General features: G+C 72.9%; 108 protein-coding genes, 1 tRNA gene, 6 pseudogenes and 1 riboswitch (2 of these 116 running past the window's edge). Of the genes and pseudogenes, 49 read left to right on the top strand and 66 right to left on the bottom strand.

The features are described 5' to 3' along the window. The 9 genes and pseudogenes from AC3EUJ_RS02165 to AC3EUJ_RS02125 all read right to left on the bottom strand — a co-directional run. Nucleotides 1-548, bottom strand: a pseudogene (locus AC3EUJ_RS02165) (tyrosine-type recombinase/integrase) (its annotated part extends 94 nt beyond the left edge of the window); the annotation flags it as partial. Nucleotides 549-552: 4 nt separating this feature from the next. Continuing rightward, nucleotides 553-603, bottom strand: a pseudogene (locus tag AC3EUJ_RS02160) (hypothetical protein); the annotation flags it as partial. A 16-nt stretch (nt 604-619) separates the two neighbouring features. After that, nucleotides 620-808: a mobile element transfer protein gene (locus AC3EUJ_RS02155; RefSeq protein ID WP_431959117.1), complete on the bottom strand. Its 189-nt coding sequence runs from the start codon at nt 806-808 to the stop codon at nt 620-622. Nucleotides 809-810: 2 nt separating this feature from the next. Then, complete coding sequence (locus AC3EUJ_RS02150) at nt 811-990, bottom strand: hypothetical protein (protein WP_431959116.1); 180 nt, start codon at nt 988-990, stop codon at nt 811-813. Nucleotides 991-1,006: 16 nt separating this feature from the next. Beyond that, nucleotides 1,007-1,630, bottom strand: coding sequence for a DUF2637 domain-containing protein (locus tag AC3EUJ_RS02145; protein ID WP_431959231.1), 624 nt, complete (start codon nt 1,628-1,630; stop codon nt 1,007-1,009). 121 nt (nt 1,631-1,751) lie between these two features. Further along, the gene (locus AC3EUJ_RS02140; protein WP_431959115.1) at nt 1,752-2,000 is read right to left on the bottom strand and encodes a hypothetical protein; all 249 of its coding nucleotides are present in this window, start codon (nt 1,998-2,000) and stop codon (nt 1,752-1,754) included. 247 nt (nt 2,001-2,247) lie between these two features. After that, on the bottom strand, nt 2,248-3,489 hold the full coding sequence (locus AC3EUJ_RS02135; protein ID WP_431959114.1) for a PP2C family protein-serine/threonine phosphatase: 1,242 nt from the start codon (nt 3,487-3,489) through the stop codon (nt 2,248-2,250). Nucleotides 3,490-3,659: 170 nt separating this feature from the next. Further along, entirely contained in the window at nt 3,660-4,091 is a 432-nt protein-coding gene (locus AC3EUJ_RS02130) for a hypothetical protein (protein ID WP_488180935.1), read from the bottom strand. 337 nt (nt 4,092-4,428) lie between these two features. Further along, nucleotides 4,429-4,875: pseudogene (locus AC3EUJ_RS02125) on the bottom strand (tyrosine-type recombinase/integrase); the annotation flags it as partial. Nucleotides 4,876-5,200: 325 nt separating this feature from the next. Here AC3EUJ_RS02125 and AC3EUJ_RS02120 point away from each other — a divergent pair. Next, nucleotides 5,201-5,689 (top strand): hypothetical protein, encoded by a 489-nt coding sequence (locus AC3EUJ_RS02120; RefSeq protein ID WP_431959113.1) that lies wholly within the window; start codon nt 5,201-5,203, stop codon nt 5,687-5,689. Between the two features lie 1,096 nt (nt 5,690-6,785). Here AC3EUJ_RS02120 and AC3EUJ_RS02115 read toward each other — a convergent pair. The 7 genes from AC3EUJ_RS02115 to AC3EUJ_RS02085 form a co-directional block, all read right to left on the bottom strand. Next, a complete protein-coding gene (locus AC3EUJ_RS02115) occupies nt 6,786-7,805 on the bottom strand; it encodes an ABC transporter (protein WP_431959112.1) in 1,020 nt (339 codons plus the stop codon). Then, a complete protein-coding gene (locus tag AC3EUJ_RS02110) occupies nt 7,802-8,761 on the bottom strand; it encodes an ABC transporter ATP-binding protein (RefSeq protein ID WP_431959230.1) in 960 nt (319 codons plus the stop codon). The genes AC3EUJ_RS02115 and AC3EUJ_RS02110 overlap by 4 nt, the downstream gene beginning before the upstream one ends. Before the next feature lie 13 nt (nt 8,762-8,774). Next, the gene (locus AC3EUJ_RS02105) at nt 8,775-9,221 is read right to left on the bottom strand and encodes a GntR family transcriptional regulator (RefSeq protein WP_431959111.1); all 447 of its coding nucleotides are present in this window, start codon (nt 9,219-9,221) and stop codon (nt 8,775-8,777) included. A gap of 384 nt (nt 9,222-9,605) precedes the next feature. Further along, the gene (locus AC3EUJ_RS02100) at nt 9,606-10,523 is read right to left on the bottom strand and encodes a DUF4232 domain-containing protein (protein ID WP_431959110.1); all 918 of its coding nucleotides are present in this window, start codon (nt 10,521-10,523) and stop codon (nt 9,606-9,608) included. A gap of 95 nt (nt 10,524-10,618) precedes the next feature. Continuing rightward, a complete protein-coding gene (locus AC3EUJ_RS02095) occupies nt 10,619-10,843 on the bottom strand; it encodes a hypothetical protein (RefSeq protein ID WP_431959109.1) in 225 nt (74 codons plus the stop codon). A gap of 326 nt (nt 10,844-11,169) precedes the next feature. Beyond that, on the bottom strand, nt 11,170-12,843 hold the full coding sequence (locus AC3EUJ_RS02090; RefSeq protein ID WP_431959108.1) for an LCP family protein: 1,674 nt from the start codon (nt 12,841-12,843) through the stop codon (nt 11,170-11,172). A 281-nt stretch (nt 12,844-13,124) separates the two neighbouring features. Further along, nucleotides 13,125-13,982 (bottom strand): alpha/beta fold hydrolase, encoded by an 858-nt coding sequence (locus AC3EUJ_RS02085; protein WP_431959107.1) that lies wholly within the window; start codon nt 13,980-13,982, stop codon nt 13,125-13,127. 119 nt (nt 13,983-14,101) lie between these two features. On the opposite strand from AC3EUJ_RS02085, the gene AC3EUJ_RS02080 reads away from it, so the two are divergent. Beyond that, a complete protein-coding gene (locus AC3EUJ_RS02080; protein WP_431959106.1) occupies nt 14,102-15,067 on the top strand; it encodes a DUF1152 domain-containing protein in 966 nt (321 codons plus the stop codon). A gap of 27 nt (nt 15,068-15,094) precedes the next feature. On the opposite strand, the gene AC3EUJ_RS02075 is transcribed toward AC3EUJ_RS02080, so the two are convergent. Together AC3EUJ_RS02075 and AC3EUJ_RS02070 are read right to left on the bottom strand one after the other, a co-directional pair. Further along, on the bottom strand, nt 15,095-16,027 hold the full coding sequence (locus tag AC3EUJ_RS02075; protein ID WP_431959105.1) for an SDR family NAD(P)-dependent oxidoreductase: 933 nt from the start codon (nt 16,025-16,027) through the stop codon (nt 15,095-15,097). Nucleotides 16,028-16,112: 85 nt separating this feature from the next. Next, nucleotides 16,113-17,327: a L,D-transpeptidase gene (locus AC3EUJ_RS02070; protein WP_431959104.1), complete on the bottom strand. Its 1,215-nt coding sequence runs from the start codon at nt 17,325-17,327 to the stop codon at nt 16,113-16,115. Nucleotides 17,328-17,543: 216 nt separating this feature from the next. Between AC3EUJ_RS02070 and AC3EUJ_RS02065 the strand changes: the two genes are divergently transcribed. The 9 genes and pseudogenes from AC3EUJ_RS02065 to AC3EUJ_RS02025 all read left to right on the top strand — a co-directional run bounded on the left by AC3EUJ_RS02065 (nt 17,544) and on the right by AC3EUJ_RS02025 (nt 26,289). Then, nucleotides 17,544-18,740 carry a lipid II:glycine glycyltransferase FemX gene (locus AC3EUJ_RS02065; RefSeq protein WP_431959103.1) on the top strand — a complete coding sequence of 399 codons (1,197 nt, stop codon included), beginning with the start codon at nt 17,544-17,546 and terminating at the stop codon, nt 18,738-18,740. After that, on the top strand, nt 18,737-20,416 hold the full coding sequence (gene murJ / locus AC3EUJ_RS02060; RefSeq protein WP_431959102.1) for a murein biosynthesis integral membrane protein MurJ: 1,680 nt from the start codon (nt 18,737-18,739) through the stop codon (nt 20,414-20,416). Before AC3EUJ_RS02065 ends, murJ begins: the two co-directional genes overlap by 4 nt. 17 nt (nt 20,417-20,433) lie before the next feature. Next, on the top strand, nt 20,434-21,114 hold the full coding sequence (locus AC3EUJ_RS02055) for a response regulator (RefSeq protein ID WP_431959101.1): 681 nt from the start codon (nt 20,434-20,436) through the stop codon (nt 21,112-21,114). Nucleotides 21,115-21,121: 7 nt separating this feature from the next. Beyond that, entirely contained in the window at nt 21,122-22,591 is a 1,470-nt protein-coding gene (locus AC3EUJ_RS02050; RefSeq protein ID WP_431959100.1) for an ATP-binding protein, read from the top strand. Then, a complete protein-coding gene (locus AC3EUJ_RS02045; RefSeq protein ID WP_431959099.1) occupies nt 22,588-23,118 on the top strand; it encodes a GerMN domain-containing protein in 531 nt (176 codons plus the stop codon). Before AC3EUJ_RS02050 ends, AC3EUJ_RS02045 begins: the two co-directional genes overlap by 4 nt. A 265-nt stretch (nt 23,119-23,383) precedes the next feature. Next, nucleotides 23,384-23,623 (top strand): annotated as a pseudogene (locus AC3EUJ_RS02040) (ATP-binding protein); the annotation flags it as partial. A gap of 47 nt (nt 23,624-23,670) precedes the next feature. Continuing rightward, nucleotides 23,671-24,522, top strand: coding sequence for a class II glutamine amidotransferase (locus tag AC3EUJ_RS02035; protein ID WP_431959098.1), 852 nt, complete (start codon nt 23,671-23,673; stop codon nt 24,520-24,522). A 46-nt stretch (nt 24,523-24,568) separates the two neighbouring features. Next, nucleotides 24,569-25,198 carry an RNA polymerase sigma factor gene (locus tag AC3EUJ_RS02030; protein ID WP_431959097.1) on the top strand — a complete coding sequence of 210 codons (630 nt, stop codon included), beginning with the start codon at nt 24,569-24,571 and terminating at the stop codon, nt 25,196-25,198. Further along, nucleotides 25,195-26,289, top strand: coding sequence for a CU044_5270 family protein (locus tag AC3EUJ_RS02025; RefSeq protein ID WP_431959096.1), 1,095 nt, complete (start codon nt 25,195-25,197; stop codon nt 26,287-26,289). Before AC3EUJ_RS02030 ends, AC3EUJ_RS02025 begins: the two co-directional genes overlap by 4 nt. Here the strand turns inward: AC3EUJ_RS02025 and AC3EUJ_RS02020 are convergent. Next, nucleotides 26,261-26,455 (bottom strand): hypothetical protein, encoded by a 195-nt coding sequence (locus AC3EUJ_RS02020; RefSeq protein ID WP_431959095.1) that lies wholly within the window; start codon nt 26,453-26,455, stop codon nt 26,261-26,263. The two genes, AC3EUJ_RS02025 and AC3EUJ_RS02020, sit on opposite strands and share 29 nt — an antisense overlap. Before the next feature lie 27 nt (nt 26,456-26,482). After that, on the bottom strand, nt 26,483-27,205 hold the full coding sequence (locus AC3EUJ_RS02015) for a Clp protease N-terminal domain-containing protein (RefSeq protein ID WP_431959094.1): 723 nt from the start codon (nt 27,203-27,205) through the stop codon (nt 26,483-26,485). Nucleotides 27,206-27,340: 135 nt separating this feature from the next. Between AC3EUJ_RS02015 and AC3EUJ_RS02010 the strand changes: the two genes are divergently transcribed. After that, a tRNA-Pro gene (locus tag AC3EUJ_RS02010) sits at nt 27,341-27,418 on the top strand. Between the two features lie 28 nt (nt 27,419-27,446). On the opposite strand, the gene AC3EUJ_RS02005 is transcribed toward AC3EUJ_RS02010, so the two are convergent. Next, entirely contained in the window at nt 27,447-28,403 is a 957-nt protein-coding gene (locus AC3EUJ_RS02005) for an NADP-dependent oxidoreductase (RefSeq protein ID WP_431959093.1), read from the bottom strand. A gap of 70 nt (nt 28,404-28,473) precedes the next feature. On the opposite strand from AC3EUJ_RS02005, the gene AC3EUJ_RS02000 reads away from it, so the two are divergent. Then, nucleotides 28,474-29,418: a GlxA family transcriptional regulator gene (locus AC3EUJ_RS02000; protein WP_431959092.1), complete on the top strand. Its 945-nt coding sequence runs from the start codon at nt 28,474-28,476 to the stop codon at nt 29,416-29,418. Between the two features lie 312 nt (nt 29,419-29,730). Here the strand turns inward: AC3EUJ_RS02000 and AC3EUJ_RS01995 are convergent, their stop codons facing one another. From AC3EUJ_RS01995 to AC3EUJ_RS01985, 3 genes and pseudogenes are all read right to left on the bottom strand, one after another. Beyond that, complete coding sequence (locus AC3EUJ_RS01995; RefSeq protein WP_245939151.1) at nt 29,731-30,192, bottom strand: transglycosylase SLT domain-containing protein; 462 nt, start codon at nt 30,190-30,192, stop codon at nt 29,731-29,733. Nucleotides 30,193-30,513: 321 nt separating this feature from the next. Next, complete coding sequence (locus tag AC3EUJ_RS01990) at nt 30,514-31,287, bottom strand: putative protein N(5)-glutamine methyltransferase (protein WP_431959091.1); 774 nt, start codon at nt 31,285-31,287, stop codon at nt 30,514-30,516. A 231-nt stretch (nt 31,288-31,518) separates the two neighbouring features. Beyond that, a pseudogene (locus AC3EUJ_RS01985) lies at nt 31,519-31,813 on the bottom strand (hypothetical protein); the annotation flags it as partial. Between the two features lie 375 nt (nt 31,814-32,188). Between AC3EUJ_RS01985 and AC3EUJ_RS01980 the strand changes: the two are divergent. After that, a complete protein-coding gene (locus AC3EUJ_RS01980; RefSeq protein ID WP_431959090.1) occupies nt 32,189-32,662 on the top strand; it encodes a hypothetical protein in 474 nt (157 codons plus the stop codon). Between the two features lie 147 nt (nt 32,663-32,809). Here the strand turns inward: AC3EUJ_RS01980 and dnaN are convergent, their stop codons facing one another. Beyond that, complete coding sequence (gene dnaN / locus AC3EUJ_RS01975; protein ID WP_431959089.1) at nt 32,810-33,904, bottom strand: DNA polymerase III subunit beta; 1,095 nt, start codon at nt 33,902-33,904, stop codon at nt 32,810-32,812. Nucleotides 33,905-34,343: 439 nt separating this feature from the next. Here dnaN and AC3EUJ_RS01970 point away from each other — a divergent pair, with 439 nt between their 5' ends. Then, nucleotides 34,344-35,066, top strand: a complete 723-nt coding sequence (locus tag AC3EUJ_RS01970) for a DUF4142 domain-containing protein (RefSeq protein ID WP_431959088.1) — start codon at nt 34,344-34,346, stop codon at nt 35,064-35,066. Nucleotides 35,067-35,070: 4 nt separating this feature from the next. Here the strand turns inward: AC3EUJ_RS01970 and cobN are convergent, their stop codons facing one another. Then, nucleotides 35,071-38,709, bottom strand: a complete 3,639-nt coding sequence (gene cobN / locus AC3EUJ_RS01965) for a cobaltochelatase subunit CobN (protein ID WP_431959087.1) — start codon at nt 38,707-38,709, stop codon at nt 35,071-35,073. A gap of 52 nt (nt 38,710-38,761) precedes the next feature. Then, nucleotides 38,762-38,846: riboswitch (cobalamin riboswitch) on the bottom strand. Between the two features lie 128 nt (nt 38,847-38,974). Between cobN and cobG the strand changes: the two genes are divergently transcribed. Genes cobG through AC3EUJ_RS01950 form a run of 3 tightly spaced genes read left to right on the top strand, consistent with a single transcriptional unit; the run spans nt 38,975 to nt 42,470 of the window. Beyond that, entirely contained in the window at nt 38,975-40,348 is a 1,374-nt protein-coding gene (gene cobG / locus AC3EUJ_RS01960; RefSeq protein WP_431959086.1) for a precorrin-3B synthase, read from the top strand. Beyond that, nucleotides 40,345-40,977 carry a precorrin-8X methylmutase gene (locus tag AC3EUJ_RS01955; protein ID WP_431959085.1) on the top strand — a complete coding sequence of 211 codons (633 nt, stop codon included), beginning with the start codon at nt 40,345-40,347 and terminating at the stop codon, nt 40,975-40,977. Before cobG ends, AC3EUJ_RS01955 begins: the two co-directional genes overlap by 4 nt. A gap of 50 nt (nt 40,978-41,027) precedes the next feature. Beyond that, complete coding sequence (locus AC3EUJ_RS01950) at nt 41,028-42,470, top strand: precorrin-2 C(20)-methyltransferase (RefSeq protein ID WP_431959229.1); 1,443 nt, start codon at nt 41,028-41,030, stop codon at nt 42,468-42,470. 31 nt (nt 42,471-42,501) lie between these two features. On the opposite strand, the gene AC3EUJ_RS01945 is transcribed toward AC3EUJ_RS01950, so the two are convergent. Next, nucleotides 42,502-43,260: a cobalt-precorrin-6A reductase gene (locus AC3EUJ_RS01945; protein WP_431959084.1), complete on the bottom strand. Its 759-nt coding sequence runs from the start codon at nt 43,258-43,260 to the stop codon at nt 42,502-42,504. Here AC3EUJ_RS01945 and AC3EUJ_RS01940 point away from each other — a divergent pair. After that, nucleotides 43,240-44,382 (top strand): cobalt-precorrin-5B (C(1))-methyltransferase, encoded by a 1,143-nt coding sequence (locus AC3EUJ_RS01940; protein WP_431959083.1) that lies wholly within the window; start codon nt 43,240-43,242, stop codon nt 44,380-44,382. The genes AC3EUJ_RS01945 and AC3EUJ_RS01940 overlap by 21 nt on opposite strands. A 131-nt stretch (nt 44,383-44,513) precedes the next feature. Here AC3EUJ_RS01940 and cobM read toward each other — a convergent pair whose 3' ends face one another. Next, complete coding sequence (gene cobM / locus AC3EUJ_RS01935) at nt 44,514-45,284, bottom strand: precorrin-4 C(11)-methyltransferase (protein WP_431959082.1); 771 nt, start codon at nt 45,282-45,284, stop codon at nt 44,514-44,516. Beyond that, entirely contained in the window at nt 45,281-46,519 is a 1,239-nt protein-coding gene (gene cbiE / locus AC3EUJ_RS01930) for a precorrin-6y C5,15-methyltransferase (decarboxylating) subunit CbiE (RefSeq protein WP_431959081.1), read from the bottom strand. Before cbiE ends, cobM begins: the two co-directional genes overlap by 4 nt. Nucleotides 46,520-46,683: 164 nt before the next feature. Here cbiE and AC3EUJ_RS01925 point away from each other — a divergent pair, with 164 nt between their 5' ends. Beyond that, complete coding sequence (locus AC3EUJ_RS01925) at nt 46,684-47,628, top strand: ribose-phosphate diphosphokinase (protein WP_431959080.1); 945 nt, start codon at nt 46,684-46,686, stop codon at nt 47,626-47,628. On the opposite strand, the gene AC3EUJ_RS01920 is transcribed toward AC3EUJ_RS01925, so the two are convergent. From AC3EUJ_RS01920 to AC3EUJ_RS01895, 6 genes are all read right to left on the bottom strand, one after another. Beyond that, nucleotides 47,629-47,847 (bottom strand): hypothetical protein, encoded by a 219-nt coding sequence (locus tag AC3EUJ_RS01920; protein ID WP_431959079.1) that lies wholly within the window; start codon nt 47,845-47,847, stop codon nt 47,629-47,631. Further along, nucleotides 47,844-48,242, bottom strand: a complete 399-nt coding sequence (locus AC3EUJ_RS01915; RefSeq protein WP_431959078.1) for a hypothetical protein — start codon at nt 48,240-48,242, stop codon at nt 47,844-47,846. Before AC3EUJ_RS01915 ends, AC3EUJ_RS01920 begins: the two co-directional genes overlap by 4 nt. 47 nt (nt 48,243-48,289) lie before the next feature. Then, on the bottom strand, nt 48,290-49,789 hold the full coding sequence (locus tag AC3EUJ_RS01910) for a sensor histidine kinase (RefSeq protein ID WP_431959077.1): 1,500 nt from the start codon (nt 49,787-49,789) through the stop codon (nt 48,290-48,292). Next, nucleotides 49,786-50,496: a response regulator transcription factor gene (locus AC3EUJ_RS01905; protein ID WP_431959076.1), complete on the bottom strand. Its 711-nt coding sequence runs from the start codon at nt 50,494-50,496 to the stop codon at nt 49,786-49,788. Before AC3EUJ_RS01905 ends, AC3EUJ_RS01910 begins: the two co-directional genes overlap by 4 nt. Nucleotides 50,497-50,647: 151 nt before the next feature. After that, nucleotides 50,648-52,462 carry an APC family permease gene (locus AC3EUJ_RS01900; protein WP_431959075.1) on the bottom strand — a complete coding sequence of 605 codons (1,815 nt, stop codon included), beginning with the start codon at nt 52,460-52,462 and terminating at the stop codon, nt 50,648-50,650. A 117-nt stretch (nt 52,463-52,579) separates the two neighbouring features. After that, complete coding sequence (locus AC3EUJ_RS01895; protein ID WP_431959074.1) at nt 52,580-53,878, bottom strand: hypothetical protein; 1,299 nt, start codon at nt 53,876-53,878, stop codon at nt 52,580-52,582. 96 nt (nt 53,879-53,974) lie between these two features. Here AC3EUJ_RS01895 and AC3EUJ_RS01890 point away from each other — a divergent pair, with 96 nt between their 5' ends. Next, nucleotides 53,975-54,460 carry a hypothetical protein gene (locus tag AC3EUJ_RS01890; protein ID WP_431959073.1) on the top strand — a complete coding sequence of 162 codons (486 nt, stop codon included), beginning with the start codon at nt 53,975-53,977 and terminating at the stop codon, nt 54,458-54,460. 26 nt (nt 54,461-54,486) lie between these two features. After that, a complete protein-coding gene (locus AC3EUJ_RS01885; protein WP_431959072.1) occupies nt 54,487-54,912 on the top strand; it encodes a DUF7144 family membrane protein in 426 nt (141 codons plus the stop codon). Here the strand turns inward: AC3EUJ_RS01885 and AC3EUJ_RS01880 are convergent. From AC3EUJ_RS01880 to AC3EUJ_RS01870, 3 genes are all read right to left on the bottom strand, one after another. Further along, the gene (locus AC3EUJ_RS01880; protein WP_431959071.1) at nt 54,882-55,742 is read right to left on the bottom strand and encodes a YhjD/YihY/BrkB family envelope integrity protein; all 861 of its coding nucleotides are present in this window, start codon (nt 55,740-55,742) and stop codon (nt 54,882-54,884) included. The two genes, AC3EUJ_RS01885 and AC3EUJ_RS01880, sit on opposite strands and share 31 nt — an antisense overlap. Nucleotides 55,743-55,886: 144 nt before the next feature. Further along, the gene (locus AC3EUJ_RS01875; protein WP_431959070.1) at nt 55,887-56,285 is read right to left on the bottom strand and encodes a DnaJ family domain-containing protein; all 399 of its coding nucleotides are present in this window, start codon (nt 56,283-56,285) and stop codon (nt 55,887-55,889) included. A gap of 282 nt (nt 56,286-56,567) precedes the next feature. Next, on the bottom strand, nt 56,568-56,972 hold the full coding sequence (locus tag AC3EUJ_RS01870) for a pyrophosphohydrolase domain-containing protein (RefSeq protein ID WP_431959069.1): 405 nt from the start codon (nt 56,970-56,972) through the stop codon (nt 56,568-56,570). A gap of 558 nt (nt 56,973-57,530) precedes the next feature. Between AC3EUJ_RS01870 and AC3EUJ_RS01865 the strand changes: the two genes are divergently transcribed. From AC3EUJ_RS01865 to AC3EUJ_RS01850, 4 genes are read left to right on the top strand one after another with little or no spacing between them, the layout of a single operon-like run. Further along, nucleotides 57,531-57,941, top strand: coding sequence for a TOBE domain-containing protein (locus tag AC3EUJ_RS01865; protein WP_431959068.1), 411 nt, complete (start codon nt 57,531-57,533; stop codon nt 57,939-57,941). After that, entirely contained in the window at nt 57,941-58,768 is an 828-nt protein-coding gene (modA, locus tag AC3EUJ_RS01860; protein ID WP_431959067.1) for a molybdate ABC transporter substrate-binding protein, read from the top strand. The genes AC3EUJ_RS01865 and modA overlap by 1 nt, the downstream gene beginning before the upstream one ends. Nucleotides 58,769-58,797: 29 nt before the next feature. After that, the gene (locus AC3EUJ_RS01855; RefSeq protein ID WP_431959228.1) at nt 58,798-59,619 is read left to right on the top strand and encodes an ABC transporter permease; all 822 of its coding nucleotides are present in this window, start codon (nt 58,798-58,800) and stop codon (nt 59,617-59,619) included. Continuing rightward, the gene (locus AC3EUJ_RS01850) at nt 59,616-60,701 is read left to right on the top strand and encodes an ABC transporter ATP-binding protein (protein ID WP_431959066.1); all 1,086 of its coding nucleotides are present in this window, start codon (nt 59,616-59,618) and stop codon (nt 60,699-60,701) included. The genes AC3EUJ_RS01855 and AC3EUJ_RS01850 overlap by 4 nt, the downstream gene beginning before the upstream one ends. Nucleotides 60,702-60,955: 254 nt before the next feature. Here the strand turns inward: AC3EUJ_RS01850 and AC3EUJ_RS01845 are convergent, their stop codons facing one another. Together AC3EUJ_RS01845 and AC3EUJ_RS01840 are read right to left on the bottom strand one after the other, a co-directional pair. Beyond that, nucleotides 60,956-61,723 carry a CbtA family protein gene (locus AC3EUJ_RS01845; protein ID WP_431959065.1) on the bottom strand — a complete coding sequence of 256 codons (768 nt, stop codon included), beginning with the start codon at nt 61,721-61,723 and terminating at the stop codon, nt 60,956-60,958. Between the two features lie 16 nt (nt 61,724-61,739). After that, nucleotides 61,740-61,961 carry a CbtB domain-containing protein gene (locus AC3EUJ_RS01840; protein ID WP_431959064.1) on the bottom strand — a complete coding sequence of 74 codons (222 nt, stop codon included), beginning with the start codon at nt 61,959-61,961 and terminating at the stop codon, nt 61,740-61,742. A 297-nt stretch (nt 61,962-62,258) separates the two neighbouring features. Between AC3EUJ_RS01840 and AC3EUJ_RS01835 the strand changes: the two genes are divergently transcribed. From AC3EUJ_RS01835 to AC3EUJ_RS01820, 4 genes and pseudogenes are all read left to right on the top strand, one after another. Further along, nucleotides 62,259-62,822, top strand: coding sequence for a histidine phosphatase family protein (locus AC3EUJ_RS01835; RefSeq protein ID WP_431959063.1), 564 nt, complete (start codon nt 62,259-62,261; stop codon nt 62,820-62,822). Between the two features lie 127 nt (nt 62,823-62,949). Beyond that, nucleotides 62,950-63,965 (top strand): annotated as a pseudogene (locus AC3EUJ_RS01830) (energy-coupling factor ABC transporter permease). Nucleotide 63,966: 1 nt separating this feature from the next. Continuing rightward, nucleotides 63,967-64,728, top strand: a complete 762-nt coding sequence (gene cbiQ / locus AC3EUJ_RS01825) for a cobalt ECF transporter T component CbiQ (RefSeq protein ID WP_431959062.1) — start codon at nt 63,967-63,969, stop codon at nt 64,726-64,728. Further along, nucleotides 64,716-65,477 (top strand): energy-coupling factor ABC transporter ATP-binding protein, encoded by a 762-nt coding sequence (locus AC3EUJ_RS01820; protein WP_431959061.1) that lies wholly within the window; start codon nt 64,716-64,718, stop codon nt 65,475-65,477. Before cbiQ ends, AC3EUJ_RS01820 begins: the two co-directional genes overlap by 13 nt. Nucleotides 65,478-65,495: 18 nt before the next feature. Here AC3EUJ_RS01820 and AC3EUJ_RS01815 read toward each other — a convergent pair whose 3' ends face one another. Continuing rightward, the gene (locus AC3EUJ_RS01815) at nt 65,496-65,645 is read right to left on the bottom strand and encodes a hypothetical protein (RefSeq protein WP_431959060.1); all 150 of its coding nucleotides are present in this window, start codon (nt 65,643-65,645) and stop codon (nt 65,496-65,498) included. Between the two features lie 9 nt (nt 65,646-65,654). On the opposite strand from AC3EUJ_RS01815, the gene AC3EUJ_RS01810 reads away from it, so the two are divergent. Together AC3EUJ_RS01810 and AC3EUJ_RS01805 are read left to right on the top strand one after the other, a co-directional pair. Beyond that, a complete protein-coding gene (locus tag AC3EUJ_RS01810; protein ID WP_431959059.1) occupies nt 65,655-65,915 on the top strand; it encodes a hypothetical protein in 261 nt (86 codons plus the stop codon). Nucleotides 65,916-66,086: 171 nt separating this feature from the next. Then, on the top strand, nt 66,087-67,547 hold the full coding sequence (locus tag AC3EUJ_RS01805) for a cellulose binding domain-containing protein (protein WP_431959058.1): 1,461 nt from the start codon (nt 66,087-66,089) through the stop codon (nt 67,545-67,547). A gap of 77 nt (nt 67,548-67,624) precedes the next feature. On the opposite strand, the gene AC3EUJ_RS01800 is transcribed toward AC3EUJ_RS01805, so the two are convergent. The 4 genes from AC3EUJ_RS01800 to AC3EUJ_RS01785 all read right to left on the bottom strand — a co-directional run bounded on the left by AC3EUJ_RS01800 (nt 67,625) and on the right by AC3EUJ_RS01785 (nt 74,175). Continuing rightward, nucleotides 67,625-69,283, bottom strand: a complete 1,659-nt coding sequence (locus tag AC3EUJ_RS01800) for a glycosyl hydrolase family 18 protein (RefSeq protein WP_431959057.1) — start codon at nt 69,281-69,283, stop codon at nt 67,625-67,627. Between the two features lie 222 nt (nt 69,284-69,505). Beyond that, nucleotides 69,506-72,046, bottom strand: coding sequence for a SpoIIE family protein phosphatase (locus AC3EUJ_RS01795; protein WP_431959056.1), 2,541 nt, complete (start codon nt 72,044-72,046; stop codon nt 69,506-69,508). A gap of 321 nt (nt 72,047-72,367) precedes the next feature. After that, entirely contained in the window at nt 72,368-73,189 is an 822-nt protein-coding gene (locus AC3EUJ_RS01790; protein WP_431959055.1) for an ABC transporter permease, read from the bottom strand. After that, a complete protein-coding gene (locus tag AC3EUJ_RS01785; RefSeq protein ID WP_431959054.1) occupies nt 73,186-74,175 on the bottom strand; it encodes an ATP-binding cassette domain-containing protein in 990 nt (329 codons plus the stop codon). Before AC3EUJ_RS01785 ends, AC3EUJ_RS01790 begins: the two co-directional genes overlap by 4 nt. 64 nt (nt 74,176-74,239) lie before the next feature. On the opposite strand from AC3EUJ_RS01785, the gene AC3EUJ_RS01780 reads away from it, so the two are divergent. Continuing rightward, a complete protein-coding gene (locus AC3EUJ_RS01780) occupies nt 74,240-74,992 on the top strand; it encodes a TetR/AcrR family transcriptional regulator (protein ID WP_431959053.1) in 753 nt (250 codons plus the stop codon). 92 nt (nt 74,993-75,084) lie between these two features. Continuing rightward, nucleotides 75,085-76,269 carry a magnesium and cobalt transport protein CorA gene (locus AC3EUJ_RS01775; protein ID WP_431959052.1) on the top strand — a complete coding sequence of 395 codons (1,185 nt, stop codon included), beginning with the start codon at nt 75,085-75,087 and terminating at the stop codon, nt 76,267-76,269. Nucleotides 76,270-76,285: 16 nt separating this feature from the next. Here the strand turns inward: AC3EUJ_RS01775 and AC3EUJ_RS01770 are convergent, their stop codons facing one another. Then, the gene (locus AC3EUJ_RS01770; RefSeq protein WP_431959051.1) at nt 76,286-76,555 is read right to left on the bottom strand and encodes a DUF1876 domain-containing protein; all 270 of its coding nucleotides are present in this window, start codon (nt 76,553-76,555) and stop codon (nt 76,286-76,288) included. 119 nt (nt 76,556-76,674) lie between these two features. Between AC3EUJ_RS01770 and AC3EUJ_RS01765 the strand changes: the two genes are divergently transcribed. Further along, the gene (locus AC3EUJ_RS01765; RefSeq protein ID WP_431959050.1) at nt 76,675-77,097 is read left to right on the top strand and encodes a CBS domain-containing protein; all 423 of its coding nucleotides are present in this window, start codon (nt 76,675-76,677) and stop codon (nt 77,095-77,097) included. Nucleotides 77,098-77,121: 24 nt separating this feature from the next. Here the strand turns inward: AC3EUJ_RS01765 and AC3EUJ_RS01760 are convergent, their stop codons facing one another. Beyond that, a complete protein-coding gene (locus tag AC3EUJ_RS01760; RefSeq protein ID WP_431959049.1) occupies nt 77,122-77,469 on the bottom strand; it encodes an STAS domain-containing protein in 348 nt (115 codons plus the stop codon). Between the two features lie 142 nt (nt 77,470-77,611). After that, nucleotides 77,612-78,481 carry a helix-turn-helix domain-containing protein gene (locus tag AC3EUJ_RS01755; protein ID WP_431959048.1) on the bottom strand — a complete coding sequence of 290 codons (870 nt, stop codon included), beginning with the start codon at nt 78,479-78,481 and terminating at the stop codon, nt 77,612-77,614. Between the two features lie 193 nt (nt 78,482-78,674). Here AC3EUJ_RS01755 and AC3EUJ_RS01750 point away from each other — a divergent pair, with 193 nt between their 5' ends. Then, on the top strand, nt 78,675-79,160 hold the full coding sequence (locus AC3EUJ_RS01750; protein WP_431959047.1) for an ATP-binding protein: 486 nt from the start codon (nt 78,675-78,677) through the stop codon (nt 79,158-79,160). 22 nt (nt 79,161-79,182) lie between these two features. On the opposite strand, the gene AC3EUJ_RS01745 is transcribed toward AC3EUJ_RS01750, so the two are convergent. The 3 genes from AC3EUJ_RS01745 to AC3EUJ_RS01735 all read right to left on the bottom strand — a co-directional run bounded on the left by AC3EUJ_RS01745 (nt 79,183) and on the right by AC3EUJ_RS01735 (nt 81,172). Continuing rightward, a complete protein-coding gene (locus AC3EUJ_RS01745) occupies nt 79,183-79,422 on the bottom strand; it encodes a DUF397 domain-containing protein (RefSeq protein WP_431959046.1) in 240 nt (79 codons plus the stop codon). A 232-nt stretch (nt 79,423-79,654) separates the two neighbouring features. Continuing rightward, nucleotides 79,655-80,608, bottom strand: a complete 954-nt coding sequence (locus AC3EUJ_RS01740; RefSeq protein ID WP_431959045.1) for a pirin family protein — start codon at nt 80,606-80,608, stop codon at nt 79,655-79,657. Nucleotides 80,609-80,713: 105 nt separating this feature from the next. After that, nucleotides 80,714-81,172 carry an SseB family protein gene (locus AC3EUJ_RS01735; protein ID WP_431959044.1) on the bottom strand — a complete coding sequence of 153 codons (459 nt, stop codon included), beginning with the start codon at nt 81,170-81,172 and terminating at the stop codon, nt 80,714-80,716. Nucleotides 81,173-81,581: 409 nt separating this feature from the next. Here AC3EUJ_RS01735 and aspS point away from each other — a divergent pair, with 409 nt between their 5' ends. Then, nucleotides 81,582-83,351, top strand: a complete 1,770-nt coding sequence (gene aspS, locus AC3EUJ_RS01730) for an aspartate--tRNA ligase (RefSeq protein ID WP_431959043.1) — start codon at nt 81,582-81,584, stop codon at nt 83,349-83,351. A 103-nt stretch (nt 83,352-83,454) separates the two neighbouring features. Here the strand turns inward: aspS and AC3EUJ_RS01725 are convergent, their stop codons facing one another. From AC3EUJ_RS01725 to metG, 4 genes are all read right to left on the bottom strand, one after another. After that, entirely contained in the window at nt 83,455-83,850 is a 396-nt protein-coding gene (locus AC3EUJ_RS01725) for a type II toxin-antitoxin system VapC family toxin (protein ID WP_431959042.1), read from the bottom strand. Further along, complete coding sequence (locus tag AC3EUJ_RS01720; protein WP_431959041.1) at nt 83,847-84,113, bottom strand: hypothetical protein; 267 nt, start codon at nt 84,111-84,113, stop codon at nt 83,847-83,849. The genes AC3EUJ_RS01725 and AC3EUJ_RS01720 overlap by 4 nt, the downstream gene beginning before the upstream one ends. A gap of 71 nt (nt 84,114-84,184) precedes the next feature. Then, on the bottom strand, nt 84,185-84,730 hold the full coding sequence (locus AC3EUJ_RS01715; RefSeq protein ID WP_431959040.1) for a hypothetical protein: 546 nt from the start codon (nt 84,728-84,730) through the stop codon (nt 84,185-84,187). After that, on the bottom strand, nt 84,730-86,457 hold the full coding sequence (gene metG / locus AC3EUJ_RS01710) for a methionine--tRNA ligase (protein ID WP_431959039.1): 1,728 nt from the start codon (nt 86,455-86,457) through the stop codon (nt 84,730-84,732). The genes AC3EUJ_RS01715 and metG overlap by 1 nt, the downstream gene beginning before the upstream one ends. 136 nt (nt 86,458-86,593) lie before the next feature. Here metG and AC3EUJ_RS01705 point away from each other — a divergent pair, with 136 nt between their 5' ends. The 4 genes from AC3EUJ_RS01705 to AC3EUJ_RS01690 all read left to right on the top strand — a co-directional run bounded on the left by AC3EUJ_RS01705 (nt 86,594) and on the right by AC3EUJ_RS01690 (nt 91,348). Beyond that, on the top strand, nt 86,594-87,670 hold the full coding sequence (locus tag AC3EUJ_RS01705; RefSeq protein ID WP_431959038.1) for an AI-2E family transporter: 1,077 nt from the start codon (nt 86,594-86,596) through the stop codon (nt 87,668-87,670). A gap of 110 nt (nt 87,671-87,780) precedes the next feature. Continuing rightward, nucleotides 87,781-89,610, top strand: coding sequence for an acyl-CoA dehydrogenase (locus AC3EUJ_RS01700; protein WP_431959037.1), 1,830 nt, complete (start codon nt 87,781-87,783; stop codon nt 89,608-89,610). Between the two features lie 95 nt (nt 89,611-89,705). Then, a complete protein-coding gene (locus AC3EUJ_RS01695; protein WP_431959036.1) occupies nt 89,706-90,995 on the top strand; it encodes a M18 family aminopeptidase in 1,290 nt (429 codons plus the stop codon). Between the two features lie 131 nt (nt 90,996-91,126). Next, nucleotides 91,127-91,348 carry a hypothetical protein gene (locus AC3EUJ_RS01690; RefSeq protein ID WP_431959035.1) on the top strand — a complete coding sequence of 74 codons (222 nt, stop codon included), beginning with the start codon at nt 91,127-91,129 and terminating at the stop codon, nt 91,346-91,348. Between the two features lie 16 nt (nt 91,349-91,364). Here AC3EUJ_RS01690 and AC3EUJ_RS01685 read toward each other — a convergent pair whose 3' ends face one another. Next, nucleotides 91,365-93,182 carry an NHL domain-containing thioredoxin family protein gene (locus tag AC3EUJ_RS01685; protein ID WP_431959034.1) on the bottom strand — a complete coding sequence of 606 codons (1,818 nt, stop codon included), beginning with the start codon at nt 93,180-93,182 and terminating at the stop codon, nt 91,365-91,367. 72 nt (nt 93,183-93,254) lie between these two features. Between AC3EUJ_RS01685 and AC3EUJ_RS01680 the strand changes: the two genes are divergently transcribed. Continuing rightward, entirely contained in the window at nt 93,255-93,974 is a 720-nt protein-coding gene (locus AC3EUJ_RS01680; protein ID WP_431959033.1) for a hypothetical protein, read from the top strand. Nucleotides 93,975-94,002: 28 nt separating this feature from the next. On the opposite strand, the gene AC3EUJ_RS01675 is transcribed toward AC3EUJ_RS01680, so the two are convergent. The 4 genes from AC3EUJ_RS01675 to pdhA form a co-directional block, all read right to left on the bottom strand. Continuing rightward, nucleotides 94,003-94,197: a hypothetical protein gene (locus tag AC3EUJ_RS01675; protein WP_431959032.1), complete on the bottom strand. Its 195-nt coding sequence runs from the start codon at nt 94,195-94,197 to the stop codon at nt 94,003-94,005. A gap of 105 nt (nt 94,198-94,302) precedes the next feature. Further along, nucleotides 94,303-95,709, bottom strand: a complete 1,407-nt coding sequence (locus AC3EUJ_RS01670) for a dihydrolipoamide acetyltransferase family protein (protein WP_431959227.1) — start codon at nt 95,707-95,709, stop codon at nt 94,303-94,305. Between the two features lie 52 nt (nt 95,710-95,761). Further along, a complete protein-coding gene (locus AC3EUJ_RS01665) occupies nt 95,762-96,736 on the bottom strand; it encodes an alpha-ketoacid dehydrogenase subunit beta (protein ID WP_431959031.1) in 975 nt (324 codons plus the stop codon). Nucleotides 96,737-96,738: 2 nt separating this feature from the next. Next, nucleotides 96,739-97,890, bottom strand: a complete 1,152-nt coding sequence (gene pdhA / locus AC3EUJ_RS01660; RefSeq protein ID WP_431959030.1) for a pyruvate dehydrogenase (acetyl-transferring) E1 component subunit alpha — start codon at nt 97,888-97,890, stop codon at nt 96,739-96,741. A 308-nt stretch (nt 97,891-98,198) separates the two neighbouring features. Here pdhA and AC3EUJ_RS01655 point away from each other — a divergent pair, with 308 nt between their 5' ends. The 3 genes from AC3EUJ_RS01655 to AC3EUJ_RS01645 all read left to right on the top strand — a co-directional run bounded on the left by AC3EUJ_RS01655 (nt 98,199) and on the right by AC3EUJ_RS01645 (nt 101,005). After that, nucleotides 98,199-98,912, top strand: a complete 714-nt coding sequence (locus tag AC3EUJ_RS01655; RefSeq protein WP_431959029.1) for a response regulator — start codon at nt 98,199-98,201, stop codon at nt 98,910-98,912. Between the two features lie 108 nt (nt 98,913-99,020). Next, nucleotides 99,021-99,701: a GntR family transcriptional regulator gene (locus AC3EUJ_RS01650; protein WP_431959028.1), complete on the top strand. Its 681-nt coding sequence runs from the start codon at nt 99,021-99,023 to the stop codon at nt 99,699-99,701. Further along, nucleotides 99,701-101,005, top strand: a complete 1,305-nt coding sequence (locus AC3EUJ_RS01645; protein ID WP_431959027.1) for an MFS transporter — start codon at nt 99,701-99,703, stop codon at nt 101,003-101,005. Before AC3EUJ_RS01650 ends, AC3EUJ_RS01645 begins: the two co-directional genes overlap by 1 nt. Before the next feature lie 15 nt (nt 101,006-101,020). Here AC3EUJ_RS01645 and AC3EUJ_RS01640 read toward each other — a convergent pair whose 3' ends face one another. Then, entirely contained in the window at nt 101,021-101,851 is an 831-nt protein-coding gene (locus tag AC3EUJ_RS01640; protein ID WP_431959026.1) for a maleylpyruvate isomerase family mycothiol-dependent enzyme, read from the bottom strand. 132 nt (nt 101,852-101,983) lie between these two features. Here AC3EUJ_RS01640 and AC3EUJ_RS01635 point away from each other — a divergent pair, with 132 nt between their 5' ends. The 3 genes from AC3EUJ_RS01635 (at nt 101,984) to AC3EUJ_RS01625 (ending at nt 104,269) form a co-directional block, all read left to right on the top strand. Continuing rightward, nucleotides 101,984-102,784 (top strand): carbon-nitrogen family hydrolase, encoded by an 801-nt coding sequence (locus tag AC3EUJ_RS01635; protein WP_431959226.1) that lies wholly within the window; start codon nt 101,984-101,986, stop codon nt 102,782-102,784. Nucleotides 102,785-102,875: 91 nt separating this feature from the next. Beyond that, complete coding sequence (locus AC3EUJ_RS01630; RefSeq protein WP_431959025.1) at nt 102,876-103,244, top strand: pyridoxamine 5'-phosphate oxidase family protein; 369 nt, start codon at nt 102,876-102,878, stop codon at nt 103,242-103,244. Then, nucleotides 103,238-104,269 (top strand): phosphotransferase, encoded by a 1,032-nt coding sequence (locus tag AC3EUJ_RS01625; protein ID WP_431959224.1) that lies wholly within the window; start codon nt 103,238-103,240, stop codon nt 104,267-104,269. Before AC3EUJ_RS01630 ends, AC3EUJ_RS01625 begins: the two co-directional genes overlap by 7 nt. A gap of 8 nt (nt 104,270-104,277) precedes the next feature. Here the strand turns inward: AC3EUJ_RS01625 and AC3EUJ_RS01620 are convergent, their stop codons facing one another. Further along, entirely contained in the window at nt 104,278-105,840 is a 1,563-nt protein-coding gene (locus AC3EUJ_RS01620; RefSeq protein WP_431959024.1) for a protein kinase domain-containing protein, read from the bottom strand. 236 nt (nt 105,841-106,076) lie between these two features. Here AC3EUJ_RS01620 and AC3EUJ_RS01615 point away from each other — a divergent pair, with 236 nt between their 5' ends. Then, nucleotides 106,077-107,822: a Stk1 family PASTA domain-containing Ser/Thr kinase gene (locus tag AC3EUJ_RS01615; RefSeq protein ID WP_431959023.1), complete on the top strand. Its 1,746-nt coding sequence runs from the start codon at nt 106,077-106,079 to the stop codon at nt 107,820-107,822. 127 nt (nt 107,823-107,949) lie between these two features. Here AC3EUJ_RS01615 and AC3EUJ_RS01610 read toward each other — a convergent pair whose 3' ends face one another. The 4 genes from AC3EUJ_RS01610 to AC3EUJ_RS01595 all read right to left on the bottom strand — a co-directional run. After that, on the bottom strand, nt 107,950-108,513 hold the full coding sequence (locus tag AC3EUJ_RS01610) for a bacterial proteasome activator family protein (protein ID WP_431959022.1): 564 nt from the start codon (nt 108,511-108,513) through the stop codon (nt 107,950-107,952). A gap of 57 nt (nt 108,514-108,570) precedes the next feature. Continuing rightward, a complete protein-coding gene (locus AC3EUJ_RS01605; RefSeq protein WP_431959021.1) occupies nt 108,571-109,140 on the bottom strand; it encodes a PadR family transcriptional regulator in 570 nt (189 codons plus the stop codon). Between the two features lie 39 nt (nt 109,141-109,179). Continuing rightward, a complete protein-coding gene (locus AC3EUJ_RS01600; RefSeq protein WP_431959020.1) occupies nt 109,180-109,536 on the bottom strand; it encodes a hypothetical protein in 357 nt (118 codons plus the stop codon). Between the two features lie 76 nt (nt 109,537-109,612). After that, on the bottom strand, nt 109,613-109,852 hold the 3' end of the coding sequence (locus tag AC3EUJ_RS01595) for an NAD(P)H-quinone oxidoreductase (RefSeq protein ID WP_431959019.1). 732 nt of this gene lie beyond the right edge of the window; only the last 240 of its 972 coding nucleotides appear in the window; its start codon lies beyond the right edge, outside the window; it ends in the stop codon at nt 109,613-109,615.

The raw sequence follows: 109,852 nt of genomic DNA, 5'->3' as shown, positions 1-109,852 counted from the left end.
GCGATCTCCTTCTGCCGCTCCAGCGTCGAGTGCTGGTAGATCAGCGCAGCACGCTCGGAGGATTGGCCTGCACGGACCATGGCGTCCTTGAGCGTGGCGCCCGACTGCGTCGCCAGCGTGTGGCCGGTATGGCGCAGATCGTAGAAACGGAAGTTCTCCGGCAGGCCGACTTTGGCCCGGGCTTTCCGCCATTTCCGACCGAAGGACGACCGCCGGAACGGGGCACCCTTTTCGCCGACGAACAGCAGCCCGTTCGGGTCCTTCTCCGCGAACCACTTCACGTGGCGGTCCACATCCCTGTGCATAAACTCCGGCAGCACGATGAACCGCTTCCCCGCTTCGGACTTGGTCTCCCCCACGGCCCGCCGGCCGGTGGTCAGCTCGGGAGCGGCACGACGGACCCACACGCCGAGCGGGTCCAGGCTCACGTCCGGCCGCCGGAGCTCCGCTTGCTCCTCAGGTCGGGCGGGGCCGTAGGCCGCGAGGTAGACCATCAGCCGCCAGCGCGGGCCGATGGCGTCGGACCTGTCTGGGGTGGACGCCGGGCGGGATCAGCTCGGAGGGGCGGTGGTAGGCCCTCAGTTGCGCGTCGGGGTGGCGCACGATGGGTCATCTCCTTTCAGGGCTGACAGCGGTGGGTGCGGGCGGCGAGTTCGGCGCCGGAGCGGTCGCGGTAGTCGGTGGAGAAGCCGCAGCCGGGCGCGGTGCAGGCGGCGGTGTGGCGAGTGTGTCCGCGGCCGTCGTGGTAGCTGCCGACCTTGACGGGGCCGATGCGGATCACGTTGAAGAAGCGGTTCGGTCGCGGCATGGTCAGTCCTCCCGCCGGGTGAAGTCGTCGGCGTGGTCGGTGAGCCACTGCTGGATCTCGGGGTGTTCGTCGTCGGTGGCCTGGTTGATCGCGGCCTCGCCCATGCGCATGCCGTCGACCAGGCGGTTAGCGCGGGTGAGTTCGGCGGAGCGTTCCAGGGCGGCGCGGATGCGCGGACGCATTGAGGTGTCCTCCTTCTCAGGTGAGTTGGGCGGCGATCACGTCTGCCAGTGCGGGCGGGACGCCGAGGCGGGTGCGCAGGGTCGCGGCGTCGATCGGCGTACCGGTGGCGGCGTGGTGGGTGTCGGCGACCTTCCGGGCGTGTGCCAGCAGCGCCGGCGGCACGGACGGCGACGACGCGGCAGCGGGCGCAGCGGACGGGGGAAGTTCGGGCGCGTGCTCGGGGGCCCGTTCGACCGTCACCTGCGCAGCGGCTTCCGCAACGACCGGGGCCGGTTCGGGTACCGGAGTCGGCTCAGCGGTCGGGGCGGGTGTGGGGGTGTGGGCGAGCAGGGTGCCACCGAGGAAGGCCAGGGCGGGCCATCCGGCGACGAGGATGCGCAGCCAGGCCGGGACGGCGTTCATGTCGAGGAGTCCGGCGGTGGCGATGTTCGCCCCGAGGGACGCGGCCAGGGCGATCACGAACCAGGTCCAGGCGGCGCGGGCCGGGAGGTCAGCGGCACGTAGGGCGCGCATGCGGCGCCAGGCGGCGACCAGCAGCAGGTCGACGGAGATGGGGTAGGCCCGGGCTTTCCAGTCGTGCTGGCCGGCGGCATCGGCGATGTCGTGCAGATGGGCGAAGGACAGCGCGCCGGCGATCATCGCCTGAATAAGGACCGGGTCGAAGCGGTTGGGGCGGGCCACGGGGGTCACCTCCTTTCAGGGATGGGTGGGGTAGGGACCTGGCGCGGGGAACGGCCGCGCCGACCGTGAGGCGAGGGTGTTACTCGGTGACTGGGCGGGGCCCGGTCAACGGCACCGCGTCAGCGGCCGGCTCCGGCAGCGTGGGGATGTCCGGCCGGAACGGGGCCAGGGCGGGGAGGTTGGGGACCAGGTCGGCGTGCGCGCGGCAGACCGCGGCGGTGCCGGTGATCGAGGTCAGCGGGGTGCGGATGTGGGTCCAGCCCCCGGAGGCGTCACCGGCCACGGCGACCCCGGGGCGGTCGGCGGCGATGGCGGTTGCGGCGTGCATGACGACAATGGTCAGCGATGTCGGCCCAGCCGAGGTGAGGATGGTCGTAAGTACGGTGGCCGCCGCAGGGTCAAGCATCAGATGAAGCCCCGCTGTCAACCATCAACCGCAGGCAGGAGCCAGCCCGATTCGCGGCCAGCGTACGGGCCCCGATCTCTCGCCCCATGGCAGCTCCAGCCCAAAGCCTCTCCACGCCGACCGTCACTGTAGGTAACGGGCTGCTGTGGGGACGATCAGCAGTGGTCGTCTAGCCCACGGTTGCCAGGTGGTCTGCGGTGCCGCCGCGCCACTCGAAGAGGAAGATCGTCGCGTCGTCGCTGGTGACCCCGCCTCGTGCACGCTTCAGCGCGTGGGAAAGGACCCGCACTATGGCCCTTACGCTCGTCTCCTTGGCCCCGACCCGCGTGATGATGTCGACCAGTTGGTCAAGGCCGAACTGTCCCCCTCCGGCTTCGCGTTCCTCGATGAGACCGTCGGTGAAGCACAGCACCCGATCGCCGCGCCGCAGCATCAGTTCGCTGATGCGGGGCTCCTCTCCACCGAAGCCGACCGGCAGGGTTGTCCGGCTCTCCAGTCGCTGGATGACACGCCGGTCGCGGATGAGGAGCGGTTCCGGATGGCCGGCGTTCACCCATTGCAGGTGTCCTGTCGAGATGTTGAGGTGCATCATCTGCGCGGTGACGAAGTGCTCGGGTCCGAACTGTTCAGCGATGACCTGGTCCATGAACGCGTAGATCTCGGCTAGTTGCACATCGGCGCGCCGGGCGTGGCGGTACGCACCGATGGCCGCGGTCGCCATCACGGCGGCGTCCAGGCCGTGGCCCATCGCGTCGATCACGGCCAGGTGCAGGATGTCGTCGTTGAGGGCGTAGTCGAAGCTGTCGCCCGCGACGGCATAGGCGGGCTCGAGGATTCCCGCCACCTCGACCTGGGGGACGGACATCATCAGCGGGGGCAGCAGGGACCACTGAATCTCTGCGGCTACGGTCATCGTGGCTCGCCGCCGGGCCTTCGTGAATTGATCGGTATAGCTGTTCTTCGTCACCAGCATGTCGGCGACCATGCCGGCGAGCCGCCGCAGCAGCCGCCGGTCGTCGTCATCCACGCTGTCCATCGTGACGCCCAGCACCCCCACCTGATCGCTGCCGTCCAGCAATGGCAGGAACAGCCGGATCCCATCCGCCAGCGGCACCTCCACGAGCGTTGCCTCCAGAAACGCCCGACCGGCATCAGATCCCGCAATGGGTACGGCCGCGCCACCGACGAGTCGTCTGCCCGGCAGCGGCACAAGCATGATCTGTTCATAGTCCTGCAGGAGCACTGAGACGGCACGTCCGCCCATCCTGGCGATCTCTTCCGCGATCAGCGGCGCGATCAATTGCGGCGGCATCTCGTGAGCACGGTCGAGCAACACGCCCAGCAGCCGTTCCCCGAATCCCTCGGACCGGTCGACCGGGACGTCGTCAGGACCAGAGGGCACTTCCGACATACCCCCATATGAACATGATCTCCGCGCTCTCCCTGCGCCGACACTCATGAGGCGAGCTGCCAAGGCACTTCCCGCCCCACTGCGCCGTGGTGGACTGAGTGTCCAACTGCGCTACAACGGCCCCGCACCGGGACGGACGAGCACGGACGATCGCGCACAGTTCACGCAGGTCACCGGAGGTCCAGCCCCAGGTCGCAGCACCACACGCATTGCTTCGGGACGAAGATGCGCGTTCGAGTGGCTATGACTGTCTGCGCCGCCACCAGCTTCGACGCGAGCGAGCTATAGAAGCTCGAAGTAGCCGGATCGCCACATCGTGCCCATATTGCACAGCCAGTGCGAGCGGCGTGGCCCCCGCCGGGATCTTCCAACTCCGGGTCTGTCCCGAAGGCAAGGAGGATGGCGGTCGTGTGCACCCTCGGGGGCTGCCCGCTCTGCAGCGCAGAATCCCCCTCTATGTCGATTGCACGGGTGAGAAGCGTCGAGTTGCCAACTACCTCGTCAGGATCGGCCCCCGCACCGAGGAGACGGGCCAGTGTCTCCGCGTCCTCCATCTCGACCGCTTGATGAGCCGGCGTGCTGGTGTTCCCCATCTCAATCACGATCAGAGTGAATCGATGCCGATCCGCCGCTGCAAGCCGGTTCACCAGTCGCCGTGCCCGTTCCGTGCCCGAGAGGGCGGTAAACCACGGTCAACGACGGGTTCCGGGGCGAGATCATTGGTTCGCCCACACCGCCGTTGGCGCCGGTCAGAGCATTGCCGGGACCGCAGGGACCGGTGATTCCCAAGCTCAGAGCGCGGGTTCGATTCCCGTCACCCGCTCCAGCAGAAAGCCCCAGGCGAGCAGCCCGGGGCTTCTTTGTTGTCCAGACCTCTTTATCTCTCCCGTGGCGTTGTGTGGTGCCCGATGAGCCGTCGTCATGCCCGTCGATTGACTTGCGGTCAGCCCGCACCCAGGCATCGAGCGCGGCGTCGATCTCCTTGTCGTTCCAGCGTCGAGTGCTGGTCGATCAGCGCAGCACGTTCGGAGGACTGGCCTGCGCGAACCATGGCGTCCTTGAGCGTGGCACCCGATTGCGTCGCCAAGGTGTGGCCCGTGTGGCGCAGATCGTAGAAACGGAAGTTCTCCGGCAGGCCGACTTTGGCCCGGGCTTTCCGCCATTTACGCCCGAAGGACGAACGCCGGAACGGGCACCCTTTTCGCCGACGAACAGCAGCCCGGCCGGGTCCTTCTCCGCGAACCACTTCACGTGGCGATCCACATCCCTGTGCATAAACTCCGGCAACACGATCAAGGCACTCCCGCCGAGCAGAGCACGGCGGCGCGCGGCCCGGCACCTCGGGCCGACGCTCCTGTCCGCGCCCCGCTCCGGCCCGGCCCAGCGAGCCTCGAAGATCGGGGCCCACACGAGGAAGACAGGAGCATGGTTGGTCAGAACTCGGTGGTCGCCCCAGCAGTCCTGATGGGTGGGGCGGAGGCACTTGCACGGGTCCGTCCGCCGCATCCTCCCGTACAGCCCCCAGGTCTGGAGTGGCTGCGGCACGTGAACGGCGACCGCGTCACTGCGCTGGAGCAGTTCGTCACGGGCTGGTACCCAGCCACCGCCGGCACCCACGGATCCAGCATGCGAAGGCGGGCTCTCCGCAGCCCTGTCTGAAGGGCTCGAGCAGCTCTATCGACTGGCGGAGCACCGGCCAGGTGTTCTGGGGGTGCAGAACTACATCGTTCAGGACCCTGGCAGGGAAACCGACATCTGTGGGGACATGCGTGTCTTCGGTGTGGAGAACCAAGGATGTTTTTACTGGTCCCTATTGTGGTCGCTCGGCGAGCCCGAGGGCGATCCCACGGTCTGGTACCGGGAGGACGCCGAACCGCCTATCGCCGAACTTGAACCGCTCAGCGGCTTTCTCGTTCAGTTCTCACTCTTCGAGGCCTCAATGGGCGCCGACTACAAGGCACTGTCGCGCGAAATCAGCGGAGAACAGGTTCAACAGCTCACCGAAGGTCTGCGCCTGGTCCCTCTGCGTCCCTTCTGGCCAGGGACATCTACCCGCTTCTACGTGGCCCCGGGACTCGTCATGCACGTCTCGAACGGGTGGGAGGACAATCAGTTCACTGCCTGGGCTGGGGCCACTCACCGCAGCGCTCTGGCCCCTTTGGCCCACATGGACATCGACTGGCTCCGTTACGACGGGTGAAGCAGACGCCCGGTAAATGAGTGACCTGGGCATCCTGCCAGTCACGCTCGCGCAACTCGGCCACCACCGACTCCCAGCGGGCAACGTCAACCTCGGTGGCCTTGGTGGCGAAACCCTTGAAACCCAGGCCACACGATCGCGGCGAGCCCGCCTCAGCGTCCTCGTTCATGCCTCCGAAGTCCGGTGCGTTCGCGGGAACGCCCGCGTCGGCCGCGGAGGTGTCGAGGTCCGTCCGCACGACTTCCTTTGTGAGCGGTCCGGTGCCTTCTGGCCGGGGCGACGCCGGGGCGGCGGCCGCGTCCGTGCCGACGTCGCCGGCCCCGCAGCCTGCAACGCCGAACGCGATGACCGCCATCACCACGGCGGCCCACTTCGTACTGCGCAAAGTCGCATCCTCCCAGGTCCGGGGGCTGCGCGCCCCCGTGATCGAGGGAGGAGTCTGCCACGCGGTGCCAACAGGACGACACGGATTATGCGATCAGTTAGGAGCGAGGTGGGGCGATCGCCGGCCTGGCCGGTGGATTTCCCCTCCTTGGACGGAGCGGGGGAAGATCCCCTTGCGTACCGCGATTCCCCCTGATTCCTGGCCGCGGCCGCGGACCGTCCGGCCATTGCGTCGTCGCCCTTCACCAATGGTCAGCCTCGGACGGCCCAGAGACGGCCCAGCGAACTGGCCACCCGCGTCGTCGGCTGGTCAGCTGCGACCACCAAGCACACCGAACTGGTCCTCGCCTGCCTGGAGATGGCTCTGTGACGGCGCGACCGCAGCGGCACCAGGCCGGTGGCCGGCGAGCTGATCCATCACTCGGATGCCGGCCCGGCCGTGTGCCGGCGACCAGCGCGCGCGGGCGCCTTGCGCCGCCCCGAGGACGGGCCACGGCAGGGCCCGGATCGGCGCGGCGAGGAAGACCTCGAAGGGGACGAGCAGTCCCCGTCGCCGGGGTTCGCGACGACGGGGAAGCTGCCGGGCTCCGAAGTACGCGGCGCGCAGCGGGAAGTGGGCGCACGCGACCCCGGCGGCGACCGCGACGAGCTGAGCAACCCGCGGCTCGGTGCGTCACCCGGGGTCGTGTCGTCGCGGCTTGTTGACGTCGCGTCAGACGACGCGCTTGCGGCCCCAGAAGAAGACGAAGACCGTGACGGCGACGGTCAGGGCGAAGAGGATCGAGGCACCGAGCCACTGCATGCCGCTCATCTGGGTGATGGGGAGGTAGTCCACCGCCCAGCCCACGATGCCCTTCTGCTGCCGGCAGGCCTCGACGGCCTTGTCCGATCCCGCGTGCACGCAGGTGCTCCAGCCGAGGGTCTCCCCGGAGGACGTGACGTACGACTGGTCGATCTCGAAGGCGGCGGTGGGGAGGGGCGGGGTGCCGCCGTCGACTCCCGAGTCCGTGGTGACCCTGATGACGTGGCCGAGGTCGAGCCGGAAGTGGGCCCAGACCACCTGGACCGCGGCCGCGAAGAAGAAGGTCACGACCATGGAGAGCAGGGTGCGGCGCAGGACCATGCCGATCGCGACGCCGCCCAGGACGGTGAAGAGCGCGAGCGCGACGGGCACGGGCCCGGTGTTGTCGAACGCGGGGCCGGAGCTCCAGTCCAGGACCGTGTTCTGCTTGCTGACCGGTGCCCACCACCGGCCGAAGGTGAACGAGAGGGCCACGGTGCAGACCACGACCACCAGGGCGCTGATACCGATCTTGGCGGCGAGCCAGCGGGCGGGGCCGGCGGCCTGGGAGGTGACGAGCTTGGCCGTGCCGCTCTCCAGGTCACCGGCGAGCAAGGGGGCACCGAGGAAGACACCGAGCAGGATGGGGATGAAACCGAGCCCGAGGGACGCCTTCGTGAGCGCGGCACTGTACGGGCTGATGTTCTCCGTCCACGTGTCGGGTGAGGAGTGGGGCCAGCCCTTGGCGGTGAGGTGGTCGAGCAGCCCGGCGCGCTGGTAGAGCATCCACGCCACGGCGATGGCTGTCACGGCCAGCAGGGTCCAGTAGGCGGCGCGGTGCTGGCGCCAGACGAGCCAGATCATGCCGCTCAGCCGGGGGCGGCGGACGCCCCGGGTGGCGACGGGGGGCGCGGGCGTCGCGGCGGACGGGGTCGTGGTCAGGCTGCTCATGCCGCCGCCCCCCGCGGGCCGTTCGTGCCGTACGGCCGGCCCGGGATCTGGGCCACGGGGCTGATCAGCGGTGGCGCTTGGGGGGAGCGCAGGTAGGCGAGCAGGAGTTCCTCCAACTGCGGGGTGTGGGACTGCCACTGGCCGCTCACCGGGCCGTCCGGACGGATGAGGGCGGTGCCCTGGCGTCCGCTGGTGCGGTACTCGACCACGGTGTGTCGGGCGAGGTCCGCGGGGATGCCCGCGCCCTCGCCGCTCGCGACGCCCCGCAGCAGCACGTGGGCGCTGCGGATCTCGTCCACATCACCGGCGATGCGCAGGCCGCCCGTGGAGATGACCAGCAGGAAGTCGCAGACGCTCTCCAGCTCGCTCAGCATGTGGGAGGACATCAGCACCGTGGTGCCGTGCTCGGCGGCCTCGGCCATCAGGGTGGTCATGAGCTCGTGGCGCACCAGCGGGTCGAGGTCGGACATCGGCTCGTCGAGCAGCAGCAGGTCGGGCCGCTTGCCGAAGGCGAGGGCGAAGGCGACACGCGTGCGCTGACCGCCGGAGAGGGTGCCGACCTTGGCGTCCATGGGCACGTTGCCCGCGCGGACGATCTGCTCGGCGGCCCGCTGGTCCCAGCCGGGGTTGAGCTCGCGGCCCAGGCGCAGGGTCTCGGCCACCGTGAAGCGGCGGAACAACGGCTTCTCCTGGGCGAGGAACGCGGTGCGGCGGCCCGCCTCGGCGGACTGCGGTGCCGCTCCGAACACCGTGAGGGTGCCCTCCGTCGGCTCCAGCAGGTTGGCGGCGATCGACATCAGCGTCGTCTTGCCCGCGCCGTTGGGACCCACCAGCCCGCAGATCCGGCCGGCCGGCAGCCGGAACGAGCAGTCGCGCAGGGCCCAGCCCCGGCGGTACTTCCGGCCGACCCCGTGGGCCTCGATCGCCGACTCCTCCACCGGTCCGCCCATGTCCATGGCATCCGTGGCATCACGCACTGGTCATCCTCTCTTCCCGGCCTTCCGGTGTTCCGTCGGCCGCCGTGGTGCCGGCGTACCGCTCCTCAAGGACCGCCGCGACCAGCGCGGCGACGTCCTCCCGTTCCAGGCCCGCCTCGTGGGCCCGGGTCATCCACGCCTCCAGCTCCCCGCGCAACGGGGAGTCGGCGCCCGCCTGAGGGCGGGCCAGTGAGCGGCGGATGAAGGTGCCGAGGCCGGGCCTCGGCTCGACCAGCCCCTCGCGTTCCAGTTCGCGGTAGGCCTTGAGCGTGGTGTTCGGATTGACGGCGCTGGACTCGGCGACCTCCTTGGCGGTGGGCAGCCGGTCCCCGGGCATCAGGACGCCCAGCCGCAGGGCCTGCTTGGTCTGCTGCACGATCTGCTGGTAGGCGGCGATCCCGCTGCGCCTGTCGATGCGGAACTCCACGAACTTCAACACCCTTTAGCTACTCGATTAGTGGAATAATGAGAGGGCGGTATCAGCCGTGTCAAACGAAGCGGCCACCACGGCGCCCCTCGGGACAGAACCGTGACATGCGTGATGCGGGAACCGCGCGGCCCGGGACAGCACGAAGGCCCCGGGCGGGCAGCCCGGGGCCTTCGTACGGACGGGAGGGGACGTCAGCGGCTCACGGGGCCCGGGACCAGGGCCGCGGTCCCCCGCTTTACGCGGACCTCCTCACAGGGCGCGCCCTCGCGGCACTCGGGGTCCGGGCCACCACGCAGCAGTACGTGATCCCGGTGCGCGCGGTCAGGAAGAAGGAGGTGCCGGCGAAGGACTGCCGCTCGAAGACGGGCGACGCGCGGGTCGTCGCCCGTCGGGTCACGGCCGGGCCGTCGTCGCCGGGGCGGCCTTCCAGACGCTGACGCCTAGCTTCCCCGTCGTGCCGAGGTCGAGTTCCGGGGTCACCGTCACCGGAGGGGCGCCGGGTGTCGCCCACACCCTCGCGTAGGGCGCGTTGACGGATGCGCCGTCGGTGACGGTGTTGCGCCACATCAGGCCCGCGGTCGCGCTCTCGCCCGGCTCCAGCGTGACCGGACGAGGCGGATCGTCGAAGCCCGGCACCAGGGCGACGCCGCCGCTGCCCCGGAAGATCTCGACGCCCTTGACGGGCCTGTGCTCCTCGTCGAGGAGCCGGACCAGCGGATGGCCCTCGACACGGCGGACGCGTGACGAGCAGTTCTCCAGGCGGAGTCCCACCACGCGCAGCCCCATCGCGGCGTCGCCGTCGCCGGCGGTGAGACGGAGTCCGGAGGGCGGGCAGGCGTCTCCCGGGGCGGCGGGGGCCTCGTCCGCCGGGACGCTCCTGACCTTGACGATGCGCACCCGTTCGTCGCCGGACCGCGGAGCGAGCGGCGCACCCAGATCGGCCTCGCCCTTCACGGTGCGGCCGGGCGGTACCGCGCGCACGGTGTGCGGCACGTTCCCCAGGGCCGCTCCGGCACCGGAGGTGAGCCCGAAGGTGACGGTGTACGTGGCGGGCTCGTCGGCGTGGTTGGTGACCTGGAACGCGACGTGGAACGGGGCGGGGCCTGAGCAGTGGGAGGGGCGGGCGGTCACGGCCGTGATCCGTACGTCGCCGTCCCCCTCGGCGCCCGCGGCACCGCCCGCGGGCGCCGAGGCGACCGGGGCGGTCGAGGGGGCACACGAGGCACGGTCGCCCCCGTGCGGGCCGCAGGCCGTGACCAGGAGCACGGGGCCGGCGAGCACGACCGGGAGGAGAAGGGCAGGGGTGCGCATCCGGCGACCCCATCAGGACCCTCCCGCTCCCGGCCGTGGCGGAGGCCACAATTCCCGTCACACGACCGTCACAAAGTGCCGCGCCCGGGCCGGGCTCAGCGGGAGGCCGCGCTGTCGATCCAGGCGACGACGGAACTGACCGTGGCGTCGTCGAGCTGCCGGGCGATGGTGTGCACGGCGTCGCTGTCCCCCGGCAGCGGGGGCACCCCGGCCGCGATGAGCGCGGCGTGGAGTTCGACCCAGCGCGCGTCGACAGCGGCCAGATGGGCCCCCAGCGGGACGCCACCCAGTGACTGCTGCGGAGTATCGAGAAGGCTCATGGTGTTTCCCCTCGGATCTCGGACGGTGTCGACCGGACTCGCCGTGCAGGACAGCACCGCCCCGCCCGACGGTTGCGCCACGCCCCCGACTTCACCCGTCCGGCCCTCACCCCGGCCGCCGGAACCTGTGCCATGGGATGACGTTCGGCGGTCCGGCGACGCGGGCCGCGGCGCACGGGCCATGGGCTGCCTCAGTGCAAGCTGGGCACCGCGGCGGCCTTCGACAACCAGGACTACGTCCCCGTCCTTGCCGTCGCAGCCCGGGCGCGGGGCGCCCCTTCCGCCCTCCCGCCGTAGGCGCGGCGCGGCGAAGGGGCCGCCGGGGCTCAGCCGACGCATTCCTTCTTGTCGGCGTGCGACTGCGGGATGTCGTCCGGGACCGCGTCCGGGTCGGCGAGCGGCTTCCCGGCGCCCCGGAAGTCACCGCCGAGGGTGAGGGTCATGTCCGCGCCGGGTCCGGCGTCGTCCGCGGCGGGGTGCAGGGCCCCGGACGGCAGGCCCATCATCGCGGCCAAGGCCCGGGCCTGGTCCGCCTGGTCGGGGCCGTAGGTCAGGGTCGTGCGGTCCTGCTTCCCCTTCGGGGCGTTGCCGCCGTTGGTCGAGTGGGTGACGCCCTTGGTGTTCTGCAGCCACTCCAGGGTCGTCCGCGCCGCGCCCTGGGGACCGCCGCCGTTGTAGACGAGCACCCGGACCTGCGACGGGTCCGCCTTGGCGCCGCGGAGCTTGGTGTCGGCGCTCGCGGGCTTCTTCTTCGTCTTCGTCAGCGAGACATCGTTCTTGATCGCCTTGAAGAGCGCGGGCGCCCTCGTGTCGTCGACGACGACCGTCGCGTGCTGCGTCCCCTCGGCCGGGTTGTCCTTGACCGGGAGCGTGGTGAAGGTGATGTGCGCGGGATCGACCCGGCTCAGGTCCTTGGCGAGTTCGGTGAGCTTCGCCACGCCGCCGATGCCGGTGTCCACGGTGAGCGACTTGGTGGCGGCGTTCGCGAGCCTGAAGAGCTTCCGGGGGTCGGTGAGGGTGTCACCGGACTTCATCTGGCGGATCATCGAGCCCAGGAACTGCTTCTGCAGATCGATCCGGTCCAGGTCGCTGCCGTTCTTCAGCGAGTGGCGCGTCCTGACGAAGGCCAGCGCCTGCTCGCCCTGGACCTTGTGCGGTCCCTCGGACAGGTCCAAGTGGGAGCCCTCGCCCTTGGAGGTCGTGTCCTTGATGGGGTGGGTGAGGCAGACCGGCACCCCGCCGACCGCCGTGGACAGGGTCTTCACGGCCTCGAAGTTGACCAGGACGAAGTGGTCGACCGGCACTCCGGTGATCTCCGTGACGGTCCGCATGGTGCAGCCCGGGTCGCGGCCCGCCTGGCCCAGGCTCTCGTTGAAGCGCGGACTGAACCTGGCCTGGGGGGTGCCGGGGATCGTCTTGACCGAGCCGTCCTTCTGCTTGGTGGGGCAGTCCGGGATACCGGTGACCATGTCGCGCGGGATGCTCATCGCGGTCGCGTTCGACCGGTCCTTCGCCACGTGGAAGAGGATCGTGGTGTCCGCGTGGCCGACGCTGCCCGCGTCCCCGTACTTCGCGCCCAGGCCCTGACGGCTGTCGGTGCCGATGACCAGGATGTTCACCGCGTCCTTGCTGGTCGCGTTCTTGCTGCCGGCCGTGCCGACGTCGACGGTGGCGATGTTGCCGTCGAGGTGCCGGTACAGGAAGTAGGCCCCCGTGCTGCCGGCGAGCAGCAGGAAACCGAGCGTTCCCGCGGTCCACACCAGCACCTTGCGCTTCGTGGACCGCCTGGCCTTGCGGGACACCGGGGCACCGGCGCGGCGGCGGCCACCCGGTGCCGGGACGGGTGGCTGCTCCTCGCGGCGCGTCCGCCGCCCGCCCTGCCGGGGCACCGTGGGCGCCGGAGGGGCGTCGGAGTCAAGCCGCAGCCGGTAGGAACCGGTCTCGGGGTCGAGGACCCACTGGTCCGCGGGGTCGATGTCGCTGCCGTCGTGCCTGTTCACGGTCGTACGGGGCCTCCGTCCACACCCCGGCCGGCCCGGGGTGTCAGTTCAGACAGACGAGCGCCGCACATGGTTGCCCCGGGGCGGTCGGCTCCCTGTGCGAGACAGGGGACCCGAGGGACTTCCGTGGTGGTTGAACCGGTGCCGCCGGGCCGCACCAGTGACGGCGGCCCGGCACCCATGCCTGGCCCGCCGTACCGTCATGGTCCCGGCCCTCCCCCTGACCGTCCGCCCGTGCCGCTCCCGGCGCCGTCCACAGCCTGTGGACGGCGCCGGGGTGCTCAGCTCCGCCGGGTCCGCCCGACGAGCCAGTCCAGCGCGTCCGTGGCGGAGCCGAGGACCGAGATGTGCCCCTCGCCCGGCCGCAGCCACAGCTCCGCGTCGGGACAGCGCCGGGACAGCCACACGCCGTGCGCGGCGGGCACCATACGGTCCGCTTCGCCGTGCAGGACCAGGACGGGCGCGGCGACGCCGGCCGGGTCGAAGCCCCACGGCGCCACATAGGCCAGGTCGTCGTCGACCATGCCGCCCGGGCCGCCCTCGAGCGCCTTGCCCGCCACCTCGCCCAGCCAGCCCCATGTTCCCGCCAGCGCGGCGTGGTCCCCCGGGGTGAAGAGCTCGGGGTCGAAGTCGTCGGCGGCCAGCCGCTCTTCCAGCGCCACCCGGCCCCGGACCGCCGCGCCGAGCTCCGCCGCGCCGGACGGCCCCATCCCGGCGAACCAGTCGAGCCCCTCCGCACCGAACGGCGCCAGGCCGGATCCGCAGACGACCGCCAGGACGCGGTCCGGCAGCAGGGCCGCGCAGGCCAGCGCGTGGGGGCCGCCGCCGGAGTGGCCCATGACCGCGAAGCGGCCGATGCCCAGGGCGTCGGCGACGGCCGCCGCGTCGCCGGCCGCGGAGGCGACGTCCCGGCCCGGGCGGGGCGTCGAACCGCCGTACCCCGGGCGGTCGTAGCCCACCCAGCGGATGCCGCGCGCGGCGGCCGCCGCGAAGAGCGGCGCGGGAGGTGTGCCGGTGTTGGGCGTGCCGTGGTGCCACAGGACGGCGAGTTCCGCACCGTCCGCCCGGCCGCCGGTCCCGGTGTCGTACACGTGCAGCCTCCGCCCGTCGGCGAGGGCGATATCCGTCTCCGTCACCATCCGCCCGAGTCTAGGCGCGGGCACCGACACGCCACCGGGAGCGGGCGGTCAGGCGCCGCGCCCGCCACGGACACGGAAATCCGCTGCCCCGGAGCACGGCCCGCTGTTACCGTCCCCCGGTGTTCTCCCTCCTCGAACCCGCCCTGTTCACCCGGCTGCGCGACGCACGGCGGGTCCTCGTCGCCGGGGCCGGCGGCGGCTTCGACGTCTACGCCGGGCTGCCGATCGCGCTCGCGCTGCGCGAGGCCGGCAAGGAGGTCCACCTGGCCAACCTCTCCTTCGCCGACCTGTACGGCCTGGACCGCGACGTGTGGCTGGACCACGACGTCGCCGCCGTGCGCCCCTCGACGGCCGCGCGCGGCGACTACTTCCCGGAACGGACCCTCGCCCGCTGGCTGGAGTCGCAGGGCCTGCCCTCGACCGTGTACGCGCTGTGCCGTACCGGCGTCGAACCCCTGCGGGCCGCCTACCGGGCGCTGATCGGCCACCTCGGCGGCGTCGACGCGATCGTGCTGGTGGACGGCGGCACCGACATCCTCATGCGCGGCGACGAGAGCGGACTCGGCACTCCGGAGGAGGACATGGCCAGCCTCGCCGCGGTGGGCGGGCTCACCGGCGTCCCGCAGCGGCTGGTGGCCTGCCTCGGCTTCGGCGTCGACGCGTACCACGGGGTGAACCACTCCCTGGTGCTGGAGAACCTGGCGGCCCTGGAGCGCGACGGGGCGTACCTGGGCGCGTTCTCGCTGCCGCGCGACAGCCGTGAGGGGCGGCTCTACCTCGCGGCGGTCGCGCACGCCCAGGAGGAGACCCCGGACCACCCGAGCATCGTCCACGGCTCGGTCGCGGCCGCGGTGCGCGGCGACTTCGGGAACGTCCGGTTCACGGAGCGCACCAGGAACAGCGAACTGTTCGTCAACCCGCTCATGGCGGTCTACTTCTGCGTGGACGCGGTGGGCCTGGCCGCCCGCAACCTCTACCTCGACCGGCTGGAGCAGACGCAGCTCACCCGCCAGATCAGCTCGATCGTCGAGGAGTTCCGCGACGGCCTGCCGCGCCAGCGCCCGCCGCGGACCTTCCCCCACTGACCCACCCGCCCTTCGCCCAGGAGCGGGTCAGCCCCTCACGCCCGCCGCGAGCGCGTCCAGCGACACCTGCCACAGCAGCGCGGCCGCGGCCGGGTCCAGCGCGTGGTCGGCGACGCCGCCGGAGGTGCCGGGGATGTGGCGGTGGGCCTCGGCGCAGTCCTCGAAGTAGCGCCCGCCGACGCACTCCAGCCGGGGCGCGGTGGCGACGAACACGACGGTGGCGGCGCCCTGTTGCGGGGTCTTGAAGGTGTGGCCGCCGGACGCGTGGGCGGCGTCGAGGGCCTCGCGGGTGAGATGGCGGGACAGGTTGGTCCCCAGCACCGCCCCCGGGTGGACGGCGTTGACGGTCACGCCGTCGGCGGCCCAGCGACGGCTGGCCTCCACCGCGAAGAGGACGTTGGCGGTCTTGGACTGGGCGTAGGCGAGTCCGGCGTCGTACGGGCGGTGATGGAAGTGGATGTCGTCGAAGTGCACGGGGCTGCGCAGGTGGGCGACCGAGCTGAGGGAGACCACGCGGGCGCGGCCCGCGGCCGCGAGGGCCGGGTGGAGGCGGACGGCGAGCGCGAAGTGCCCGAGGTGGTTGGTCGCGAACTGCAGCTCCCAGCCCTCGGGCGTGTGCGTCTGCGGGGTCATCATCACCCCGGCGTTGTTGACGAGGACGTCCAGGGGGCCGTGCCAGGCGGCGGTGAAGGCCCCGACGGAGCGCTGGTCCGCCAGGTCGAGCGGGGCGACCAGGACCCGCCCGCCGCCACCGGCCGCGATGTCCGCCGCCGCCCGCTCGCCGGCGGCGGTGTCCCGCACGGCGAGGGTGACCTCGGCACCCGCTCCGGCCAGGGCGCGGGCTGCCTCCAGGCCGATGCCGGAGGCCGCGCCGGTGACGACGGCGCGGCGGCCGGTGAGGTCGATGCCACCGACGACCTCGGCGGCGGTGGACTGTGCGGTGAAGCCGGAGCCGGTCATGGCCGTGCCTTCCTCTCGGCGGTGCGGTGGTGCCACCCCTTCCAGGCAACCACCGCGGGCCGTCCCCGGCGCCCCCGGACGAGGATCAGCGCAGGGCGCTCTTCTCCCGCCACCGGTCCCAGTCCACGTTCCAGTCGCCGAAGCCGTTGTTGGGCGCGACCGTGCCCTTGGCCTCCGACCCCGTGATCTCGAAGGGGTCGCCGACCCGGACCTGGGAGTACAGCCAGTCCGCGTCGGCGTCGCTCATCCCGACGCAGCCGTGGCTGCGGTTGGCCCGGCCGAAGAACGCGGCGTTCCAGGGGGCGGCGTGCGCGTACATCCCGGACCAGGTGAGCCGGATCGAGTCGTCGACCTTCTGGTCGTAGGCGTCACCGAGGCCGACGGTCTCGGAGTTCATCCGGACCGTGCCCTCCTTGGCCAGCACCACCGCCGTGCCGCGCCAGGAGCCGGTGTCCGGGCCGGGGGTGCCGCCGGAGACCGGGAACGTGCGCACGGTCCGGCCGTCGCGCCGCAGGGTGAGCCGCTTGCGGTCGAGGTCCACCTTGACCACCTGGCGGGCGCCGACGGTGAAGGAGGTCTTGTAGTCGCGGACGAACCAGCCACCCCGGCCGGAGTCGGTGCCGTCCAGACGGGCGTCCAGGGTGACCTCGGTGCCCGGTCGCCAGTACTCCCTGGGCCGCCAGTCGACCCGGTCCCGGCCGGAGTAGTCGGTCAGCCAGCCCCAGGAGCCCTCGGTGCCGTCGGAGGTGGTGACCTTCAGCTGCCGCTCCACGGCGGCCTTGTCGGTCACCGGGTTGTCGAAGACCAGGGAGATCGGCTGGGCCACGCCGACCGTGGTGCCGTCGCCGGGCCGCCAGTCCACCTTGTTGACCTTGCCGGCGGGGGCCGTGGTGAAGCTGGACTGGCTCTTGCCGGTCGTGCCGCCCGGGGTGCGGGTGACGGCCTCGACGGTGTACGAGGCGCCGGGCACGACGTTGCGGTCCGAGGTCCAGGTGCGGCGGTCCGCGGACAGTTCGCCGGTCAGGCCCTTGCCGTGCGGCCCGGCGACGGTGACCGTCGTCAGGGTGCCGCCCTTCGCGGTGACCCGGACGGGCTCGCCGGCCCGGACCCGCCCGCCGTGCGGGGTGACGGCGACGGTCACCGGCCGCTCCTTGTGCTGCTCCCCGTCGCCGCCCGCGTGCGTCACCGCCGGGGCGCTGCCCGAGCAGGCGGTCAGCACGGCGGCCAGTGCGACGGCGGCAGCCACGGCGGCGGCGCGGGGACGGGGCCGGCGTATCGGGCCCACGCGTTTGCGGGACAACGGAGACCTCCGGGAGGGACGGACGGGGAGAGCGGCCGGGAATCGGCCGGACCCAGGGGACTCTAGGCCGCCGAATGCCCTGGTGGAGGGCCTGGGAGCGATATGACGGCAGTTGCGGGGAAACGGTCATGGTCCGGTCACATTCGCCGCTCGGGGCGGTCACGGAGGGCTGTGAGCCTTGCTGTGTTCCCACCGACCACACCCAGGGAGGCGCAAGTGTCAGCGCTGCTCGTGACGGCGGGCTGCGGCCCCCGGCAGGCCTGGCTCCGGCCGGTCGACGCCGGAACGTACCGCTCGTTCCTGGCGTCCAGAACCGGCTCGGCGCTCGGCCCCGGCTTTCTCCAGTGCCCGTCGTGGGCGCTGGTGAAGCCGGGATGGCGGGCCCGGTTGCTCGGCTGGGGCCCCGGGGACGGCGCGGGGCACGGTGAGCTGCGCGGGGTGGCGCTGGTGCTGCTGCGGCAGTTCCCCGGGACCCGGAAGTCGTTCGCCTACCTGCCCGAGGGGCCGGTCGCCGACTGGGCCGACCCGGACATCGACGCCTGGCTCACGCCGCTCCTGCGCCACCTGCGCGGACTCGGCGCGTTCGCCGTGCGCATCGGCCCCTCGCCCGACCACCGGCGCTGGGACGCCACCGCGCTGAAGGCCGCCACAGGTCTCGGCCGGCGCCTGTCGGACGTCCTGGCGTGCGAGGTCGACCCGCTCGGCACGGTGGTGGCCGAGCGGCTGCGGGCCCGCGGCTGGCGGCGCTGCGGCGGTGACGGGCCGGACGGCGGCGGGGACGCGGACGCCCAGCCCCGCCATGTCTTCCGGGTCCCGCTGGCCGGCCGCAGCGCCGACGACCTGTGGTCGGGGCTCAACCAGGAGTGGCGCCGCAACATACGGCGGGCGCGCAGGTCGGGCGTCGAGGTGACGGTCGGCGGCGCGGCCGACCTCCCCGAGTTCTTCCGGTTGCTGCGGATCACCGAGGAGCGCGACGGTTTCCGGCTGGGCCGCTCGCTGGAGTACTACCAGCGTCAGTACGCGGCCCTCAACGCCGAGCAGCCGGGACGGATGAAGCTCTACCTCGCCCGCCACGAGGGCGAGGTGCTCGCCGCCCACACCATGATCACGGTGGGCCGGCGGGTCTGGTACCAGACCGGCGCCTCCGCGGACCACCGCCGAGAGGTCCGTCCCTCCAACGCCCTGCAGTGGCGGATGCTCCGGGACGCCCACGAACAGGGCGCGCTGGAGTACGACATGCGCGGAGTACCCTCCACACTCGACCCGCAGGACCGGGCGTTCGGTCTCACGCGATGGAAGCTCGGCACCGGGGGGCAGGTCGTCGAGACCCTGGGGGAATGGGAGACGGCCTTGGACGGCACCGCCAACCACACGCTCTACCGGGCGTTCCAGGCCTACATGGCGCGCCGGTGAGCGCCCCCGCGGCGGCGCGCCCGGCCGACGGGCCGGCCGCCACGGCCGGGGCCCCCGCGGCCGGCTCGGTGCTGCGCAGCGGCGCCGTCATGGCGGCGGGCTCGATGGTCTCCCGCGCCACCGGCTTCGTGCGGTCGGCGACCGTCGCCGCGGCGCTCGGCGTGGGCCTGGCCGCCGACGGCTACTCGGTCGGCAACTCGGTGCCCGCGATCGTCTACACGCTGCTGCTGGGCGGCGCCCTCAACGCGGTCTTCGTGCCCGAACTGGTGCGGGCCGCCAAGGAGCACCAGGACGGTGGCGCCGCCTACACCGACCGGCTGCTGACCGTGTGCACCGTCGCACTGCTGCTGATGACGACGGCGGCCGTGCTCGCCGCGCCCGCGATCGTGGCCGCGTACACCGGCTACACCGGGGCGCAGGCGGCGACGACGGTGGCCTTCGCGCGCTCCTGCCTGCCGCAGATCCTCTTCCTCGGCCTGTTCACGCTGCTCGGGCAAGTGCTCAACGCCCGCGGCCGGTTCGGCGCGATGATGTGGACGCCCGTCCTCAACAACCTGGTCGTCATCGCCGTCTTCGGCCTCTATCTGGCCACGGCCGGCACCGGCGGCGGACTGACCGCCGCCGAGACCGCGCTGCTCGGCTGGGGCACCACGGCCGGCATCGCGGTGCAGGCGCTGGCGCTGGTGCCCTCGCTGCGGGCGGCGCGCTTCCGCTGGCGGCCGCGGTTCGACTGGCGGGGCAGCGGGCTGGCCCGGCCGTTGCGCTCCGCCGGGTGGCTGGTGCTGCTGGTGCTCACCAATCAGGTCGCCTACTGGGTGGTGACCCGGCTCGCCACCTCCGCCGGACAGCGCGCCGCGGCCCTCGGCATCGACGGCGGCGCCGGCTTCACCGCGTACAACAACGCCTATCTGCTGTGGGCCGTGCCGCACGGCATCGTGACGGTCTCGCTGGTCACCGCCCTGCTGCCGCGGATGAGCGCGGCGGCGGCCGACGGCGACCCCACGCGGGTGCGCCGCGACGTCTCGTACGCGCTGCGCAGCAGCTCCGCGATGGTGGTGCCCGCCGCGTGCGCGCTGCTGGCGCTCGCCGGGCCCGCGATGGCCCTGGTCTTCGAGCACGGCAGGACGGACGCCGCCGACGTCGCCGTCATGGCGAACACGCTGGTGGCCTTCGCCCCGGGCCTGGTCGCCTTCTCCGGGCAGTACGTGCTGTCGCGCACCTTCTACGCGCTCGGCGACACCCGGACCCCCTTCCTGCTCAACCTGGTGATCTGCGGGCTCAACGCGGGCCTGTCCGTCGCCGCCTACCTGCTGCTGCCCGCGCGCTGGGCGGTTACCGGCATGGCGGCGGCGTACTCGGTGGCGCTCTTCGCGGGCTGGGCGGTCACCGCGTACGTGCTGGACCGCAGGCTGGCGGCGCCGGACGGCGGTCGCGGGCCGTGGCGGTCGCCGACCGCGGGCGCGCTGGCCCGGCTGCTGCTCGCCGCGGTGCCGGCCGCCGCCCTGGGCCGGCCGACGGCGGACCTCGCCGCGCCGCTCGGGCCGCTCGCCGCCGCGGTGGCCGGGGCGGCCGTCGTCGTGCTGGTCTTCGCGGCCGCCGCCCGCCCGCTGCGGCTTACCGAGGTCGAGGCGGCCCGGCGGGTGGTGCTCGGAAAACTTCGGCGCGGTGCAACATGAGTTGCGATACTCCGCTCATGCCACGCGTGCTGCTGATCGAAGACGACCCTTCCGTGCGAGAAGGTGTCGAACTGGGCCTGCGCCGCCGCGGTCACGAGGTACGCACGGCCGCGACCGGCGAGGCCGGGCTCACCGCCCTCGGCGAGTTCCAGCCCGATCTACTGCTGCTGGACCTGATGCTGCCCGGCATGAACGGCGTCCAGGTCTGCCGGCAGGTGCGCGAGACGAGCCAGCTGCCGATCATCATGCTCACCGCCCGCGGCGACGACTTCGACGTGGTCGTCGGGCTGGAGGCCGGGGCCGACGACTACATCGTCAAACCCGCCCGCACCGAGGTGATCGAGGCCCGCATACGGGCCGTGCTGCGCCGCATCGAGGAGCCCGGGGGCCGCCCCCCCGTCGAGTTCCATGGCGACCTCGCCGTGGACCGCGCCGGGCTCGGCGTCGCCAAGTCCGGGCGGCGGCTGGCGCTCGCGCCCTCCGAGCTGAAGCTGCTGCTGTTCCTGTCCGCCGCGCCCGAACGCGTCTTCAGCCGGCAGCAGTTGCTGGAGAACGTATGGGAGCACAGCTACCACGCGGACGCCCGGCTGGTCGACGCCTGCGTCCGGCGGCTGCGCAACAAGATCGAGGACGTTCCCGGCAGTCCCCGCTACATACAGACGCTGCGCGGCTTCGGCTACCGCTTCGGGCCGCTGTGAGCACCCGGTGATCCGCCGCAGGGCCCGCATCGGGCTGCGCAGCCGGCTGGTGCTGGCCTTCCTGCTCGTCGCCGCGGTCAGCGCGGGCACCACCGCGGCCCTGACGTACCGCGAGGCGCGCAACGCCATACTCGAACAGGCCCAGGACACCGCCGTCGCCTCCTTCCGCGAGCAGGCGGGCACCCTCGGCACCCCGCTCCCGATGGACCGCCTGGCCCTCCAGGAGGTGCTGCGCGACATGGCCCGCAAGGGCAAGCCGCGCACCTGGGTGGTGTTCGCCGAGTACGGCTCGATGCGGGTCTCCTCCGGCACCAGCCCCGTGTCGACCGTCATCACGCCCGAACTGCGCCGCGCGGCGCTGGCCAATCCGCGGGGCGTCTTCCAGCGGGTCGACAAGGACGGCACCCCCTGGCTGACGATGGCCGTGCCGACCGTCTTCAAGACCGGACTGTCCGCCCGCCCCACCGGGCTCGTGCTCTACGCCGTGATGCCGCTGACCACGGAGGAGGACGACATCCGGGCGATGCTCACCGCCGCCCGCGACGGAGCCCTGCCCGCGCTGGCCATCGCCCTGATCCCGGCCCTGCTCGCCGCCCGCAGCGTGCTCCGCCCGGTCCGCGAGCTGCGCACGGCGGCGCAGCGCATGGGCCGCGGCGAGCTCGACACCCGCATCCCCGTCAAGGGCAGCGACGAACTCGCGGACCTCGCCCACACCTTCAACGACTCCGCGCTGCAACTGGAACGGTCCGTAGAGGAGTTGCGCCGCGCCGAGGCCAGGGCCCGCCGCTTCGCCTCCGACGTATCGCACGAACTGCGCACCCCACTGTCCGGGATGCTCGCGGTCACCGAGGTCCTCGACGAGGACGCCGAGCGGCTCGCCCCGGACACCGCGGCCGCGGTCCGCCTCATCAGCGCCGAGACGGGCAAGCTCGCCGTCCTGGTCGAGGACCTGATCGAGATCTCCCGCTTCGACGCGCGGGCCGCCGAACTCAACGCCGACGAGGTCGACGTCGCCGAGACCATCCGCAAGACCCTGGCCACCCGGTACTGGACGGATCCCGCGCAGGTCGCCACCGAACTTCCCCCGGGCATCCGGGCCCGGCTCGACCCGCGGCGCTTCGACGTCGTGGTCGCCAACCTCGTCGGGAACGCGCTGCGCCACGGCAGCACCCCCGTCCGGGTACGGCTGCACACCGAGGCTCACGACGGCGGCCCGGCCCGGTTCGCCGTCGAGGTCGCCGACAGCGGCCCCGGCATCGCCCCGGACGTCCTGCCGCACATCTTCGACCGCTTCTACAAGGCCGACGCTGCCCGCACCCGCTCCGCGGGCAGCGGTCTGGGCCTGGCCATCACCCTGGAGAACGTCCGTCTCCACGGCGGCACGGTCCGCGCCGCCAACCGCCCGGGCGGCGGCGCCGTCCTCACCGTGCGGATGCCGCTGGACGTCCCCCGTGCGGCCGGGGAGGCGACGCGGTGAGCCGCCGGTCCGTCCCGGCCCTCGCCGCGGCCCTCGCCGCGGCGGCCCTGCTGACCGGCTGCGGGGTCACGGGCTCCGGGGTCGTCGAGGCGGGCGGCCCGGCCACCGTGGAGGCCTTCCCCGGAGCGGGGGCCCGGCTGACGCTCTTCTTCCTCTCCCCCGAGGGCCGGCTCACCCCGGTCCTGCGCGGGACCGGCTACGACCCGCAGACTGGACAGGTGCCGACCGCGAAGGCCGTCAGCGTGCTGCTGGAAGGGCCCGGGTCCCAGGAGGGCGCGGCGGGACTCGGCACCGGGCTGCCCGCCACCACCGGGCCGGTGGACGTCACGTCGTCCCGCGGCACGGTCCGGATCACGCTCCCGTTCCCCGTGCGGGGCCTGAAGGACAACGCCGTGCGCCAGGTGGTGTGCACCGCCGCCTACGCCGAGGGCCGCGAGGACGCCGTCGACGTCGTCCTCGCCGGCCGCGACGGCGTCCTCCCACCCGCCCGCTGCGGCGGCGCCCTGCCCGGCGCGGCCTCGCCCTGACCCCGGCCGGTGCCGACCTGCGGGCACGCGCCAGGAGCGGTAGAAGTGGAGGAGGGCCCAGGCGCCCGCGTCCTGGAGGGGGCCGGAAGAGGACGGGCGAGAACGGCGACGGATGGCGATGCGAGATTCCAGCCTCGACGACGAATTCGACGGCGGCCTCCCTCCCCGGCCCGATCCGGCCGTTCCGGCCACGGCCGCCATCGACGCCCACGGCATCATCACCGGCTGGAGCAGTGAGGCCGAGCGGCTGCTCGGTCGCGCCCCCACGTACACCGTGGAGCAGGTGGTCGGCGAACTCGTCACCAACGCCCTCCGGTACGGAACCCCGCCCGCCGGGCTGCGCGTCATCCACAACTCCGACGCGCCCCACCTGCGCCGGACCCGGGCCCTCGACGAGGGCGGCCGCGGACTGCTGCTGGTGGCGCGGGTCACCGGACGCTGGGGGACGCGTCATTTGCAGCGGGGCAAGACGATCCGGGCGGAGGCCGCCCTGGCCGACGACTGAGGAGGGCCGGCCCCCGAGGACGGCGGACGAGGAAGGGAATGGTGCTCATGTGCCGGTGGCTCGCCTACACAGGCACGCCCATGCTGCTCGACAACATCCTCTACAAACCGCGGCACTCCCTGATCGACCAGAGCCTGCACTCCCGGATGGGCGTCGAGACGACCAACGGGGACGGCTTCGGCATCGGCTGGTACGCCACGGACCACCTGGACACCCCGGCGATCATCCGGGACATCGGGCCCGCGTGGAACAACCGCAACCTGCGGGAGATCTCGCGCCACGTCACCTCGCCGCTGTTCTTCGCCCACGTACGGGCGTCGACGGGCACCGCGATCCAGCAGACCAACTGCCACCCCTTCCGGCACGGCCGGTGGCTGTGGATGCACAACGGGGCGATCACCGACTTCCACCGGCTGCGCCGCGACCTCTCGCTCGCCGTCGACCCGGCGCTGTTCTCCTCCATCGAGGGCTCGACGGACTCCGAGGTGATGTTCTTCCTCGCGCTCACCTTCGGCCTCGACCAGGACGCGCCCGGCGCCGTGGCGCGGATGGCCGGGCTGGTGGAGCGGACCGGCCACGAGCACGGGGTCGAGTTCCCCGTCCAGATGACGTTGGCGGTCACCGACGGGGAGAGCCTGTGGGCGTTCCGCTACTCCAGCGAGCGCACGTCGCGCTCGCTGTTCTACAGCAGCAGGGTGGACTCGCTGTGCGATCTCCACCCGGACCTGTGGTTCCTGCAGGGCGTGTCGGAGGAGACCCGGCTCGTGGTGTCCGAGCCCCTGGGCGACCTGCCGGACGCCTGGCACGAGGTCCCCGAGAGCACCTTCGGGGTGGTGCGGCCCGGGCAGGACGAGCTGATGCCCTTCGAGCCCGCGGCCCCCGACGGAATCGCGGCGTGACGCGGGTCACGGGAACCCGCGGGCGAGCGACGGACAGCCGACAGAAGTGACCACTGATGTACGTACCCGGGTACGGGACGGGGACCCCGCCGCCTTCGCGGAACTGTTCGACGCGTACGCCCGTACCGTCTACAACCACGCCTTCCGGCTGACCGCCGACTGGTCGGTCGCCGAGGACGTGATGTCGGCCACCTTCCTGGAGGCCTGGCGGCTGCGCGCCCGCGTCGACCCCGAGGGGGGCTCGCTGCGGCCGTGGCTCCTGGGTGTCGCCACGAACATCGCGCGCAACCACTGCCGCGGAAATCGCCGTTACCGGGCCGCGGTCGCCGCCGGGGCCCAGGCCGGGGCAGCCGCCCTCGAAGTGCCCGACCACGCCGACCTCGTGGCCGGCCGGGTCGACGACCGGCGCCGCATCGCCGCCGTCCTGGCCGCCCTCGCCCGGCTGCGCCGCGCCGAGCGCGAGGTGCTGACGCTGTGCCTGTGGGAGGGCCTGGAGTACACCGAGGCCGCCGAGGCCCTCGGCGTCCCGGTCGGCACCGTGCGCTCGCGGCTGTCCCGGGCCCGCACGAGACTGCGCAAACTCGCCGACGCGGAGATGGAACCCGCCGGCCGCCGCCGACAGACAGAAGGGGACCGCACGAACGCGGTCCGGCCCGCACAGGAAGGAATCCGATGAACGCCCATCCCTCGGAATGGGAGGAGACCGCCCGTCTCCTGCCGCGCGTGGAGCGGGATCTGCCGGCGGACCGTCACCAGTTGCACAAGGAGCGTCTGATGACCCGGATCCACGAGGACCTCGCCGCGAGGCCCGGCCCGTCCCCCGCCGCCACACGCCCGGCCGCGCGCCGCAACCCCTTCCTGCGCCGCATGGTCCTCGTCCCGCTGAGCGCGGGCGTACTGGCCGGGGCCCTGGCGACCGGCCTGTTCGTGTTCGGCGGCGCGGAGGGCACCGGCGCGGGCGGCCGCTCCGGCACCTCCGCCGCGGGCCCCGCCCTGACCACCCGCCTCGGCACCGCGGACCCCAAGGGCGCCGCCCGTCTGCTCGACACCGCCTCGCTGGCCGCCGCCGAGTCGCCCGCCACGCCGGTGGGCGACGGCCAGTACATCTACATCGAGTCGAAGTCGGCCGGCACCGTCGTGCGGCACGTGGGCGACACGACCAGCCTGGCCGGCACCCCGCTGCACCGGCGCCAGGTCTGGGAGTCCCGCGACGGCAGCGACGGCTGGCTGATCGAACCCGGCACCACCGGCCCGGAGGGCGTGACCCTGGCGGGCACCGACGAGCAGGGCAACGTGCCCGGTCCGACCCTGAACGCGCCGAGCTACGACTACCTCAGCACCCTGCCCACCGACCCCGACGCCCTCCTGGCCAAGATCTACAAGGAGACGAAGGGCATGGGCAACGGCCCCGACCAGGAGGCCTTCACCACCATCGGCGACCTGCTGGGCGAGAGTTACCCGCCGGCCACGCTGACCACCGCGCTCTACAAGGCCGCCGCCAAGATCCCCGGTGTGGTCGCCGTGGACGACGCCGTGGACGCCACCGGGCGGCACGGGGTCGCGGTGGCCCGGCTGGACGAGGCCAGCGGACAGCGCACCGAGTGGATCTTCGATCGGAAGACCCACGTCTTCCTCGGCGAGCGCACCGTCCAGGCCGAGCGGGACCCCGACGGGGTCCTGCCGCGCGGCACGGTCGTCTTCACCAACGCGGTGCTGAGCCGCTCCGCCGTGGACGGCATCAAGCAGCTGCCCGGCGCCACGGGCTGAGATCCTCCGCGGCCACCGCGGCGGCCGGAACGGCGGCCACCGCCTCCGGAGGACCGAACGGCCGGATCACCGGCCCGGCGAGCACGAGGAGCAGCAGCGCGACGGACAGCGCCTCCGCGATCGTGGTGTTCCGTTCCTCCCGGGTGGGACCGTGATGGCCCCTCATGGAGCTGCGGGCCACCCGGGACACCGCTCACCCCTCTTCTTGTGTGCCGCCCACGATCTCGGCCAGCGCCTCGGCGACGTGGCGCTCGGTGGTGGCCTTGTCGAGGCCGAGGGAGGTCAGCGGGCCGTCGCCCGCCTCCAGTTCGAGGAGGGCGAGGAGGAGGTGCTCGGTGCCGATGTAGTTGTGGCCCAGGCGGAGGGCCTCACGGAAGGTGAGTTCGAGGACCTTGCGGGAGGCGAGGTCGTACGGGACGAGCTCGGGGACCTCGTCCACGGCCGCGGGGAGGGCCGCGGTGAGGGCGGTGCGGGCGGCGTCGGGGGTGACGCCCTGGGCCGTCATGGCGAGGGCCGCGAGGGCCTGGGGCTCGCTGAGCAGCCCGAGGGCGAGGTGCTCGGGGCGGACCTCGGGGTTGCGGGCGGTCTGGGCCTCCGCGTGGGCGGCCATGACGACCTTGCGGGCGCGTGGGGTGAAGCGCGAGAAGCCCTGCGAGGGGTCGAGGTCGGGGAAGCCGAGGTCCTTGGGGACGAAGCGCTTCTGGGCGGCCTGCTTGGTCACGCCCATGCTCTTGCCGATGTCGGTCCACGAGGCACCGGATCGCCGGGCCTGGTCGACGAAGTGTCCGATGAGGTGGTCGGCGACCTCGCCCAGGTGCTCGGCGGCGATGACGGCGTCCGAGAGCTGGTCGAGGGCGTGGGGGTGGGCCTTTTTGATGGCTTCGATCAGATCGTCGAGCCGGATCTGCTGCGTCATGCGTCAACGATAGGTTGACACCCCTCTGTCGTCAACCAAAGGTTGACGACAGAGGGGTGTCAATCAGTGGTGCCCCCGGCCTCGGGTGCGCCGGCCTGGGGCACATGTCCCAAAAACCTCGGCCCTGCGGGAATCGCACGCGGGGTCCCTCGACCGGCGCGCAAGACCCGGCTCGGGACCGGGTGGACGCAGGTTCGAGCCCTGCCCCGGTGCCCGTACGGCTCGCAAGCCCACGGATGTGTCAGCGCACGGTGAGGACGAGCTTCCCGGTGGTGCGTCCCGTCTCCAGGGCGGCGTGGGCCCTGGCGGCCTCGGACAGGGGGAAGGTGTCGGCGACCGTGACACGCAGGGCACCCTCCTCCACCAGGTGGGCGATCGCGGTCATGCCGGCGTGGTCGGCCTCGACGATCATGCCGGCGGCACGCACGCCCAGACGGTCGGCCTCCGCGAGGAGTTCGGGCATGCCGATCGGGAGGAGCGTGACGAGCAACCCGCCCTGGCGCAGGGTGCGCAGGGAGCGGAGGGACTCGGGGCCACCGAGGGGGTCGAGGACGACGTCCACGTCGCGGACGGCCTCGGCGTAGTCGGCCGAGCGGTAGTCGATCAGTTCGTCGGCGCCGAGGCCGCGCAGGAAGTCGTGCTTGGCGGCGCTCGCCGTGCCGAGGACGTACGCGCCGCGGGACTTGGCGATCTGGACGGCGACGTGCCCGACGCCTCCCGCGGCCGCATGGACCAGCACGCGCTGCCCGGGGCGGACCCCGGCGACGTCGACGAGCGCCTGCCAGGCGGTGAGGGCGACCAGCGGGACCGCGGCGGCCTCCACGTGGCTCATGGTGGACGGCTTCCGGGCGAAGGCACGGGCGGGCCCGGTGACGTACTCGGCGTGGGAGCCCACACCGTGCGGGTAGGGGAGCATGCCGAAGACCTCGTCACCGGGCCGGAAGAGGGCGACTCCCAGCCCGGCCTCCTCCACGACACCGGAGACGTCCCAGCCGAGGACGGGCGGCGGGCCGCCGAGGAAGAGCCCGGTCTGCCGGTGCTTGGTGTCGGTGGGGTTGAGCCCGGCGGCGTGGACGCGGACGAGCAGTTGCCCGACGCCGGGAGTGGGACGCTCCAGCTCCGCCTCCCGCAGTACCTCGGGTCCGCCGAGGACGTCCTGGGTGATCGCGCGCATGGTGCGAGGGGTCGTGTCGTTCATGCGCTCCAGCCTGCCGACCGGCGGCGCGCGGAAAAATGGCCTGGTTGCCATCATCCGATAAGTTTCTGCCATGCATCGTGTGGTCGTCCTCGCCCTCGACGGCGTCTATCCCTTCGAGCTGGGCATCCCCAACCGCGTCTTCGGCTCCGCCGGGAACCGCTACGAAGTGCTGACCTGCACCGCCGACGGGCGCCCCGTGCGCACGGACTCGGACTTCTCGGTGGCCGTCGAGCACGGCCCCGAGGTGCTGGCCACCGCCGACACCGTCGTGATCCCGCCGTACGACCAGGCGCGGATCACCGCGGAGCTCCCCGCCCCGGTCGCCGCCGCGCTCGGCACGATCCGGCCGGGCACCCGCATCGTCTCCATCTGCACGGGGGCCTTCGCGCTCGCCGCCGCGGGACTCCTCGACGGCCGCCCCGCCACCACCCACTGGGCCCTGGCCGACGACTTCCGCCGGCTGTTCCCCCGGGTGGCCCTCGACGCCGACGTGCTCTTCGTCGACGACGGCGACCTCCTCACCTCGGCCGGCGCCGCCTCCGGTGTGGACGTCTGCCTGCATCTGGTGCGCGCCGACCACGGCAGCGCGGTGGCCAATTTCGTCGCCCGAGTCTGCGTCGTACCGCCCTGGCGGGAGGGCGGCCAGGCGCAGTACATCGAGCAGCCCGTGCCCGGACCCACCGACACCGGCACGGCGGCGACGCGGCAGTGGGCGCTGGAGCACCTCGACCTGCCGCTCACCCTCAGCGACCTCGCGGACCACGCGCGGATGAGCCTGCGCACCTTCGCCCGGCGGTTCCGGGACGAGGTGGGGGTGAGCCCGGGGAAGTGGCTCATCCAGCAACGGGTCGCCCGGGCCCGCCATCTGCTGGAGTCCAGCGACCTCCCGGTCGACCGCATCGCCGGCGAGGTGGGCTTCGCCACCGCGACCTCCCTGCGGCAGCACCTCCACGCCGCCATCGGGGTCTCCCCCCTGGCCTACCGCCGCACCTTCCGGGCCACCGCCACCCGTTGACGCACCCGGCCCGGGGGGGGCCGCGATGGCTGCCGACCGTCCACTCGGCACCGGGTATCGGCACCGAGGTGTCCGGGCACGCGCGGAGCAGGGCGGCCAGGTCCTGGCGGCGTGCAGGACCTCGGCCTCGGCCGGGTGGTCAGGGGCAGCACCGTTCGCCAGTCCAGGCCCGGGACGGAAAGCCGGACGCGAAACGGTGGGCGGACCGTGACCCGGAAAAGCGGGCGGAATACGGGAAGGGGAAAAGAGGGAAGCCCCCGGGCAGCCGTGGCCGCCGGGGGCGTCCCCAGGAAAGCTTTCGCGCGCGGGCGATCAGTACGCCGAGTTGACGTTGTCGATCGTGCCGTAGACGTGGGCCGCGTAGTTGCACGCGGCGGTGATGTTGGCGACCGGGTCGTAGATGTTCCACGAGGTACCGGGGACGTGGTAGGCCTTGAACGTCGGGTCGATCACCTGCATCAGACCCTTGGAGGGAATTCCCTTGGCAGCGTTCGAGTCCCAGCCGTTGATGGCGTTCGGGTTGCCCGAGGACTCACGCATCAGGTTCTTGTAGATCCCGTTGTAGGTGCCCGGGATGCCGTTGGCGCGCATCACCTTCAGGGACTCGTTGATCCACGTGTTGACGGAGCCCGACTGCGCCGTGGTGGCGGCGGAGGCGGTGGGGGCCATGGCCACGCCACCGGCGACGACGGCGACGCTGGCGGCAGCGCAGCCGAGGGAGATCTTCTTGGCCTTGGCGACGCGGTTGAGCTTCGACATAGCGGAGATCTGCATTCGAGAAATTCCTCTTCCGTGGGGTACGCCATGAATTGTTGGCCGACTTAAATCCCGGGGTCAATGCACCCCTCTTACTAACGGGATTAGTTGTGGGACCAGGGACGAAAGTCCCGCCACTCAGGCGTGGGAAGGGGATTCCGGGACGGCGTCTACTAAGCAACCCCGAAAGTGGCGCACGCCATATCGGCTACGTCACACGCAGACCCAGACAAATCGCCCATTGAGTGACGCAGGCCATGTGGCCTGCGTCACTTATCAGGGCCTCGATTTACTCGAAGAAACGACGGATTCACGCACAGCGAGGATCTCCGGCCCCGGCTACGCCGCAGGGGCCGAGGCGATCACGACCGTCGCGTACAGCTCCTCCGACACCACCACCCGCGCCTCCAGCCCGGCCCGGGCGACCGCGGCGACGGCGGCCGGGGCCTGCTCCTCACCGGTCTCGAAGAGGAGCCTGCCGCCCGGCGCGAGCCACGCGGGCGCCGCGGCGGCGACCCTGCGGAGGACGTCGAGGCCGTCGGCCCCGCCGTCGAGGGCGACCCGGGGCTCGTGGTCACGGGCCTCGGGGGGAAGGAGGGCGACGGCGCCGCTGGGGACATAGGGCACGTTCGCGACCAGGACGTCGACGCGGCCGCGCAGCCGCGCGGGCAGGGGGTCGTAGAGGTCGCCCTCGTGGACGTGGACGCGGCCGTCCGCCGCGGCGAGGTTGCGGCGGGCACAGGCGACCGCCACCGGGTCGATGTCGACCGCGTGCAACAGGGGCCGGTCGAGCGTGGCGGCCAGGACGGCGCCCACCGCGCCGGAGCCGCAGCACAGGTCGACCACGACGGCGCCGGGCCGGCCCAGGGCGCGCCCCAGCGCGGCGGCCTCGCGGGCGAGGAACTCCGTACGGCGGCGCGGGACGAAGACCCCGGGGGTGACGGTGATCCGCAGACCGCAGAACTCGGCCCAGCCCAGGACATGTTCGAGCGGGAGGCCGGTCACCCGGCGCTCCACCATGGCGGCGAGCTCACCGGGTGTCCGGGCGGCGGAGACGAGCAGCCGGGCCTCGTCCTCGGCGAACACGCAGCCGGCCGCCCGGAGCACGGACACGACCGGCGCGAGGGACGCCGAGGACGGGACGGAGGGATGAGGACCGGCGGGAGATGGGCCGGAGGAAGAACCGGAAGGAGAAGAACCGGCGGAACATGGGCCGGAAGGAGCCGGCGAGGCGGAGGACATGGAGGCCTTTCGGGCGCCGCGGGGCGCTCTCGACGGCCTAGGTCGTCCGGACCACGGGGCCGCCGGGGGAGAGCACCCAACCTGACATGGCGGTAATGGGTCTCACCTCCTCGGTCCGTCCACTGCTGGGGACCGCAACGTTACCCCAGCCCCCGGCACCAGGCCCACCCCCAGGGCCGCGACGGCCGCCCGCGGGTCGTCGGCGTGGAAGCGCAGGACGCGGGCCTCCGGCGGGCGCCCCGAGGGGGCGCAGGAACGTGACGGGTTCGGTCAGTTCGACCGTCACCGTGGTCTGGCCGCCGACGACCTGCCTGGTGACCAGGTCGACGGTGCCGTCATCGGCGAGCGTGACGAGCCGTCCGTCGGGGAAACGCCGGTCGACACGCGCGGCGGCGATCTTTCCCGGCCGCTGTCCGTGCCCTGGCGGTCGCGCCTGACGTCAGCGCGTCCACCCGTCACCACCCACCGCAGCCGTGGCGCAGAGGCGCTCCCGGCGGAACAGCGACCGCGGCCCTGCCCGCGCTCGCACTGGCCGTCACCTGCCTGCTCGCCGCGGGACCGGCCGCCCAGGCCGCCCCCCATACCCCCGCCACCGGGGACGCGCCGTGCCGGTGGAGTGCACGGTCTGGGCCGCGGGGGACCGGCTTCGTGGTCGACGACACCGCCCTGAACACGGGCCGACACCCGCCTGCCCGCGGAAGATCCCGGTCGCCGAGAGGCGGCCGGGACCCTTTTGCGCGTGTGACACGTCAAAGCGGAAAGGAGGCCATCCATGCGTCATACGACAGCCGCGGCCGTCGCGGCGACCGCACTCCTGCTGACCGGCTGCGGAACGCAGTCCGGCGGCCCCGCGGGCGACAGCCCCAGCGGCTCCCCGAGCGGCACCCCCAGCGCGGGAACCGGGACCGGTACGGGCGGGGCCTGTGCGGCCGAGGCCGCGCTCACCGCCGCGGACACCGGCCGCACGGTCTGCGTCACCGCCGGCGGCACGGTCCGCGTCACCCTCGACGGCACGCCGGACCGCCCCTGGTCCCCCGTCACCAGCGAGGGCCACGCCCTCGCCCCCACCAACGCGGGCATCGGCGCCCCGCGCGGCGACACCATCGCCGCCTACCGCGCCACCGCCGCCGGCACGGCACGGCTCACCTCCACGCAGCCGCTGTGCGCCACACCCACCGCCCCGGACCAGGTGGCCTGCCTGGGACTGCGCGAATGGACGGTCACCGTGCGGGTCACCAACGGCTGAACGCGCCCTCAGCGCAAGGAGGTTGCACGGCGCCAGGCAACGGGCGGGGCACGGTGTCCCCATCGCCGGGCGAAGCGGCGGTGACGGATCGGCGCAGCCCGCCGATGCCGTCGCCGCCGGGAGCGGGCCCGCCCGTGCCGCGGGCGGTCACACCAGCGGCTTCACCGACATCAGCAGGTGCCGCTGCCTGCCGGACGGGTCCGTCAGGAGCGCTCGTTGGCCGGGGCCCAGGAGCCGGAACTCGACGACGGACGCATCGAAGGATGCCAGGGCGTCCACGAGGTAGGCCGGGTTGAACGCGACGGTCATCCCCTCGGCGCCGGCCAGGTCGGCCGGCAGCCGCTGCGAGGCCACGTCGTCCCCGTACCCGGCGCGCAGCTGGACCCGGCCGGCGGAGAACTCCAGTTGCAGCGGGCCCTCCCCCTCCGCGACGACCGCGACCCGCTTCACGGCCTCGGCCAACGGTTCCCGCTCCACGCTCGCCACGAGCGGGTCGGGCAGCGCGAACAGGGTGTCGTGGCGGGGCAGCCGGCCCTCCAGCAGCCGGGTCGTGACGTGCCGGTCGGCGTGCTCGAACGCGACGCGGCTCCCGTCCCACGCGACGCGGAGCGCGCCCGCCCCGCCGAAGGACCGGGCGATCTCGGCGAGCCGACGGGCCGGTACGAGGACGTCGGCCGTGGCGTCCGGCGCTCCGGTGGCCCAGTCCAGGGTGCGCACCGCGTAGCGGTAGCGGTCCGTCGCGGCCAGGGTGATCGTCCCCTCGTCGAACGCCAGCCGGACGCCCGTCAGGACCGGCAGGGTGTCGTCGCGGCCCGCGGCGGGCACGACCTGCGCGACGGCCGCGGCGAAGGCGTCCGCGTCCACGCTGCCGCGCGGTGGCGGCGACGGCGCGGGGGCGGGATGGTCCTCCAGCGGCAGCAGCGACAGCCCGAACCGGACGTCGCCGCAGGTCACGGTGAGGCGCGTGTCCTCGACCGCGCACTCCACCACACCCTTGGGGAGCACACGGCAGATGTCCAGCAGGCGCCGCCCCACGACCAGGGCCCGACCGGCCCGAGCGGTCTCCGCCTCCGCCGTGACGGCGGCGGAGGCGTCGTGGTCCGCCCCGAGAACGCGCAGGCACCCCCCGTCGGCCTTCAGCAGCAACCCGCCCAGCACGGGCACCGGGGACCGTGCCGGAAGCACGCGGGCCGCCCAGGCCACGGCGTCGGTGAACGCGCTCCGCTCGATGCAGAACTCCACGGTTCCGCCCCTCCCTCGTCGGTGACGGAAGCGACCCTAGACGCCGCCACTGACATCGGCGCCGCCCCGCGGTTCAGCCGTGGACCCGGGCGAGGGGGTCCCCCACGACACCCCGCGTCCCCCGGCATACGCACACCCTGCGGCCCGCCGCCACCGCCGGTGGGCCCCCGTACGGCGGACCCGGCAAACGCCCCGGGTGCCGGCGCGGTGGCAGACATCCGCCTCGCACCCCCGGCGGACGACCGCGTCACGGGGAACCGTCTCCCCCGCCCAAGACCGGGGAGCCATAACCCGCCCTCCCGCACCCCTTGCACAGGCGAAAGTTTGCACCGTATCAACTATCACCGCCCGCGCTCCGGGAAACCGCGCAGGAGTACCGCCGCGCCGCGACGGCCTCTACCGTCCGGAAGCGCGTACGAATCCCGACCCAGGAGGCGCGATGAAGGCCAACCGGTTCACGGCGGGGACCGCCCTGGTCGCCGGAGCGCTGGTGTGCACGATCGCCGCGCTCGTGTACCCCGCGATGTCCGGGGTGAAGGTCGCGGCGTCCTCCCCCGAGGCGCAGGCGGTGTCCACCCCGTACGGCCCGCTGACCCCCCTCGACCGGGAGTTCGTCGTCAAGGTGCGGCTCGCCGGGCTGTGGGAGTTCCCCGCCGGGCAGATGGCGGAGCAGAAGGGCACGACGCAGGCGGTCAAGACCGCCGGACGGCACCTCGTCGACGGGCACACCGCGCTGGACAGCGCCGACCGCACGGTGGCCGCGCAGCTCGGCATCCCGCTGCCCAACCAGCCCACGCCGCAGCAGATGGGCTTCCTCGGCACCCTGTCCTCCGCCTCCGGCGGCGACTTCGACAGCAAGCTCGCCAACATCCTGCGGCTGACCCACGGCCAGATCTTCAACACGATCGCCAAGGTCCGCTCCACCACCATGAACAGCCTCGTACGGCAGCTGGCCGACCAGGCCAACGACACCGTGCTGGACCACATCACGGTCATGGAGCGGACCGGGCTGGTGGACTTCCCGCAGATCGTCGCCCAGACCACCGCGAGCCCCACCACGGACCCCAGGGACCTCGTCGCACCGACACCCGTCCCCGGTGAGCCGACGCTCGTCGTCAACCCCTCGGCGGCGCCGCCCTCGGCCGCGCCGACCATCGGGTGAGCCCCTACTCGCCGCCCTCCAGGTCGCCCTCGGTCTCCAGGAAGGCCTGGCGGAGCCGCTCGACGACCTCCGGGTCGGGCTCGGCCCACATGCCGCGCGACTCCGCCTCCAGCAGCCGCTCCGCCATGCCGTGCAGGGCCCAGGGGTTGGCCTCCTGGAGGAAGGCGCGGTTCTCCGGGTCCAGGACGTAGGTGCGGGCCAGCTTGTCGTACATCCAGTCGGCCACGACGCCGGTCGTGGCGTCGTAGCCGAAGAGGTAGTCGACGGTGGCGGCCAGTTCGAAGGCACCCTTGTAGCCGTGCCGCCGCATCGCCGCGATCCAGCGGGGGTTGACCACGCGGGCACGGAAGACCCGGGAGGTCTCCTCGGCCAGGGAGCGGGTGCGCACCGTCTCCGGGCGGGTGGAGTCGCCGATGTACGCCCCGGGGGAACGGCCGGTCAGCGCGCGGACGGTGGCCACCATGCCGCCGTGGTACTGGTAGTAGTCGTCGGAGTCGGCGATGTCGTGCTCGCGGGTGTCGGTGTTCTTCGCGGCCACCGCGATCCGGCGGTAGGCGGTCTCCATCTCCTCCCGGGCCGGGCGCCCGTCGAGGCCGCGCCCGTAGGCGTAGCCGCCCCAGACGGTGTAGACCTCGGCGAGGTCGGCGTCACTGCGCCAGTCGCGGCTGTCGATCAGCTGCAGCAGGCCCGCCCCGTACGTCCCCGGGCGGGAGCCGAAGATGCGGGTGGTGGCGCGGCGTTCGTCGCCGTGGGCGGCCAGGTCGGCGCGGGTGTGGGCGCGCACGAAGTTGACCTCGTCCGGCTCGTCGAGGCCCGCGACGAGCCGCACCGCGTCGTCCAGCAGGCCCACGACGTGCGGGAACGCGTCCCGGAAGAAGCCGCTGATGCGCAGGGTGACGTCGACCCGCGGACGGCCCAGCTCCTGCGCGGGAACGGCTTCGACGCCGGTGACGCGGCGGGACGCGTCGTCCCACACCGGCCGCACGCCGAGCAGCGCCAGCGCCTCGGCGACGTCGTCGCCCGCGGTGCGCATCGCGCTGGTGCCCCACAGGGACAGGCCCACCGACCGCGGCCAGTCGCCGTTGTCCTCGCGGTAGCGGGCCAGCAGCGAGTCGGCCAGGGCCTGGCCGGTCTCCCAGGCGAGCCTGCTGGGCACGGCCTTGGGGTCGACGGAGTAGAAGTTGCGGCCGGTCGGCAGCACGTTGACCAGGCCGCGCAGCGGCGAACCGGAGGGGCCGGCGGGCACGAAGCCGCCGTTGAGCGCGTGCACGACGGCCTCGGTCTCGTCCGTCGTACGGGCCAGCCGCGGCACGACCTGCCGGGCGGCGAAGTCCAGCACCCGCGCCACGTCCTCGGGCAGGCCCTCGGCGACCCCGGCGACGGCCTCCGGCGCCCAGCCGGCGTCCTCCATGGCCTGCACCAGCGCGCGGGCCTGCTCCTCGGCGGCGTCGGCGGACACCCGGGTGGCCTTCGACTCGTCCAGGCCCAGGGCCTCTCGCAGGCCCGGCAGCGCGGCCGTGCCGCCCCAGATCTGCCGGGCGCGCAGGATGGCCAGCACCAGGTTGACCCGCTCCGCGCCGGTAGGGGCCTGGCCGAGCACATGCAGGCCGTCGCGGATCTGGGCGTCCTTGATCTCGCAGAGCCAGCCGTCGACGTGGAGCAGGAAGTCGTCGAACTCGGCGTCGTGCGGCCGGTCCTCCAGGCCCAGGTCGTGGTCGAGCCTGGCGGCCTGGATCAGCGTCCAGATCTGCGCGCGGACGGCGGGCAGCTTGGCCGGGTCCATGGCCGCGATCGCGGCGTGCTCGTCGAGCAGTTGCTCCAGGCGCGCGATGTCGCCGTAGGAGTCGGCGCGGGCCATCGGCGGCACCAGGTGGTCGACGAGGGTGGCGTGCGCGCGGCGCTTGGCCTGGGTGCCCTCGCCGGGGTCGTTGACGAGGAACGGGTAGATCAGCGGCAGGTCGCCGAGGGCGGCGTCGGGGCCGCAGGCGGCGGACAGGGCCGCGTTCTTGCCGGGCAGCCACTCCAGGTTGCCGTGCTTGCCGAGGTGGATCATCGCGTCGGCGCCGAAGCCGCCGTCGGCCCGCGCCGTGGCGATCCAGCGGTAGGCGGCGAGGTAGTGGTGGGAGGGCGGCAGGTCCGGGTCGTGGTAGATCGCGATCGGGTTCTCGCCGAAGCCGCGCGGCGGCTGGATGAGGATCAGCAGGTTGCCGCGGCGCAGCGCGGCCAGCACGATGTCGCCCTCGGGGTTGGCGCTGGTGTCGACGAACATCGAGCCGGGCGGCGGCCCCCAGTGCTCCGTCACGGCGTCGCGCAGTTCCGCCGGGAGCGCGGCGAACCAGCGCCGGTAGTCGGCGGCCGGGATGCGCACCGGGTTGGCGGCCAGTTGCTCCTCGGTCAGCCACTCCCGGTCGTGGCCGCCCGCGTCGATCAGGGCGCGGATCAGCTCGTCGCCGTCACCGGTGGGGGTACCGCCCGTGCCGGAGGCCACGGGGGAAAGGCCGGGGATCTCCTCCTCGGGCCCGAAGTCCCAGCCCTCGGCGCGCAGCCTGCGCAGCAGCGCGACCGCGCTCGCGGGGGTGTCGAGGCCCACCGCGTTGCCGATGCGGGAATGCTTGGTCGGGTACGCGGACAGCACGAGCGCCAGACGGCGCTGCGCGACCGGGATGTGCCGCAGCCGCGCGTGGCGGACGGCGATGCCCGCGACGCGGGCGGCGCGTTCGGTGTCGGGGGCGTAGACGGGCAGACCGTCCTCGTCGATCTCCTTGAAGGAGAACGGCACGGTGATCAGCCGGCCGTCGAACTCGGGGACGGCGACCTGCGTCGCGGCGTCCATCGGGGACAGGCCCTCGTCGTTGCCCTCCCACGTCTCGCGGGAGGACGTCAGGCAGAGCGCCTGCAGCACCGGCACGTCGAGGGAGGCGAGCGCGCCCGCGTCCCAGGCCTCCTCGTCGCCGCCTGCCGAGGCGTCGGCCGGGCGGGTCCCTCCCGCCGCGAGCACGGTGGTGACGACGGCGTCCACGTCGCCGAGGGCGTCGAGCAGTCCGGGCTCGGGCGCGCGCAGCGAGGCCACGTACAGCGGGAGCGCCCGGGCCCCGGCCTGCTCGATCGCGGCGCAGAGGGCCTCCACGAAGGCGGTGTTGCCGCTCATGTGGTGGGCCCGGTAGTAGAGGACGGCGACCAGCGGGCCCTCGGTGACGCCGGTGGCGCGCTCCAGCCTGCCCCAGGAGGGGGCGGAGGCGGGGGGTTCGAAGCCGTGGCCGGAGAGCAGCACCGTGTCGGACAGGAAGCGGGCCAGCTGCTCCAGGTTGGCCGTGCCGCCGTGCGCCAGGTACGCGTGGGCCTCGGCCGCGATGCCGACGGGGACGGTGGAGAGCTCCATCAGCTGGGCGTCGGGGGCCTGTTCACCGGTGAGCACGACCACCGGGCGGGGCCCCGCGAGCAGCGCGTCCAGGCCCTCCTCCCAGGCGCGGCGCCCGCCGAGCAGCCGTACCACGACCAGGTCGGCGCCGTCGAGGAGACCGGGCAGGTCGTCCTGCGGCAGCCGGGCGGGGTTGGCGAAGCGGAACGGGACCGGACCGCCGGCGGCGTTCGCGGCGCGGGCGCTGAGCAGGTCGGTGTCGGAGGTCGACAGCAGCAGGATCACGTCGGACGTGCCTTCCTCGGGGTCCGCGCCCCGGGCCGGTGGAGGACGGCGGGAGTTCCTGGCTCCCGAGGCCCGGCGTTCGCGCGCCGGCCCCGGTGACAGTGGCGGGACCGCACCGGAATCGCACCGGTTTCCTCCGCTGATGCCGTCGATGGCGTCGGGCGCGGCTGGTGACCTGCCCGCGCAGCATGTTAAGGGCTGGGCCTGCCGTTGGGGGCCCCGCGGCCCGTACGCCTCCGGAGTACCCGCGGGTATGCTCGCGGCCATGCCGTCGCCCTCCGATCCCCCCGTGAGCGGCGCCTTCGCCGCAGCGACAGCGGGGCGCGCACGCGACGACGCCTGCCCCGGCGCGCTGCGGCTGCACACCGCGGACGACGGCGCACTGGCCCGGATCCGCATCCCCGGTGGACTGCTGACGGTCCGTCAGGCAGAGGCGGTGGCGGTCGCCGCGGACCGTCTCGGCGACGGCCGCATCGACCTCACCTCCCGCGGGAACCTTCAGCTGCGCGGGCTGCGCGACCCCGGCGCCGGAACGGAGCTCGCGGCGCTGCTCGGCCGGGCGGGACTGCTGCCCTCATGGGCCCATGAACGGGCCCGCAACGTCGTCGCCTCGCCGCTCGCCGGGCTCGACGGCCGCAGCCACGGTGACCTGCGGGGCTGGATACGGGAGTTGGACGCCCTGCTGTGCGCGAGCGCGGCCGCAGCCGGACTGTCCGGACGGTTCCTCTTCGCCCTCGACGACGGCCGCGGTGACACCGCAGCGCTCGGCGGCGATGTGGCATTGATCGCGCGGCCCGACGCCGCCGCGGCCGAACTCCGCCTCGCCGGGCGGCCCGTCGCCCAGGTGCCGGCCGGCGACGCGCCGCGTTGGGCGGTGCGTGCCGCGGAGGGCTTCCTCACGCTCGCCGCCGAACGCGGCGCCCGTGCCTGGCGGATCGCGGACGTCGACCCCGCCGGGACGGAAACCGCCGCGCGGCTGCGCGCGGCGGGGGCTCCGCCCGCCGCGTCCGGCCCAGCGGCGGACGACACCGTGCCCGACACCGCGGGCGGCCCGCCCCTGCCCGGCCTCGTCCGGCACCCGGACGGGACCACCTGCGCGCTGTCCGCCGGCGTACGCCTGGGCCGCCTCACCACCAGGGCGTGGCGGCTTCTCGCGCGGGTCGCCGGGTCCGGCGCCGGCGAACTGCGCGTCACCCCCTGGCGCGGCGTCGTCCTGCCGGGGCTGCCGCCCTCCACCGCGCAGGAGGCGACGGAGGGCCTCACCGCGGCCGGGTTCCTGACCGGCGAGGACTCCCCGTGGCGCGGCGTGACCGCCTGCGCGGGACGCCCGGGGTGCGCCAAGTCGCTGGCCGACGTGCGTACCGACGCCCGTGCCGCGCTGCGCGAGGCCGCCCCCGAGCCCGGACACCGCCTGCTTCCCGTGCACTTCTCCGGCTGCGAACGCCGCTGCGGCCACCCGGACGGCTCGTGGGTCGACGTGGTCGCCGGAGCCGACGGCCGCTACCGCGTCGCCGTGGCCGGTGCCGTCCGCGGCGTCACCGCCGCCACCGCCGCCACCGCCGCCACCGCCACTGACCTGCCCGCCGCCCTGGACACCGCCCGCCGCACCAGTACCCCACCACCTTCGAGGACGACGTGATCGAGTACGAGAAGGACGGACCGGAGATCTACCGTCAGTCCTTTGCCATCATCCGGGCCGAAGCGGAACTGGACGGCCTGCCGCCGGACGTGGCGCAGGTCGCCGTCCGCATGATCCACGCCTGCGGCATGACCGATCTCGTCAGGGACCTGGCCTACAGCCCGTCCGTGGTCGCGGACGCGCGCGCCGCGCTGCGCGCCGGGGCGCCGATCCTCTGCGACGTGCAGATGGTCGCCAGCGGCGTCACCCGCAAGCGGCTGCCCGCGGACAACGAGGTCGTCTGCACCCTCTCCGACCCCGCCGTCCCGGCCCTCGCCGCCGAACTCGGCACCACCCGCAGCGCCGCCGCCATGGAGCTGTGGCGGGACCGGCTGGAGGGCGCGGTCGTCGCCGTCGGCAACGCCCCGACCTCCCTGTTCCGGCTGCTGGAGATGATCGAGGCGGGCGCACCGCGCCCCGCGGCGGTCGTCGGCGTGCCCGTCGGCTTCGTCGGTGCCGCCGAGTCCAAGGACGCCCTCGCCGCGCACCCCTCCCGGCTGGAGCACCTGGTGGTGCGCGGCCGACGCGGCGGCAGCGCCCTGGCGGCCGCCGCCCTCAACGCCCTTGCGACGGAAAGCGAAATCCTGTGACCACCGGCCGTCTCTACGGAGTGGGCCTCGGCCCCGGCGACCCCTCCCTGATGACCGTGCGGGCCGTGGACGTCATCCGCTCCGCCGACGTCATCGCGTACCACTGCGCCCGGCACGGCCGCAGCATCGCCCGCTCCATCGCCGCGGCGCACATCCGCCCCGAGCAGATCGAGGAGCGGCTGATGTACCCGATCACGACGGAGACCACCGACCACCCGGGCGGCTACCGGGGCGCGCTGGACGACTTCTACGCCGAGTCGGCGGAGCGGCTCGCCGCGCACCTGGACGCCGGGCGCACCGTCGCCGTACTCGCGGAGGGCGACCCGCTCTTCTACGGCTCCTACATGCACATGCACAAGCGGCTCGCCGACCGCTACCCGGCCGAGGTGATCCCCGGCGTCACCTCCGTCAGCGCCGCCGCCGCCCGCATCGGGCGGCCCCTGGTGGAGGGCGAGGAAGTCCTGACGATCCTGCCCGGCACGCTGCCGGAGGAGGAGCTCGCGGCCCGGCTCGCGACCGCCGACGCGGCGGCCGTGATGAAGCTCGGCCGCACCTTCCCCGCCGTGCGCCGGGCCCTGGAGAGGGCCGGGCGGCTGGCGGACGCGCACTACGTCGAGCGCGCCACCATGGACGCCGAACGCCTGGAGCGGCTGGCCGACGTCGACCCGGAGTCGGTGCCCTACTTCGCCGTCGCGGTGCTGCCCAGCCGCGTCGACGAGCGGCCCGCCGCGGACCCGTCCCCGGCGGACGGCGAGGTCGTGGTCGTCGGGCTCGGCCCGGCCGGGCCCATGTGGCTGACGCCGGAGGCGAGGTCCGCGCTCGCCGAGGCCGACGAACTCGTCGGCTACACCACCTACATGGACCGCGTCCCGGTCCGCCCCGGGCAGCGGCGGCACGCCTCCGACAACCGCGTCGAGGCCGAACGCGCCGAGTTCTCCCTCGACCTCGCCCGGCGCGGCCGGAAGGTCGCCGTGGTGTCCTCCGGCGACCCGGGCGTCTTCGCCATGGCCACGGCCGTGCTGGAGGCCGCCTCCGCCGAGCCCTACCTCGGCGTCCGCGTACGGGTCGTGCCCGGCATCACCGCCGCCCAGTCGGCGGCGGCACTCGCGGGCGCACCCCTCGGCCACGACTACGCGGTCGTCTCGCTCTCCGACCGGCTCAAGCCGTGGACGGTCGTCGAGGAACGGCTGCGCGCCGCCACGGCCGCCGACCTCGTGCTCGCGCTCTACAACCCGGCCTCCCACAGCCGCAGGACGCAGCTGGAGACCGCGCTGAAGGTGCTGCGCGAGGGCCGCGTGCCGGGCACGCCGGTGGTCGTCGCACGGGACGTCGGCGGACCCGGGCAGACCGTACGCGTCACGACGCTGGAGGACCTGGACCCGGCGACCGTCGACATGCGGTGCGTGCTGCTCGTCGGCTCGTCACAGACGCGGGCGGTACGGCGCGGCGACGACACCACGGTGGTGTGGACGCCCCGGCGGTACCCGGCCTGAGGCCCGGGCGGTCGCGGTCAGGTCGCCCCGCTCAGGCCGGCAGCGCGCGCAGCCACTCCAGCGCGCCCGGTACGTCCGGGACGACGGGCACGCCCCCCGGGACCGGCGGGCGCTCCACGACGACCACGGGCAGGCCCAGTTCACGGGCGGCCATCAGCTTGGACGCGGTGGCGGCGCCGCCGCTGTCCTTGGTGACCAGCACGTCGACCCGGTGCCGGCGCAGCAGCTCCAGCTCCCCGTCCAGGGTGAACGGGCCCCGGTCCAGCAGCACCTCCATCAACGGCGGGTGCGGCGGCCCGGGGGCGTCCACCGAACGCACCAGGAACCACAGGTCCGTGACATCCGCGAAGGCCGCCAGCCCCGTACGGCCCGTGGTGAGGAAGACCCGCCGTCCCAGCCTTGGCAGCACCCGGGCCGCCTCCTCCAGCGAGGCCACCGGGTGCCGGTGGTCGCCGGGACCGGCGACCCAGCCGGGGCGGCGCAGCGCGAGCAGGGGAACATGGGTGGCCGAGGCCGCCTCGGCGGCGTTGAAGGACATCGTCCCCGCGAAAGGATGGGTGGCGTCGATGACCACGTCGACCGCGTGCGCGCGCAGCCATGCCGCGAGCCCCGCGGGGCCGCCGAAACCGCCGGTGCGCACCTCCCCCGGCGGCAGTCGCGGCCGCTCCACCCGCCCCGCGAGCGAGCTGGTGACCCGCCACACCGCCGGGTCGGCGACCAGCGCCTCCGCGAGGCGGCGCCCCTCGGTGGTGCCGCCCAGGACGAGGACGTGCCGCTGTCTGCCGGTCATCCCCGCACCCTACGGTGCGCCGTGAGCGGCGGCCGGAGCGCCCAGCTGGAACGGACCGGGCTGCGGCACGGCTGGACCACCGGCGCCTGCGCGACGGCGGCCGCCAGCGCCGCGTACACCGCCCTGCTGGGCGGCGGGTTCCCCGACCCGGTGACGATCACCCTGCCCAAGGGGCAGCGGCCCGCCTTCGCCCTGGCGGTCGAGGAGCTCGGCGAAGGCTGGGCCACGGCCGGCGTGGTCAAGGACGCCGGCGACGACCCCGACGTCACCCATGGGGCACTCGTGCGGGCCACCGTGCGCCACGGCGCCCCCGGCAGCGGGGTCGTCTTCCGCGCCGGCCCCGGGGTCGGCACGGTCACCCGCCCCGGGCTCCCGCTGGCCGTGGGCGAGCCCGCCGTGAACCCCGTCCCGCGCACGATGATGCGCGACCACCTCGGGGAGGTCGCCGCGCGGTACGGCGCCGCCTGCGACGCCGAGATCACCGTCTCCATAGACGGCGGCGCGGAGTTGGCGCGTCGCACCTGGAACCCGCGCCTGGGGATCCTCGGCGGTCTGTCGGTGCTCGGCACCACCGGCATCGTCGTGCCGTACTCCTGCTCCGCCTGGATCGACAGCATCCGGCGCGGGGTGGACGTGGCACGTGCGGCCGGACGGACACACGTCGCGGGCTGCACGGGGGCGACGTCGGAGAAGGTGGCCGTCGCCGTGCACGGCCTGCCCGAGGACGCGCTGCTGGACATGGGGGACTTCGCGGGTGCCGTGCTGAAGTACCTGCGCCGCCACCCGGTGCCGCGGCTCACCGTCGCGGGCGGCTTCGCCAAGCTCTCCAAGCTGGCCGCCGGCCACCTCGACCTGCACTCCTCCCGCTCCCAGGTCGACAAGGCCTTCCTCGCGGACCTGGCCCGGCGCGGCGGCGCCGACGAGGCCCTGGCCGAGACCGTCGCCACCGCCAACACGGGCCTCCAGGCCGTCCAGTCGTGCCTCGCCCACGGCGTCCCTCTCGGCGACCTCGTCGCCGAGGCCGCCCGCCGCACCGCCATGGGCGTGCTGCGCGAGGCGCCCGTCACGGTCGACGTCCTCTGCATCGACCGTGACGGCACCATCGTCGGCCGCGCGGGCTGAGGCGCCCCGCGGGCGGGGCGTGGTCGGTGCGGCGCCGGATCGGGCTCGCCGCTTCGCGCCGAAGGCGCGAGACGGCGGGAAAGCCGGCCGCCCACCGGCACCACCACCAGCCCACCGGCCCCGCCCCGCGCCTAGGAGGGTGCGCCGCAGTCGGCCGCGTGGCGGTGGACGCGCTCGGCGGAGTACAGGTGGCTGTCGCGGAACTGCTCCGCGCCCAGCGTGCGGCCGACGATGATGACCGCCGTACGGACCACACCGGCCGCCTTCACCTGCTCCGCGATGTCCTCGAGCGTCCCGCGCAGCACCAGCTCGTCGGGGCGCGAGGCCATCGCGACGACGGCCGCCGGGCAGTCCGCCCCGTAGTGCGGGGTGAGTTCGGCCACCACGCGGTCGATGTAGCGGGCCGCCAGGTGCAGCACCATCAGCGCGCCGCTGCGGCCCAGGGTCGCCAGGTCCTCGCCTTCCGGCATGGGTGTGGCCTGCTGCGCGATCCGGGTGAGGATGACGGTCTGGCCGACGGTCGGCACGGTCAGTTCCCGCTTGAGGGCCGCGGCCGCCGCTGCGAACGCGGGGACGCCGGGGACGACCTCGTACGGGACGCCGGCCGCGTCGAGGCGGCGCATCTGCTCGGCGACGGCGCTGAACACGGACGGGTCGCCCGAGTGCAGCCGGGCCACGTCGTGGCCCTCCTCATGGGCCCGGACCAGTTCCTCGGTGATCTGATCGAGCGTCAGCTGAGCAGTGTCGACCAGCCGGGCGTCCGGCGGGCACTGCTCGAGGAGTTCGCGGGGGACGAGGCTGCCCGCGTACAGGCAGACCTTGCTGCGGGCCAGGACCCGCTGCCCGCGCAGGGTGATCAGGTCGGCGGCGCCGGGTCCGGCGCCGATGAAGTGGACGGTCATGGCTGCGCTCCCGCGGGTTTGACGGCGGACCACTGGGTGACGGGCATGGCCTGGCGCCAGCCCGTGAAGCCGCCGACCGGGGCGGCGTGCGCGACTGCGAGCCGGACGAGTTCGCCCCCGTGCGTCGCGTACCACCGGGCGAGCAGGGCCTCGGACTCCAGCGTCACGGTGTTGGCGACCAGCCGCCCGCCCGGCCGCAGCGCCGTCCAGCAGGCCTCCAGGAGGCCGGGCGCGGTGAGCCCGCCGCCGACGAAGACGGCGTCGGGGACGGGCAGTCCGTCCAGCGCCGCCGGGGCCGCGCCGGTCACCACCCGCAGCGATGGGACGCCGAGCGCGGCCGCGTTCCGGATGATGCGCTCGGCGCGGACGGGGTCGCGCTCCACGGTGACCGCCCGGCAGGCGCGGTGCGCCCGCATCCATTCGACGGCGATCGAGCCCGAGCCGCCGCCGACGTCCCACAGCAGCTCACCGGGCACGGGCGCCAGCGCGGCCAGCGTCGCGGCCCGCACGTGGCGCTTGGTGAGCTGCCCGTCGTGCTCGTACGCGGCGTCCGGCAGCCCCGGGACGAGCCCCAGCCGCGTCGCGGCCGACGCCGCGGCGCACTCCACCGCGGCGACGTTCAGCGGATCGCCGGGCGGATGCGGCCAGGCATCCGCCGTACCGTCCAGGATCCGTTCCCGCGTCGAGCCCAGCTGCTCCAGCACCCGCAACCGGCTGGCGCCGAAGCCCCGTTCACGCAGCAGCCCGGCCACCGCGGCAGGGGTGTCCGCGTCCCGGCTCAGCACCAGCACCCGGCGCCCGTCGTGCAGCGCGCCCGCCAGCGCGGGCAGCGGGCGCCCGACCAGGCTCACGACGTCGGTGTCCTCCACCGCCCAGCCCAGCCGTGCGCAGGCGTACGACACGGACGAGGGATGCGGGAACACCCGCAGCCGGTCCGTGCCGAGCACCTCGGTGAGGGTCCGCCCGATGCCGTGGAACATGGGGTCTCCGCTGGCCAGAACGGCGATCCGCCGCCCGGCGTGGGCGGCGATCAGCCTCGGCACGGCCGGGCGCAGCGGCGACGGCCAGGCGACCCGCTCGGCGGTGACCTCCGGGGGCAGCAGTTCCAGCTGGCGCGGGCCGCCGATGACGACCCCGGCGCCGGTGAGCGCCTCCCGCGACGCCGCGGGCAGACCGGCCCAGCCGTCGGCGCCGATCCCGACGACGGCCACGGGGGCGGACGCGTCGTCGTCCATCACGGTCACCTCGGAAGTCGGCGGAAACGGTCGGGCACAGCAGCCGCACTCTACGTGACGGGCCAGGTGGACCACGGGCCCGGGCCTCCGCGGACGGGCACGGCCGCCGTCCGCCGTCCGCCGTCCGCCGTCGACTCGACGGGGACCGACCTTAGGATGCCCCCGTGCGTGACATCGCGGTCTTCAGCGGCAGTGCCCACCCCCGACTCGCGGCCGAGCTCTGCGCCCATCTGGGCGTGACGCTCAGCCCGGCACGCGTCAGCCGCTTCGCCAACGACTGCCTGGAAGTGCAGTTGCAGGCCAACTGCCGGGAACGGGACGTCTTCTTGATCCAGCCGCTGGTGGCACCGGTCCAGGAGCACCTGGTGGAGCTGCTGTTGATGTGCGACGCCGCGCGCGGCGCCTCCGCGGGCCGGATCACCGTCGTCATGCCGCACTACGCCTACGCGCGCTCCGACAAGAAGGACGCCCCCCGCATCTCGATCGGGGGGCGTCTGGTCGCAGACCTGCTGGTCGCGGCGGGCGCGAGCCGGGTGCTCACCATGACCCTGCACTCCCCGCAGGTGCACGGCTTCTTCAGCGTCCCCGTCGACCACCTGCACGCGCTGCGCGAACTGGCCGGGCACTTCCGGGGCAACGACCTGTCCCGCACCACCGTCGTCTCCCCGGACCTGGGCAATGCCAAGGAGGCGGCCGCCTTCGCCCGGATGCTGGGGGTGCAGGTCGCGGCCGGGGCCAAGCAGCGCTTCGCCGACGACCGGGTCAGCATCGGCTCCGTGATCGGCGATGTCGCCGGGCGGGACGTGATCGTCCTGGACGACGAGATCGCCAAGGGCAGCACGGTCCTGGAACTGCTGGACCGGCTGCGCGAGCTCGGCGCCCGTTCGGTCCGCGTCGCCTGCACGCACGGCCTGTTCGCGGCGGGCGCCCTCAAGCGCCTTTCGGAGCAGCCGGAAGTGCTGGAGATCGTGTGCACCAACACCGTGCCCGTCCCGGAGGCGCAGCACACGGACAAGCTGACCGTGCTGTCCGTGGCGCCAGCGCTGGCCGAGGCCGTGCGGCGGATCCACAACGGCGAGTCGGTCAGCGCCCTGTTCGACCCGGCCTGATCAGCCGTCTCCGCGCGCCGCGTCGGTGTCCGCCGCGGCGGCGGCACTCTCCGCGTCGTCGACGATGCGGGTGAACTCCGAGGGCGCCGCGGGTGCCGGCGGCGCCTCGGCCGCCGGGGCGGACGGGGCGGACGCGGAGCCGCCGGACGGTCCGCAGGCGGTCAGCACTCCCGCGCACGCCGCCACGGCCACGGCCAGTGCCGCGACGCGGCGGGTCACGAGGCGGCGCCGTTGCCGTGGGAGGCGCACCAGTCGCGGACCCGCGCCAGGTCGGTGCGGCGCTTCTCCAGGGTCGGCACCAGGGACTTGCGGAAGGCCAGCCGGTCGTCGAGGTACGTCTCGATCTCGTCGTGCCCGGCGGCCCTGGCGCCTGCGACCCGCTTCTCCAGCCGCTCGATCGAACCGCGCCGCGCGGCCGGCCCGTTCAGCCGCTTCAGCGCCCGGTCGATGCGGGCGTCGATCTTCCCGGCGCGCTTGCACAGGCCCTTGGCGCCGTCCCCGGCGGGCGTGGCGGCCGGGGACGGGGTGCCTGCGCCGTCGGCGGTGGCCGGGCCGGCGAGGCCCAGCAGGGTGACGACGGTGGCCACGGCCACCACGGTGGTACGGCGTCGCATGACGTCCTCCTTCGGATCGGAAGCGCGGAGCGCCTTCGCGACGGACGTTAGGGAGCGTCTTTGTGGAAATCCTGTGGCTCCCCGGCCCGCCCGGACAGCCAGTCCCGGCGCGGCAGCGGCAGCGTCGGCTGCTCGCCGTCGCGGACGCCGCTGAGCGGCAGACGCACCTCGAAGCGGGTGCCCGGCGCGCCGTCGGCCCGGTCCAGCACGGCGATCGTCCCGCGGTGCAGCGCGATCTGCTGGGCGACCAGGGTCAGTCCGAGCCCCGAGCCGGGGCTGTCCGCACGCCGGTGGAAGCGGGCGAAGACGGCCGCCCGCGCCCCGGGCGGGATGCCGGGACCGTGGTCGTCGACGGTGAGGACGGCGGACGGGGCGCGCTCGTCGCGGCTGCGCCGCAGTGCCACCTCGATGTCCGGTCGCCCTCCCGGGGCGCGGCCGTGGACGGCGGCGTTGGCCAGCAGGTTGTCCGTCATCGAGCGCAGCCCCTGCTCCCAGCCGTGGACGAGGAGCCCGGGCACGGCCGTCACCTCGACCCGCGCCCCGGGGTGGCGGCGCCTCAGGTCGGCGGCGGAGGCGTCGACGAGCTCGGCCGCGTCGACCGGGCCGAAGGCGTCCTCCTCGACGAGGTCGCCCTGGGCGAGGACGCGCAGCATGACCAGCAGTCCCAGCACGCGGGCGTGCTCGGCGCGCAGGTCCTCCACGACCTCGTGGCGTTCGGCGTCCGGCAGGCCGGGGTGACCGGCGAGGATGTCGAGGTTGGTGCCCATGCTCATCAGCGGGTTGCGCAGCTCGTGGGAGGCGACCGCGGCGAACGACCGGGCGGTGGCGAGCGCCTCGCCGGTCCTGGCGGCCTGCTCGTCGTAGCGGGCGAGCACGGTCTGGAGGGTGTGCGCCAGGTCGTCGACCTCGGTGATCCGGGCCGGGGTGTGGTCCAGGCGTACGGCGCTGACGCGCGGGTCCAGGCCGCTCGCGCGCTGCTGGAGCCGGCGCAGCGGACGGGCGGCACGGCCCGCCGCGGCCCAGGCCAGCAGCCCGGACACGGGGGCGGCCAGCAGCGCCACCGTCACCACGCGGCGGCGCACCTGCTGCACCTGGGTCTTCGTGGCGGCGTCCGGCGAGAACAGCCACAGCGTGCCCCGGACACCCTTGCGGGCGCCGTTCACCGGCACCGACAGCACGCGCCAGCGGGTGCCGCCGGCCCGGATCGTGACCGGTGAGGGCGCGCGGGCGGGCAGCGCCGCGGACGCGTCCGGCTGAGGGCCGCCGGACACCGTGCCCCCGGGACCGGTCAGCCGGATGCCCACATCCAGCGCGGAGCTGAACAGCCTTCGGGTACGCGCCTGTTCGGCCGCCGGGCGGTCCGCTGCGGTGGCCCGCAGCAGGGCCATGGCGTCCGGCGCGACGGCCGTGGCGCGCTCCCGCAGATGGGCGTCCTGCTGGGCGTGCAGATCGGCGGCGACCAGCCGGATCAGCAGCGCGCCGGAGGCCAGGACGAGCAGCGGGACGACGACGCCCACGGCGAGCGCGACCCGCGTGGACAGCCTCACGAGAGGTCGTCCCGGTCGTCCCGCAGCACGAAGCCGACGCCGCGCACCGTGTGCAGGATCCGCGGCCGGCCGCCCGCCTCCATCTTGCGCCGCAGGTAGCTGACGAAGGTGTCCACGGCGTCCGTGCGCACGTCGAAGTCGTAGCCCCAGACCCGGTCCAGCAGTTGGTCACGGGTGAGCACCAGACCGGCGTTGCGCGCCAGAACCTCCAGCAGCTCGAACTCCCGCCGGGTCAGCGCCAGGGGCTCGCCGTCCAGCCGGGCCTCGCGCGTCGCGGGGTCGATCAGCAGGCCCCCGGCGCGCACCCGCCCGCCCGCGGCGGGGGGACGGCGGCGCAGCAGCGCCCGCAGGCGCAGCACCAGTTCCTGCAGCGCGAACGGCTTGACCAGGTAGTCGTCACCGCCCGCCTGGAGTCCGGCGACCCGGTCGGCCGCCTCGTCCAGGGCGGAGAGCATCAGGACGGGAACGTCGTTGTCCTCCTCGCGCAGCGTGCGGCACACCTCGATCCCGCTGAGGTCGGGCATGGAGATGTCGAGGACCACCACGTCCGGCGCCCCCTCGCGTACGGCGGCGAGCGCGGTCCTGCCCCCGTCGGCCAGGCTCACCGAGAAGCCGTCAAGCCGCAGCCCCCGTTGCAGGGACCTGCGTATGGCCGCGTCGTCGTCGGCGACCAGGACCCGGCCGCCGGTGTGCGCATCGGTTCTCACGGCGGCGATGGTAGGCGCAACGACCCGATCGCGAAGAGGCCCCGTGCGGACCGGGGGGCATGCGTGCGCGCACGGCCCCGGTCGCCGCGCCGGCCCCGGCCCCAGCGCCCGGGGCACCACCCCGCTCCGCGCGCCGGTGCCCCACGTCGCGTCAGATGTCCAGCCGGTACGGCAGGAGGCAGATGACGGCGTCGGTGCGGGAGCGCAGGATCGTGGCGAGGAGGATGCCGCGCTGGTTCTGCAGGATGCGGTAGCGGGCGTGGCGCGGCTGGACCTCGGGGATGAGGACGGCGATCTGCCGGCCGTCCTGCGACATGCGGCGGACGTAGGAGAGGATCGGCAGCACCAGGGAGCGGTGCGGGCTCTCGATGACGTCGAGGCGGACGCCCGGCTGCCAGCGGGCCCACGTGTCGAGCAGTTCGCGCGCCTTGGCCCGGTCGGGTTCGACGGTGACAGCGACGACCTCGTCGCCGAGGGCGATGGCCGCGGTCAGCGCGTGCCGGGCGAGTCGGCTGACCCCGCCGAGGGGGACGATGACCAGGCTGTTGGTGCGCCGCGGCCGGTCGGGGACGGTGCCCAGGGCGAGTTCCCTGCCGACCTCCGCGTAGTAGTGCTCGATGCGGGCGAAGAGCAGCATCAGCAGCGGCACCACGACGACGACCATCCACGCGCCCTCGGTGAACTTGGTGGTCACCAGGATCACCCCGGCCAGCGCGGTCAGCAGGGCGCCCAGCCCGTTGAGCGCCGCCCGCCTCGCCCAGCCGCGCGGGCGTGCCCCCGCCCAGTGCCGGACGAGCCCGGTCTGGCTGATGGTGAAGCCGGTGAACACACCGATGGCGTAGAGCGGGATGAGCCGTTGCGTCCGCGCGTCGACGGCGACGAGCAGCAGCGCCGCCACCAGCGCCAGGGCGACGACCCCGTAGCGGTAGACGGGCCGCTCGGCGCGCAGCCCGAACACGTGGGGCAGCCGGTTGTCGCGGGCGAGCAGGCTCATCAGGACCGGCAGGCCGCCGAAGCTGGTGTTCGCGGCCAGGCCGAGGACGAGGGTGACCAGCAGATTGCTGGCGTAGTACGGCCATCCCGTGCCGAAGGAGCCCGCGGTCAGCTGGGCCAGCAGGGTCACGCCGCCGCGCGGGGCGACCTCGTCCCGGCGGATGAGGAACGCCAGCCCGATCAGCATGAGTCCCAGCAGCACGCCGAGCATCAGTTCCGTGCGCTGGGCGCGGCGTACCTTGGGCGGCCGGAAGGAGGGCACGGAGTTGGCGATGGCCTCCACCCCGGTCAGGGCGGAACAGCCGGAGGAGAAGGCCTTCAGGACCAGCAGCACGCTCAGCGCCTCGGTGGCGTGGACGGGCTGCGCGCTGCCGACGACGGCCACGGGGTGGGACCGCAGCAGGCCGAGGACGACGATCCCGCCGATGCACAGGGCGAACAGAACCGCGGGCAGCATCAGCACCCGGGCGCTGTCGGCGACGCCCCGCAGGTTCACCACCGTGAGCAGGGCCAGCCCGCCGAGGCAGATCTCCAGCAGGTACGGGGTGAGCGAGGGGAACGCCGAGGCGAGGCTGGCGGCGCCGGCGGCCAGGCTGACGGCGACGGTGAGCACGTAGTCGACGACCAGACTGGCCGCCGCCAGCAGGCTCACCCGCATGCCGAGGTCCTTCTTGGCCACGGCGTAGGATCCGCCGCCGTCCGGATGCACCGCGATGACCTGCCCGTACGAGATGACCAGGACGACCAGCAGCCCCGCGATGACCAGCATGACGGGCAGCGTCGCGGTAAGGGCCGCGGTCCCGGCGGCGATCAGCACGACGACGATGGCCTCGGGGCCGTACGCCACCGAGCTGAGGGCGTCCAGCGACAGCGCGGCCAGCCCCTGCGCGCTGGTGAGCAGGGAGCGATCCCCCTCGCCGTGCCGCAGCGGCACCCTGGGCCGCACCTGGCGGCGAGCCAGTCCGAAGGTCATCGCCCGCCCGCCGGCTGCGTCTGGCTCATGGCTGGTCTCCTCCGCCGGCGGGCTCTGCCGTCAGCCTCGGGCGGCGGTCCTTCCGGCGCAGCGCGGGGCGGCCGATCGGGTGAGCGGTCAGTCGGGCCGGGCCAGGAACTCCACGGCGGCGAGGACGAAGACGACGGCGAGGGCCAGCCCGAGGACGACCCAGCCGGTCGGGTAGGACCAGAAGGCGAGCGTGAGGGCCGCGGCCGCGACGACGATCCAGCCGACCAGGAGCTTGTGGCGCACGAGCCAGGGGCCGACGGGACCGGTCCGCATCCCGGCCCGGTGCGCCGCGTCGCCCGCGCCGCCCAGTACGGACTCCCACACCCCGCGGGTCCTGCGGGCGTACCGGCCGGGCCCGCTCAGCCAGGTGCCGAGCGCGACGACGACGCCGAGCACGAACACCGCGCGGACGGTCCCGCGCAGGAAACGGATCAGGGTGTCGTAGACCGTTCCGGCCGCCTGCTGGTCGACGCTCGCGGGCAGCGCGTCGAGATAGATCGCCCGGAAGACGGTCAGCGCCGCGCCCAGCACGAGGGCGGCGGCGGCGAAGCCCAGCGCGGCGGCGACCAGGGCGCGTCGCCGGCGGACGGCGAGCAGGACCCCTGCGGCCGCGAGGACGACGGTGACGATCGGCAGCCAGAGCCCGGCGAGCTGCAGGAGCCGCAAGGCGGTCCTGATCTTGCCGACCTTCTCGGAGCGGACGACGGTGAAGTCCGTGTGGATCTCGGGGATCTTCGCGGCGATGGTCAGGCCCGCCTCGACCAGCCGCTGCCTGACCCGGTCGATGACGGGCGCGAGGTCGATGGCGACGGTGTCGTCGGTGAGCTTGACCGCGCCGCCTCCCTGGCCGGTCAGCGCCTTGTCCAACGAGTCGTGGATCCTGCGGTTGGCATCGATCCACAGGGTCTCGAAGGCGTCGCTGCGCACGACCCTCTCCGCCGTCGAGTGCACCAGGCTCTCGATGCCGCTGGTCAGCGGGACGGAGACGCGGCCCAGCAGTTGGTCCAGGAGGGGGCGGTCCTGCGGGGCGACCTCGTCGAGCAGGCTCTTCACGTCGATGTGCTGCATCACCACGGACGTGATCCGGTCGGCGGCGGCGTTCTGGACGGCGGGGTCGCTCGCCAGGGGTGCCACGGTGGCGACGTAGCGGTCGGTGTCGCCGACCTCGGAGTCGGCCCAGACGGCCAGCGCGCTCAGCGGCACGAGGACGCAGGCCACGACGATGAACAGGGCGGAGAAGAAGGCCCGCACGGGCCGTCGCCGGTGAGACGGCGGGACCTGCGCTCCGGCGCCCGCGCGAACGGTCTCCCGCGCCTCCAGTGCCGACAGCCGGGCGCGCAGCTCGCCGAGAGCGTCACGCCCCTCGGGCGGCGTCGGATCCGCCATGCCACCGCCGCCTCTCCTTCGCCACGCGACACGGCAATTTAATCCGTATTGTGAGTTATGTGCCATTTGAGGCGCATGGAACTGTGGAGGTAGGGAATGACGAGGCCGTACCGGGGCCGTGCGGTGTGCGCGGCGGTCGTGCTGTCCGCCACCGCGCTCGCCGCGAGCGCCTGCTCGGACAACGAGGGCACCCCCGCCGAGAAGGCGTCGAAGGCCGCGTCCGCCGCGTCCTCGCTGGTGTCCCAGGGCGCGGAGGCCGTCGCCTCGGCGACCGCCGCCGCACAGTCCCAGCTGGCGAAGATCAAGAACGGCGTCAACGCGAAGGACGACGTCAGGCTCGACCCCGTGACGGTGGAGGGCGGCAAGGCCACCACCAAGGTCACGGCCACCAACAGCAGCGACAAGCAGGCCACGTACACCGTCGAGGTGACCTTCCGCGACACGAGCGGGAACCTCCTCGACGCCGCCGTGGTCAACGTCGCCGACGTGGCCCCGCAGAAGTCCGGCGAGGCCACGGTACGCAGCAACCGCGACCTGACGGGCACGGTCAAGGCCCAGGTGGAACGGGCGCTGCGGCACTGAGGCACCATCACCGCGAGGAGGCAGCCATGGCAGCCACCGGCAGCACACCCAAGAGCGGCAACCGCAACGCGTGGGCGTACGGCGGCGTCACCTTCGCCGGCGTCCTGTTGCTCGTCGACGGCGTCCTGGCCATCTTCCAGGGCATCTCGGGGATCGCCGCGGACAACGTGTACGCGCGGATCGGCAACTACGTCTACAAGTTCAACCTGACCGCGTGGGGATGGATCCACCTGGTCCTCGGCGTGCTCCTGGTCATCACGGGCACCGGGCTCCTCAGCGGCGCCGCGCTCTGGTCCCGCATCACGGGTGTCGTCCTGGCGGGCCTGGGCATCATCGTGAGCTTCCTCTACCTGCCCTACCTGCCGTTCTGGTCGATCATCCTGATCGCGCTCGACATCTTCATCATCTGGGCACTCGCCCACTACCGGCCGGAGCGCTCACCCGCCGCCTGACCGCCGCCCGCCCGGCCCTCCCCCGGCGGGCCGGACCCGGTGGGCGCGGCCTCGTCCGCGGGCCGGTCGCCGTGGAACACCGCCCCCACCGTCAGGCACACGGTCGCCACGACGCAGAGCGCGATCAGCCCGGACAGCAGGGTGAACACCGAGCCCAGCGAGCCGTACGCCCGCATGCTGCGGTTGAGCGCCGTCGGCACGTACAGCGGCGCGGCGAAGAGGGCCGCCTCCAGGAGCACCGCGGTGAGCAGCGCCCCCGGCAGCAGCGGCCGCCACCCGATCCGCCCACCCAGCAGCAGATGCTGGGTCCACCACCAGAGCCCCACCGCGCTCACCAGCGACAGCGGGACGCCGACCCAGCGGCCGGCGCCGAAGCCGTCCCGCAGCGGCCCCTGGAGCACCAGGTAGACCAGCGCCGCACACACCCAGGCGAACCAGCGCCAGGCCGCGATCCGTGCCGCCGACCTCGGCAGGTGCCAGGCGCGTTCGCACACCCGCTGCATCGCCCGGCTGCAGGCCGTCGCCGACAGCAGGGTCATCAGGGTGCCCACCACCCCCACCGTCTGCCGCAGGTTCCCGGGATCGGACTCGTAGACCGAGCGCAGTTGTTCGCGGGAGGGGCCGGAGAGCCCCAGCACCCGCACCAGCGAGTCGAGCATCTCCTCGCGCACGCCCTCCGGCGCGAAGGACGCGACGACGAACAGCAGCGGCACGGCGGTCAGAAAGGCCTGGGCGGCCAACCGGGTGGCCGCGTCCAGCACGTTGACGCTCAGCAGCCGGGCGGCGAGCCGGGTGAGAATGGGGAACCGCCGCTCCGCGTCGGACCGCACGGCGCGCGCCCGTCCAGGCAGGTCCGTGAACCGCGCACGGAGCCCCTCCGGGATGCTGACCCGTGGCCGCCCTTTCACAGTCCGACTATTTTTCAGCCCTCCGGGCCCCGCAACCGGGACCGGGTCAGCGCCCGGGGCGAGCGATCAGGCCCGCTCCGCGCGCCACCGCGCGACGACGTCCTCCACGTCGTACGGGACGAGGCTGAACGGCGGGCCGTCCATGGGCGTGCGGATGCCCGCACGGATCTTCTCGTTGACCTCCTCGACGATGCGGCGCACCTCGGGTTCGCAGGGGGCTCGGGAGGCGGCGTCCATCGCGTCCTCCACCTCCTTGCGCAGCCTGAGGCTCGCCGGGAGGTGGGACAGCCCCTCGCGGGCCATCTTCTCCCTGATCCACCACAGCTCGTCGTACGGCCGGTCCAGTCCCGCCAGCGGCTTCCCGGCCCCCGGCAGGTTGTCGAAGGCGCCGCGCTCCGCCGCCTCCCGGATCTGCTTGTCGACCCAGGTCTCGAAGGGGACGCCCGGTGGCTTGCGCTCCGTCATGGCATCGATTCTCCCTCCCCTCCCCACCGGGACGGGAGGGGCCGGCAGCCGGGCGGATCAACCGCTGACGGAGTACGAGTGCGCCCCCGCGCCCGCCAGTGCTCCGCCCGCGACGATCAGGTACGCGTCGCGGATCGGCCTGCCCTCCAGCCGGCGCGGCAGGCGCCGGCGGCGCGGGCGACGCGGGCGACGCGGGCGACGTGCCGTTCCCTGGCGAGGGCCACCAGGTGCTCCGGTTGGCGAAGCGGCATGGCTCACGGTCGCACACGCCGCGCCGCCGCGTCACTCCCCGGCGGGCGTCCAGCCCTGGGCGCGCAGCACCGCCGCGACGTCCGGTGCCCGGTAGTGCTCGCCCTTGAGGACCTTGCCGTCGGCCCGCAGGGTGGGCAGGCCGTCAGGGCCGAGCTTGCTCATGTTGGCACGGTGGATCTCCGCGATGACCTCGTCCAGGTCGATGCCGTGCACCAGCGCGGTGCCGTACGCGACGTAGACCACGTCGGCCAGTTCGTGCGCGAGGTGGTCCAGGGGGCCGGTCTCGGAGGCCTCGGCGACCTCGGCGACCTCCTCGGCGAGCAGGTCCTGGCGGTGCGCCGCGTGCTCGGGCGTGATCTCGGTCGGGCGGGGGCGGACGTCGAGGCCGAAGGCGGTGTGGAACTCACGGACCAGGCCGGCGGGGGAGGGTCGCATTCCGTCGATCGTAGTACCGCTCGGAGCCCCCCGTCGCCGTCGGCCACCGGCCCGCCGCCGTACTCCCCGTCCACGCGGATGGCGGTGACGGCGCCGATGTGCCGGGCCGCACAGCGGCACATGGGCCTGCCCGAAGTCCGGGGCGATCTCGGCCCAGGACGGCAGCGCGTGGTGCCCGTCCGCCCCGGTCACGGCGGCGGCGCCCCGGCCGGGCCGGCCGAGCACAGCACCTCGTGAAGCAACGGGCACCCTCGAAACGGCGGTGCTGCACGCCGCTGGTCCGGCACTCGAAGCCGACCCGCGCCGTGCGTTGGGGCAGGCGCACAGGAGGCCGGCCACGGTGAGCGGGGCCGGGCGGGCCAGGTCGCCGCCCAAGGTGAAGCCGGCGAGCTCCGGCGGCGGCGCGGGAACCACGTCACGGGCTTCCACCTCCCCCGGTCACCGTGCCCGTGGACGGCGGCCAGAGAACCGCACATGCGACCTGTCACGTCACATTTTACGGCTGGTGCAATCCGGCGAGGGGCTTCCCCCTCGCATCCGCGTCACTATGATCGAGTCATGCACACCTACCGGATCGGCGAGGCAGCCGCATTGATGGGCGTGAGCGCCGACACCCTCAGGCGCTGGGTCGACGCCGGGCGGCTGCGGGCGGAGCGCGACGAGCAGGGCCGGCGCATCATCGAGGGCCCCGATCTGGCCTCCTTCGCCCGGGAGTTCAACCGCACCGAACGCGAGCGCACCGGCTCCTCCGCCCGAAACCGCTTCGCGGGCATCGTCACCGAGGTGCTCCTCGGCGACGTCTCCGCGCAGGTGGAGATCCAGGCCGGCCCGTTCCGCGTGGTGTCCATGATCAGCCGTGAGTCGGCCGAGGAGCTGAAGCTCGAGCCCGGCGTCCCGGCGGTCGCCGTCATCAAGTCGACCAACGTGGTCGTCGAGAGACCGCAGAGACTGGGAGGAGCCGCCCTGTGATGACCCTTCCCACGCTCCGCCGGACCCTTCAGCCGGCCGTCGGAGCAATCGCGGTACTGCTGGCCCTCAGCGCCTGTTCGTCCTCGGACGGCTCCGCCGGGGCCTCCGCGCCGTCCTCGCCCCCGGCGGGCGCGTCCTCCGCGGGCGACCTGAAGGGCACGGTCACCGTCTTCGCCGCCGCCTCCCTCAAGGAGAGCTTCACCGAACTGGGCAAGGAGTTCGAGGCGGCCCACCCCGATACCAAGGTCACCTTCAACTTCGGCGGCAGCGACGCGCTCGCCGCCGGCATCACCTCCGGCGCCCCCGCCGACGTCTTCGCCGCCGCCTCCCCCAAGACCATGCAGATCGTCACCGACGCCAAGGCCGCGGCCGGCGAGCCCGCGACCTTCGCGCGCAACCAGCTGGAGATCGCGGTCGTCCCGGGCAACCCCAAGGACGTCTCGTCCCTCAAGGACCTCACCAAGTCCGGGATCAAGGTCGCCCTGTGCGCCAAGGAGGTGCCCTGCGGCGCCGCGGCGCGGAAGGCGCTGGACGGCGCCGGCCTGAGACTCACCCCGGTCTCCTACGAGCAGGACGTCAAGAGCGCCCTGACGAAGGTGGAACTGAAGGAGGTCGACGCCTCCGTGGTCTACAAGACGGACGTCGAGGCGGCCGCCGGCAAGGTGGAGGGCGTGGAGTTCCCCGAGTCCGCCGGTGCCGTCAACGACTACCCGATCGTCCTGCTCAAGGACGCGCCCAACGCCGGGCCCGCCAATGCCTTCATCGCCCTCGTCCGGTCCGACGAGGGCAAGAAGGTGCTGACCGAGACCGGCTTCCTGAACCCGTGAACGACCACAGCAGCCGCGCGCCCGACTTCCTGCAGTCCCGGCCGCGCCGCGCCGGCCGCCGGCAGGGACACCGTTCCCCGGTGCCCCTGCCGCTGCTGCTGCCCGCCCTGCTCGGTCTCGTCTTCCTCGTACTGCCGCTCGCCGGGCTGCTGATCCGCACCCCGTGGAGCGAACTGCCCGCGCAGCTCACCAGCCCCGGGGTGTGGCAGGCGCTGCGGCTCTCCCTGATCTGCGCCACCCTCGCCACCGCGGTGGCCCTGGTGCTGGGCGTGCCCCTGGCCTGGCTGCTGGCCCGCACCGAGTTCCCCGGGCGCCGGCTGGTGCGCGCCCTGGTGACGCTGCCCCTGGTGCTGCCGCCCGTGGTGGGCGGTGTGGCGCTGCTCCTGGCGCTGGGCCGCAACGGCATCGCCGGGCGGTGGCTGGACCAGTGGTTCGGGGTGACGCTGCCCTTCACCACGGCGGGCGTCGTCGTCGCGGAGGCCTTCGTCGCGATGCCGTTCCTGGTCATCAGCGTCGAGGGCACCCTGCGGGCCGCCGACCCGCGCTACGAGGAGGCCGCCACCACCCTCGGCGCCTCCCGCTTCACCGCCTTCCGCCGGGTGACGCTGCCGCTGATCGCCCCGGGCATCGCCGCCGGGGCCGTCCTGGCCTGGGCACGGGCGCTCGGCGAGTTCGGCGCCACCATCACCTTCGCGGGCAACTTCCCCGGCCGTACGCAGACGATGCCGCTCGCCGTCTACCTCGCCCTGCAGAGCGACCCGGCCGCCGCCATCGCGCTCAGCCTGGTGCTGCTCGCCGTCTCGATCGCGGTCCTCGCCGGGCTGCGCGACCGCTGGATGACCACGCCATGACCTCCCTGGACAAAGCACCGGCGACCACCGGCGGCCCGGCCCCGGAGGGCCTGGACGCCCGGCTGGTCGTGGACCGCGGCGCCTTCCGTCTCGATGTGACGCTCAGCGCCGCGCCCGGCGAGGTGCTCGCCCTGCTCGGGCCCAACGGCGCGGGCAAGACCACCGCGCTGCGGGCCCTGGCCGGGCTGACCCCACTCACGGCCGGCCACCTGCGGCTGGACGGCGCCGCCCTGGACGGCACACCCCCCGAGACCCGCCCGGTCGGCGTCGTCTTCCAGGACTACCTGCTCTTCCCGCACCTGTCCGCGCTGGACAACATCGCCTTCGGCCCGCGCTGCCACGGCGTGCCGAAGGCACGGGCCCGCGCCGAGGCCGCCGCGTGGCTGGAGCGCATGGGCCTGGCCGAGCACGCCGCCGCGCGGCCCCGCCGGCTCTCCGGCGGCCAGGCGCAGCGCGTCGCCCTCGCCCGGGCGCTGGCCATCCGGCCGCGGCTGCTGCTCCTGGACGAGCCGCTGGCCGCGCTCGACGCCCGCACCCGCCTGGAGGTCCGCTCCCGGCTCCGGCGCCACCTGGCCGACTTCGAGGCGGTGGCCGTCCTGGTCACGCACGACCCGCTGGACGCCATGGTGCTGGCCGACCGGCTGGTCGTCATCGAGCACGGCGGCTCCGCGCAGGAGGGCACCCCCGCCGAGATCGCCCGCCGCCCGCGCACCGACTACATCGCCCACCTCGTCGGGCTCAACCTCTACCGGGGCCGGGCCGAGGGGCACACCGTACGAATCGACGGCGGACCGGCCATCACCACCACCGAGGAGCTGTCCGGCCCCGTCTTCGTGGCCTTCCCGCCCGGGGCCGTCACCCTCCACCGGGACCGCCCCACCGGCTCCAGCGCCCGCAACCTGTGGCAGGGCCGGGTCGCGGGCCTGGAGTCGCACGGGGACCAGATCCGCGTGGACGTCACCGGCGAACTCCCGCTCGCCGCCGACCTCACCACGGCGGCCACCGCCGAACTCGGGCTGCACCCCGGCGCCGGGGTGTGGGCCACCGTCAAGGCGGCCCAGACACACGCCTATCCGGCCTGAACCCTGACGGGTCAGGACGGCGTCAGGAGCGCGCCGCCCGGCGGCAAGAGGACGCCAAGAGGCTCCCGCGGCACCCCGCCCGGATCCATGACACCGGGCACCACCTCGCGCGCAGTCCGCAGGCGGGGCTGCTGCTCGGCATCGATGGCGGGCCCGGGCGCGCTGGACATGGTCAAGTTCGGCCCGCTCGCCTCGCTGCCGGACCGCTTCCGGGCCCGCCACATCCACGTCCCCAACCTCACCGGGCAATACACCTAGGCCGCCGTACCCGCGCCCACGGTGCCGCGCCGCGCGGTGGACGCGGCCGGTTCCAGCAGGCGTCCGGCCAGGTGGCCGAAGACCAGCCCGAAGGAGGTCCACAGCGTCAGCTGGATCGCCAGCGCCGCCAGGCGGAACTGCCACAGCAGCGCCGCCGGGAAGTGCTCCGGCACCTCGTTGATCCCGGGCAGGAACGCGTACGCGAGCCCCACGGTCAGGACGAGGAAGGCACCCGAGGCCACCGTCGCGTACCAGTTGCCCAGGCGCGGCGCGAGGCGCTTGCCGAGGATCACGGCGGCGACCACGAGCAGCACGCTGAGCAGCATCATCAGGAAGTACAGCGTGGTGCGTTCGCCGATGGTGCCGGGGTCGCCGACGGCCGGCGGGTTGGCCGGGTACTTCAGGAAGGGCACGACGTGGATCGCGACCAGCGCCGCGGCCGACAGCAGCATCGCCGTCGGACGCGGGCCGACGCGGCCGATCCGCCCGAGGGCGAAGCAGTAGGCGAGGGCGGCGATGCCGCCCAGCGCCACGCCGTACACGAGCAGGCCGGTGGCCAGACCGGCCGTGGACTGCAGGGCGCGGCTGACCGGTTCGGCGCCGCCGTGCCCATGCGCGTGCGACTCCTCGAACGCGATGGCGGCGTCGACCCGGGACTCGCCCAGCAGGTAGGCGACGACCAGAGCGAGCGCGCCGGCGGCGAGGCCGGCCAGCATGCCCCGCACCAGCAGTCGCCTGACGGTGACGGAGTTGACGGGGTTCATCGGTGCGGCGCCCCGGTCAGTGGCAGGGGAAGCCGAGCAGATGGCGCCCGTCGTGCAGCCACTCGTGGACGTGTCCACCGGACAGGAGGGATGTGGCCCCCTGCTCGGCGCCCACGAAGTAGAGCAGCACCAGCATCAGGACGCCGAAGAAGACCGCCCAGGGCAGGATCGCCCTGATCGGCAGCGTCACGGGGGCGGCGGAAGGGGCAACGGCCGGCGGGGCGGCGGACTGCGCCATGGCATGACCTCCTGGTGGGAACTCGCGTCCCGGTCGGTGGAGCTTCGTCGGACGACTGCGGGTCTGACTCGCCTGGCGCTGGGCTGGGCTTACAGTGGCGCGACCGTGCCGGATTTGCACCGGACTTCCGCCGTGTCGTCGTGAATGTCGTCGTGACGGTACCGCGAACCGGTGATCCGGCCAAGGGCGCACGTGTGCGCCCCGGTATGCGCGGGCGTCGCTCCCGTGCGACCGACCGGCCGGGGGTGAAAGGGATGTCGGCGATCACGCGGGGTCGCCGGAGGGCGAGGAGGGTGCATGACGACCCGGGTGATGTTGATCTCACCGGTGGTGAACGCGGCGTTGCGCGAGGCGCGTTTCGACGACGACGTGCCGCCGGACGAGCACGCCCTCGGCGCCGCCCGTGCGTTGGCCGGTTCCCTGCCCTCCGCGGGACCGGTGCCCGTCTCGCCCACGGCGCGCTGCCGGGCGACCGCCGGGGCGCTCGGTCTCATCGCCGAGGAGACGGCGCCCGCGGGGTGGGCGCTGGGCCGCTGGCGGGGACGCACCCTGGCCGAGGTGAGCGCCGAGGAGCCGGAGGCCGTCGCCGCCTGGCTCTGCGACCCGGACGCCGCGCCGCACGACGCCGAGTCGCTGCGCGAACTGTGCGCCCGGGCCGGTGCCTGGCTCGACGGGCTCGCCGCGACGCCTGGCCGGGTGCTCGCCGTCGTCGAGCCGGAGATCGTCCGGGCCTGCGCGGTACGGGCACTGGGCACGCCCGAGGCGGCCTTCTGGCGGATCGACGTGCCCCCGCTGACAGCGACGGAATTCAGTGGACGGTCCGGACGCTGGAACCTGCGGGCGGGACGCCCACTGGGCTGAGCAGGGTGCGCTCCAGCAGTCGGTAGGCTCTTGCGAATCGATCGCAATAAGGGCCTATGATTGAGCGTTCGACTTCGCCGACCTGACGCGACCGGTCCCGCACCGGACCCGACCTGGAGCTCCCCTCATGCATGTACCCGACGGATTCATCGACGCGCCGGTGTCGGTGGCGACCGGTGCCGTCGCGGCCGCAGCCGTGGCGGTGAGCCTGCGCGGTGCGCGGCGCGAACTGGACGAGCGCACCGCGCCGCTGGCCGGACTCGTCTCGGCGTTCATCTTCGCCGTCCAGATGCTCAACTTCCCGGTGGCCGCGGGCACCAGCGGCCACCTCCTCGGCGGCGCGCTCGCGGCGATACTCGTCGGCCCGTACACCGGGGTGCTGTGCGTGTCCGTGGTGCTGCTCATCCAGGGTGTGCTCTTCGCCGACGGCGGCCTGACCGCCCTGGGCGTGAACATCACCGACATGGCGGTCGTGACCGTGGTCGTCGCCTACGCCGTCTTCCGCGGGCTGGTCAAGGTGCTGCCACGCGGGCGCGGCGGGGTGACGGGCGCGGCCTTCGTCGCGGCCCTGCTCTCCGTCCCCGCGGCGGCGGTCGCCTTCACCGGGATCTACGCGCTGGGCGGGACGACCGACGTCTCGCTCGGCAAGGTCTTCACCGCGATGGTCGGCGTGCACGTCCTGATCGGCGTCGGCGAGGCGGTGATCACCGCGGCGACGGTGGGCGCCGTCGCCGCCGTCCGCCCCGACCTCGTCCACGGCGCCCGTGACCTGCGCCGCCCGCTGGAACTCAAGGAGGCGACCGTCTGATGGCGGCCGTGACCGACACCCCCAGGCGCGGCGGCGTACGGCCGCTGTGGATCGCCGGACTGATCGCCGCCCTGGTGCTCGCCGGGTTCGTCAGCTACTACGCCTCGTCCAGCCCGGACGGCCTGGAGAAGGTCGCCGCGGACCACGGCATCGACAAGAGGGCCGAGGACCACGCGGCCAAGGACTCCCCGCTGGCGGACTACCGGACCAAGGACGTCGGCAACGCCCGGCTCTCCGGCGGACTCGCCGGTGTGATCGGCGTCGGCGCCACCCTCGTGCTCGGCACCGGCGTCTTCTGGGTCGTCCGCCGCCGCCCGCAGACGGACAAGGCCTAGCGTGGGCGCGGGACACGCCCACCGGCTCTACCGGCACGGCCACTCACCGGTGCACGCGCTGCCCCCGCAGTGCAAGATCGCCGCGGTCTTCTGCTTCGTCCTGGTGGTGGTCTCCACCCCGCGCACCGCGATGTGGGCCTTCGGCCTGTACGCGGTGCTGCTGGCCACGGTGGCCGTCGTGGCGCGCGTCCCGGCCGGATTCCTGCTGCGGCGGCTGCTGATCGAGGTGCCCTTCGTCGCCTTCGCCTTCCTCATGCCGTTCGTCGCCGAGGGACCGCGCACCGAGGTGCTGGGCGTGTCCCTCAGCGTGAACGGCCTGTGGGGCGCCTGGAACATCCTGGCCAAGGGCACCCTCGGCGTCGCGGCCTCCGTGCTGCTGGCCTCCACCACGGAGCTGCGCGAACTCCTCCTCGGCCTGCAGCGGTTGCGGCTGCCGGCGCTGCTGGTGCAGATCGCCTCCTTCATGATCCGGTACGGGGACGTCATCACCGACGAGATGCGCCGGATGCGCGTCGCCCGCGTCTCGCGCGGCTTCGAGGCGCGCGGCCCGCGCCACTGGGGCGTGCTCGCCAAGTCCGCGGGTGCCCTGTTCATCCGCTCCTACGAACGCGGCGAACGCGTCCACCTGGCCATGGTCAGCCGCGGCTACGCCGGCAGCATGCCGGTGATCGACGAGGTGACGGCCTCACGCGCCCAGTGGTCGTACGCCGCCGCGCTCCCGGCCGCCGCGCTGCTGGTCTGCCTGATGGGATGGTTCCTGTGACACCTTCGCTCGAGGTCAAGGGCCTCGCCTACGCCTACCCCGACGGCCACCAGGCGCTGTTCGGCGTCGATCTGACCATCGCGCGCGGCGAGCGGGTCGCCCTGCTCGGCCCCAACGGCGCGGGCAAGACCACCCTCGTACTGCACCTCAACGGCATCCTCGAGGCCGGCGTCGGCTCCGTGGTTGTCGCCGGACTCCCGGTCGGCGACCGCAGGAACGTGGCCGAGGTCAGGCGCCGGGTCGGCATCGTCTTCCAGGACCCGGACGACCAGCTCTTCATGCCCACCGTCCGCGAGGACGTCGCCTTCGGCCCGGCCGCGGCGGGTCTGCGCGGCGCCGAGCTGGAGGCCTGCGTCCGCAAGGCGCTGGAGCGGGTCGGCATGGCGGAGTTCGCCGACCGGCCCCCGCACCACCTCTCGTTCGGCCAGCGGCGCCGTGTGGCGGTGGCGACCGTCCTCGCCATGGAGCCGGAGATCCTCGTCCTGGACGAGCCCTCCTCCAACCTGGACCCCGCCTCCCGCCGCGAACTCGCCGACATCCTGCGCTCGCTGGACGTCACGGTCCTGATGGTCACCCACGACCTGCCCTACGCCCTGGAGCTGTGCCCGCGCTCGGTCGTCCTCAGCGGCGGCACCGTCGTGGCCGACGGCCGCACCCAGGAGCTTCTGTCGGACGACGCGCTGATGCGCGCCCACCGCCTCGAGCTGCCCTACGGCTTCGACCCCCGCTCGGTCACCGTCCGGGCCTGAGCCCTCAGGGCCCGAGCCTCAGCCTCCGCACGGGGGCCGCGACGGCGGCTCCGGGTCGACGGCGGTGAGCGCGCCCGTGAGGGCGTAGAAGCGCTCCGCGCCGCCGAAGGGCCCGACCACGCGGTCGCGCAGCGCGTCGGCCGGCGTGAGGGCCGCCGTCATCGCCACCCGTGGGCCTTGTCCGGTCAGCACCGCCCACCGGGTCACCGCCGCCGCCGACGACGGCACCCTCTCCGTCGAAGGCAGCCGACCGTCCGCCGCACCACCCGCCCGCTCGCCCTCACCGGCCACGTCGGGACCTCCTGCGCCGACGCCGTCGGGCTCACCGCCGAAGCGGAGGTCGACCGGGCCGGCGTCGGCCTCACGTGGAACCGGATGGGCGTGATCAAGGGCGCCGCGGTCCTCTCGGTCGCCGCCCGCTTCGTCCACCGCGACTGATCCCCGGCGTTCACGACCGCGCAGCGGCGGACATCCTCGCTCACGCCCCAACTACCCCATCGGCAAACGAAGTCACGCCTTGCTACTTGTGTGGAAAGCGTGAAAGGCTCCCCGCACCACCAGGCGCAGGCGCAGCCGCCTCCCGACGCCGAAGGGTTGGTTCACCGCCCGATGACTGCCGCAGCCCCGGTCCCCGAGGCCGTCCCGCTGTCCGAGTACTGGGCGGAAGTGCTGTGCTTCGCCCAGTTGTGCACGCTCTCCCCCGAGGACGGCGGACGACTGGCCGCCGACGCCTTCGACCGGGGCCTGGACCAGGCGCCCGACGCGATGGACCACGCGTTCGCGCCCGGGCTGCCGACACTGCCGCGACTGCTGACCGCCGTACGGGACACCGCCGCGGACTGGCAGGCCAGGGGCGAGGGGGACAGCCTGCAGCCGGAGTTCCGCATCTGGCTCAACGCGGAACGCGCCGCGCGCCGGGGCAGGACACCGCGCCCGGAGCCGCTGGCCCTGCGTGGGCTGCGGGACATGGCGGAGGCGGACGCGGCACTGCTGTGGTCCACCGAGGTCGAGTGCCGTCCCGTGGCCGTGACCGCCCGCGCGCTGGGCGTCGGCGTCGCCGCCGCGGAACGGGAGGCCGACCGGGCCCGCGAGGGCTTCCGGGACCGCTGTCTCCGCGCCCACCAGGAGGAACCGCCCTCCGACGCATGCCAGGGCTACGCCCGGCTGCTGGACGCGGCCACCCGGATGCCCGTCGAGGCGGCCCCCGAGGACCTGCGCCGGCACCTGCGCGGGTGCGCCGAGTGCGCGCGGGCGGCCATGTGCCTGACCCCGCTCGGCGGCGGTCCTGCCGAGGCGCTGGCCGAGGGGGTGCTGGGCTGGGCCGGCCCCGCCTACCTGGCGGCCCGGCGCCGGGCGGCCGGCCGTGGTGCCGTTCCGGCCCCACCGTCGCGGCGGGCCGCGCGTGCGGGGAGCCGGATACCCGGGGGCAGGGCGGCCGTGGCCGGCGCGGTCGCGGCACTGGCCGCCGTGATCTGCCTGACGGCCCTGGTCACCGCCGACGACTCCGCCCCCAGGTCCGCCCAGGCCGCGCCGACGGCCCAGGGCGGCAAGGGCGGCGCCGCCCCGGACGGTCCCGGTTTCCCCCCGCTGCCGTCACCGGGCGCGTCCGGTGCCTCCGGGGCACCGGAGCCCGCCGAGAGCGCGCCGTTCCCCGAGGAGATCGAGCCCTCCGCCGCCGAGCACACCATCCCCGCCGCCGGTCGCGCGCCGTCCTCAGCCGCGCCGCCCGCGCACCACGCCCCGGCGCGGCCCGCGCCGTCCTGCACGATCACCTACGAGGTGACCGACCAGTGGTACGACGGCTTCCAGGCCGCCGTCACCCTGACCACCCGCAGGGACCTCGGCGACTGGACGCTCGGCTGGAGGTACTCCGACGGCCGGCGGGTGACGCAGATGTGGGACGCCGACTTCTCCCAGCACGGCGGAACGGTCACCGCCCGGGCCAAGGACTACAACCGGTCGCTGCGGGCGGGTGACTCGGTCACCTTCGGGCTGGTCGGCACCCGGCCCGGTGTCTCCGCCCCGCCCTCGGGCTTCACCCTCGACGGCGCGTCCTGCGCCACCGGCTGACGCGTCCCGGACGCGACCGGGCCGGAGGTGCGGTCACGACCCCGCCCCTCCGGCCCGTACGGCCCTGCTCCTGACGCCTAGCTGAGACCGTTGTCGATCGCGGTGATCAGCTCGCCGTTGCTGGTGTCGCCGCTGAACTCCCAGAAGAACGCGCCGCCGAGGCCCTGGTTCCTCACGTAGGTCATCTTGCCCGCGATGGTCGACGGGGTGTCGTAGCTCCACCAGTTGTTGCCGCAGTGCGCGTACGCGGTGCCCGCGACGGTGCCGGTGGCCGGGCAGGTGTTCTTGAGGACCTTGTAGTCCTCGTTGCCCGCCTCATAGGTGCCCGGAGCGGCGCCGGTCGCGGAGCCCCCCGGGGCGGACTGGGTGACGCCGGTCCAGCCGCGGCCGTAGAAACCGATGCCCAGGTTGAGCTTGTTCGACGGGATGCCCTTGCTCTTCAGCTTCTGGATCGCCGCGTCGGAGTAGAAGCCGGCGACCGGGATGCCGCTGTAGGAGGTGAGCGGGGAGTGCGGGGCGGTCGGGCCGTCCGCGTCGAAGGCGCCGAAGTAGTCGTACGTCATCACGTTGTAGTAGTCGACGTACTGGGCGGCGCCCGCGTAGTCGGCGGCGTCGATCTTGCCGCCGTTGGTGCCGTCGGCGGTGATGGCCGCCGTGACGAGGTTGTTGGAGCCGAACCTGGCGCGCAGCGCGGACATCAGGGTCTTGAAGGACGAGGCCCCGCTGGTGTCGCAGGACAGACCGCAGGCGTTCGGGTACTCCCAGTCGATGTCGATGCCGTCGAAGACGTCGGCCCAGCGCGGGTCCTCGACCAGGTTGTAGCAGGAGTTGGCGAAGGCGGTCGGGTTGGCGGCCGCCTGGCCGAAGCCGCCGGACCAGGTCCAGCCGCCGAACGACCAGAGGACCTTGATGTTCGGGTACTGCTTCTTCAGCTTGCGCAGCTGGTTGAAGCTGCCGCGCAGAGCGCCGGTGTCCCAGGTGTCGGCGACGCCGTCGACGCTCTGGTCGGCGGTGTAGGCCTTGTCGTAGTCGGCGTAGGAGTCACCGATCGCGCACTGGCCGTTGGTGACGTTGCCGAAGGCGTAGTTGATGTGGGTCAGCTTGCTCGCCGAGCCGGAGGTCACGAGGTTCTTGACGTGGTAGTTGCGGCCGTAGACGCCCCACTCGGCGAAGTAGCCGAGGCGGATCTTGTTCCCCGCGGGGCCGGTGGGGGTCGGCGTCGGGGTCGGGGTGGGCGTCGGGGTCGGGGTCGGGGTCGGGGTCGGGGTGGGAGTGGGGGTCGGCGTGGGCGTCGGGTCACCGCCGCCGGTGCAGGAGCCGCCGTTGAGCTTGCAGCCGCTCGGGCTGCCGCCACCCGCGCCGTTGAAGCCGAAGCTGATGCTGGCGCCCGGGGCCAGCGTGCCGTTCCAGCTCTTGTTCCTGGCGGTCCAGTGGGTGCCGGAGCCGGTCACGTCGGCGTCCCACGCCGAGGTCACCGACGTGCCGGCGGGGAAGTCCCACTCGACGGTCCAGCTGCTGATGGACGAGGAACCGCTGTTGGTGATCGTCCACTTGCCCTCGAACCCCGTGCCCCAGTCCTGGGTCTTGGTGTACGTGGCGGTGGTACCCGCGGCATGGGCCGGCGTGGCCAGGCCGACGAGCGCGGCGAACGGGAGCAGCAGCGCGGTGAGTCCCGCGGCGGCTGTGGTCCTGATGCGTCTGGTGCGTGGAGTGAGTGGGGTGTCTCCAGTGCTCAAGGGGTGCTCCTCGAGTGGGGGCCGACGGGGAAACCAGTGCCGCCTGGCGGGCGATTGACTCCATGTCATGCCCACCACAGTTCCCTGGCAGGGTAGAAAGGTCTGGACCAGATGGTCAATAGGTCTGGACCATCCCGGGCCCCTCAACCTGGAGCACAACGCCCCGGCGACGGGCCGGGGCGTACAGGTGAACGAAGAAAGCGCGTGTGGCGGGGCCCGGCCTCAGCCCGGTCCGCTCACGGTGATCGTGTCGATGCCGATGCCGATGCCGGCGTCGGGAGCGTGCCCGTCGAGGAACTGCTCGGCCCAGATGATCTTCCCGTCGTCCGTGTAGCGGGTGCCCCACCGCTGGGCGAACTGGGAGATCAGGAACAGCCCGCGGCCGCCCTCGTCGGTGGTACGGGGGTGCCGCAGGTGCGGTGAGGTACTGCTGGCGTCGGAGACCTCGCAGATCAGCGCCCGTTCCAGGATCAGCCGGAGGCGGATCGGACCGGAACCGTGCCGGATCGCGTTGGTGACCAGCTCGCTGACGACCAGTTCGGTGGTGAAGGCGAGATCGCCCAGGTCCCAGTCCTCCAGCTGCCGGGTGGACAGCTCGCGGGCCCGGCCGACCACGGCGGGGTCGGTGGGCAGGTCCCAGGAGACGACCCGGCCGATGTCCAGGCAGTGGGTCCTGGCCAGCAGCAGCGCCACGTCGTCGTGCGGGCGGGCGGGGGCCAGTTCGTCGACGACGCTGCGGCACAGCGCGTCCAGCGGCAGGCCCTCGGCCTCCAGAGCGGCCCGCAGCCGGCTCCGCCCGCTGTCCTGCGGGTCACTCCCGCCCTCCGCCGGGGCGATCAGGCCGTCCGTGTACAGCGCGAGGACGCTGCCCTCCTCCATCTGCAACTCGGCCGCTTCGAAGGGCAGTCCGCCCAGCCCCAGCGCGGGGCCGATGGTCAGCTCGGGGAAGCGGACGGCCGCCCCGCCCTCGGCCCCGCACCGCTCGCCGGCCGGCCTGAGCACGGCGGGCGGCAGATGCCCGGCGCTGGCCATGACGCAGTGTCTGCTGACCGGGTCGTACGTCACGTACAGACAGCTCGACCCCAGCGCGCTGCCGCCGACCCCCACGGTCGCGGACTCCCCGGACTCCCGGGCGACCTGGACGACCAGGTCGTCCAGGTGCGCCAGCAGCTCCTCCGGCGGCAGGTCGAGGTCGGCCAGGGTCCGCACCGCCGTACGCAGCTGGCCCATCGTCGCGGCCGCCTCGATGCCGTGGCCCACCACCTCGCCCACCACGAGCGCGATCCGCGCCCCGGACAGTGGGATGACGTCGAACCAGTCGCCGCCCACGCCCGACAACTCGTCGGCCGGCCGGTAGTAGGTGGCGACCTCCACCGCGTCCTGGGGCGGGAAGGTGTGCGGGAGCAGGCTGCGCTGCAGCACGAGGGCGGCGTCCCGCTCGCGGGTGTAGCGGCGCGCGTTGTCCAGGCAGACCGCGGCCCTGGCCACGACCTCCTCCGCCAGGCACAGGTCCTCCTCGTCGAAGGGGTCGGCGCGGCGCACCCGGAAGAAAAGGGCCACGCCGAGGGTGACCCCGCGGGCACGGATCGGCACCACCATCGCCGTGTGCATGCCGAGTTCGCCGAAGTGGAGCGCGCGGCCGCCGGCCGGGCCGGCGGCCCACTCCAGCCCCAGCGGGTCCAGCCGGGAGCTGAGCCAGGAGGTGCCGTCGGTCAGGCTACGGATGGGCGGGGTGTCCTCCTGATAGGCGGAGACCGCCCCGATGCCGAACGCCGGCTCGGGCTCACCCTGCCGTGCCGTGCGCATCCCGGCGCGGCGCAGCGGTACCGTGACCGCGTCGCCCAGCGGCCCCGGCTGCGGCTCCGCGCCCTTGATGACCGCCTCCAGCAACTCGACGGCCACGTAGTCGGCGAGGTCGGGCACGACCACGTCCGCCAAGTCCTGCGCGGTGTGCATCACGTCCAGGGTGCGGCCGATGTGCTCGCTCGCCCGGTCCAGCAGCGACAGCCGCCGCCGGGCCCGCCAGCGGTCGGTGATGTCGACCACGGAGTAGCAGACGCCCACCGGGACGCCGTGCTCGTCCTCCAGGCGCACGAAGGACATCGAATGCGCCTGCTCGCGGCGCGGGTCGGTGCGGAACCGCCCGACGTGCTCGTAGTCGATCAGCGGCACGCCGGTCTCCAGGACCTGGCGCATCTGCGCCTCCAGGACCGTCGCGTTCAGCCCCGGCTGGATCTCCCCGAGCCGGCGCCCCAGCCGCCCCTGTGAGGGGCCGCCGCCGAAGCGCTCCAGTGCCGCGTTCGCCCACACGCAGCGCAGGTCGGTGTCGACCACGGCCAGCCCGATCGGCGTCTGGCCCACGATCCGCTCCAACATCGCCGCGGTCATCCCCGACGCCGTGGAGCGGGAGGTGCTGCGGGACTCCGCCGCCAGGACCATCCAGCGGACGGGCGAGCCGCCGATCCCCTCCGGGAGCCCGGCCACCCGTACGCCCAGCGTGACCCTCATGCCGTCGTCACGGCGCAGCCGCAGCACACCCGTCCAGCCGCCCTCGGTGCCGCAGCGCTCGGCGATCTCCGGCGGACGCGCTGCGTCCTCCGGGGCGAGCAGGTCGACGGCGGGGGTGCCGAGGACGTCCACCGCGCGCCGGCCGAGCAGCCGCTCGGCGGCGGCCGGCCAGCTCAGCAGGCGTCCCTCGGCGTCGAGCAGCAACGTGACGGCGTCCGCCACGCCCGCGTCCACGCGTTCCTCGGGAGTCCCCATGGCCAGCCACTCCGTATCCGCCCGCAACGTTACGCTCCGCTCACCGTTCTTGTTCTTCCCCCTCGGCGAACGCCGCTCACGGCGTCACGGGAAGACAAAGAGCGGGCCGGATGCCTGCCCGGGCTCGTGGCCGGCACGGGAGGGCAGGGCGGACGGCTTCGGAAGAGTCCCCGGCGGGGAAGGATTTTCGGGGCGGCCTACGGCCGCCGCGAGGGCGGGCGGCGCAAGGAGAAACCGGCCGAAGAGCGCCGGGACGTCCATCAAGACCTCCGGAGTACGGCCCCCGTGTCCCCCGCGAATCAGGTTACTCGTCGGCCCCGGTCAGCGCCCGCCGCGTGCGTACCGCTGTATCGCCAGGGGGACGAAGACCGCGAGCAGCGCCAGCGACCAGCCGGCCGAGGCCGCGACGGGATGGGCCATGGGCCAGGCCGCGCCCGGGGCGTCGGCCAGCCGGGCGGCCGGTCCGCCGAAGAGCCCGCGGCAGGCGGCGGCCACCGCGCTGAGCGGATTCCACTCGGCGACGGCGCGCAGCCGGCCCGTCATGCCGGAGGTGGGAACATAGGCGCCGGAGACCAGTTGCAGGACGAAGGTGGCACTGCCGAGCTGCGCCGCGACCTCCTCGTCGCGCAGCAGCAGCCCGAGGTGGATCCCGGCCCAGCAGGTGGCGAAGCGGAACAGCAGCAGCAGGCCGTACGCGCCGAGCACCGGGCCCGGGCCCGCCTCGACGCGCCAGCCCGCGGCCCACCCCACCAGGGCGAGCGGCACCAGCCCGGCGGCGGTGACCAGCACGTCGGCTGCCGCCTGGCCGAACGGCACCGCGGCCCGGCTCATCGGAAGGGTACGGAAGCGGTCGGTCACCCCGCGCTGCGCGTCCTGGGCGGCCTGCATCATCCCGGTCATGAGCCCGCCGGCCGCGACCGCGGTGAACAGCCCCGGCAGGAGGTAGGAGCGGTACCCGGCGTCCCCGGGGAGGGTGAGCGCGCTGCCGAAGACGTAGCCGAAGAAGAGCAGCAGGATCAGCGGCATCGCCTGGGTGAGGACGAAAAGCCCGGGTGCCCGGCGCACCCGCAGCAGATGGCGGCCGAGCATCGCCATCCCGTCGGCCAGGGCGCCGCCCTCCCCTTGTCGCGCGAGCGTGGTCATGCGGCTTCCTCCTTCACGGGAGCGCCGGACGGGGCGGTCAGGAGCGGGGCGGCACCGCCGGTCAGCCGGTGGAACACCTCGTCGAGGGTGGGCGGCCGCAGGCTCGCGTCCACCAGGGGGACGCCGGCCGCGTCCAGGGCGAGCACGATGCGCGGCAGCGTCAGCGCCGGGTCGTCGGTCACCACCCCGACCCTGCGCCGCCCGTGGTCCAGCACCGGCTCGGCGCCTGTCAGCGACCGCAGGACGACGGCCGCGCCGGCCACCGCACCGGCCTCGCCCACCACGACCTCCGCGAAGGAGCCGATGCGGGCCTTGAGCTCAGCCGGGGTGCCGCGGGCGGTGACCCGGCCCCCGTCCACCAGGGCGATGTCGTCGGCGAGCCGGTCGGCCTCCTCCAGATACTGCGTGGTCAGCAGCACCGTCGTGCCCTCGTCGGCGAGCGAGCGCACCGCCCGCCAGACGTCCTCCCGCGCGGTCGGGTCGAGCCCGGTGGTGGGCTCGTCGAGGAAGAGCACCCTGGGCCGGGCGAGGAGGCTCACCGCGAGGTCGAGGCGCCGTCGCATGCCGCCGGAGTAGCCGCGCACGGGCCGGTCGGCGGCGTCCTCCAGACCCGCCCCGGCCAGGAGTTCGTCCGCCCGCGCCCGGCCCGGGGCGCCGCGCAGCCGTTGCAGCCGGGCGAACAGCCGCAGGTTCTCCCGGCCGGACAGCTCCTCGTCCAAAGAGGCCTCCTGACCGGTGACGCCGATGGCGCGGCGCACCGCCGCAGGCTCCCGCACCACGTCGTGCCCGGCGACCCACGCGGTGCCCGCGTCGGGGACGAGCAATGTGGTCAGCAGCCGCACAGCCGTGGTCTTCCCCGCCCCGTTCGGCCCGAGCAGCCCGCAGACGCTTCCCGCCGGCACCGCCAGATCCAGTCCGCGCAGGGCGCGCACCTCGCCGAAGCCCTTCTCCAGGCCCTCACTGAGTACAGCGTACGTGGTTTCCATGCGCAGCACCATACCCCACTACGTACACCGTACGTAACTACCATGGTGAACGAGGTGATGACCGATGCCAGCCAGCACCGGGCGGCCCCCCGCCCCCGAGGTGATCTGGACCCGCCCCGAACGGGCGGCCAGAGGCCCGCGACCCGCCCACAGCCGGGCCGAGATCGCCGCGGCCGCGGTCCGGATCGCCGACGCCGAGGGCATCGACGCGGTGTCGATGCGGCGCGTGGCGGCCGAGGTCGGCGCGGGAACGATGTCGCTCTACAACTACGTGCCCCGCAAGGAGGACCTGCACGAGCTGATGGTCGACGCCGTCACCGGCGAGTACGAACTCCCCGAGCAGCCCTCCGGCGACTGGCGCGCGGACCTGATGGCACTGGCCCGGGCGAGCCGTGACCTGCTGCGCCGCCACCCGTGGGTGCCGCGGCTGTACACCTCCGTCCACGGCTTCAGCCCCAACGGCCTGCGCTACCTGGAGCACTGCCTCGCGGCCCTGGAGAGCCTGGACGAGGACGACGCCACCAAGATGGAACTGCTGGCGATGGTCCACGGCGCCGTCATGACGTACGTCGGCAACGAAGTGGCCACGCAGGAGCGCAGCCGCGCCCTGCCGTGGACACCGCTGGAAGAACAGGCCGCCCGCATGGCGTACCTGACGGACCGGATCGACGGGGGCGCGTACCCGCGCCTGGCGGCGGCGCTGGCGCAGGCGGGCCCGGCCGTCGACATGGACGCCTGGTTCGAGCGCACGATCGGCCGGATCCTGGACGCGTACGGGCGCGGCACCGGCGAAGAGGAACGGGGCCGGGGCGCCTGACCCCGCGGCCGGGACCGGGTGCGCTGCGGCCGCTCCGCGGGCGGGCTCGCGGGCTACCCTGCTCGCAAGGCCCGAAAGAGGGGGTGCTGCCGGTGTCCGGGCGTCGACTGCGAGCCCTGCGCGCACTGAGGAACTCGGCGAAGGAGAAGGCCAGGGCGGCGAGGACGACGGCCCGCCCGGTCCCCTCCGCGCTTCCGGCCGGGGAGGGGGACGTCCCCCTGGAGCCGCGGATCGCGGACGCCGCGGCCGTCGCCGTGAGCAGCGTGATGGACGCGGCCCTGTACCGCGACGGCCGGCGCATCTCGACGCCCTCCTCGCTCGCCGAGGCGTACGCGCAGCTGCGCGCCGAACCCGGCGCGATGGCGTGGATCGGGCTCTACCGGCCGAGCGAGGCCGAGCTGGTCTCGCTGGCCAAGGAGTTCGACCTGCACCCGCTGGCCCTGGAGGACGCGATCCAGGCCCACCAGCGCCCCAAGCTGGAGCGTTACGGCGAGACCCTCTTCGTCGTCCTCCGCGCCGCCCGCTACCTGGACGCACCGGAGGAGGTCGACTTCGCGGAGCTGCACATCTTCGTCGGCCCCGGCTTCGTGCTGACCGTCCGCCACGGATCGGCCCCCGACCTGTCCGCCGTGCGGCGCCGCATGGAGAGCAACCCGGAGCTGCTCACGCTGGGGCCCGAGGCGGTCCTCTACGCGATACTCGACACGGTCGTCGACGGGTACGCACCGGTCGTCGCGGGGGTCGAGAAGGACATGGAGGAGAGCGAGATCCAGGTCTTCGGCGGTGACCCCCAGGTCTCCCGCCGGATCTACGAGCTCTCCCAGGAGGTGCTGGAGTTCCAGCGCGCCACCCGCCCGCTCGTCCCGATGCTGGACGGCCTGCAGGCGGGCTTCGTGAAGTACGGGACGGACGAGGAGCTGCAGCGCTACCTGCGCGACGTCGCCGACCACGTCACGCACACCATCGAGCGGGTGGACGGCTTCCGGCAGGCCCTCGCCGACCTGCTCACCCTCAACGCGACGCTCGTCGCGCAGCAGCAGAACGCCGAGATGCGGGCGCTGGCGGAGGCCGGCTTCGAGCAGAACGAGGAGATCAAGAAGATCTCCGCCTGGGCCGCCATCCTCTTCGCGCCCACACTCGTCGGCACGATCTACGGCATGAACTTCGACCACATCCCCGAGCTGCACTGGCTGCTCGGGTACCCCTTCGCGATCCTGCTGATGAGCGTGGTCTGCGTCAGTCTCTACCTGGTCTTCAAACGGCGCGGCTGGCTGTGAGAGGGGCCCGGCGGGCTCAGATCCTGGGATGCGCCGGCACGTGGGTGACCTCCTCGATCTCGTGCGCCGCCTTGCCGAGGAGCTGACGGGCGAGATCGTTGAGCGCCCTGGCCGCCGCGAGTTCCTCGCCGACCCGTTCCTGATCGGGGTCCGAGGGGTGCCGGCTGGCGTGGCCGTGCGACCTGACCTCCGTGCCGTCCGGGAGGCGGAGCAGCGCGGCGGCCTTCGTCCGTGCGCCCTCCTCCCGGAAGTCCATCTCGATGTGCCATCCGACGAGGGTCTGCATGACGGAACACCTCCAGCGGTCCGGTGTCTCCTTCCAGCGTGCTCCCTATCGCGGAACTACTCCACCAGGGTGACGATGGAGCCAAAGGAAATCGGCCCACGCCACAAGGAGGCGCCGTCATGACCACCGCACTGGACATCATGCATCCCGGCGCCATGTGCGTCGGCGAGCGGGAGAGCCTCACCGACGCGGCCCGGATCATGCGCGAGCAGGACATCGGCGCGCTGCCGATCTGCGGGGACGACGACGTGCTGGTCGGCATCCTCACCGACCGGGACATCGTGCTGAGGTGCGTCGCCGAGCGTCGCGACCCGTCCGAGGTCTCCTGCGGCGAGCTGGCCATGGGCCGGCCGCAGATCATCGAGGGGGACGAGCGGATCGAACGGGTGCTGGAACTGATGGAGGAGTACCGGGTGCGCCGGCTGCCGGTGATCGACCATCCCGCACACCGTCTCATCGGCATGATCAGCGAGGCCGACGTGGCCCGGCACCTGCCGCGGGACCGGGTCGCCGAGTTCGTCTCGGCCGTCTGCTCGGACTGACCCGCGGCCGTGTGGACGGGGCGGTCACGGCCGCCCGATCCGGGCGAGCGCCTCGTCCACGCTCGGCACCGGCCGGAAGGCGTGCATCAGCCCGGTGGCCCGCAGGATCCTCAGGGTCGAGGGCCGGGCGCAGACGAACTGCACCTGCCCGCCGTGGCCGCGGACCCGGCTGCGCACCCGGCACAGGGCGGCGAGCCCGGAACAGTCGATGAAGTCGACGGGGCCCAGGTCGACGACGAGGTCCGGGCCTGGGGCGCGGGTCAGCGCGTCGAGCAGCGGGGTGATCTCCATCGCCGCCACGATGTCGATCTCGCCGCTGAGTTCCACCACGACGCACCCGTCGATCGTGTGGGTACGCAGGTACGGGCTCACCGCAGCATGAGATCACCGAGCCGATGAGCCGACCAATGCGTCAAGGTCCACTTCACTCGATCGAGTGAGACCTGTGAAAAGCTGCAAAGTCCCAGTTCAGGGCGGTGATGGAGCGGCACCCGGCGTTGCCGCCGGGGTGTGCTCAGATGCCCCGGAGGACGGCGTTCAGCCGGTCCCGGGTGGCCTCCGGGGAGAGGCAGTCCGCGCGAAGCTTGGCCATGACCGCGCGGTACTGGTCGACCTCCTCGCGCTTGTCGATGTACATCGCCCCGGTGAGCTGCTCCACGTACACGACGTCCGGGACGTCCGACTCCGGGAAGGTCAGCTGGGTGAAGGTGCCGCTGGCACCCGCGGAGTACCCGGTGAACTCCAGCGGCAGCAGTTGCACCGTCACGTTCGGCTGCTGCGAGACCTCCACCAGGTGCGCGAGCTGAGCCCGCATCACCTCCCGCCCGCCGAACCTGCGGAGCACCACGGACTCGTCCATCACGGCCACGATCTGCGGGGCGAGCTCCGAGGTGAGCAGCTTCTGCCGCTTGTGCCGCAGGTCCAGCCGGCGCTCCACCTCGTCCCTGGGTGCGTCCGGATGGCCCAGCTCGATGACGGCGCGGCTGTAGTCGTCGGCCTGCAGCAGGCCGTGCACGAACTGCGTCTCGAAGGAACGGATGACCGAGGCGGACTCCTCCAGGCCCACGTACGTCTGGAACCACGCCGGCAGGACGTCGCCGAAGCCGTGCCACCAGCCGGCGACGTTGGCCTCGCGCACCAGCCCGAGCAGGCCCGTGCGCTCAACGTCGTCCGTGATGCCGTAGAGGGTGAGCAGATCGGCCACGTCGCGCTCCTTGAAGCTCACGCGCCCGAGCTCCATGCGGCTGATCTTCGACTCGGACGCGCGGATCGAATAGCCCGCGGCCTCACGGGTGATGCCCTGCGCTTCGCGCAGCCTGCGCAGCTGCGAGCCCAGGAGGATGCGGCGCACCATGGATCCGCTTCCTGACTGCACTGTGGTCATTTGCGCCTACCTTCTCCCCGTGGCATCCAGCAGTCTGCCATCTCCGCGCTGCGTTCAGTACTCGATCGGTCACTCTCGATCGTCACTCCCGCACCAACAGCCCCGCGTCATGCAAATGCACGTGCATCCGCCCCTTGCATCGGCAACCGGCCGTACGGGACGATGACGTACGTGCCGATACCGGGTGGTGCGCATGTGGACTGAGAGCTCGGCCGGGGTGCAGCCCTTATGGGACGGGCTGGTTCCGGAGCGCCTTTCGTCGTCGAGCGCCACCTCCTGCCCATTGCCGCCGCGTTACGAGGCGGTCGGCGACGCACGAAGATTCGCGCGGACGACACTGCACGCCTGGGACCTCGAAGAGCTCCAGGACGGCATCGAACTCGTCGCCTCGGAACTGGTGACCAACGCCCTGCGCTACGCACTCCCCGAAGGCGCGGCCCACGGGTGCGTGCGGCTGAGCCTCGTCCGATGGTCAACGCGCGTAGTGTGCGCGGTGCGCGACCCCAGCAGCCACGGGCCCGTCGCCAAGGCCCCCGACTTCGTGGCCGAATCCGGGCGCGGGCTGCATCTGGTGGAGTCCTTCAGCGAGACCTGGGGCTGGCATCCCCTGACCGGCACGGGGAAAGTCGTCTGGGCGCTCTTCCGCATGCCCGGGCAGAACGACGGCCCGTCACATTGAGCCGTACCGGGGACGACCGTGGTCAGTTCACCACAAAATGATCGAACTCCCCGTTCTTCATCCCCACGATGAGGGATTCAATCTCTTCCTTCGTATATATCAGCGCCGGTCCGTCCGGAAAACGTGAATTGCGCACGGCCACGTCCCCGTCCGGAAGCGCGGCCAGCTCCACGCACTGACCGTTCGCATTGCTGTGCCGGCTCTTCTGCCACTCCACTCCGCGGAGATCGGACGCGGCCATGCCGTTGTACGTGTGGCGCATGCTTCTCTCCAGGTAAGTACCTTGCAGGACAGGGGAGATGATAGCCAGAGACGAAGTCACGTGCATCTGCACGTGCAAGTGCACGTGCAGTCACTCAGGGTGAATTCAGCGGCCAATGAAGAGCCAACGAACCGCTCCACGGAATTGCTCCCACCGCATGCGACGGCCCCGTCCGGGAATCGGATTCCCGGACGGGGCCGTTTGATGCCGAAGAGACCCGGAGCCGTTGCGGTCACTCCTGACCGGCGGGCACGGTGCCGAGTCGGCCCGCCTTGAAGTCGTCGAAGGCCTGGGCGAGTTCGGCGTGGGTGTTCATCACGAACGGGCCGTACTGCATCATCGGCTCACGGATCGGCAGCCCACCCAGAAGGACGACCTCGAAGTTGGGGCTGCGCGTCTCCTGGGACTCGTCGGCACGGATCGTGAGGGAGTCGCCGCGCCCGAAGACGACGGCCTGCCCCATACGGAAGGGCCGGCCCTCCGGCCCCGCGGTGCCGCGGCCGGACAGGCCGTACGCCAGGGCGTTGAAGTCCGCGCGCCAGGGCAGCGTGAGCTGGGCGCCCGGGTTCACCGAGACGTGCAGCATGGTGATCGGGGTGTGCGTGGCGCCGGGGCCCTGGTGGCCGTCGATGTCCCCGGCGATGATCCGGATGAGCGCGCCGCCGTCCTCGGACGCCAGCAGCTTGACGTTGCCGCCGCGGATGTCCTGGTACTTCGGCGCGATCATCTTGTCCTTGGCGGGCAGGTTGACCCACAGCTGCAGCCCGTGGAAGAGGCCGCCGCTCATCACCAGCGCCTCGGGCGGGGTCTCGATGTGGAGCAGGCCGCTGCCGGCCGTCATCCACTGGGTGTCGCCGTCGGTGATGGTGCCGCCGCCGCCGTGGGAGTCCTGGTGGATGAAGGCGCCGTCCATGATGTAGGTGACGGTCTCGAAGCCGCGGTGCGGGTGCCAGGGAGTGCCCTTGGGCTCGCCGGGCGCGTACTCCACCTCACCCATCTGGTCCATCATGATGAACGGGTCGAGGTTCTTGTAGTCGATGCCCGCGAAGGCACGGCGGACGGGGAAGCCCTCCCCCTCGAAGCCGCTCGGAGCGGTGGTGACCTGCAGCGCACGCCGCTGTACCGCGTCGGCGGGGGCGTGGACGCGCGGCAGGCTCAACGGGTTCTCGACGGTCACTGCAGGCATGGCCAGGATCCTCCTCGGATTGTTCAACGTTCAACATAGTTGAACGCTGAACTTCCCGCAACCGTTCCCCGGCCTTTGTCCGGTTTCCGTGGGGTGGCGGCTGGATCAGCCGTACATCCGCCGCATGGTGAACTCCACCATCTGCTCGACCGCCTTCGCGTCGAACACCATCCGGTGCTCGCCCTCCATGTCCAGCACGAAGCCGTAGCCGGTCGGCAGCAGGTCCAGCACCTCGGCACCCGTGATCACGAAGTACTTGGACTCCTTGCCGGCGTAGCGGCGCAACTGCTTCAGCGAGGAGAACATGGGGATCACGGGCTGCTGCGTGTCGTGCAGCGCCAGGAAACCGGGGTTGTCGCCGCGCGGGCAGTAGACCTTGGACGTGGCGAAGACCGCCTGGAAGTCCTCGGCCGACATCGAGCCCGTCGTGAACGCGCGCACCGCGTCCGCCAGCGAGGGCGGCGACGGCTCGGGGTAGCTCGCACCCATCGGTGCCCCGCCCATCGGCGCTCCGCCCATCGGCGGCGCGGCCCCTGCCATCCCGTTCTGGTCGTAGCCGTACACGGCACACAGCGTATCGGGCCGCCGGCCCGCCACGGGAGCCTCGTGGAGTTCGAACCGGATCGCCTTGCCCTCGCCCGGCGGAAGAGGTGCCCGCGACGGGCGCCAGGGTGACCGCCGCCGACATGTCCATGTGGTCGCGGGCGTTGAAACCGGGCCCGGGTCACCCCCGAGTGGACTTACTGCGTCCGGGGCGGAAGCGCCATCGGCCCGGGCTCATGGCGTCGAGCTCCACCGTGCCGGTGGCGCTGTCCCGGCGCCGGACGCCCGCGCCGAGCGCGGCCGGCGCGCCCTCGACGCGTATTCGCATGGTTTCTGGTTTTTCGTGGCTTTCATCCGAATGGGGTCGGGCGCGCGTACCCCCGTAGACTGGGGAGGCCTCATCCCCGAAATCAGACGACTTGGATGAACGATGCATCGGTACCGGTCCCACACCTGCGGTGAGCTGCGCGCCACCGACGTAGACGCGGAAGTGCGCCTGAGTGGTTGGCTGCACAATCGCCGGGATCTGGGCGGCATCCTGTTCGTCGATCTCCGGGACCACTACGGGGTGGTCCAGCTCGTCGCCCGTCCCGGCTCGCCCGCGTACGAGGCCCTGAGTCACCAGTCCAAGGAGTCGGTGCTCCGCGTCGACGGACGCGTCGTCGCCCGTTCGGAGGAGAACCTCAACCCCGATCTGCCCACCGGCGCGATCGAGGTCGAGGTCACCGAGCTGGAGGTGCTCGGCGCCGCCGACCAGCTGCCGTTCCCGGTCTTCCCAGAGGACAACGCCAACGAGGAGGCCCGGCTCACCCACCGCTTCCTCGACCTGCGCCGCGCGCGCATGCACCGCAACATCATGCTGCGCACCCAGGTCATCAGCTTCCTGCGGCGTGAGATGACGGCGCTCGGCTTCAACGAGCTCGCCACCCCGATCCTGTCCGCGACCTCGCCCGAGGGCGCCCGCGACTTCCTGGTGCCCTCCCGCGTGCACCCCGGCACCTTCTACGCGCTGCCACAGGCCCCGCAGCAGTTCAAGCAGCTGCTGATGATCGCGGGCTTCGACCGCTACTTCCAGATCGCGCCCTGCTTCCGCGACGAGGACAGCCGCGCCGACCGCTCGCCGGGCGAGTTCTACCAGCTCGACATCGAGATGAGCTTCGTCGAGCAGGAGGACGTCTTCGCGGTCATCGAGAAGGTCATGACCGACCTCTTCGAGGAGTTCGGCAACGGGCGCCACGTCACCTCGCCCTTCCCGCGGATCCCCTTCCGTGAGGCCTTCGTCAAGTACGGCAACGACAAGCCCGACCTGCGCGCCAAGCTGGAACTGGTCGACGTCTCCGACATCTTCGCCGCCTCGGGCTTCAAGGCCTTCGCCGGCAAGCACGTCCGCGCCCTGCCCGTGCCGGACACCGCGGACCAGCCGCGCAAGTTCTTCGACAACCTCGGCGACTACGCCGTCGAGCAGGGCGCCAAGGGCCTGGCCTGGGTGCGGGTCGGCGACGATCTGACGCTCACCGGCCCGATCGCCAAGTTCCTCACCGAGGACGACGTCAAGGCGCTGCTCACAGCGGTCGACGCCAAGCCCGGCCATGCCATCTTCTTCGGCGCCGGCGAGTTCGACGAGGTCTCCAAGATCATGGGCGCCGTCCGCGTCGAGGCCGCGAAGCGGGCCGGCCAGTTCGAGGAGGACGTCTTCCGCTTCTGCTGGATCGTCGACTTCCCCCTGTTCGAGAAGAACGAGGACACCGGCCAGATCGACTTCTCGCACAACCCCTTCTCCATGCCGCAGGGCGGCCTGGAGGCGCTGCAGACCAAGGACCCGCTGGACATCCTGGCCTGGCAGTACGACATCGTCTGCAACGGCGTCGAGCTGTCCTCGGGCGCGATCCGGAACCACGAGCCCGAGATCATGTATAAGGCCTTCGAGATCGCCGGCTACAGCCGCGAGACCGTCGAGCACGAGTTCGGCGGCATGCTCCGCGCCTTCCACTTCGGCGCGCCCCCGCACGGCGGCATCGCCCCCGGCGTCGACCGGATGGTCATGCTGCTCGCGGACGAGCCCAACATCCGAGAGACCATCGCCTTCCCGCTCAACCAGAACGCCCAGGACCTGCTGATGGGCGCGCCGAGCACGGTCGACGAGGCCCGGCTGAAGGAACTGCACCTCGCGCTGCGGCTGCCGCCGGAGAAGAAGGCCTGACGCCCGCCCGCACGGCATGACGCCGATGGGCCCGGAACCGTTCGGTTCCGGGCCCATCGGCGTCTGCCCGTCTCCGGTGCCGTCCCGTCGGGCCGACCCGCCGTCAGCCGACGACCTCGACCGCGCAGCGAATGCCGGAAACTCGGGCCATCCGCCCGTCGGTGGTCAGGAGCGGGCAGCCGTACGCCTCCGCAGCGGCCACGTACGCCGCGTCGTACGCGGTGAGGTCGCCCCGCAGTTCCCAGACGCGGGGCAGCAGAACACGGGTCATCGGAACGACGGGGTCGAGCCCGCAGAGTGCCTCCACCGCGTCCGCGGCATGGCCGGCCGTGATCTTGCCACCGAGCAGACTGCCCCGGATCACGGACATCACCTCGATCGTCCAGTGCTGCGGCGCGATCCAGCGGTCGTCCGCGGCCAGGGCGCTTCGGCAACGCTCGCCGGTCGTGCCCTCGTCCAGGAGCGAGAAGGCGAAGACCGAGGCATCGACGACGATCACTCGTCGCCTTCCGGCACACCGAGTTGCGCGTCCCGTTCTGCCCTCGCCGTACGCAACACGTCCGTGACGTCGCCTTCGGCAAGCCGGGTGCCGTACGCAGACCTCGAGAACCGCTCGACAACGGCCAGGTTGTCCCTGCGCCGCACCTCGTCGCGCACGAGGTCGAGCAGGTACGCCTGAAGCGACTGGCCGCGCTCCTCCGCTATGGCCGCGAGACGGTCGCGAAGGTCCTCGGGTACGTCACGGATCTGGAGAGCAACCATACGGACACTGTGCACGCTTGCATGCATATGTGCATGCAAGCGCCTGGCGAGACGACGGCCGGCCGCGCCGGTCAGCCGTCCAGGGCGACGAGGGCGACCACGGGGCGGGCCGGGTCGCTGTCGTCCACGGCGACGCCGCGGCTGTAGGCGCCGTGGTCCGCGGCGGCGGGGGCGTGGTCACCGGCGTAGCGGGCGCGCTCCAGTCCTCCGGCGGCGCGGCGGCACGGGTCGGCGGGCGGCTCGCCCACGCGCAGGGCTCGCACGTCGGAGCCGAGCGCGCCGAAGCCGGAGGCGGAGAGGAACTGCTTCAGGCCGGCGGCGGTGGTGCGGAAGCGCAGTTCGAGGTTGTACTCGCCGGACAGCCCGCCGGTCTCCGCGAGGTAGTGCACGTCCTGCGGGCCGTCCGGCAGCCGCAGGCCGAAACGCCCGGCGGCCTTCGCCAGCGTGACGTTGCTGCCCCGGCACGCGCCGTCCGCACCCGGGGCCGCCCCGGAACGGCGGTCGCCCGAGCCGGTCAGGGACACCGCGAGGATCACCCCCGCCACCACGACCACCAGGGTCAGGCCCACCGCCAGAATGAGCACCAGCGGGGATCTGCCCCTCGCGGCGGTGGGCATCAGGCCGCCTCGGGCTCGCCGCCGAAGCGCTCGCGGTAGGCGTCCAGGTCCTCGTCGGTGATCTTGGCGAAGAGCACCGGCGGAACGGTGAACGCGGTACCGGCCGGGACGGCGGCCAGGGCGCGGGCCTCCTCCGGGGTGGCCCACACGGCGGTGTCGTCCCTCAGGGCGAAGGCCCCGCGCATGGCGGCGGACGTGGCCGGGATGAACGGCTCGGAGATCACCGCGTAGAGGTGGATCAGGTTCATGGCGGTGCGCAGGGTCAGGGCGGCGCCGTCGGCGTCCGTCTTGATCTCCAGCCAGGGAGCCTTCTCCTCCAGATAGGAGTTGCCGGCGCTCCACAGCGCGCGCAGCGCCTGCGCGGCCTTGCGGAACTGCAGGTCCTCCATGTGGCGCTCGTACTCCGCGAGGAGCTCGGCGATCTGCTCGCCCAGGCGCCGCTCGGCCTCGCCCGCCTCCTTGCCCGCCGGCACCTCGTCGCCGAAGCGCTTGCGGGAGAAGGACAGCACGCGGTTGACGAAGTTGCCGAGGGTGTCGGCCAGGTCCTTGTTGACCGAGGCCGCGAAGTGCTCCCAGGTGAACGAGGTGTCGTCGGACTCGGGCGCGTTCGCCATCAGGAAGTAGCGCCAGTAGTCGGCGGGCAGGATCTCCAGGGCGGCGTCGGTGAAGATGCCGCGCCGCTGCGAGGTGGAGAACTTGCCGCCGTAGTAGTTCAGCCAGTTGAAGGCCTTGACGAAGTCGACCTTCTTCCACTTGTCGCGGGTGCCCAGCAGGGTGGCCGGGAACATCACGGTGTGGAAGGGAACGTTGTCCTTGGCCATGAACTCGGTGTACCGGACGTCGGTGTCGACGTCGTACCACCAGGAGCGCCAGTCGCGCTCCTCGCCCTCGGGGGCGGCGTCGGACCACTCCTTGGTGGCGCCGATGTACTCGATCGGGGCGTCGAACCAGACGTAGAAGACCTTGCCCTCGGCCGCCAGGTCCGGCCAGGTGTCCGCCGGCACCGGCACGCCCCAGTCCAGGTCGCGGGTGATGGCGCGGTCCTGGAGGCCCTCGGTCAGCCACTTTCGGGCGATGGAGGAGGCGAGCGTCGGCCAGTCCTTGCCGTGCTCGTCGACCCAGGCCTCGACCTCGTGGGAGAGCTTGGACTGGAGCAGGAAGAGGTGCTTGGTCTCGCGGACCTCGAGCCGGCTGCTGCCGCTGATCGCCGAGCGCGCGTCGATCAGGTCGGTCGGGTCCAGGACACGGGTGCAGTTCTCGCACTGGTCGCCGCGGGCCTTGTCGTAGCCGCAGTGCGGGCAGGTGCCGACGATGTACCGGTCGGGCAGGAAGCGCTCGTCGTCCAGGGAGTAGACCTGGCGGATGGCGCGCTCCTCGATGAAGCCGTTCTGCTTCAGCTCGCGCGCGATGGCCTGGGTGATCTCCACGTTCTGCGACGAGGAGCTGCGGCCGAAGTAGTCGAAGGAGAGGGCGAAGCCGTCGTAGACCGCCTTCTGCGCGTCGTGCTGCTGGGCGCAGAACTCGTCGACCGGCAGCCCGGCCTCCTGCGCGGCGAGCTCGGCCGGCGTGCCGTGCTCGTCGGTGGCGCAGATGTAGAGGACCTCGTGGCCGCGCTGGCGCAGGTACCGGGAGTAGACGTCGGCCGGGAGCATGGACCCCACCATGTTGCCCAGGTGCTTGATCCCGTTGATGTACGGAAGGGCGCTGGTGATGAGGTGTCGAGCCATTGCCGGCTGCTCCCAAGTCGCTACTGTGGGTGAGGATTTCCTCTACGGACCGTCAATATCGTATCCGACCGTGAAGGTCCACCCGTTCGCCTTTCCCGGCATGCGGACAACCGCGTCCACGTGATCCGCTGGCCGGGTGGACGCGCCCCTTCTGCCGGCCTCCGCGCGACGGACGGCCGCGTGGTGCGCCGTCGTGCTGCTGGTGGCCGGTGTGGGCGCGCTCGCCGTCTGGCTGATCGTCACCTTCGCGGCCGTGGTCACGCCCGTCCTGCTGGCCCTGCTGGGCAGCGCCCTGCTGGGCCCGCTCCACCGGCGGCTGCGGGCCGTCAAGGTGCAGCGGTCGCTGGCCGCCGCGCTGACCTGCGCGGCACTGCTCGTCTTCGTGGCGGGGGCGGGCTTCATCCTCGTGCAGAGCCTGCTGCAGACCGGCGACGAGATCGTGGCATCGCTCAAGGAAGCGGCCCAGAAGGTGCTGCCGCGCCTGGGCGCGCCGGGGACCTCGCTGAACGACACCATCGACAGCCTCAAGTCCTTCGCCACCAAGTACGGCGCCCGCGCGGCCTCCGGCGTGTGGTCCGGGCTCAGCCTCGTGGGCCAGGCCATCGCGACCGCCGTGCTGGCGCTGCTGCTGACCTTCTTCTTCCTGCGCGACGGCGCCCGCTTCCCCTCCCTGCTGCGGAACGCGGCGCCGCGCGGCAGCGGGCCCCTGCTGGAGCGGATCGCGCGCCGCGCCTTCACCGCCGTCCAGGGCTTCATGCGGGGCACGACGGTGATCGCGCTGATCGACGCCACGCTCATCGGCATCGGCCTGCTGATCCTGCGCGTGCCGGGGGCAGTGGGCTTGGCCGCGCTCGTCTTCATCGGCGCCTACATCCCGTACCTGGGGGCGTTCATCTCGGGGGCGGTGTCCGTGCTCGTCGCCCTCGCCGACCGGGGGTGGGTGATCGGCCTGTGGGCCCTGGGGGTGGTGCTGGCCGTACAGGTGCTGGAGGGGCACATCCTGCAGCCCATGGTGCAGAGCCGCACGGTGCACATGCACCCGGCCGTGGTACTGCTGGCGATCACCGCGGGGGCGAGCCTGGCGGGCATCCTCGGGATGCTGCTCGCGGTGCCGATCACGGCCGCCGCCATCGGGGCCCTGGACGAACTCCACCCCCGGGAGCCGGATGTCCCTCCGGAAGCCGAAGGTCCTCCGTCACATCCGGCCGGATAGGGGTTGTTTTTATTACCGACGGGTAGCATCATTACCGACTGGTAAGTGATAAAGCTGCGAGGACTGCGAACCCATCCCGCCGTCCGACCGACCCCGACGGAGCCGTCGCCATGGGCCACTACAAGTCAAACCTTCGCGACATCGAGTTCAACCTCTTCGAGGTCCTCGGACGCGACAAGCTGTACGGGACCGGCCCGTTCGCCGAGATGGACGCCGAGACCGCCAAGGACATCCTGTCCGAGGTCGCACGCCTCGCGGAGAACGAGCTCGCCGACTCCTTCGCGGACGCCGACCGCAACCCGCCGGTCTTCGACCCGGCGACCAGCACCGCGCCGGTGCCGGACTCCTTCAAGAAGAGCTACAAGGCCTTCATGGCCTCCGAGTACTGGCGCCTGGGCCTGCCCGAGGGCATCGGCGGCACCACCGCCCCGCCGTCCCTGATCTGGTCGTACGCGGAGCTGATCCTCGGCTCCAACCCGGCCCTGTGGATGTACTCCTCCGGCCCGGCCTTCGCCCGCATCCTCTTCGAGGAGGGCAACGAGGTCCAGAAGAGGATCGCCGGGATCGCGGTCGAGAAGACCTGGGGCTCCACCATGGTGCTCACCGAGCCGGACGCCGGCTCGGACGTGGGCGCCGGCCGCACCAAGGCCGTCGAGCAAGAGGACGGCTCCTGGCACATCGAGGGCGTGAAGCGCTTCATCACCTCCGGCGAGCACGACCTGGAGGAGAACATCCTCCACTACGTCCTCGCCCGCCCCGAGGGCGCCGGCCCCGGCACCAAGGGCCTGTCCCTCTTCCTCGTCCCGAAGTACCTCTTCGACTTCGAGACCGGCGAGCTGGGCGAGCGCAACGGCGTCTACGCCACGAACGTCGAGCACAAGATGGGCCTGAAGGCCTCCAACACCTGCGAGATGACCTTCGGCGACAAGCACCCCGCCAAGGGCTGGCTGATCGGCGACAAACACGACGGCATCCGCCAGATGTTCCGCATCATCGAGTTCGCCCGCATGATGGTCGGCACGAAGGCGATCTCCACCCTCTCCACCGGCTACCTCAACGCGCTGGAGTACGCCAAGGAGCGCGTGCAGGGCCCGGACCTCGCGCAGTTCATGGACAAGAGCGCGCCCAAGGTCACCATCACCCACCACCCCGACGTGCGCCGCTCCCTGCTGACGCAGAAGGCCTACGCCGAGGGCATGCGCGCCCTGGTCCTCCACACTGCCTCCGTCCAGGACGCGATCGCCGTCGCCGAGGCGGCCGGCGAGGAGACCAAGGGCCTCGAGGCGCTCAACGACCTGCTCCTGCCGATCGTCAAGGGCTACGGCTCCGAGCGGGGCTACGAGCAGCTCGCCCAGTCCCTGCAGATCTTCGGCGGCTCCGGCTTCCTGCAGGAGTACCCGATCGAGCAGTACATCCGCGACGCCAAGATCGACACCCTCTACGAGGGCACCACGGCGATCCAGGGCCAGGACTACTTCTTCCGGAAGATCGTCCGCAACCAGGGCGCCGCGCTGACCGCCCTCTCCGAGGAGATCAAGAAGTTCCTCGCCGAGGCCACCGGCGGCGAGGAACTCGCCGGCGCCCGCGAGCAGCTCGCCAAGGCCGCCGTGGACCTGGAGGCCATCGTCGGCAAGATGCTGACCGACCTCGCCGCCACCGAGCAGGACGTGAAGTCCATCTACAAGGTGGGCCTGAACACCACCCGCCTGCTGCTCGCCTCCGGTGACGTCGTCGTCGGCTACCTGCTGCTCAAGGGCGCCGCCGTCGCCGCCGAGAAGCTGGCCGCCGGCGCCTCCGCCAAGGACACGGCCTTCTACACCGGCAAGATCGCCGCCGCGAAGCACTTCGCCGCCGAGGTCCTGCCGCAGGTCTCCGTCGCGCGGTCCGTCGCCGACGGCGTCACCCTCGACATCATGGACCTGCCCGAAGAGGCGTTCTGACCCGGTCCTGACCGGTTCCGGCCGGGACCGATACGGCAACGACGGCCCGCTCCTCCGACGAGGAGCGGGCCGCCGCGCCTCCTTATGCTTGAAGCATGAACCCTCAGCCCCACTTCGGCCGCGGCCACACCGACGACCTCGCAGCCTTCCTCACCGCCAGCCCGTCGCAGTACCACGCGGTCGCGAGCGCCGCCGAGCGCCTGGAGAAGGCCGGATTCCAGCAGGTGGCCGAGACCGAGGCGTGGGGCGCCGAGGCGGGCGGCAAGTACGTGCTGCGGGGCGGCGCGATCATCGCCTGGTACGTGCCCGAGGGCGCCGGACCCGCCACCCCCTTCCGGGTGGTCGGCGCACACACCGACTCCACCAACCTGCGCGTCAAGCCCCGTCCCGACTCGGGCTCCTTCGGGTGGCGCCAGGTCGCCGTCGAGATCTACGGCGGCGCCCTCCTCAACACCTGGCTCGACCGCGATCTGGGCCTGTCCGGCCGGCTGGTGCTGCGCGACGGCACGACGACGCTGGTCCACGTCGACCGGCCGCTGCTGCGAGTGCCGCAGCTCGCCGTCCACCTCGACCGCGGTGTCAACGACAGCGGCCTCAAGCTCGACAAGCAGCGCCACATGCAGCCCGTCTGGGGCCTCGGCGAGGTCGACGAGGGCGCCCTGATCGCGTTCCTCGCGGAGGAGAGCGGCGTCGCCGCCGCCGACGTCGTCGGCTGGGACCTGATGACCCACGACGTCCAGCCGCCCGCCTACCTCGGCCGCGACCGCGAGTTCCTGACCGCGGGCCGGCTCGACAACCTGCTCTCCGTGCACGCCGGCACCGCCGCCCTGGCCGCCGCCGCCCGGCCCGGCCTGCCGTACATCCCCGTCCTGGCCGCCTTCGACCACGAAGAGACCGGCAGCGAGTCCGACACCGGCGCCGCCGGGCCGCTGCTCGGCAACGTCCTGGAGCGCTCCGTCTTCGCCCGCGGCGGCAGCTACGAGGACCGCGCCCGGGCCTTCGCCGGCACCGTGTGCGTCTCCGCCGACACCGGACACGCCGTCCACCCCAACTACACGGAGAAGCACGACCCGACGCACCGCCCGGTGCCCAACGGCGGCCCGATCCTGAAGGTCAACGTCAGCCAGCGCTACTCCACCGACGGCACCGGCCGCGGCATCTTCGCCGCTGCCTGCGAGCGGGCCGGCGTGCCCTGGCAGTCCTTCGTCTCCAACAACGCCATGCCCTGCGGCACCACCATCGGCCCCATCACCGCCGCCCGGCACGGCATCACCACCGTGGATGTCGGCGTGCCGATCCTGTCGATGCACTCCGCGCGCGAACTGTGCGGCGCCGACGACCCGTACCTGCTGGCCGGCGCGCTGAAGGCGTTCCTGGAGGGCTGATTCCCACCCCGCCCGTGAAGTCCGCTGCCGGTGAGCGGACTTCACGGGCGGTTCGCTGTCATGAGATGCCCGCCCCCGGGTACACGGGTTCTACGAGTCCGTAGAGCCAACCCCGTTCGGAGGCGGACATCATGGGCATCGGCGGTTGCATCGGCCTGATCGCGGTGGGGGCCATCCTCACCTTCGCGACCGACTGGCACATGGCCGGGGTCAACCTGGACCTGGTCGGTCTGATCATGATGGCGGTGGGCGTCATCGGCCTGGCCGCGTACATCAGCATCTTCAAGAAGCGCCGGGTCGTGGAGCCGATGCCGGTGATGGACGAACGCGCCCGCAACTACCCGCACGCGTGACGGAGCTGCGGGAGCGTCAGCCGTCCATCCCGGCGAGCACCAGCGCGAGCCGGGTGTCCCCCACGGCGGTCAGCCGGACGGGGACACCCCAGTCCTGCTGGTGCACATGGCAGGCGGGGAACTCGTTGTCCGGGTCGTCGTCACACGACGCGGCCATCGCCGACACGTGGAGCACCCCCTCGCCGACGTCGCCGTTCAGGACGACGTCGCGGAAGAGGTCCGTACCCTTGCCGGCCCCCGCCAGCAGCAGCTCCGGCGGCGTCGCGCTGACCAGCAGCCGCGTCGACGGGCCGTAGCGCTCGTCGAGCTTCTGGCCGGCCGGGGCGGAGAACACCACGTCCAGCCGCAGCGGCCCCGGCGCCACATCCGTCGCGGGCCGCCGCGTACGGTGCGCCGCGCCCTCGACCCGCACCGCCTCCTCCGGCAGGCGCAGCCGCGTCAACCGGTGGCGGGCGGACTCCACCACCACGATCTCCGCGCCGTCCAGCACCGCGCCCGACGGCTCCCGCAGGTCCGTGGCGAGCGTGCTGACCTCGCCGGTCGCCGGGTCGAAGCGGCGCAGCGCGTGGTTGTAGGTGTCGCTCACCGCGACCGACCCGTCCGGCAGCGCGGTCACCCCCAGCGGATGCTGCAGCAGCGCCTGCTCCGCGGCACCGTCACGGTGACCGAAGTCGAACAGCCCCGTGCCGACGGCGGTGCGCACCACGTACCCCGCGCCGTCCCCGGCCCGCTCCACCCAGCGCAGCGCGCTCGTCTCGGAGTCCGCGACCCACAACCGCTCCCCGGCCGCCGCCAGCCCCGACGGCTGCGCGAACCACGCCTGCTCCGCAGGCCCGTCGACCAAGCCCTCATTGGTCGTCCCGGCCGCCACCGCGACCGTCCCGTCCGCCGGGTCGTACGTCCACAGCTGGTGGACGCCCGCCATGGCGATCCACACCTTGCCGTCCCACCACGCCACGTCCCACGGCGACGACAGGTCGGTGCCCAGCGCCGGGCCCGAGGTCGCCGACCCCTGCCACCACTGCTTCCCGGTGCCGGCCACCGTCTCCAGGGCCCCGCTCTCCGGGTCGAACGTCCGCAGCCGGTGGTTCACGGTGTCCGCGACGACCACGGTGCCGTCCGGCAGCGACGCCAGCCCCTGCGGCTCGCTGAAGTCCCCCGGCGCACCGATCCGCCGCACGACGGTCTCCCCGTCCGGCTCAATCTCCACCAGCTGGTGCCGGGTCGAGTCCGACACCAGCAGGTTCCCCGACGGCAGCCGCAGCGCCTTCCCCGGGAACCGCAGATCGGTGGCCACCGGCTCGGGCGGCACATACGGGCCGTCCCCGCGGCGCAGCGTCCCCTTCGCCGCGTGCTCCGCCTCCAGCTCGGTGACCAGCGCCTCCAGCGCGTGCGCGTGCCCCTCCCCGGAGTGCTGGGCGACGACGTACCCCTCCGGGTCGATCACGGTCAGCGTGGGCCAGGCGCGCACGGCGTACTGCTTCCACGTCGTGAGTTCCGGGTCGTCCAGCACCGGGTGGTGCACCCCGTACCGCTCCACGGCGTCCACGACCGACTGGTGCTCCGCCTCGTGCACGAACTTCGGCGAGTGCACGCCGACGATCACCACGGTGTCGCGGTGCTTCTCCTCCAGCTCGCGCAGCTCGTCGAGGACGTGCAGGCAATTGATGCAGCAGAAGGTCCAAAAATCAACGATGACGCATTTGCCCCGCAGGTCCGCGAGGGTGAGGTCCTTGCCGCCGGTGTTGATCCAGCCGCCCTTGCCGACGAGCTCAGGGGCGCGGACACGGGCACGACGGGGTTTGGGGGAGGACACGGATGCGGAATCGTTCATGCTTCAAGGGTGCCATCCGGACGGGAGCGCCGGATCACGCGTATGACAGGGCCTGCGACAGGGGAGCGACGGTTGGCTGCGGACGGGAACGGGGCGACGGGCAGTGGGGCGGCAGCGGCGGAGCCACAGGTCTTCATGGCGCTGCCGGGACGTACGGAAGCCCGGGAGGAGGCGTTCGAGGCGTGCCTGGCGGAGGTGGTCCGGAGCCTCGGGCTCGACGTCGGTCCCGGACCGGGGGGCGACGCTCGGCGAACCTGGAGGAATCGCGCTCGGACGGCCCTGCGCACGGCCTGCCTACGGGGCACGGCCCTCTCCGAGGAGTCCTTCGACGCGCTGCTCAGGGCAGCCGTCCACGATCCCGACCCCAGCTTCAACCGCCAGTTCGTCGAGCCCGCGCTGAACGCGTTCGGATACGCGCGTGTGCGCAAGGCGCTGCTCGGTTACCTGCGGACGGGCACGGACCATGAGCGGGCGGGCGCCGCTCGGGCCTGGTACTGGTCGGCCCTGCCGCTGCGGATGCCCCACGTACGGGCGGCGGACCCGGGCTCCGTCGACAGGGCCGGGACCGACGGCGCGCGGGCCGTGGTGGCCGAGTGGAACGAGGCCGCCCTGCGCGAGTTCGTGGGCAACGAACAACTCGAGGTCCGGCGCTGCATCCTGCCGGGTCTGCCGCTCCGGAAGTCGGCCTACCCGCCGGAGCTGCACGCTCTGGTGGACACGGCGGTGGCGCTGGCCCGCTCCCACCCGGACGCGTACATCCGGCACCGCGTGGAACACCAGGTCGGCGACTGAGGCACGCCCGCCCGCGAGGACTTCGGGCTCAGGGGCGCAGGTCGCTCACGGCGTCCGTGGTGGCGACGAGGCCGGAATGGATGGTGGGGGCGAGGCTGGAACTGGCGAGGCAGAAGCCGAGGAGGACGCACAGGATCGCGTGGGAGAGCTTCAGCGACTTCGCCCGGAGCAGGATGAGCGTGATCACGATCAGGAGCAGGACCACGGAGATGGATACCGCCATGGCCGTATGACGACACAAATCGCGGCCGGGGTGGGGGCGACACGCGCGGGAAGGGCCCGGACGTACAAACGTCCGGGCCCTTCGCGTTGCCGTGCCTGGGGCGGATCAGGCCCAGGTGATCAGGCGCTTGGGGTACTCCAGGACCGCCGCGACGTCGGCGAGGAACTTGGAGCCGAGCTCGCCGTCGACCAGGCGGTGGTCGAAGGAGAGCGCGAGCGTGGTGACCTGACGGGGCTTGACCTTGCCCTTGTGGACCCAGGGCAGCTCCTTGACCGCGCCGAAGGCGAGGATCGCGGACTCCCCGGGATTGAGGATGGGCGTGCCCGTGTCGACGCCGAAGACGCCGACGTTGGTGATGGTGATCGTGCCGCCCTGCATGTCGGCCGGCGAGGTCTTGCCCTCACGGGCCGTGGCGACCAGGTCACCGAGCGCGGCAGCCAGTTCGGGCAGGGTCTTGGCCTGGGCGTCCTTGATGTTGGGGACGATCAGGCCGCGCGGGGTGGCCGCGGCGATGCCCAGGTTGACGTAGCCCTTGTGGACGATCTCCTGGTTGGCCTCGTCCCAGGCGGCGTTGATCTCCGGGTTGCGGCGGATCGCGACCAGCAGGGCCTTGGCGACCAGCAGCAGCGGGCTGACCTTGAGCCCGACGAAGGCCGGGTCGGTCTTCAGCTCCTGGACGAGCCGCATGGTCCGGGTGATGTCGAAGGTGACGAACTCGGTCACGTGCGGCGCGGTGAAGGCGCTGGCGACCATGGCCGCGGCCGTCGCCTTGCGGACGCCCTTGATCGGGACGCGGGTCTCCAGCGCGCCCGCGGCGGGGGCCGGGGCGGCGGGAGCCGCTACCGCCTCGGTGGCGGCGGGGGCCTGCGCGGGGGCGGCCGGGGCCAGCGCCCTCTGGACGTCCTCGCGGGTGATCGTGCCCTGCGGCCCGGTCGGGGTGACCGTGGCCAGGTCCACGCCCAGGTCCTTGGCGAGCTTGCGCACCGGCGGCTTGGCCAGCGGGCGGACCTCGGCGGGGGCGAACCCGGCGGGAGCCGCCTGGGCCGGGGCGGCGGCCACCGGCGCGGCGGCCGGCACCGGGGCGTGACCGTTCAGCTCGTCCTGGACGGCCTGCTGGGCACCGGTCTGCGCCGGCACGGCGGGCTGCTTGCGGGGCCGGCGCTTGGTCGACGAGGCCGCGACGCCGTAGCCGACCAGCACGGGCTGCCGCTTCTGCGCCGGCTCCGCGGCGGGGGCCGGCGCGGCGGCCGGCTCCGGGGCGGCCTCGGCGGCCGGTTCACCGGCGTCGCCCTCGCCGGTGTCGACGGCGATGATCACGGTGCCGACGTCGACGGTCTCGCCCTCGGGGAAGCGCAGTTCGTGCACCACCCCGTCGAACGGGATCGGAAGCTCGACCGCGGCCTTGGCGGTCTCCACCTCGCAGACCACCTGGCCGTCGGTGACGGTGTCGCCGGGCTTGACGTACCACTTGAGGATCTCGGCCTCGGTCAGTCCCTCGCCGACGTCCGGCATCTTGAACTCACGGAAGCGCTGCGGTGCTGCCACTGTCGTCACAACCCTCTCCTCAGAACGCCAGCGAGCGGTCGACGGCGTCCAGAACCCGGTCCAGGCCGGGCAGGTACTCCTCCTCCACCCGGGCCGGCGGGTACGGGGCGTGGAAGCCGCCGACCCGCAGCACGGGGGCCTCGAGGTGGTAGAAGCACCGCTCGGTGATGCGGGCCGCGATCTCCGCGCCCATGCCGAGCTGCACCGGCGCTTCGTGCACGACGACCAGGCGGCGGGTCTTCTCCACCGACGCCTGTACGGCGTCGAAGTCCAGCGGGGACAGCGACCTCAGGTCCACGACCTCCAGGCTACGGCCCTCCTCGGCGGCCGCGGCGGCCGCTTCCAGGCACACCTTCACCATCGGGCCGTACGCGGCCAGGGTGAGGTCGGTGCCCTCCAGGAGCGTGCGCGCCTTGTGGAGCGGGGCGGGGATGCCGTCGGTGTCGACCTCGCCCTTGTCCCAGTAGCGGCGCTTGGGCTCGAAGAAGATCACCGGGTCGTCGGAGTGGATCGCCTGCTGCAGCATCCAGTAGGCGTCCTGCGGGGTCGACGGGGAGACGACCTTGAGTCCGGCGGTGTGCGCGAAGTACGCCTCGGGCGACTCGCTGTGGTGCTCGACGGCGCCGATGCCGCCGCCGTAGGGGATGCGGATGACGACCGGGAGCTTGATCTTGCCCAGGGCGCGCGCGTGCATCTTGGCGAGCTGGGTGACGATCTGGTCGTACGCGGGGAAGACGAAGCCGTCGAACTGGATCTCCACGACGGGGCGGTAGCCGCGCAGGGCCAGGCCGATCGCGGTGCCGACGATGCCGGACTCCGCGAGCGGGGTGTCGATCACCCGCTGCTCGCCGAAGTCCTTCTGCAGGCCGTCGGTGATCCGGAAGACGCCGCCGAGCTTGCCGATGTCCTCACCCATGAGGACGACCTTGGGGTCGGTCTCCAGGGACTTGCGCAGCGCCTCGTTGAGGGCCTTGGCGATGGTCATCGTTGCCATGGTCAGTGACCCTCCGTGCTGTCCGCGAACGACGCCTGGTACGCGGCGAACTGGGCGCGCTCCTCGTCGACGAGGGCGTGTCCGTCGGCGTAGATGTTCTCGAAGATCGACATGGGGTCGGGGTCGGGCATGGCGCGCACGGCCTCGCGGACCCGCTTGCCGAGCGCCTCGCTCTCCTCCTCGACACCGGCGAAGAAGGCCTCGTCGGCGATGCCGTCCTTCTCCAGGTAGCTGCGCAGCCGCAGGATCGGGTCCTTGTGCTCCCACTGCTCGCGCTCCTCGTCGAGGCGGTAGCGGGTGGGGTCGTCGGAGGTGGTGTGGGCGCCCATGCGGTAGGTGAAGGCCTCGACGAGCATCGGGCCCTGGCCGGAGCGGGCGTGCTCCAGGGCGGCGCGGGTGACCGCGAGGACCGCCAGGACGTCGTTGCCGTCGACCCGCACGCCGGGGAAGCCGAAGCCGGCGGCGCGCTGGTAGATCGGGACGCGGCTCTGCTTCTCGGTGGGCTCGGAGATCGCCCACTGGTTGTTCTGGCAGAAGAAGACCACGGGAGCGTTGTAGACGGCGGCGAAGGTGAAGGCCTCCGCGACATCGCCCTGGCTGGAGGCACCGTCGCCGAAGTAGGCGATGACGGCGGAGTCGGCGCCGTCCTTGCTGATGCCCATCGCGTAGCCGGTCGCGTGCAGCGTCTGGGAGCCGATCACGATCGTGTACAGCTGGAAGTTGTTCTCGTTCGGGTCCCAGCCGCCGTGGTTCACCCCGCGGAACATGCCGAGCAGGTTGACCGGGTCCACCCCGCGGCACCAGGCGACGCCGTGCTCGCGGTAGGTGGGGAAGACGTAGTCGTCCGGCCTGGTGGCCCGTCCCGAGCCGATCTGTGCGGCCTCCTGGCCCAGCAGCGACGCCCACAGACCCAGCTCGCCCTGCCGCTGCAAGGACGTCGCCTCCGCGTCGAACCGGCGGGTCAGGACCATGTCCCGGTACAGACCGCGCAGTTCTTCGGGGCTCAGGTCGATGGAGTACTCACTGTGCTGGACGCGCTCGCCCTCGGGGGTCAGGAGCTGTACCAGCTCCGGCTCGCCCTCACGGCGCTTCGCTCCACCGCGCGTGCCCGTACGGGGCGTACGGGGCTTCGCGGCAGTGCTTTTCACGCTCACGCTTGCTCCTCCGTCTGTCCGGCCCCCGGGATCCGCCGGCGGCCAGTGCGGCTCCTGCCCGACTCGTCGCGGCGCACGGGGTGTGTGCGGCACGGCCGAGCCGGGAGTGTTGGTGACCCGGCAGGCAGCCCTGCGAAGTGAACGTTACCCACACCTCCCGCTTCCGCGCGAAGGGTGTTCTACCTGCGGTTTTGTTTGATTTCCTAGTAAATGGGCGTTCTCGCAGGCCACCGGGACAACGGCACGGTATCCCGAGGATCGATTCTTCGTAAGAGGTCGACGCGGGTCGTGTGTGCAACGCTGAACTTGTGACCGAAAAGTCGGTAATCACGGTTTTCCTACTGGACGACCATGAAGTCGTCCGGCGCGGGGTCCACGAGCTGCTCTCCGCCGAGGACGGGATGGAGGTCGTCGGCGAGGCCGGTACGGCCGCCGAGGCGCTCGCCCGGATCCCGGCCGTGCGACCCGACGTGGCGGTGCTCGACGTCCGCCTGCCGGACGGCAGCGGGGTGGAGGTGTGCCGGGAGATCCGTTCCTCCCAGCCCGGGATCGCGTGCCTGATGCTCACCTCCTACGCGGACGACGAGGCCCTCTTCGACGCGATCATGGCGGGCGCGTCGGGCTACGTGCTCAAGGACATCCGGGCCAGCGACCTGGTGGGCGCCGTGCGGGACGTCGCCGGGGGCCGGTCGCTGCTGGACCCGGTCGCCACCGCGCGCGTCCTGGAGCGGCTGCGCGGCGGCGGGGAACGCCAGCAGGGCCGCCTCGCCGACCTGACCGACCAGGAGAAGCGGATCCTCGACCTCATCGGCGAGGGCCTCACCAACCGGCAGATCGGCGACCGGCTGCACCTCGCCGAGAAGACGGTCAAGAACTACGTCTCCTCCCTGCTCGCCAAGCTCGGGATGCAGCGGCGCACCCAGGCCGCCGCCTACGTCGCCCGGCTGCGCAGCGGCGGCGGCACGAACCCGGACACCGGGGCGGGACCGGGACCGTCAGGATCCCGGCCGCCGGGCAACTGACCGTCCGGGATCCGACCGCCGGAACCGGGCGCGGGCGACCCACGTACCAGTCCGTATGCCGGACGCGGACTGTCCGTGCATACGTCTTGTATCTATGATGTGCGCATCATGTCCCGAAGCCCCGTCGCGACCGCCGGCACCACCGCCGAGCCGGCCGCCAAGCAGCCGCCCGCCGCCGAGCGGGTCTACACGCACGTCAAGCAGGCGGTGCTCGACCGCCGCTACGAGGGCGGCACCCTCCTGAGCGAGGGCGAACTGGCCGAGGCGGTGGGCGTCTCGCGCACCCCGGTGCGGGAGGCCCTGCTGCGCCTGGAGGCCGAGGGACTGCTGAAGCTCTACCCGAAGAAGGGCGCCCTGGTGCTGCCGGTCTCCGCGCAGGAGATCGCGGACGTCGTGGAGACCCGGCTGCTGGTGGAGCGCCACGCGGTGATGAAGGTGGTGCCCGCCCCTGAGCGGCTGCTGACCCGCCTGGAGGAGTTGCTGGACGAGCAGCGCGGCCACGCCGCGGCGGGTGACCTGGCCGCCTTCGCGGGGGCCGACCGCTGCTTCCACGCCGAGATCGTGCGCGCCGCGGGCAACCGCATCCTGTCCCAGCTGTACGACCAGTTGAGAGACCGTCAGCTACGTATGGGCGTCGCGACGATGCACGCCGAGCCGGGCCGTATCGCCAAGAACGTCGCCGAACACACCGAGATCCTCGCGGCGTTGCGCGCCGGGGACGCCCCCATGGCGGCCGCGCTGGTCGAACGGCACGTCGGCTGGGTGAGCCATCTGGCCCGGGGGGAGTGATGGCAACGATCGGCACCCCGACCGGTGAACCCCCCGGCGGCGCCAGGGCGGTCGCCGTCTGGAGCATCGGCACCCTCGTCTACATGGTCGCGGTCGTGCACCGCACCAGCCTCGGCGTCGCCGGGATCGACGCCGCGGAGCGCTTCCACATCGGCGCCTCGGCGCTGTCCACCTTCTCGATCCTGCAGGTGCTGGTCTACGCGGGCATGCAGATACCCGTGGGCCTGATGGTCGACCGCCTCGGCACCAAGAGAGTGCTGAGCATCGGCATCGCCTTGTTCACCGCGGGCCAGCTCGGCTTCGCCCTCTCCCACGCGTACGGCACGGCCCTGGCCGCCCGCGCGGTGCTGGGCTGCGGCGACGCCATGACCTTCGTGAGCGTGCTGCGGCTGGGCTCCCGCTGGTTCCCGGCCCGCCGCGGGCCGATGATCGCGCAGGGCGCCGCGCTGTTCGGCGTGGCGGGCAACCTGCTGAGCACCGTGCTGCTCGCCCGGCTGCTGCACTCCGCGGGCTGGACCTCCACCTTCGTCGGCACGGCACTGGGCGGCGCGCTCGTCCTCGTCCTGGTGCTGGCCTTCATGAAGGACCACCCCGAGGGCTTCGAGCCGGCGCCCGCCGAGCACCCCGGGCGCGGTTACGTGAAGCGGCAGCTCGCCGCCGCCTGGCGGGAGCCCGGCACCCGGCTGGGGATGTGGACGCACTTCACCACCCAGTTCTCCGGGATGGTCTTCCTGCTGCTGTGGGGACTGCCGTACCTGGTCGAGGACCAGGGGCTGTCCCGCGAGACCGCGGGCACCCTGCTGACGGTGGTGGTGATCGCCAACATGGTCTTCGGGATGCTCTTCGGCCAGATCATCGGCCGCCACCACGGCGCCCGGATGCCGCTCACCCTGGGCGTGGTCGGGGCGACCGCGGTGATGTGGGCGGTGGTCCTGGTCTGGCCCGCGGACCACGCCCCGCTGTGGCTGCTCGTGCTGCTCTGCGTCGTGCTGGGCACCTGCGGGCCGGCGTCGATGATCGGCTTCGACTTCGCCCGCCCGGCGAACCCGCCCGAGCGCTTCGGCACGGCCTCCGGCATCGTCAACATCGGCGGCTTCACCGCCTCGATGGCCACGCTGCTCGCCATCGGCGTCCTGCTGGACGCCAGCGGCGGCGACTACCGGGTGGCCTGGAGCAGCGTCTTCGTCCTGCAGGCGCTGGGCCTGGTCCAGATCCTGCGGCTGCGTGGCCGGGCGGCGCGGCTGGAGCGGCAGCGCATCGCCGTCAGCCGCGTCGAGAGCGTCCACGTCCCCGCCGGGACATGAACGCTCCCCCCGGCGTCAATCCGTGACGGCGATGTTCGCCAGGATCGCCTCGGCGAGCGCCTGGTCGCCCTCGATCTTCAGCCGGTCCGCCACCGCGTGCGCGCGCGTGCGGCCGCAGGTCAGCCGGACGAAGGTCTCCCAGTCCAGGGTCAGCGTGACCGCGGGGCCGAGCGAGACGCTGCCGTCGATCGTGCCGTTGCCGTCGTTGTCGACCCGGACGGTCCGCATGAACTCCAGCTCGCCGTGGACGTCGAACACCACGGCGGAGCCCGCGGGGGCGCCCGCGCGCTCGGCGACCACCTTCGGCAGCTGGGAGAGGATGTGGTCCCGGGCGACGGGCGCGCCCGGCGAGTCGAGGTTGCCGGGCTCGCCCAGCGCCCGGCGCAGGTCCTGCTCGTGCACCCACACGTCGAAGACCCGCCACTTCAGCAGCTCCTCGAGGGTCATCTCCCGGCCCATGGGCCCGCGGACGGTGTCCTGCGCATCACGGGTCTCGTTCCGCAGCTGACGGGCACGGCGGATGATCGTGTAGTCGAGCTCGCCGACCACCTCGGGCGGGGTGTGGTGCCGCCGCTTGTCGACCGGCACCTCCACGTAACGGGCGTGCTCCGTGGTCATGTGCCGCAGGTCGCTGGGGAGCGTGTGGATCGGCCGGGGATCGCCGAGCAGCTCGCACTCGAAGGCGATCACGTGCGACACGACGTCGCGCACGGACCAGTAGGGACACGCGGTCGGCCGGTTCCAGGCGCCCGCCGGAACGGGGCGGACCAACTCGGCTATGGATTCTATGGAGTGGGTCCAGGCGTCGATGTACGGCTGGATCTGGCTGTGGACGGTGCCGGTCACGGGACCCCTCGACGGTCGGTGCGCGGTCGTGGTGTGCGCCTTAAATTACGCTGCGCAGTGACACCACGGGAGTGCTTTCGTGTGACGATCGTAGGCCCGCAAGAACGTGCCGAACTCATGGGCGGTGGTACTGTGCGCGTTTCCCTGCTCCAGATCGACGTCGACCCCGGCGAAGCGGTGGACGCCAGGCGCGAACGGGTCGCCTCGCTCGTCCGCGGACAGGCCGGGTCGGACCTGGTCGTCCTGCCCGAACTGTGGCCCGTCGGGGCCTTTGCCGCCGATCTTTTCCAGCCAGAGGCCGAGCCGCTCCATGGCCCCACCGCGGAGGTCATGAGCGCCGCCGCGCTCGACGCGGGCGTGTGGCTGCACGCGGGGTCGATCGTCGAGCGCGCCGCCGACGGCGCGCTGTACAACACCTCGCTGCTCTTCTCGCCCGACGGCGCACTGCGCGAGACCTACCGCAAGATCCACCGTTTCGGCTTCGACCAGGGCGAGGCCGTGCTCATGAGCGGTGGCGACCGCATCGTCACCACCGACGTCCAGGGCGTCCCCGTAGGCCTGGCCACCTGCTACGACCTGCGTTTCCCCGAGCAGTTCCGGCTGCTCGTCGACGCGGGCGCCACGGTCATGGTCGTCCCGGCCGGCTGGCCCGCGCGGCGCCGTGAGCACTGGACGCTGCTGGCCCGGGCCCGCGCGATCGAGGCACAGTCCTACGTGCTGGCCTGCGGCACCGCGGGAACCCACGCCGGGGTGGAACTGGCCGGGCACAGCGTCGTCGTCGACCCCTGGGGCGCCGTCGTCGCCGAGGCGGGACCCGGGGAGGAGATCCTCACCGCCGACCTCGACCCCGGCCTCGTGGCGAAGACGCGGGCGGACTTCCCGGTGCTGCGCGACCGCGTACTGGGCCTGCCGGTACCGGATTCGGCCGGTTGAGGCGGTATGGCCCCATCAGGGACCATCGGCCCCGGAGGTGGGGGCGGAGTGCTCTGCGCCTCCAGGGGGCGGGCCCGGCAAGGTGGTTCCCATGGAATTCGAGGGGCGCGCTGCGCTGGCGCTGCTGGAAAGGGTGCGGTACGGGCGGCTGGCGCTGACGCGGGGGGCCCTGCCGTACATCGCCGTGGCACGGCACGTCGTCGCCGACGGCTCCGTGCTGATCCGTACCGACCGCTCATGGGGCGTGGACGGCACTGTCGTGGCCTACCAGGCGGACGACCTCGAAGCGGGCTGGGCGGTGCAGTTCCTCGGCACGGCGCGCGCCTTCCACCCGTCGACGGCACAACAGGCGCTCTTCGGCACAGATCATCAAAACGATACAAGCCGGGAGCCGGGCCATGTGTACGTACGGCTCGACCCGCGAGTCCACCACCGGAATGATCTAGCATCTGCCTGGTGATCGGGAGTTCGGCGACGGCGCCGCCCTCCGCCGGGACACTGGACACCCTGCTGCGCCGATACACGGACGCCGGCGCCCCGCTGTCCTGCGAACCCGTTGCCCAGGGCCTGCTGAACCGGGGATTCCGGCTGGCCACCACCCAGGGCCGCTACTTCCTCAAGCTGTACGTCGACAGCGCCACCTCCGACTCCTCCGTCATCGCCCGCCAGCACCGCGCGACCCAGCGGCTGGACGAGGTGGGCCTGCCGGTCGCCCCACCGGTGCCCGACGCCGACGGCCGCACCGTCGCCGTGGTCGGCGGCCGCTGCTTCGCGCTGTACCCGTGGGTGGAGGGCCGGCACCGCGAGGGCGGCGAACTCACCACCGCCGACTCCCGCCGCCTGGGCGCGCTGCTCGGTCTCGTCCACACCACCCTGGCCCAGGTGCAGCCCGCCCCCGAGCCGGTCCGGCACGCCAGCGCCGACCCCGAACTGACCTATGCGCTGATCAGCGCGCTGCTGCGGCGGGTGCGCGCCAGCGCGCCGCGCGAGACCTTCGACGAGCTGGCCGAGCACCGGCTGCTGGAGCGCCGTGCCCTGCTGGAACGTCACGCCCACCGCCGCCCGCCCGACGCCGCGGGCCCGGTGTCCGGCTGGGTGCACGGCGACTTCCACCCGCTCAACCTGCTCTACCGCGAGGACGAACCCGTCGCCATCGTCGACTGGGACCGGCTCGGCGTGCAGCCGCGCGCCGAGGAGGCGGTACGGGCCGCCGTGATCTTCTTCGTGCGGCCCGGGGGCACCCTGGACCTGGACAAGATCCGCGCGTACGCCCGGGCCTACCGCGGCGCCGCGGGTGTGCCCGGGGACGAACTGGCCGCGGCCGTGCACCGGGTGTGGTGGGAACGGCTCAACGACTTCTGGATGCTGCGCTGGCGCTACGTCCTCGACGACCGCAGGACCGACCCCCTCTTCCCGGCCTCGTCCGCCCTGGTCGTCTGGTGGACCGCGGCGTACGAGGCCGTGCTGGGGGCCTTCACGGGCTGACCCGGCGGTCAGCCGCCCGTGAGGCCGCCGTCCGCTCCCGCGGTGCCGGCCGTGCCACCGGACGCCTCCCCGGAGGCGCCCTCGGTCCCGCCGGTCTCGGAGGCGGTCGGCGTCGGCGTGGGCGGCGCGGAGGTGGCCGGGGCGCTCGGCTCCTTGGTCGGCGCCTCGGAGGTCGGGGGGGCCTTGGTGGTCGGCTGCGTGTAGGAGGGCGTCGAGCGGTACGTCGGCTGCTCCGAGACGCTGCCGGTGCTGTCCTGCGTACCGCCCGTGGTGTCGTCCTGGGTCGGCTGCGAGGTCGGCTTCTGCGGCTGCGACCGAGTGGGCGTCACCTTCTCCGCCGGGGGCGTCTTGTCGCCGGTGTGGGAGACGGCGAAGTAGATGCCGAGCGCGACCGCGAGCACCGCCGCGACCACGAACAGCGCCGGCTTCACCCAGCGGCCGCCGCCGTGCGGGGGCCTCCCGTCGTCGTAGCCGTGGCCGCCGCCGTCACCGCCGGGCGGGCCGAGCAGCAGGGGCGGCTGCAACTCCGCGGTGGTGTGCGGGCTCTGCCCGTACTGCGGGGGGACGCCCATCGGCGCGGTCGGGGCGGCGTTCACCGCGGGCACGTAACCGGTGTTCCAGGTGCCGGTGTGACCGCCGCGCTCGCTCAGCATGTTCAGCGCGTACTGGACGACGCCGCGCATCTCCTCGGCGGTCTGGAAGCGGTCGTCCGGGTGCTTGGCGAGCGCGTGCAGCACCAGCCCGTCCAGCTCCGGCGGCACCCGGTCGCTGAGCTCGGAGGGCGGGCGCGGCTCGTCCTGGACGTGCTGGTAGACCACCGACAGCGGCGTCTCACCGGTGAACGGCGGCCGCAGCGCGAGCAGTTCGTAGAGCAGGCAGCCCGTCGCGTACAGGTCGGACCGGGTGTCGACCGTCTTGCCGAGCGCCTGCTCCGGCGACAGGTACTGCGGGGTGCCCATGACCATGCCGGTCTGCGTCATCGTGGTCGAGGCGCCGTGCAGCGCCCGCGCGATGCCGAAGTCCATCACCTTCACCGCGCCGGTCTTGGTGATGATCACGTTCGCCGGCTTGATGTCCCGGTGGACGATGCCGTGCGCGTGGCTGTAGGCCAGCGCCTCCAGCACGCCCGAGACGATGATGAGCGCCTGGTCCACCGGCGGCGGCTCGTCGGAGCCCAGCAGCAGGTCGCGGATGGTGCGGCCCTCGACGAGCTCCATCACGATGTACGGCACGGTGCCGCCCGGCGTGACGTCCTCACCCGAGTCGTACACCGCCACCACCGCGTGGTGGTTGAGCCCGGCGACCGACTGCGCCTCGCGTGTGAAACGGGCCTTGGAGACCGGGTCCTCGGCGAGATCGGAGCGGAGCAGCTTCACGGCCACCGTCCGCCCCAGGCGCACGTCCTCCGCCGCGAAGACCTCGGCCATTCCGCCGCGTCCCAGGCGCCGGGTCAGCCGGTAGCGGCCGTCGCCGACCAGGCCTCCGGCACCCCACTGCTCGGGCGAGTCGGGCACGCCCCGGCCGTCGGCAGAGGGCTCGTCAGGGCCCCCGGCGGCTGTCGTCTGTGCCATCAGTCCTCGCCGTCGATCGTCGCCGTACAGGGTCCTCCAGCGCACCACGCTACCGCGTTCCGCGACGGCCGCGCTCCCGTGCCACCGGTGAGGGGATTCATATGCATCCGGTGACGAACAGGTCAACGAACTTGACCTGCCCAGGCCGTCGGGCAGACTGGGCGGTCAGGGTCGGGACAACTGTCTTGTGCGTACGCGCGGTGCGCCCAGGGGGAACGTCAAGGGGACGGGTACGGATGAGCGGGGACGGCACGCGGGGCACTCATTCGGGGCGTTCGGTCGGTAACGGTCGCTACGTGTTCCGCGATCTGCTGGGACAGGGTGGCATGGCCGCCGTGCACCTGGCACACGACACAGTGCTGGACCGGCCGGTGGCCGTCAAGACGCTGCACACGGACCTCGGCCGGGAACAGTCGTTCCGCGAGCGGTTCCGGCGTGAGGCGCAGGCCGTCGCCAAGCTCAACCACACCAACATCGTCTCGGTCTTCGACTCCGGCGAGGACACCGTCGACGGCTCGCTCGTGCCGTACATCGTCATGGAGTACGTCGAGGGCAAGCCGCTGCGCGAGGTGCTCGACGAGGACGTCGCGCGGTTCGGCGCGATGCCCACCGAGAAGGCCCTGAAGATCACCGGGGACGTGCTCGCGGCGCTCTCCGAGAGCCACAGCATGGGCCTGGTCCACCGGGACATCAAGCCGGGCAACGTGATGCTCACCAAGCGCGGCGTGGTGAAGGTGATGGACTTCGGCATCGCCCGTGCGATGCAGTCCGGCGTCTCGTCGATGACGCAGACCGGCATGGTGGTCGGCACCCCGCAGTACCTGTCGCCGGAACAGGCGCTGGGACGGGGCGTGGACGAGCGCTCCGACCTGTACTCGGTGGGCTGCCTGCTCTTCGAGCTGCTCACCGGGCGGCTGCCGTTCGACGGCGACTCCCCGCTGGCCATCGCCTACCAGCACGTCCAGGAACTGCCACCGGCGCCGTCGGCGCTCAACAGGGCGGTGCAGCCGGGCGTCGACGCGCTCGTCGCGCGGGCGCTGCGGAAGAACCCCGCCGAGCGCTTCCCCACCGCCGACGCCATGCGCGACGAGGCGGAGCGGGTCGCCGCGCCGGGGCACGGCGCCGGCGCCACGCCGCTGATCATCGGCGGCGGACCGCGCCCGCGCGGCCGCGGCGAGGAGGTCTCCTCCGCGGTCTTCCCGCCGGTGCAGGGGGACTTGCGCACCCCGGCGCCGAACGTGCAGACCCCGTACCAGGCCCCGGCTCCGGCTCCGTACCCGCGACCCCAGCAGCACTGGGGCACCGCCGCCCAGGGCAGCCCCGCGCACACGCCGCCGCCCGGCCCCGGCCCGGCCTACGGCTACCCGCAGCACGCACACGCCTCGCACGCGCCCCACCAGCCGCACCCGCAGGCCGTGCCGCAGCACTCCACCCCGCCCTACACGATGCGCCCGGGCGCCCCGGCGGGTGGCGGCCGCAGGGGCGGCGGCGTCTCGACGGCGGTCGTCGCCCTCGGCGCCACGGTCGCCGCGATCGCGGTGGTCGTGGTGATCGTCATCGCGATGTCGATGGGCGACAAGGGCGGTACCGGGGGCACCGGCGGCACCCCGACCTACGACTCCCGGAACAGCGCCCCCGCCACCCCTCGCGAGGAGACGCAGCCGGCGGGGGACGAACCCGCGCCGGGCGTCAGCCAGGCCGACCAGACCCGCACCATCGACGCCTCGCGCTGCACCGAGGCGACCAAGAGCTACCAGGACGACGACCCGGACTCCGTGGTGATGCCGGACTTCTTCACCAAGTACGTCGACTCGGTCAAGTCCTGCATGGACGCGGCCGGTTGGGACTACGAGGTCAAGTACCGCAACGAGCAGATCTACGGGAAGGGCGCGGTCGTCGACCAGAAGCCCAAGACCTACAGCGCGTTCAGGCCGGAGAAGGACAAGGTCACCATCTGGGTCTCCACCGGCCAGGGCGGCTGACGCCACCGGCAGGCGCCCGGCCGCCCCGGTCACCGTCGGCGCCCCCGCGGATACGACGGACGGCGGGTGACCCCACCGGTCCCCGCCGTCTGTACCTACGCGTACGTACCGTCCCGGTGCCGCCCGCTCACAGATACGGGCCGTTGCGCGCCCCACCCGGGGCGTGCCCCTCCTCGTCGCCCTCGTGGCCCACACCGGGCGGCAGCGCGCGGCGCATCTGCTCCAGCTGGGCACGGGCGGCCATCTGCTGTGCGAACAGGGCGGTCTGGATGCCGTGGAAGAGGCCCTCCAGCCATCCCACCAGCTGCGCCTGGGCGATCCGCAGCTCGGCGTCGCTCGGCACGCCGTCCTCGGCGAAGGGCAGCGAGAGCCGCTCCAGCTCCTCGACCAGCTCGGGGGCGAGCCCCGCCTCCAGCTCCTTCACGGAGCTGTGGTGGATCTCCTTCAGGCGCGCCCGGCTCGCCTCGTCCAGGGGCGCCGCCTTCACCTCTTCCAGGAGCTGCTTGATCATGCTGCCGATGCGCATGACCTTCGCGGGCTGTTCGACCATCTCCGTCACGGGGACCTCGCGCTGCTCGTCGCCTTCTCCGGCGCGGCCGGCGTGTCCGCCGCCGCCGAGGGCCATCCCGTCCGGGCCGACGACCAGGACCTGCGGGCTCTCCTGCGACCGTTCGTTCATCGGCATCTCCATGCCGCCATTGTCTCGCACCGGCGCCTCTCCGGGATTTGTGCCCCCCACCGCGGCTCGCTACCCCTCCCGGCGGCCCTCGTCCGCGGCCGGTGCCTCGGTACGAAGGGGCGCCAGCCGGCCGGCGCAGCGGGCGAGCCAGCGCAGTTCGGCCTCCGCCGCGAGGACCAGCCGTTCCAGCACGAACAGCCTGGCCAGTTCCTCCGGGCCGGCGGGTCCGCCTTCCTCGGCCCGGTCCCGCAGCCGCTTCCACTCCCGCACCACGGCCGAGGTGTGTTCGCGCTGCGCCTCGACGACCGCCGCCGGATCGGTCCCCGGGGAGCAGAGGGCCATCGCCACTTTGATCGCCGGTTCGTCGCGGGGCGGGCTCGCCCGGTCCACGGGACGCCCCAGCCACGCGTGCAGTTCGGCGCGGCCCGCGTCGGTGAGGGCGTACAGGGCGTGTCCCGCCCCGTCCTCACCCGCGGGGGCCACCAGGCCGTCGCGCTCCAGCCGGCCCAGCGTGGTGTACACCTGGCCGACGTTGAGCGGCCAGGTCGACCCGGTGCGCGACTCGAACTCGGTACGCAGCTGGTAGCCGTACCGGGGCCCCGCCTCCAGCAGGGCCAGTAAGCCGTGTCGGATGGACATGGGGCGAACGTATACCGAGTATGCAGGGGCCCGGCAAGTTCAGCGGCCACGGCGCAGCCGCAGGCCGAGGAAACCCAGGCCCAGCCCGATCAGCACCAGCCCCGCACCGAGCGGCAGCACCTCCAGCACCCGTCCCACGGGCACCTGGCCGGCGGCCGGGCCCTGGTCCTGCGGCTCCTCGACGTGGACGGGGACGGGCGCGGAGGGCCGGTCGCCACCGCCCTCCGGGGTCTGCGGCGGCTCCGCCCGGCCGGGGTGCCTGCGCCCCTCGCCGGCCGCGCTGCCTGCGGGCCCGGAGGACGCCGCCGAGTGGGGCGGGGGCGGCGTGCCCGCGCCGGTGACCAGGAGGGCGAGCCCGGTCACCGTCGCCGCAACGACCACCTTCCGCAACTCCATGCTTCCAGCGTCACACGGGGAGTCACGGGCGGCCAGTCGTGCCCCGCGGTGCCCTGCCGACCGTCCGGAGCGTCGTTCAGATCGTGAGCAGCACCTTGCCGACGTGGCTACCGGCCTCGACCAGCCGGTGTGCCTCGGCCGCCTCGCGCATCGGCAGCGCGCGGTCCACCACCGGGCGCACCACGCCGGACTCCAGCAGCGGCCAGACGTGCTCCCGCACCGCCGCCACGATGGCCGCCTTCTCCTCCAGCGGCCGTCCGCGCAGCGAGGTCGCGGTGATCGCGGCCCGCTTGTTCAGCATCTTGCCGAGGTCGAG

Source organism: Actinacidiphila sp. bgisy160 (assembly GCF_057707815.1).
The sequence above is the reverse complement of the archived record's forward strand: the minus strand, read 5'-3'. Positions and strand labels throughout refer to the sequence as shown.

What these genes read in the sequence shown, in the direction of transcription:
- metG (WP_431959039.1), bottom strand. Translation starts at nt 86,457, where the DNA reads ATGGCTCGACACCTCATCACCAGCGCCCTTCCGTACATCAACGGGATC.
- AC3EUJ_RS01645 (WP_431959027.1), top strand. Translation starts at nt 99,701, where the DNA reads ATGGCAACGATCGGCACCCCGACCGGTGAACCCCCCGGCGGCGCCAGG.
- AC3EUJ_RS01900 (WP_431959075.1), bottom strand. Translation starts at nt 52,462, where the DNA reads ATGACCTTCGGACTGGCTCGCCGCCAGGTGCGGCCCAGGGTGCCGCTG.
- AC3EUJ_RS01715 (WP_431959040.1), bottom strand. Translation starts at nt 84,730, where the DNA reads ATGCCCACCGCCGCGAGGGGCAGATCCCCGCTGGTGCTCATTCTGGCG.
- AC3EUJ_RS01890 (WP_431959073.1), top strand. Translation starts at nt 53,975, where the DNA reads ATGACGAGGCCGTACCGGGGCCGTGCGGTGTGCGCGGCGGTCGTGCTG.
- cobM (WP_431959082.1), bottom strand. Translation starts at nt 45,284, where the DNA reads ATGACCGTCCACTTCATCGGCGCCGGACCCGGCGCCGCCGACCTGATC.
- AC3EUJ_RS02095 (WP_431959109.1), bottom strand. Translation starts at nt 10,843, where the DNA reads ATGAGCCTTCTCGATACTCCGCAGCAGTCACTGGGTGGCGTCCCGCTG.
- AC3EUJ_RS01630 (WP_431959025.1), top strand. Translation starts at nt 102,876, where the DNA reads ATGGAATTCGAGGGGCGCGCTGCGCTGGCGCTGCTGGAAAGGGTGCGG.
- AC3EUJ_RS01885 (WP_431959072.1), top strand. Translation starts at nt 54,487, where the DNA reads ATGGCAGCCACCGGCAGCACACCCAAGAGCGGCAACCGCAACGCGTGG.
- AC3EUJ_RS02135 (WP_431959114.1), bottom strand. Translation starts at nt 3,489, where the DNA reads ATGTCGGAAGTGCCCTCTGGTCCTGACGACGTCCCGGTCGACCGGTCC.
- AC3EUJ_RS01875 (WP_431959070.1), bottom strand. Translation starts at nt 56,285, where the DNA reads ATGACGGAGCGCAAGCCACCGGGCGTCCCCTTCGAGACCTGGGTCGAC.
- AC3EUJ_RS01780 (WP_431959053.1), top strand. Translation starts at nt 74,240, where the DNA reads ATGCCAGCCAGCACCGGGCGGCCCCCCGCCCCCGAGGTGATCTGGACC.
- AC3EUJ_RS01650 (WP_431959028.1), top strand. Translation starts at nt 99,021, where the DNA reads ATGTCCCGAAGCCCCGTCGCGACCGCCGGCACCACCGCCGAGCCGGCC.
- AC3EUJ_RS02100 (WP_431959110.1), bottom strand. Translation starts at nt 10,523, where the DNA reads ATGCGCACCCCTGCCCTTCTCCTCCCGGTCGTGCTCGCCGGCCCCGTG.
- AC3EUJ_RS02115 (WP_431959112.1), bottom strand. Translation starts at nt 7,805, where the DNA reads ATGAGCAGCCTGACCACGACCCCGTCCGCCGCGACGCCCGCGCCCCCC.
- AC3EUJ_RS01685 (WP_431959034.1), bottom strand. Translation starts at nt 93,182, where the DNA reads ATGAACGATTCCGCATCCGTGTCCTCCCCCAAACCCCGTCGTGCCCGT.
- AC3EUJ_RS02085 (WP_431959107.1), bottom strand. Translation starts at nt 13,982, where the DNA reads ATGGTGACGGAGACGGATATCGCCCTCGCCGACGGGCGGAGGCTGCAC.
- cobG (WP_431959086.1), top strand. Translation starts at nt 38,975, where the DNA reads ATGCCGTCGCCCTCCGATCCCCCCGTGAGCGGCGCCTTCGCCGCAGCG.
- AC3EUJ_RS01945 (WP_431959084.1), bottom strand. Translation starts at nt 43,260, where the DNA reads ATGACCGGCAGACAGCGGCACGTCCTCGTCCTGGGCGGCACCACCGAG.
- AC3EUJ_RS01980 (WP_431959090.1), top strand. Translation starts at nt 32,189, where the DNA reads ATGCGTCATACGACAGCCGCGGCCGTCGCGGCGACCGCACTCCTGCTG.
- AC3EUJ_RS01675 (WP_431959032.1), bottom strand. Translation starts at nt 94,197, where the DNA reads ATGGCGGTATCCATCTCCGTGGTCCTGCTCCTGATCGTGATCACGCTC.
- AC3EUJ_RS01770 (WP_431959051.1), bottom strand. Translation starts at nt 76,555, where the DNA reads ATGCAGACCCTCGTCGGATGGCACATCGAGATGGACTTCCGGGAGGAG.
- AC3EUJ_RS01865 (WP_431959068.1), top strand. Translation starts at nt 57,531, where the DNA reads ATGCACACCTACCGGATCGGCGAGGCAGCCGCATTGATGGGCGTGAGC.
- AC3EUJ_RS02000 (WP_431959092.1), top strand. Translation starts at nt 28,474, where the DNA reads ATGCATCGTGTGGTCGTCCTCGCCCTCGACGGCGTCTATCCCTTCGAG.
- AC3EUJ_RS01615 (WP_431959023.1), top strand. Translation starts at nt 106,077, where the DNA reads ATGAGCGGGGACGGCACGCGGGGCACTCATTCGGGGCGTTCGGTCGGT.
- AC3EUJ_RS01665 (WP_431959031.1), bottom strand. Translation starts at nt 96,736, where the DNA reads ATGGCAACGATGACCATCGCCAAGGCCCTCAACGAGGCGCTGCGCAAG.
- cbiE (WP_431959081.1), bottom strand. Translation starts at nt 46,519, where the DNA reads ATGGACGACGACGCGTCCGCCCCCGTGGCCGTCGTCGGGATCGGCGCC.
- AC3EUJ_RS02145 (WP_431959231.1), bottom strand. Translation starts at nt 1,630, where the DNA reads ATGATCGCCGGCGCGCTGTCCTTCGCCCATCTGCACGACATCGCCGAT.
- AC3EUJ_RS01600 (WP_431959020.1), bottom strand. Translation starts at nt 109,536, where the DNA reads ATGGAGTTGCGGAAGGTGGTCGTTGCGGCGACGGTGACCGGGCTCGCC.
- AC3EUJ_RS02055 (WP_431959101.1), top strand. Translation starts at nt 20,434, where the DNA reads ATGCCACGCGTGCTGCTGATCGAAGACGACCCTTCCGTGCGAGAAGGT.
- AC3EUJ_RS02150 (WP_431959116.1), bottom strand. Translation starts at nt 990, where the DNA reads ATGCGTCCGCGCATCCGCGCCGCCCTGGAACGCTCCGCCGAACTCACC.
- modA (WP_431959067.1), top strand. Translation starts at nt 57,941, where the DNA reads ATGACCCTTCCCACGCTCCGCCGGACCCTTCAGCCGGCCGTCGGAGCA.
- AC3EUJ_RS01805 (WP_431959058.1), top strand. Translation starts at nt 66,087, where the DNA reads ATGACTGCCGCAGCCCCGGTCCCCGAGGCCGTCCCGCTGTCCGAGTAC.
- AC3EUJ_RS01970 (WP_431959088.1), top strand. Translation starts at nt 34,344, where the DNA reads ATGAAGGCCAACCGGTTCACGGCGGGGACCGCCCTGGTCGCCGGAGCG.
- AC3EUJ_RS01870 (WP_431959069.1), bottom strand. Translation starts at nt 56,972, where the DNA reads ATGCGACCCTCCCCCGCCGGCCTGGTCCGTGAGTTCCACACCGCCTTC.
- AC3EUJ_RS01610 (WP_431959022.1), bottom strand. Translation starts at nt 108,513, where the DNA reads ATGGAGATGCCGATGAACGAACGGTCGCAGGAGAGCCCGCAGGTCCTG.
- AC3EUJ_RS01915 (WP_431959078.1), bottom strand. Translation starts at nt 48,242, where the DNA reads ATGCGACGCCGTACCACCGTGGTGGCCGTGGCCACCGTCGTCACCCTG.
- AC3EUJ_RS02035 (WP_431959098.1), top strand. Translation starts at nt 23,671, where the DNA reads ATGTGCCGGTGGCTCGCCTACACAGGCACGCCCATGCTGCTCGACAAC.
- AC3EUJ_RS01745 (WP_431959046.1), bottom strand. Translation starts at nt 79,422, where the DNA reads ATGCGCCACACGTACAACGGCATGGCCGCGTCCGATCTCCGCGGAGTG.
- AC3EUJ_RS01755 (WP_431959048.1), bottom strand. Translation starts at nt 78,481, where the DNA reads ATGACCACAGTGCAGTCAGGAAGCGGATCCATGGTGCGCCGCATCCTC.
- AC3EUJ_RS01795 (WP_431959056.1), bottom strand. Translation starts at nt 72,046, where the DNA reads ATGGGGACTCCCGAGGAACGCGTGGACGCGGGCGTGGCGGACGCCGTC.
- AC3EUJ_RS02140 (WP_431959115.1), bottom strand. Translation starts at nt 2,000, where the DNA reads ATGCACGCCGCAACCGCCATCGCCGCCGACCGCCCCGGGGTCGCCGTG.
- AC3EUJ_RS01845 (WP_431959065.1), bottom strand. Translation starts at nt 61,723, where the DNA reads ATGAACCCCGTCAACTCCGTCACCGTCAGGCGACTGCTGGTGCGGGGC.
- AC3EUJ_RS01670 (WP_431959227.1), bottom strand. Translation starts at nt 95,709, where the DNA reads ATGCCGGACGTCGGCGAGGGACTGACCGAGGCCGAGATCCTCAAGTGG.
- AC3EUJ_RS01835 (WP_431959063.1), top strand. Translation starts at nt 62,259, where the DNA reads ATGACGACCCGGGTGATGTTGATCTCACCGGTGGTGAACGCGGCGTTG.
- aspS (WP_431959043.1), top strand. Translation starts at nt 81,582, where the DNA reads ATGCATCGGTACCGGTCCCACACCTGCGGTGAGCTGCGCGCCACCGAC.
- AC3EUJ_RS01605 (WP_431959021.1), bottom strand. Translation starts at nt 109,140, where the DNA reads ATGTCCATCCGACACGGCTTACTGGCCCTGCTGGAGGCGGGGCCCCGG.
- AC3EUJ_RS02020 (WP_431959095.1), bottom strand. Translation starts at nt 26,455, where the DNA reads ATGAGGGGCCATCACGGTCCCACCCGGGAGGAACGGAACACCACGATC.
- AC3EUJ_RS02155 (WP_431959117.1), bottom strand. Translation starts at nt 808, where the DNA reads ATGCCGCGACCGAACCGCTTCTTCAACGTGATCCGCATCGGCCCCGTC.
- AC3EUJ_RS02005 (WP_431959093.1), bottom strand. Translation starts at nt 28,403, where the DNA reads ATGAACGACACGACCCCTCGCACCATGCGCGCGATCACCCAGGACGTC.
- AC3EUJ_RS01840 (WP_431959064.1), bottom strand. Translation starts at nt 61,961, where the DNA reads ATGGCGCAGTCCGCCGCCCCGCCGGCCGTTGCCCCTTCCGCCGCCCCC.
- AC3EUJ_RS02075 (WP_431959105.1), bottom strand. Translation starts at nt 16,027, where the DNA reads ATGACCGGCTCCGGCTTCACCGCACAGTCCACCGCCGCCGAGGTCGTC.
- AC3EUJ_RS01620 (WP_431959024.1), bottom strand. Translation starts at nt 105,840, where the DNA reads ATGGCACAGACGACAGCCGCCGGGGGCCCTGACGAGCCCTCTGCCGAC.
- AC3EUJ_RS01690 (WP_431959035.1), top strand. Translation starts at nt 91,127, where the DNA reads ATGGGCATCGGCGGTTGCATCGGCCTGATCGCGGTGGGGGCCATCCTC.
- AC3EUJ_RS01895 (WP_431959074.1), bottom strand. Translation starts at nt 53,878, where the DNA reads ATGGCGGATCCGACGCCGCCCGAGGGGCGTGACGCTCTCGGCGAGCTG.
- AC3EUJ_RS01995 (WP_245939151.1), bottom strand. Translation starts at nt 30,192, where the DNA reads ATGCAGATCTCCGCTATGTCGAAGCTCAACCGCGTCGCCAAGGCCAAG.
- AC3EUJ_RS01850 (WP_431959066.1), top strand. Translation starts at nt 59,616, where the DNA reads ATGACCTCCCTGGACAAAGCACCGGCGACCACCGGCGGCCCGGCCCCG.
- AC3EUJ_RS01820 (WP_431959061.1), top strand. Translation starts at nt 64,716, where the DNA reads ATGGTTCCTGTGACACCTTCGCTCGAGGTCAAGGGCCTCGCCTACGCC.
- AC3EUJ_RS01740 (WP_431959045.1), bottom strand. Translation starts at nt 80,608, where the DNA reads ATGCCTGCAGTGACCGTCGAGAACCCGTTGAGCCTGCCGCGCGTCCAC.
- AC3EUJ_RS01765 (WP_431959050.1), top strand. Translation starts at nt 76,675, where the DNA reads ATGACCACCGCACTGGACATCATGCATCCCGGCGCCATGTGCGTCGGC.
- AC3EUJ_RS02110 (WP_431959230.1), bottom strand. Translation starts at nt 8,761, where the DNA reads ATGGACATGGGCGGACCGGTGGAGGAGTCGGCGATCGAGGCCCACGGG.
- AC3EUJ_RS01720 (WP_431959041.1), bottom strand. Translation starts at nt 84,113, where the DNA reads ATGGTTGCTCTCCAGATCCGTGACGTACCCGAGGACCTTCGCGACCGT.
- AC3EUJ_RS01750 (WP_431959047.1), top strand. Translation starts at nt 78,675, where the DNA reads ATGTGGACTGAGAGCTCGGCCGGGGTGCAGCCCTTATGGGACGGGCTG.
- AC3EUJ_RS01950 (WP_431959229.1), top strand. Translation starts at nt 41,028, where the DNA reads ATGACCGTGCGGGCCGTGGACGTCATCCGCTCCGCCGACGTCATCGCG.
- AC3EUJ_RS01695 (WP_431959036.1), top strand. Translation starts at nt 89,706, where the DNA reads ATGAACCCTCAGCCCCACTTCGGCCGCGGCCACACCGACGACCTCGCA.
- AC3EUJ_RS01700 (WP_431959037.1), top strand. Translation starts at nt 87,781, where the DNA reads ATGGGCCACTACAAGTCAAACCTTCGCGACATCGAGTTCAACCTCTTC.
- AC3EUJ_RS01785 (WP_431959054.1), bottom strand. Translation starts at nt 74,175, where the DNA reads ATGGAAACCACGTACGCTGTACTCAGTGAGGGCCTGGAGAAGGGCTTC.
- AC3EUJ_RS01790 (WP_431959055.1), bottom strand. Translation starts at nt 73,189, where the DNA reads ATGACCACGCTCGCGCGACAAGGGGAGGGCGGCGCCCTGGCCGACGGG.
- AC3EUJ_RS02025 (WP_431959096.1), top strand. Translation starts at nt 25,195, where the DNA reads ATGAACGCCCATCCCTCGGAATGGGAGGAGACCGCCCGTCTCCTGCCG.
- AC3EUJ_RS02015 (WP_431959094.1), bottom strand. Translation starts at nt 27,205, where the DNA reads ATGACGCAGCAGATCCGGCTCGACGATCTGATCGAAGCCATCAAAAAG.